Consider the following 115,343-nt stretch of genomic DNA (forward strand, 5'->3'; position numbering starts at 1 on the left):
CCGAAGGTGCCCGAGGTCAGCGGCACGCTGAAGCGCTGGCCCTCCTTGACGCCGTGCGACTTGGAGTCGGTGGGGACCGACTCCTTGTAGTGCGCGGGGGTCACCGTGCCGGAGGTCTGGACGCCCTTCTGGTACAGGCCGCTCCAGTCGCTGCCGACGTCCTTGGCGATGTCCTTGGTGATGCCGGTGGCACCGAGCGCGAAGTCCTCGCCGTCGGAGTGCACTTCCAGGACGTCGGGCAGGTCGTGCGTCTTGGCGGCGGCCTGCACCTTGGTGGTGTAGGCGTCGTCCGGGCCGTACGCCTGGACGTTCACCGTGATGCCGGTCTGCTTCTTGAACTCCGCCGCCGCGTTCTTCAGCGCCGCCACGTGGGACTGCTTGAAGGTCCACATGGTCAGCGACTTGGCGTCGCCGCCACCGGAGGAGCCGCCGCCGCACGCGGCGAGCGGGCTCATCGACAGGACGGCCGCCACCGCTCCCGCGGCAAGTCTCGTTTTCGGGGTAAAACGTGCGAATGGTGTGCGCATGGGCCCCTACCTAGGCTTCGGCCGTTCAGAAGACCGAATGACGTTGGAGTCCCTGAACTTAGGGTCGTGTTTGGTATAGCGTCAAGACGCGCGCTGAGGTGAGATGGGCACAGCGCGGCCGAGAGGCGTCGGCGCGGGGAGCGGAGGATCAGTGGAATCGGTGGCAGAAGCGGCGCGCGGACGGAAGCCGGAAGAGGTCAAGTCCGCGGCGCGCGTGCTGGAAGTGCTGGAGCTGCTCGGGGTGCAGGGAGCCCGCCTCTCACTGGCGGAGATGGCCGCGGCGATGTCCGTGCCGAAGAGCAGCCTGCATGCGATCCTGCGGACCATGGAGGCCCGCAGATGGGTCGACCTGGACGCGTCGGGCACGCGCTACGGCATCGGTCTGAAGGCGCTGCTGACGGGCACCGCCTACCTGGAGGGCGACGACGTCACGAGCCTGGCCGGGCCGGTGCTGGACGCGCTCGCCGAGGAGACCGGCGAGGCGGTGCACCTGGGCAGGCTGGATGGCACGCACGTCGTCTACCTGGCCAAACGCGAGTCCAGACATGCGCTACGGATGTACTCGGCGGTCGGCCGCCGACTGCCCGCGCACGCCACCGGGCTGGGCAAGGCGGTACTCTCGCAGCTCGATCCGGCCGAGGTGCAGCGCCGGCTGGACTGGCCGCTGGAGCGGCTGACCCCCAGCACGGTGACCGACCCCGACTCCTTCCTGGCCCAGCTCGCCGAGACCCGGCTGCGCGGCTGGGCGACCGACGACGGCGAGAACTCCGTCGACATCCGCTGTGTCGCGGTGCCGCTCGGCGGCGGCCAGGGCATGGACGCGATCAGCTGCTCCGCCCCCAAGAGCCGAATGGACGACGCCCGGCTGGAAGAGGTCGCGCAGGCCGTCACCGAGGCCGCGCACAGCCTCAGCACCCTGCTCAAACGCCTCGGCCAGCACTGACCGGCCGCCCCTCGGCCGCCCCCAGTCGCTCCCGGCACGCCCCGGCGTCCCCTCCGCGCCGCCGGTGCGTGCCGCGGCATGCCCTGCCGCCTCTCGCAGACCAACTCCCGCTGACCGCAGGGTTGTTGACGGGTGACCGGGTGGCGGCCGCGGACAGGCATTGACAACTGTCGACCGCCCTCCATACGTTCGGATGGCAGTACGACATTCTGCTATCTGTACGTGGGAGTCCCACATGGCATTGCCTGATGCCGGCACCGACAGCCATACCGGCACCGACCCCGGCCGTCCCGTCGTCCTCGCCCCCGCGCCCTGGGTCGAGGAGCGCGGAGCCGCCGTACGCATCACGGCCGTTCGCACGTTCCTGACGGCCCCGCACGGCTGTCCGCACCTCATCGTCCGGGTCGAGACCGACGACCCCGGACTCTACGGCCTCGGCTGTGCGAGCGACCCCCAGCGTACGCTGGCCGTCCGGTCGGTCCTCGACGACTACGTCGCCCCGATGCTGGTGGGGCGCGACCCCGACGACATCGAGGACATCCACCGGCTGCTGCTCAACAGCGGCTACTGGCGCGGCGGCTCCGTCACCGGCAACGCCCTCGGCGGTGTCGACGTCGCCCTGTGGGACCTGAAGGCCAAGCGCCTCGGGGTCCCGCTGCACTCGCTGTTCGGCGGCCGGGTCCGGGCCTTCGCCGAGGCCTACACGCACGTCGACGGCCAGGACGCCGCCGAGATCGCCGACAAGGTGCTGGCCGCCCGCGAGCGCGGCTACCGGCACGTCCGGATCCAGGCCGCGGTGCCCGGCGCCGACACCTACGGCACCGCGGGCGGCGGCGCGGCCGACCCGCAGGCGGTGCACGAGCGGCGCGTGCCGTGGGACAGCGCCGGCTACCTGCGGCACGTCCCGCCCGTCCTCACCCGGGTCCGCGAGCTGGTCGGCGACGACGTCGAGCTGCTGCACGACGTCCACGAGCGCCTCGACCCGCGGCAGGCCCGGGAGTTCCTGCGCCGTGTCGAGGACGCCCGGATGTACTTCGTGGAGGACCTCCTCGCCCCCGAGGACGCCGGCCACTTCAAGCGGCTGCACGACGCCTCGCCCGTCCCCCTCGCGGTCGGCGAACTCTTCCACGACCCGGCGCAGTTCACCGCGCTGCTCGCCGGACCCGACATCGACTTCGCCCGGATCAGGGTCCCCACGCTCGGCGGACTGACCCCGGCGCGCAAGATCGCGGCGATGTGCGAGCTGCGCGGGGTGCGCCTGGCGCCGCACGGCCCGGCCGACGTCAGCCCGGTCGCGCAGGCCGCGACCCTGGCCATGGACATCTCCAGCCACGCCTTCGGGGTGCAGGAGGCGGCCGTCTTCAAGCCGCCGGTGCACGAGGTCTTCCCGGGTACGGTCGTGGCGGAGGGCGGGGGCCTGCGCCCGCACGATACGCCCGGGCACGGCGTCGACTTCGACGAGGCCGCCGCACGCCGGTACCCGGTACCCGAACCGCTGGCCCACGACCGGTGGGCCCTGCTGCGCAACACCGATGGGAGCGTGCAACGCCCGTGACCGAATCCGTACGGAAGGCCCTTGTCGTCCGGGGCGGCTGGGAGGGGCACAGCCCGGTGGAGATCACCGGCCTCTTCCTGCCCTTCCTGGAGGAGAACGGCTTCGCCGTCGAGATCTCCGACTCGCTCGACGTCTACACCGACGAGGCCCTGCTGGCCGGTACCGACCTGGTCGTCCAGTGCTGGACCATGGGCGAGATCACTCCCGGGCAGAGCCGCGGCCTGTCCGCGGCGGTGCGCGCGGGCACCGGCTTCGCCGGCTGGCACGGCGGGGTCCTGGACTCCTTCCGCGGCGACCTGGACTACGCCCAGCTGACCGGCGGCCAGTTCCTCATGCACCCGGCCGGGTTCGTCGACTACACCGTCGAACTGGCGGACGGCGGCCACGAGATCACCGCGGGCCTGAAGGACTTCGCCGTCCACACCGAGCACTACTTCATGTCCACCGACCCGGCGAGCGAGGTGCTGGCCACCTCGGTCTTCCCGGCCGCCGGGGACCGCTCGCGGGACGTGGTCATGCCGCAGGTGTGGACCAGGACGCACGGCGGGGGACGGGTCTTCGTCTCCGCCATCGGCCACAAGGCCGACGACTTCGACGTGCCCGAGGTGCGGGCGATCACCGAGAGGGGACTTCTGTGGGCGAGCCGCTGAGGATAGGCATGGTCGGGGCCGGCAAGATCAGCGGCCAGTACCTCGACACCATCGCCCGGCTGGAGACCCTGCGGCTGACCGCCGTCACCGACCTCGACCCGGAGCGCGCGAAGGAGGCCGCCGCTTCGGCCGGCGCCGAGGTCGCGGGCGACGTCGCCGAACTGGTCGCGCGCGACGACGTGGACGCGGTGCTCAACCTGACGATCCCGGCCGTGCACGCCGAGGTCGCGCTCGCCGCGATCGCGGCGGGCAAGCACGTCTACGGCGAGAAGCCGCTGGCCGCGACCCGCGCGGAGGCCACCGCCGTCCTGGCCGCCGCGCGCACCGCGGGCGTACGGGTCGGCAGCGCGCCGGACACCGTGCTCGGCACCGGCACCCAGACCGCGCGCAAGGCGGTCGACGACGGGCTGATCGGCCGGCCCGTCGCCGCGACCGCCTTCATGACCACCGCGGGCCACGAGGCCTGGCACCCGGACCCGGAGTTCTACTACCGGCCGGGCGGCGGGCCGCTGCTGGACATGGGCCCGTACTACCTCTCGGCGCTGGTGCACCTGCTCGGCCCTGTCGTCCGGGCGACCGGCGCGGCCAGCACCCCGCGCGCCGAGCGGGAGATCGGCAGCGGGCCGCGGGCCGGGCAGCGCTTCCCGGTCGAGGTCGACACACACGTCACGGGCGTGCTGGAGCACGCGGGCGGCGCGCTGTCCACGCTGGTGATGAGCTTCGACATCCACGCCGCCCACCTGCCGCGGATCGAGGTGCACGGCACGCGGGGCTCGCTCGGGGTGCCGGACCCGAACGGCTTCGACGGCCCGGTGGAGCTGTTCACCGGCGGCGCGTGGCAGGAGCTGCCGGTCTCCGCGGGGCACCGTGGCGCCGGACGCGGCACCGGGCTCGCGGACCTCGCCGACGCCGTGGCCGGGGACCGCCCGCACCTGGCGTCGGGCGAACTCGCCGAGCACGTCCTGGACGTGATGCTCACCCTGCTGGACGCGGCGCACGAGGGCCGGTCGCTGCCGGTCGCCACCGCTTGCGAGCGCCCGGCGGCGGTGCCGCTCACGTAAGCCCGCCACCAGCGGCGGCACGGGCACGGAAGGCGGCGGAGGGACCGGTCATGGGGGCCGGTCCCTCCGCCGCCTTTTCGTCTGCACGATGTCATGTCAATTAATGTCCGAAGAATGCGCGGCGCGGCGGTTAATTCGCCTGACGTATACGTCTTCGCAGGTCACGACCAGCAGGAAAGCCGAAAGTGTCGTAAGCGTTGACTTGATAACACACATGGTTTTACATAGCGGTTACTGGCTGGACAGGAAGGGCTGCCCATGCATGACCGGACCACTTCCGGGGAAGAGCGCACGGCCGCCTTCCTCGCCGACAGGCTGCGCCCCGCGCTCTATCCGCAGCGGCTGCCCATGGATGTCGGCGCCTGGCACATCGCCGGCGAACCGGTGCCCGCCGAGGTGGCCCTGCGTGCCGACTACACCCCCTTCGCCGTGGGCGAGCCCTGGGGCCGCCCCTGGGCGACCAGCTGGTTCGACGTCCGCGCGACCGTGCCCGAGCGCTGGGCCGGGCGCCGCGTCGAGGCGCTCGTCGACCTCGGCTCCGAGGAGGGCGCCGGGGAGTACGGCGGCCGCGCCGAGGCCCTCGTCCACGACGCCCACGGCATCCCGCTGCAAGGCCTGCACCCCGGGCTCGGCGCGGTGCTGCTGCACCGCTCGGCGTCCGGCGGCGAGAGCGTCCGGCTGCTCGTCGAGGCCGCGGCCAACCCCCGCATCGAGGGCGGCAGCGGCGCCGGCACCCGCTACGGCGACCCCGTGACCGCCGGCGACACCCCGCTGTTCCGGCTGCGCCGGGCGGACCTGGCCATCCGCGACGAGGACGTCTGGCAGCTCGTCCACGACGTCGAGACACTGCTCGGCCTGATGCGCGCACTGCCCGCCGACGCCCCGCGGCGGTACGAGATCGCCGTCGGCCTGGAGCGCGCGGTCGCCGCCGTCGATCCGCGCGCGGTCGGCCGGACCGCGGCCCGCGCCCGCGGCGTCCTCGCCCCGCTGCTCGCCCGCCCGGCCCACGACTCCGCCCACCACCTGGACGCCGTCGGCCACGCCCACATCGACTCCGCCTGGCTGTGGCCGGTGCGCGAGACCGTGCGCAAGTGCGCCCGCACCTTCAGCACCATGGCCGCGCTCGCCGAGGAATACCCCGAGCTGATCGTCGCCGCCTCCGCCGCCCAGCACTACGCCTGGACCAAGGAGCACCACCCGCACGTCTTCGAGCGGATACGCAAGGCCGTCGCGCACGGCACCTGGGCGCCGGTCGGCGGCATGTGGGTCGAGGCCGACGCCGAACTGCCCGGCGGCGAGGCGCTGGTGCGGCAGTTCGTCTACGGGCGGCGCTTCTTCCGCGACGAGCTGGGCGTCGAGGCCGACGGGGTCTGGCTGCCCGACGCCTCCGGGGCCTCCGCCGCCTTCCCGCAGATCGCCGCGCTGTCCGGCGCCACCTGGTTCCTCAGCCGCCGCCCCGACCCGGGCTGCGGCCCCGCCCACCACACCTTCTGGTGGGAAGGCCTCGACGGCACCCGGCTGTTCACCCACCTCGCCCCCGGCGGACCCGAGGGCAGCGAGCTGACCGCCGGGGACACCGCGGACGCCGTCGCCGGCTTCGCCGAGAAGGGCCTGGCCACCCGCTCCCTGCTGCCCTTCGGCCGCAGCGACGGCGGGCCCGACCGCGCGATGCTGGAGCGCGCCCGCCGCCTCGCCGACCTCGACGGAGCCCCGCGCGTGACGCTCCGCCAGCCCGGCCACTTCTTCCGCGACGCCGCCGCCGAGTACGCCGCCCCCGCGGGCGCACCGGCCGGACCCGCCGGGGGAGAGTCCTGCGTGGCCGCCCCGGTGTGGCGCGGCGAGATCGACCTGACCCCGCACACCGGTGCGTACACCAGCCAGGCCCGCACCAAGCGCGGCAACCGGCGCAGCGAGGCGCTGCTGCACGAGGCCGAGCTGTGGTCGGCGACCGCCGCGGTACGGCTCGGCGTCAGCTACCCCTACCAGGAGCTGGAACGGCTGTGGAAGAAGGTGCTGCTCCAGCAGTGCCACGACATCCTGCCCGGCACCTCGATCGCCTGGGTGCACGAGGAGGCCGAGCAGACCCACCGCGACGTCCACCGCCGCCTCGACCGGCTCGTCCGGCGCGCGGCCGGCGACCCCGAGGGCACCCACGTGCTCAACTCCGCGCCGCACGCCCGCCGTGAGGTCGCCGTGCTCCCCGCCCCCGAGGCCGGGACCGGCACCTTCTACCCCACCGCGCAGCCGCTGCCCGACGGCAAGGTGGCCGTCCTGGCGCAGGCGCCCGCCCTCGGCGGCGGCCCCGCCGGACTCCCGCTCGACGGCACCGCCCCGGTCACCGTCACCCCCGCGGAGGACGGCGGGCACGTCCTGGACAACGGGCTGCTGCGGGTCCGTGTGGACGCCCACGGCCTGGTGCGCTCCGCGGTCGACCTGGCCACCGGGCGCGACGCCATCGCCCCCGGCGAGGCGGGCAACCTGCTCCAGCTGCACCGCGACGAGCCGGCCGGCTGGAGCGCGCTGCAGCTCGACCCCGGCTACCGCGCCACCCGCCGCGACCTCGACACCGCCGAGCGGGTCGAGGTGCGGGCGGCCGGACCGCTGCTCGCCGTCGTGCGGGTGACGCGCGGCACCGGCCGTTCCACCGTCGTCCAGGACCTCGCGCTGGGCGCGGGCAGCCGGGCGCTCGCGGTGGACACCGAGATCGACTGGCGCGAGCAGGACACCGTGCTCAAGGCCGCCTGGCCGCTCGACGTGCACGCCGAGAACACCCGCGCCGAGGTGCAGTTCGGGCACGTCACCCGCCCCACGCACGAGAACACCGCACAGGACGCCGCCCACCAGGAGGCCGCCGCCCAGCGCTGGATCCACGTCGGCGAGCACGGCTTCGGCGTCGCCCTGGCCGGTGACGCGGGCTACGGCTACGACGTCACCCGGCACACCCGCGCCGACGGCGGCACCACCACGGTCGTCCGCAGCACCCTGCTGCGCGCCCCGCACAGCCCCGACCCGCACGCCGACCGCGGTGTCCAGCACTTCCGGCACACCCTGCGCCCGGGGGCCGGGGTCGGCGACGCGGTCGCCGAGGGCTACGCGCTCGCGCTGCCGCTGCGGCCCGGTCCCGCGCTGCCGCAGGAACCGCTGGTCGGGGTGGACCACCCGGACGTGCTGGTCGAGACGGTCAAGCTGGCCGACGACCGCAGCGGAGACATCGTTGTCAGACTGTATGAATCGCGTGGTGGCCGCGCGCGTGCCACGCTTGCGGCCGGCTTCCCCGTCGCCGCCGTCCACGAAACCGACCTGCTGGAGTCCCCGCTGAGCCCCCGCCCGCACGCCGCCGACGGCGTACCGCTCACCCTGCGCCCCTTCCAGATCCTCACGCTGCGGCTGACCCCGGCCGCCGCGCAGGGGGTGGGCCGTGACTGAGGTCCGCACCGTCACCGCCGTCGCGGGGGAGCCGGGGGAGCAGGCGGACCCACGGTCCGGCAGCCGCGAGGTCCTGCGCGGGTGGGCCGCCGAGGGCGGGCCGCTCGCGGTCCGCGCCCGGGTGGTGCTGCTCGCCGAGGAGGGCGTGCGGGACGCCGAGATCGCCCGCCGCCTCGGCATCTCCCGGCAGACCGTCGGCACCTGGCGGCACCGCTGGCAGAGCGCCGGACTGCGCGGCCTCGAGCAGCGCCCGCGCACCGGACGGCCCGCCACCGTCGACGAGGCGGAGGTCGTCACCCGCGCGCTGCTCGCCCCCGGCGGCAGCGGCGCGGGCCGGGCCATCGCCCGCGAACTGGGCCTGTCGCACGCCACGGTGGCTGCCATCCGCCGCCGCTGGCGCCTCACCCCGGACGCCGCCGGGCCCGGCCCCGAGGTGCCGACCGTCCCGCCGCTGCCCGGCCCCGACGTGTGGGTGCTCGGCCTCTACGCCGACGCCCGCCGGGCGGTGCTGCTGGCCGGGACCCGCAGTCGCCCGGCCGCCGCGCCGGGCCCGGCCGCGACCGTGATCGGCGAGGACGTGCTGGCCGGGCTGGGCCGGGCGCTGGAGGAGCGGCGCCCCGCGGGCCGCGCCGCCGCCGCACCGCGGCAGCCCGGTCCGGACGGGCTCGCCGCCTTCCTCGCCGCCGCGGCCGGGCACCACCCGGACATCGCGCTGCACGCCGTCACGCTGTGGGACGACGCGGCCGTGCCGGACGTGCCGCCCACGGCGGCGCCGGGCGGGCCCAGCCGGCACCTGCTGCCGGCCCGCTCGTCCTGGCGCGGCTTCCTGCGCGCGATGGTCGCCCTGGACAGCACCAGCCACCCGGAGTCCTCGCGCCGCGTCTACCTCGACCTGATCGCCGCGCTCCAGCAGTCCGAGGGCCCGGTGGGCTGGCTGCGGGAGAGCGTCGCCGGGCACCTGCGCGCACCGCGGACGGCGGCCCCGGACGCCGCCGTTCTGGGAGCGGTCCCACGCCAGGTGTCCTCCAGCGGTGTCAACCAGATCGACCTGGGCTCGTTCAACGAGTGCGTGGTGATCGAGGCGGTGCGGCTGGCCGGCACCATCACCCGCGGCGAGATCGCGCACCGCACGGGCCTGACCCAGCAGTCCGTCTCCCGGATCGCCCGGTCGCTGCTGGACCGCGGCATCCTCGTCGAGGACGCGCAGCGCCGGGCGACCTCGGGCAAGCCGCGCACCCCGGTGCGGCTGTGCGGCAGCGCGGCGCACGCGCTGGGCCTGCACATCGATCCCGAGGTCATCACCGCGGTGGTCATCGACCTGGACGGCGCCCTCGTGTGCACCTGCACCCGGCCGGTCAGCGCCGACATCGACCCGGGCGACTTCGTCGCGCAGGTCGTCGCGCTGGGCCGGGAGGCGCTGGAGAAGGCGCGCGGCGCGGTGCGCGAGGACGGCTTCCTCGGTATCGGCGTCGCCGTGCCCGGCCCGGTCGACATCGCGTCGGGCACGGTGCTGGACCCGCCGCTGATGTCGGCGTGGAACGACCTGCCGCTGCTCTACCTGCTCCAGGACCACTTCCCCTGCCCGGTGATCATCGAGAAGGACTCGCTGGCCGCGGCGGCGGGGGAGCGGTGGATCGGCCGCGACCGCCGGGCACGCGACTTCGCGTACCTCTACCTCGGTACGGGGGTGGGCTCCGGCCTCTATCTCAACGGCGACATCTACCGCGGGGTGAGCGCCAACGCGGGGGAGTTCGGCCAGCTGTGCGCGGTCGCGCTGGGCCGGGTCGGCCCGGACGGCAAGCCCGAGCTGCTGCCGGAGTGCAATCCGCCGGTGTCCGTCCCCGAGGCCGCGGCGCGGCTGGGCCTGCGGGCGGCGGGCGGCGCCGACCTGCCGCCGCCGGGCGGCTCCTCGGCGGCCTACCGCGCGGTGGGACGGGCGGCGGCGGGCGGCGACCCGGCGGCGGTCGCCGCGCTGCGCGAGGTCGCGGGCGCGGTCGGGCGCGGCGCGCTGGGCCTGGTCGATCTGCTGGACATCGACCTGATCGTGCTGGGCGGCCCCTTCTTCACCGACGACACCGCGTCCTACTACCTGGACGAGATCCGCCGGGTGGTCAACGACTTCCCGCAGGCGCGCCGGCTGCGGCAGGTCGAGGTGGAGCCGTCGGTGCTCAGCGCGGAGGCCGCGGCGGTCGGCGCGGCCTCGACGATCTTCCACGCCACCTTCACCCCGCGGCTGCGCGGCCGGGACCGCCCCTGAGCGGTGCTGCCGGGCCCGTCACCACCGTGTCATTGCAAGAAACTTGCGCAATTTGCGTGATCCGGCATGCCATTTTCCAGCATTATTCATCGGATAATTTCGCGCATACGTCTTGACCTTGCATCAGAACTGGCCACACACTGCCCAGTTGTTACCGCACTGCCCGGACCTTTCTCCGGACTTGGACGAAAGTCGCGGAGCGGCCCGGGTCCCTGCTCGATGACGTACGGAGGCAGGATGGACCAGCGAAAGCGCCGGCGCGCGGGAGTCGCCGTCGCGTGCGCCCTGGCGTGCGCGGCCGCGTTGACCGCGGGGAGCGGCGCCGCGGCCGTGGCCGGCACCCCCCGCGCGACGGCCGCGGCCACCCCGATCTACCTGGACACCCACTACTCCTTCGAGGAGCGCGCCGCGGACCTGGTGTCCCGGATGACGCTCCAGGAGAAGGTCCAGCAGCTCAGCACGAACAACGCCCCCGCCATTCCGCGGCTCGGCGTCCAGCAGTACACCTACTGGAGCGAGGGCCAGCACGGCGTCAACCGGCTCGGCGCGGACACCGCGGCGGGCGGCCAGGGCGAGCTGAACCCGGCGGCGACCAGCTTCCCGGTCAACTTCGCGTCGTCGATGTCCTGGGACAAGGACCTGATGTACCAGGAGACCACGGCGATCTCCGACGAGATCCGCGGCTTCCTCGACAAGTCGCTGTTCGGCAAGGGGCAGAACAACCTCGGGCCCTCGGCCGACGACTACGGCTCGCTCACCTTCTGGGCGCCTACCGTCAACCTGGACCGCGACCCGCGCTGGGGCCGCACCGACGAGGCCTTCGGCGAGGACCCGTACTTCGTCGGCCAGATGGCGGGCCAGTTCATCGACGGCTACCAGGGCAACAACCAGGACGGCAGCTCCCCCACGGGCTACCTCAAGGTCGCCGCGACCGCCAAGCACTACGCCCTCAACAACGTCGAGGACAACCGCACCGGCATCAGCTCCGACGTGAGCGACACCGAGCTGCGCGACTACTACACCGCGCAGTTCCGCGACCTGATCGAGCAGGCGCACGTCGCGGGCCTCATGACGTCGTACAACGCGATCAACGGCACCCCGTCGGTCGCCGACACGTACACCACCGACGAGCTGGCCCGGCGCACCTTCGGCTTCGACGGCTACATCACCTCCGACTGCGGCGCCGTCGGCACCGGCTGGCGGCAGTTCCCCGGCGGCCACGACTGGGCGCCGCCCGGCTGGACCACCGACCACGCCGACAACCCCACCTGGACCGAGACCGCGACCGGCAAGAAGCTCTCCGGCCAGGCCGGCAGCCAGGCCTACGCGCTGCGCGCCGGCACCGACCTGAACTGCACCGGCGACGAGGCCACCACCGCGAACATCCAGGAGGCCATCGCCTCCGGCGCGCTCGGGGAGGGCGTCGTGGACACCGCGCTGGTGCAGGTCTTCAGCGTGCGGATGGCCACCGGCGAGTTCGACCCGGCGGGCTCGGTGCCGTACACGAAGATCACCAAGGACCAGGTGGAGAGCCCCGCGCACCAGGCGCTGGCCACCAAGGTCGCCGACAACTCGCTGGTGCTGCTGAAGAACGGGAAGCCGGCCGCCGCCAAGGCGCCGCTGCTGCCGGTGGACGTCACCAAGGCCAAGAAGGTCGTCGTCCTCGGCGACCTCGCCGACACCACCACCCTCGGCCTCTACTCCGGCAAGCCCACCCACACCACGACCCCGCTGCGCGGCGTGCTCAACGCGGTCCACTCGGTCGACCCGTACGCCTCGGTGGTCTACGACGCGGCCGGCACCTCCTCGACCGCGACCGGCCCGGCCGTGCTCAGCGACGCCACCAAGGACGCGATCAAGGCCGCCGACCTGGTCGTGGTCTTCGTCGGCACCACCCAGGCCAACGGCGACGAGGGCAACGACCGCGACAACCTCGCGATGCCCGGCAACTACCGCTCGCTCATCGACCAGACCGCCGCCCTCGGCAACGACAGGACGGCGCTGGTCATCCAGTCCGACGGCCCGGTCACGATTGACGACGTGCAGGACAAGGTCTCCTCGGTCCTCTTCAGCGGCTACAACGGCCAGGACCAGGGCACCGCGCTCGCCGACGTCCTCTTCGGGAAGCAGAATCCGTCGGCGCACCTCAACTTCACCTGGTACAAGGACGACTCGCAGCTCCCCGACAAGCAGAACTACGGCCTCACCCCGGCCGAGACCGGCGGACTCGGCCGCACCTACCAGTACTTCACCGGCGAGCCGACCTACCCCTTCGGCTACGGCCTGAGCTACACCACCTTCTCGTACAAGAACATCACCGCGAACAAGTCCTCGATCACCGCGGACGGCACCGTGAAGATCGGCGTGGACGTCACCAACACCGGGAAGACCCCCGGCGCGGCCGTCGCCCAGCTCTACGCCACCACGCCGTTCGACGTGCCCGGCATCGACATGCCGCAGCAGCGGCTCGCGGGCTTCGGCAAGACCAAGGTGCTCGGCCCCGGGAAGTCCCAGCACCTCACCTTCACCGTCGCGGCCGCCGACCTCGCGGTGTGGGACGCCGCCGCCTCCCGGCAGACCGTGCCCGCCGGCGGCTACCGCTTCTCCGTCGGCCCCGACTCCGCGCACCCCGCGGGCAGCACCAAGGTCAAGGTCACCGGCACCCTCACCCCGAAGGTGCAGACCGTCACCGTCCAGCCGGAGAACGTGGTGCTGGAGGCGGGCGCCACCTTCTCGCTCGCCGGGAAGAACCGGTGGATCAAGGACGACACCGACCACACCCGGGAGCAGCGCGACACCTCGATCACCGCCGACGGCGTCGTGGAGGCGGTCAACAACGACCAGTCCTTCGTGGACCTGACGAAGAGCAAGGTCCGCTACGCCAGCAGCGACCCGGCGGTCGCCTCGGTCGACGCGGACGGCACCGTGCACGCGGTCGCCGACGGCGTCGCGACCCTGTCGGCCACCGTCGGCGGCGTCACCGGCTCCGCGCCGATCGTCGTCCGCGACACGCTGACCCTCACCGCACCGCCCGTCGCCGCCGCGGGCAGCACCGTCACGGCGACGACCACGTACACCAACGGCAGCCCGCAGGCCGTGCAGAACGTGGCCGTGGGGCTCACCGTCCCGGACGGCTGGCAGGCCACCGCCGCCACCCCGGACGTCTTCGGTGAGGTCGGCCCCGGGCAGTCGGTCACCACCCGGTGGAACGTGACCGTCCCCGACGGGGCGAAGCCCGACAACCTCACGCTCGGCGCGACCGTCAGCACCCCGGGCGGCGACTACGGTGCCCAGGCCCCGGTCACCGTGCCGTACGCCTCCTTCGCCGCCGCCTTCGACAACTCCGGCATCAGCGACGACGCCAACACCAAGACCGGCAGCATCGACGCCGAGGGCGCCAGCTTCTCCCTCCAGGCGCTCGCCGCACAGGGCTGGACGGCGGGGAAGAGCACCGACCACGACGGGCTGTCCTTCCCCTGGCCCGCCACCGCGGGCACCGGCGAGCCCGACAACGTCGTGGCGGGCGGCCAGGCCGTCCAGATCACCGGCACCGGCAGCAAGCTCGGCTTCGTCGGCACCAGCACCTTCGGCTCCACCTCCGGCACCGGCGTGATCCTCTACACCGACGGCACGACCCAGACGTACGCGCTGGCGCTGTCGGACTGGTGGGCCGGATCACCCTCGCAGGGCAGCGACTTCGCCGCCAGCACGCCGTACCTGAACAACGGCGGCGGGCAGCAGACGCAGACCGTGCACATGTCCGCGGCGACCGTGGACCTGCTGCCGGGCAAGACCGTGCAGGCGATCACCCTGCCGGACGTCAGCAAGGGGCAGATCGACCACCAGGTCGGCATGCACCTGTTCTCGGTCGCGATCGGCGGCTGACCCGCCCGCGGCGCACACGGCGGCGGCCGCCCCGCCCGGGATCACCGGGCGGGGCGGCCGCCGCCGTACGCGTACGTCCCGCGGTCAGGAGGAGGAGCTGAAGGCCGAGTCGAAGGACGCGGCCGGCGGCTCGATCGCGGCCAGCGCCCGCACGTGCGCGAGGGCCTGCGGGGCGCCCAGGGTGCGGTCCATGCCGGCGTCCTCCCACTCGACGGAGATCGGTCCCGCGTAGCCGATGCTGTTGAGCATCCGGAAGACCGGCTCCCACGGCACGTCGCCGTGCCCGGTGGAGACGAAGTCCCAGCCGCGCCGCGGGTCGCCCCACGGCAGGTGCGAGCCGAGGCGGCCGTTCCGCCCGTTCAGCTGCTTGACGGACTCCTTGCAGTCGACGTGGTAGATGCGGTCCTTGAAGTCCCACAGGAAGCCGACCGGGTCGAGGTCCTGCCACACGAAGTGGCTCGGGTCGAAGTTCAGCCCGAAGGCGGGGCGGTGGCCGATCGCCTCCAGCGTCCGCACGGTGGTGTGGTAGTCGTACGCGATCTCGCTGGGGTGCACCTCGTGCGCGAAACGCACGCCGACCTCGTCGAAGACGTCCAGGATCGGGTTCCAGCGGTCGGCGAAGTCCTGGTAGCCGCGCTCGATCATCGACGGCGGCACGGGCGGGAACATCGCCACGGTGTGCCAGATCGACGAACCGGTGAAGCCCACGACCGTGTCCACCCCGAAGGCCGCCGCGGCGCGCGCGGTGTTCTTGATCTCCTCCGCCGCCCGCTGTCGCACGCCCTCGGGCTCCCCGTCGCCCCAGATGCGGGCCGGCAGGATGCCCTGGTGCCGCTCGTCGATCGGGTGGTCGCACACCGCCTGGCCGGTCAGGTGGCAGGAGATCGTCCAGCACTTGAGGCCGTGCTTGTCGAGGGTGTCGCGCAGCCGCGGCAGGTAGCCGTCGTCGCTGAGCGCCGCCTCGACGTCGAAGTGGTCGCCCCAGCAGGCGATCTCCAGGCCGTCGTAGCCCCACTGCGAGGCCAGCCGGCACACCTCGGTGAAGGGCAGGTCGGCGAACTGGCCGGTGAAGAGCGTGACGGGTCGTGCCATGGTGCGTCCTCCTGGGACAGGTGGGCGGGGGTACGGTCGGGAGGTGCGGGTGTGGGTGCGGGTGTCAGGACGCCGCCGGGGGGCCCTGGACGGGGATGTGCACGCCCAGCGCGGCCGCGCTGGACTCGACGGCGGACAGCACCTTCTGCACCTGCAGGCCGTCCGCGAAGGACGGCTTCGGGTCGCGGCCCTCGGCGATCGCCGTCACGAAGTCCGACACCTGGTGGGTGAAGGTGTGCTCGTAGCCGATCAGGTGGCCGGGCGGCCACCAGGCGTGCAGGTAGGGGTGGGTGTCCTCGGTCACCAGGATGCGGCGGAAGCCCGCGGTCGCCGGGTCCTCCGAACGGTCGTGGAAGGACAGCTCGTTCATCGACTCCGCGTCGAAGGCCAGGCTGCCCGCCGAGCCGCTGATCTCGATCCGCATCGCGTTCTTGTGGCCGGTGGCGAAGCGCGTCGCCTCGAACACGCCGATCGCGCCGCCGTCGAAGCGCGCGGTGAACAGCGCCGCGTCGTCCACCGTCACCTGGCCGCGCTCGCTGCTCGCGGTGCCGGACAGGCCGCTGGAACTGGCCGGCAGCGGCCGCTCGGTCACGAACGTCTCCAGCACCGCGCCCACCGACGAGATCCGCTGGCCGGTCAGGTACTGCGCGACGTCGATACTGTGCGCGCCGAGATCGCCGAGCGCCCCCGAGCCCGCGCGGTCCTTGCGCAGCCGCCAGGCCAGCGGGAACTCGGGGTCGACGAGCCAGTCCTGGAGGTACTGCGCGCGCACCTGGTGGATCCGGCCCAGCCGGCCGTCCTCCACCAGCTGCCGGGCCAGCGCCAGCGCGGGCACCCGGCGGTAGTTGAAGGCGACCATCGAGCGCACGCCCTCGGCCGCCGCCTTGGCGGCCGCGACGGTCATCTCCTCGGCCTCCCGCACCGAGTTGGCCAGCGGCTTCTCGCACAGCACGTGCTTGCCCGCGGCCAGCGCGGCGAGCGCGATCTCCGCGTGGCTGTCACCGGGCGTGCAGATGTCCACCACGTCGATGTCCGGCCGGGCCACCAGCGCGCGCCAGTCCGTCTCGTACGACTGCCAGCCGTAGCGCTCGGCGGCCTGCTTGACACGGTCGGCCGACCGGCCGCACACCGCCGTCAGCTCGACCGGCCGCGGCAGGTCGAAGAAGCGGCCCGCGGTACGCCACGCGTGCGAGTGCGCCGCCCCCATGAACGCATGGCCCACCATGCCGATCCGCAGGGGCTGCGGGTCTGTCGTCGTCACGTGTGTCCTCCTCGGGCGGCGCACGGCCGGGAATCGTTATTCATCCGGGATCGACTGAAACTCAGCGAGTTGGGTAGAACAGTTCGCGAGTTTCTGCCTGAAGTTCGTCATAAGTCAAGGCTCTTGACCGGGCCTGACGCAAGAGGGCGCCGTGTTGCGAACCGATTACCCGCAGCACCGCGCCGGCACACCACGGGAGTCACGATCGACACACCAGTCAACCTGCGCGAGGTCGGACGGCTCCGGGTGCTGGAGGCGCTGCACGCCGCGCCGCGCATCAGCCGCCCCGAACTGGTACGGGTCACCGGGCTCTCCCGGGCCACCGTGTCCTCGCTCGTCGCCGACCTCATCACCGTCGGCCTCGTCACCGAGGAGGCCCACCGGGAGACGGCGGACGAGCCCGAACCGCGGCGCACCGGTCGCCCCGCCCAGACGCTGTCCCTGGTACCCAGCGCCGGGTACGCGATCGGCGCGGACATCGGCCACCAGCACGTCCGGGTCATCCTCAGCGACCTGTTCGGCACGGTGCTGTGGGAGCACTGGGTCGCCAAGGACGTCGACCGCGCCCCCGGCGAGACCCTCGACCTCGTCGCCGTTCTCGTCGGCCGCGCCCTCCAGGAGGCCGGCGTCGCCCGCGACCGGGTGCTCGGCATCGGCGCGGGCATCGCCTCGCCCGTCGAGAAGGGCAGCGGCGAACTCGGCGCCGAGGGCATCATGCCCGGCTGGGTCGGCCTGCACCTCACCGACGAACTGCGCGAGCGCACCGGGCTGCCCGTCCGCGTCACCAACGACGCCAACGCGGGTGCGCTGGCCGAGCTGATGTACGGCGCCGGACGGCAGGTCGACGACATGGTCTACGTCCGGCTGTCCGCCGGCATCGGCGCGGGGATCGTCAGCAACGGACGGCTGCTGCTCGGAGCGCGCGGCCTCGCGGGCGAGATCGGCCACCTGCCGCTCATCACCGACGGGCTCATCTGCCGCTGCGGCAACCGCGGCTGCCTGGAGACCGTCGCCAGCCCCGTCGCCATCGCCCGGCTGCTCAGCCAGAGTTGGGGCCGCCCGATCGCCCCGCGCGACCTGCTCGCCCTCATCAAGCAGCGCAACACCGGCGCGCTGCGGGCCGTCCGGGACGCCGGAGACGCCGTCGGCCGCGCCCTGGCCACCCTGGTCACGCTGCTCAACCCGCGGCTCGTCGTGGTCGGCGGCGACCTCGCCGCGGCCGGTGAGGACCTGCTCGAACCGCTCCGGGCCGGCATCGAGCGGCACACCCTGCCGTCCGCCGCCCGCGGCATCGAGATCGTCACCGGCGGCCTCGGCCCCGGCGCCGAGGTCCGCGGCGCGGCAGGCCTGGTCCTGACCGCCGCCCCGCAACTGCTGGCGTGAGGGGAATTCAGGGAAGGCCGACGAGCGAGAAGGGGGAGCCCTCGGGGTCGGACAGGGTCGCCGTCGGCCCGTGCGGGCCCGCGTGCGGGGCGGTCAGGATCCGGCCGCCCAGCCGCACGGCCAGATGGGCCGCGGCGTCCACGTCCGCGACCGCGAAGCTCGTCATCCAGTGCGCCCCGCGGTCGCGCGGCAGCGCGCGACCCAGCCCGCGGACCCCGGCGACCGCGTTGCCGCCCGTCACCAGCACCGCGCGGTCCTCGTCCTGGTCCCCGACGCGCTCCACGGTGAGGCCGAACACCACCTCGTAGAACTTCCCGACCGTCGAGGCCTCACGGGTCAGCAGCTCGCTCCAGCCGACACTGCCCGGCACCCCCGTGACGTCCGCGCCGCTGAACAGGCCGCCCTGCCAGATGCCGAAGACCGCGCCCGAGGGGTCCACCGCGATGGCCAGCCGGCCGTCCTCGCCCGCGTTCAGCGGCCCGATGCCCACCGTGCCGCCGCACTCGCGCACCCGCTCCGCCGCCGTGTCCACGTCGTCCGCCGCCAGCATCGTCGTCCACGACACCGGACGGTGCGGCTCCGACGACCCCTCGCCGATCCCGGCGACCCGCAGCCCGTCCTTCTCCGCCAGCGTGTACGAGCCCAGTTGCGGCGGGCCCGGCGTGAACTCCCAGCCGAACAGGGCCGCGTAGAACTCCCGCGTCCGGTCCGCCCGGTGCGCCATGAGACTGGCCCAGCAAGGAGTGCCCGGCGCCCGCCGGTGCCGTACCTCGGTGGTCATGCGAACGCTCTCCTCGTGGGCAGCCCGCTGCCTGCCCGGCTTTCCGCGGGAGCCGGCACCAGCGATCGTCGCACCCGGGGCGGCGGTACGCGGTCTGACCGCGCCGCAACGCGGTGCCGGGCCTCCACAATAGGCGTATGGATTTCCTGATCTCCGCCGGCGACCTCGCCGCCGCGCCCGTACCGCCGGTCCTGCTCGACGTGCGCTACACGATGGGCGGCCCGCCCGGACACGGCGAATACGCCAAGGGACACATCCCCGGGGCCCGTTACGTCGACCTGGACGCCGAACTCGCCGCGCCGCCCGGCGCCGGCGGCCGGCACCCACTGCCCGACACCGGGGAGTTCGGCGCCGCCATGCGCCGGGCCGGGGTCAGCGCCGACCGCGACGTCGTCGTCTACGACGACGGCAACGGCTGGGGACCCGCCCGCGCCTGGTGGCTGCTGCGCTGGACCGGCCACCACCGGGTCAAGGTCCTCGACGGCGGACTCGCCGCCTGGCGCGCCGCCGGGCAGCCGCTCTCCACGGAGGAACCCCCGCCGGGGGAGGGCGACTTCACGCCGAAGCCGGGCGGCATGCCCGTGCTCGACGCCGCCGGGGCCGCCGCGCTCGCCCGCAGCGGACTGCTGCTCGACGCCCGCGCCGGGGAGCGCTACCGGGGAGAGGTCGAGCCGATCGACCCGGTCGCCGGGCACATCCCGGGCGCCGTCAACGCCCCCACGACCGAGAACGTCACCCCCGAGGGCACGTTCCTGCCCGCCCAGGCCCTCGCCGCCCGCTTCACCGCGCTGGGGGCCGCGCCCGGCACGGAGGTCGGTGTCTACTGCGGGTCCGGCGTCTCCGCCGCGCAGGAGGTGCTGGCCCTCGCGGAGGCGGGGATCACCGCGGCGCTCTACCCCGGTTCCTGGAGCGAATGGACCGCGTCCGGCCTCCCCGTCGAAACGGGCCCCGGCCCCGTCTGACTCCTCCGCCCCGCGCGGCGAGCGTTCGCGCTTGCCGCGCCGGGCAACCCCCCGGGGCGCGGGGAACTGCGCGAGCAACCCACCACCGGCCGGTGGTCCGGATCGGACCGAAGAGACCCTTCGGGTCGGTGACGACCCCCGCCCCGGTGAGGGCTGAGCGCGCAGTTCTCCCCCAGAGCTTCGCCTGGGAGGTACCCCCACGCGCCCCTAAAAACGCTCGCCCCGCGCGGCAGCGGAAAACGCTCGCCCGGCGCGGCAGCGCGCAGCCCTACCTCCGTGCAGCGGCGGAATGCGCGCCCCGCGCGCAGGCGGGAAGCTCGGTCGGGCGCGGCGGCGGTCGAGGGGGGACCCGGCGGGGATTACTCCTGCTTCTTGCGGCGGCTGCCGAAGACGATCTCGTCCCAGCTCGGGACGGTCGCCCGGCGGCCCGGCCGGACGCCGTCCGCCTCGGCCTGGCGGTCGGTCGTCCCGATCAGCCGGTCGCGGTGCCCCGCGACTGCCCGCGGCATGAGGACGTCCGCGTACGCGGACCCCGCAGAGGCGGCCGGGGCGGCCGACTCCTGCTCGGCCTCGGCCGCGGGCTCCTGTGCGGGCGGTGCGTCCGGTGCCGTCGGGGGCGCCGGCACCACCATGTCGCCGCGGAAGCTCGGTACCGCCTCCAGCAGGCTCGTGAGTGAGTCCCGTTCGTCCGTCTCCGCCGAGGCGGCAGCGGCAGCAGCGGCGGCGGCCCCGCGTTCCTCGGCGCGCGCGGCAGCGCGGTCCGGCCGCTCGGGGCGGTCGGGCCGCTCCGGGCGCTCCAGCGCGCGGTCCATCGTGCGCTCGCGCGGCAGCCGGGCGATGCGCGGCACGAAGGGGAAGCTCGGCTCCTGCGCCTGGGAGGGCGGGTTCTCGCCGATCAGCGACCTGGCCTCGTCGTCGACGGCCTGCACCAGGCGGCGCGGCGGGTCGTACGTCCAGCTCGCGGAGTGCGGTTCGCCGGCGACGCGGTAGACCAGCAGCACTTCCCACGTGCCGTCGTCACGCCGCCAGGAGTCCCACAGCACGGTCTCCTTCTCGGCGCCGCGCATCAGCAGCCGTTCGGCCACCGCCTCGCCGAGCTGCGGGCCGGTGCTCTCGCCCTGCCGCCGGACGGGGGTCTTGCGGGCGCGTTCGGCCATGAAGGCGCGTTCGGCCAGCACGGGGCCCTCGAAGCGGCGGACCCGCTCCACGGGGATCCCGGCGAGCTGGGCGACCTCTTCCGCGGAGGCACCCGCGCGTATCCGCGCCTGGATGTCGCGGGGCCGCAGATGGCTCTCGACCTCGATCTCGATCTGGCCGAGCCGGGCCCGGTCGTTGCGCACGGCGGCGCGCAGCCGCTCGTCGATCGGGAGCGTGTATTCCGTGCTGTCGGCAGCCTTGAGCACCAGTCGTGTGCCGTCGTTGCTGACGGCCACGACGCGCAGTTCGGGCACGGTTACCTCCCGGATGGTGCCTGCCGACGTCGGGTGCGTCGCTGCTCCCGTTGGACGAGTGTGGCCTTCCCGGGTGCAGCGTGCCACAACCTTGCAGAGTTGCCCGGCGTGTCGTCCCTGTGTGGTGACACCCCGTTATGGGAAGGTGGACGATTGGCCACCCTGGGTGACCTTACGCCACGCAGCGGGGCGACTGCCGTCGCAGCTACCTCCCATCCGTCCGAGCGACCGGACGGGCACCGGGAGCACGGAATCGTCACGGTACTCCATTTGGGCCACCGCAGGGTGGCTGCCGCGCCGCCGATTGTGGTGCGCCGGGCGGGAGTTGGGTGACGCGTCTCACTCGCGGGAGTGAACGCCGCTGGATAAAAGGGGCGAAGTCCTACGAACCCAGCACCCGACGGAGGTAGTCGTTGCCGAAAAGCCGTCCGGGATCCAACTGGTCGCGCAATCCGGTGAACTCGGCGAACCGGGGGTAGACGGCGCGGAAATAGTCCGCGTCGCGGGTGTGCATCTTGCCCCAGTGCGGGCGGCCCTCCCGCTCCGTCATGATCCGCTCCACCGCGGTGAAGTACTCCTGGTACCGGCTGCCCCGGTACATGTGCACCGCGATGTAGGCGCTGTCGCGGCCGGACGCCGTGGAGAGCGTGATGTCGTCGGCGGGCGCGACGCGCACCTCCACGGGGAAGCTGATCCGGAAGTCGGACCGCTCCACCGTCGCCTTGAGCTCCCGGATCGCGTCGACCGCGGCCTCGCGCGGCACCGCGTACTCCATCTCCACGAAGCGCACCCGGCGCGGGCTGGTGAAGACCTTGTACGGGATGTCGGTGTACGTGCGGGCGGACAGCGCCCGGCTGGAGATCCGGGCGATGCCCGGGATGGTGCCGGGGGCGGCCCTGCCGAGCGCGCACGCGGCCTGGAAGACGCCGTTGGACAGCAGCTCGTCGTCGATCCAGCCGCGCACCGCGGGCAGCGGCGCGGCGGGCCCCTGGCTGCGGTTGTTGCGCTTGGTGTTGCAGTTGTCGGTGTGCGGGAACCAGTAGAACTCGAAGTGCTCGTTCCCGGTCGCGAGCTCCTCGAACTCCGCCATCACCCGGTCGAAGCGCATCGGCTCCTCGCGCGCGGTCAGCAGGAAGACCGGTTCCACCGCGAAGGTGACCGCGCTGACCACGCCGAGCGCGCCGAGCCCGACCCGCGCGGCCGCGAAGACCTCGGGCCGCTCGTCGGCGGAGCAGGTGAGCACCGAGCCGTCGGCGGTGACCAGCTCCAGCGCGGTGATCTGCGCGGCGATCGAGGCGGAGTCGCGGCCCGTGCCGTGGGTGCCGGTGCTGATCGCGCCGGCCACGGTCTGCTCCATGATGTCGCCCATGTTGGTCAGCGACAGGCCCTCGGCGGCGAGCGCCGCGTTGAGGTGCTTGAGCTGCACGCCCGCCTCGACCGTCACGGTGCCGGCGGCCGGGTCGACGGAGCGGATCGCGGTGAGCCCGTCGGGGCGGATCAGCACCCCGCCCGTCGCGGCGGCGGACGTGAAGGAGTGCCCGGAGCCGACCGCCTTGGCCGTCAGCCCGTCCTCGGCGGCCTTGCGCAGCACCGCGGCCAGCTCGTCGGGGGAGGCGGGCGCCACGCTGCGCACCGGGCGCGCTGCCACGTTCCCCGCCCAGTTACGCCACGTCGCCGTGCTTTTCGAGCGCGCCGAACGCGTCCCGCTCCTCGTCGCCGTCGTACTCACCGTGCACGTCCTCCCGCTCCGGCGCCGGCCGCAGCCGGCGGTACCCGAGTCCCGCCGCCGCCGCGGCGAGGAAAGCCGCGCCGGCGGGTACCGCGAATGCCGTCGAGGCGCCGTGCGCGTCGGTCACCCGACCGGCGAGCGCGGCCCCCAGGGACACCCCGACCGCCAGGCCCGTGGAGGTCCACGTGATGCCCTCGGTCAGGCGTGCCCGCGGCACGATCCGTTCGACCAGGCTCATCGTCGTCACCATGGTGGGGGCGATCGTGAGGCCGGAGACGAACAGCGCCATGGCCAGGAACACCAGGTTTCCGACCAGTAGTGGCGGGATCATACTCACCGCCATCAGGACGACGCCCAGCAGGAACCTCCCGCGGGCGCTCCCGCGCGGCTGCGCCAGCCCGAACACCACACCCGCCAGGCACGAGCCCAGCGCGTACGTGGCCAGCACCAGGCTGGCCAGCGCCTTGTGCCCGCGCTCGTCCGCGAACGCCAGCGTGATGACCTCGACGGCGCCGAACATCGCGCCCATCCCCGTGAAGACGACGACGAGCACCGGCATGCCCGGGGCCCGCAGCGCCGAGCCGCCCGCGTGGTGGGCGCGCGGATGCGGCCGCGGCTCGGTGCCGCGCTGCGCGGCCAGCAGCAGCACGCCGATGCCCAGGAAGGCGGCGGCCAGCAGCGGCCCCGCCTCGGCGAACCAGACCGTGCACAGGCCGACCGACAGGATCGGGCCGACGATGAAGACGATCTCGTCCACCACTGATTCGAACGAATAAGCGGTGTGGAGGAGTTCCGGGGCGTCCCGGTGGATGACCGACCAGCGTGCCCGCACCATCGCGCCCAGGCTCGGTGTCGCGCCCACCCCCGCCGCGCCCAGGAAGAACACCCAGTGCGGCGCCCCGGCCCGTACCCCCAGCAGCAGCACCGCGACCGACAGCACGGTGACGGCGGCGGCCGGGCGCAGCACCCGCGCCTGGCCGTAGCGGTCCACCAGTCGGGAGACCAGCGGGCCGATCGCCGCGCCGGACAGCGCGGTCGTCGCCGACAGCCCGCCCGCGAGCCCGTACTGGCCGGTCACCTGGGAGATCATCGTGACGATGCCGATGCCCAGCATGGACAGCGGCATCCGGCCTATCAGCCCCGCCGCGGAGAACGCCCGGCTGCCGGGGGCAGCGAAGATCGCAACGTAGGGGCTGGTCACGGCGGTGCTCCCGTAAGGACTGTGGATGGTCTATACAGCTTACGGAGCCGACCGGCCGGTGAACACCGCTTAACCGGCGCCGGGGCAGGTCGGGCGGCGGGGTCCCCGGGTGGCAGGATCGGAGCCATGCCAGAGCAGTCACCCACGCCCGACACCCCCGCGCCCGGGGCCGGCGCGCCGACCAGCGGTCCGGCGCCGTACGACGCCCTGCTGCTGCTGTCCTTCGGCGGCCCCGAGGGGCCCGACGACGTCGTGCCCTTCCTGGAGAACGTCACCCGCGGCCGGGGCATCCCCCGCGAGCGGCTGAAGGAGGTCGGCCGGCACTACTTCCTCTTCGGCGGCGTCAGCCCGATCAACGCGCAGAACCGCGAGCTGCTCGACGCGCTCCGCAAGGACTTCGCCGACCACGGCCTCGACCTGCCGGTCCACTGGGGCAACCGCAACTGGGCGCCCTACCTGACCGACACCCTGCGGGAGATGTCCGACGCCGGGCACCGCCGGGTCCTGGTCCTGGCCACCAGCGCCTACGCCTCCTACTCCGGCTGCCGGCAGTACCGCGAGAACCTCGCCGCGGCCCTGGCCACGCTCGACGCCGAGGGCCGCGCCGTGCCGCAGGTCGACAAGCTCCGGCACTACTTCAACCACCCCGGCTTCGTCGGCCCCATGGCCGACGCCACCCTCGCCGCGCTCGCCGAACTGCCGCCCGGGGTACGGGCCGGCGCCCGGCTGGCCTTCACCACCCACTCCATCCCCACCGCCGCGGCCGACACCTCCGGCCCCGTCGAGGACCACGGCGACGGCGGCGCCTACGTCGCCCAGCACCTGGACACCGCCCGGCTCGTCGCCGACGCGGTACGGGCCGCCGACGGCGTGGACCGCCCCTGGGAACTCGTCTACCAGTCGCGCAGCGGCGCCCCGACCATCCCCTGGCTGGAGCCCGACATCTGCGACCACCTGGAGCAGCAGCACGCCGACGGCGCCCCCGCCGTCGTGATGGTGCCCATCGGCTTCGTCTCCGACCACATGGAGGTGAAGTACGACCTGGACACCGAGGCCGCCGCCAAGGCCGCGGAACTCGGCCTGCCGGTCGCCCGCGCCGCCACCGTCGGCGCCGACCCGCGCTTCGCCGCGGCCGTGCGCGAACTGGTCCTGGAGCGGGCCGCCACCGAGCGCGGCCAGACCCCCGAGCGCTGCGCGCTCGGCGCGCTCGGCCCGAGCCACGACGTCTGCCCGCGCGGCTGCTGCCCCGCCCGGACGCCGCTGCCCGCCGCCGCGGGTCTGGACTGAGCCCGTGCCGCACCCGACCGCACCGGTCGCCGCGACCGGAGCCCCCGACCCGAGGAGCACGACGTGAGCACACCGCCACCGGACGGCAACGGCGCGCTGTACGCCGAACTGCTGGAGGTCGCCCTGGACGCCGCGCGCGCCGCCGGCGCGCTGCTGCGCGACGGCCGCCCCGCCGACCTGGGCGTCGCCGCGACCAAGAGCAGCCCCATCGACGTCGTCACCGAGATGGACATCGCGGCCGAGAAGCTCGTCGCCGACCGCATCGCCCGCTCCCGCCCCGACGACGGCATCCTCGGCGAGGAGGGCGCCAGCAGCCCCGGCAGCAGCGGGGTGCGCTGGATCGTCGACCCGCTTGACGGCACCGTCAACTACCTCTACGGCCTGCCGTCGTGGTCGGTCAGCATCGCCGCCGAACTGGACGGCGAGGTCGTCGTCGGCGTCGTCGAGGCGCCCATGCGCGGTGAGACCTACCAGGCCGTGCTCGGCGGCGGCGCCTTCGTCAACGGGGTGCGGGCGCGCTGCCGCCCGGCGCCGGAGATGGCGCAGGCGCTCGTCGCCACCGGCTTCGGCTACCTCACCGAGCGGCGCACCGCCCAGGCCGAGGTGGCCCGCCGGCTCATCCCGCAGGTCCGCGACATCCGGCGGGCCGGTTCTGCCGCGATCGACCTCGCCGACCTCGGCTGCGGGCGGCTGGACGCCTACTACGAGCGCGGCCTGAACCCCTGGGACCTCGCCGCGGGCGACCTCTTCGCGCGCGAGGCGGGCGCCCTCACCGGCGGCCGGCCGGGGGAGCGGCCCTCGGGCGAGCTGACCGTCGCCGCCCCCGCCGGGCTCTTCGAGCCGCTCCAGCGGCTGCTGGACGACCTGGGCGCCTGGCACGACTGACCCGGGCCCACCGGACCCCGCCGTGGCCGCCGGGCCGCCCGTACGGCTCCCAGGGCCCCGAGGACGCCGCGGGGCCGGGGGACCGGGGGGCCGGGGGCCCGGGGGCCCGGCCCCGGACATGCGAACGCCCCGGCTCCCTCCAGGGGCCGGGGCGTGCGGCTGGGGGTCAGGCGACCTTGGGCCGTACGTCCACGCCGTGCTCTGCCGCGAGCCGGCGCAGATCGTCCAGCTCTCCTTGCTCGACCTCGACGAGGAAGTCGTCGCCCGTCTCGCGAGCCCTGCGCAGATCGGACTCCGTGGTGTGTATGCGCTGCAGGATTCCGGTGGTGAACGCGTCCATGGCGCCCCCTCCTCGTCTCCGTTGACACGCGCTGCGTGTCAAGCCAGATGCCGCGCGTGACGACACGCGACGGGCGTGGTGGGTGGGTGTGCAGTCGTCCTCCCCGCCGTGCCCGCGGCGGAAACCTCGGCGACCCCCCGGAAATTCCACGGGTTCCGCACTTACCGCCGATTTACCGGTCCCCGGTGCAGGATGGACAAGAATCCACACAGCTCATGGAAGGAACAGCGCCTTGCGCGTACTGGTCGTCGAGGACGAGCAACTGCTCGCCGACGCGGTTGCCACCGGCCTGCGCCGCGAGGCGATGGCCGTCGACGTGGTCTACGACGGCGGTGCCGCCCTGGAGCGGATCGGCGTCAACGACTACGACGTGGTCGTCCTCGACCGCGACCTGCCCGTCGTCCACGGCGACGACGTGTGCCGCCAGATCGTCGAGCTGGGCCTGCCCACCCGGGTGCTCATGCTCACCGCGGCCGGCGACGTCAGCGAACGCGTGGAGGGACTGGAGCTCGGCGCCGACGACTACCTGCCCAAGCCCTTCGCCTTCACCGAGCTGACCGCCCGGGTGCGCGCCCTCGGCCGCCGTACGACGACGGCCCTGCCGCCCGTCCTGGAGCGCTCCGGTATCCGGCTCGACCCCAACCGCCGCGAGGTCACGCGGGACGGCAACGAGGTGCATCTGGCGCCCAAGGAGTTCGCCGTGCTGGAGGTGCTGATGCGCTCCGAGGGCTCGGTCGTCTCGGCGGAGCAGCTGCTGGAGAAGGCCTGGGACGAGAACACCGACCCGTTCACCAACGTCGTCCGGGTCACCGTGATGACGCTGCGCCGCAAGCTGGGCGAGCCGCCGGTGATCGTCACGGTGCCCGGCTCCGGCTACCGGATCTGATCGCGTGGCCACCGCTTCCTCCGCCTCCCCGACCCCGCCCGCCCCGCAGGCGCCGCCGCGTCCGCCGTGGGATCCGCAGCCCGCCGACCGGCCGCCGCCGTGGCTGCGGCCGACGATCCGGATACGCCTCACCGTGCTCTACGGCGGGATGTTCCTGATCGCGGGCGTGCTGCTGCTGTGGGTGATCTACCTGCTGGCGGCGCAGGCCATCAAGCAGGGCAGCGAGCTGCCCTTCAAGATCATCACGGGGACGTTCCAGCCGGTCAACTGCCCCAGCCTGCCCACGGGGGAGAACACCAACACCCGCGACTTCACCGCGGCGATCAACGTCTGCATGCAGCACCAGCGCGACGTGGCACTCAACACCATGTTCAAGCGCTCACTGCTGGCCCTGATCGGCCTGGCGGTCGTCGCCTTCGCCTTCGGCTACATGATGGCCGGGCGGGTGCTGGCCCCGCTGGGCCGCATCACCCGCACCGCCCGCAGCGTCGTCAGCTCCGACCTCAAGCGCCGTATCGAGCTGGAGGGCCCGGACGACGAACTGAAGGAGCTGGCCGACACCTTCGACGAGATGCTCGACCGGCTGGAGCGGTCCTTCGACGCCCAGCGCCGCTTCGTCGCGAACGCCTCGCACGAGCTGCGCACCCCGCTCGCGATCAACCGCACCCTGCTGGAGGTGCAGTTGTCCGACCCGGTGGCCTCCCCGGATCTCCAGCAGCTCGGCAAGACGCTGCTGGCCACCAACGAGCGCAGCGAGCAGCTCGTCGAGGGCCTGCTGCTGCTGGCCCGCAGCGACAACGAGATCATCGACCGCAAGCCGGTGGACCTGGCCGAGGCCGCCTCCCGGGCGCTGGACCAGGCCCGCGGCGAGGCGCAGGCCAAGGGCGTGCAGCTGCGCGCGGCCCTGTCGCCCGCGGTGGTGCAGGGCAACGGCGTGCTGCTGGAGCGCATCGCGCTGAACCTGGTGCAGAACGCGGTGCGCTACAACGTGCCCGACGACGGCTGGGTCGATCTGAGCACCGAGGTCGTGCACGGCCACGCGGTGCTGGTCGTGGTCAACACCGGGCCCGTCGTCCCGGCGTACGAGATCGACAACCTCTTCGAACCCTTCCGGCGGCTGCGCACCGAGCGCACGGGCAGCGACAAGGGCGTCGGGCTGGGCCTGTCCATCGCCCGCTCGGTCGCCCGGGCGCACGGCGGCGTCATCACCGCGGAGCCCCGTGAGGGCGGCGGACTGGTGATGCGGGTGGCGATCCCGGTCTGACCTGGGGCGGGGTGATGCCGCCCGGCGGGTGTGAAGCGTGTCACTCGGGTGATCACACAGTGTCGCGACATGCCCGATCGCTGTTCGCTTTGCGAGTAATTTTGCGGTCTGTGACGACCATGGGATGGTTGTGATCGATCGCACACACGATCTACCCAGTGCCTACACCCAGTGATCAAGACATTGGGGAAAAGACCGGAAAATCCATGTTTCCGCAGGTCATGATCACGGGAAGTACAGGTACTGGCGGCCGCGGCCGATACATTCCCGGCCACTGCCGACCATGATCGGCCACAGTCGTGATCACCTCTTCGGGGGTGCGGCTGGGTGTCGATTGAGTAACGGGCCTTGATGTGAGGCAAAATCTCCGCTTCAGGTCGGGCACAAGTCCGGCCTCCCGCGCGTTACGTGCGCTGGAGACACCGCAGACACCCACAGGGGGAGAGCGAAAATGGCTACTGATTACGACACCCCACGCAAGACCGACGATGACGTCAACGAGGACAGCATCGAAGAACTGAAGGCCCGGCGGAACGAGAAGACGACCTCCGCCGTCGACGTCGACGAGTTCGACCAGGCCGAATCCCTGGAGCTGCCCGGCGCCGACCTGTCCAACGAGGAGCTGTCGGTCCGCGTGCTGCCCCGCCAGGCGGACGAGTTCACCTGCATGAGCTGCTTCCTGGTCCACCACCGCAGCCAGCTCGCGTCGGAGAAGAACGGGAACCCGATCTGCCGCGACTGCGCGGCCTGATCCGGTGTCCGGCGCACCGACGGGCCGTGAGGGCGCCGAGCGAGGCCGTGCGGCCTCGCTCGCAGCCATGACCGCGCGCGGCCTCGGCCGCGGGGTCAGGTACGGCGTCCGGCACGGCGTGCGCGGTGTGCACGGCGTGCGCGGCGGAGCCCGCAGGAGCGGGAGCGCCGCGAGGGCCGGGATCGGATCGGTCGCGGAGCGGCTGATCGAGGTGGCACCCCGCATTCCGGTGCGGGACCTCGCTACCCTGCGCAGGCAGTTTCCCGGCCTCGGCCCCGACGAGATCGCCGACCGGCTGATCGCCGCCGCGGTGAGGGGCACGATGACGGTCGGCGCCGGTGTCGGCGCCGCCGCGATGCTGCCCAGCCCGCCGACCATGCCGGCCGAACTGGCCACCGAGACGCTCGGCGTCGCGGCCATCGAGTACAAGCTGATCGCCGAGCTGCACGAGGTCTACGGACTGCGCGTCCCCGGCGGTGCCCGCGAGCGGGCCACCGCCTATCTGTGGTCCTGGACCGAGCAGCGCGGCATCGACGTGCTGAAGCTGTCCACGGTCAACGTCGCCCTGGGCAGCAGCATGAAACGCAGCGTGCGCCAGCAGCTGCTGCGCCGCACCCTGCGCAACGCGCCGACACTGACCCCGTTCATGATCGGCGCGGCCGTCGGCGCGGTGGTCAACCGGCGCGACACCCGCAAGCTCGCCGAGCGGGTCCGCCGTGACCTGCAGGCGGCGCAGTTCCCGTGGCCCGAGGTGCCGGAGTCCGAGGCCGGCCCCGGCCCGTACCCCAGCCCGTGACGGCGTCCCCCGCCGTCCCCGCCCCCGCGCGCCCTCAGCGCGCCTCCGCGGCCCCCGGAGCGGGCTCGGGGCTCTCCGCCGCGGCCTGCTCCCGTACCGCCTCCCGTACCGCCTCCAGCGCCGCCGCCAGCCGCTGCGGGGAGCGCGTCGACAGGTAGACGTACGGCGTCGGGTCCGCCGGGTCGGTCACCTCGACGCGGACCGCGGTCGGCACGTACGAGCGCAGCAGCATGAAGGCCCGCGGATCGGCCTTGTACGTCCGCCACGCGACCGTCTCCTCGCGGTCCAGCACGGTCGCCTCACCGAGCGCGCCCACCGGGATGCGGGCCTTCCCGGCCACCAGCGAGCCCGCCACCACCCGGATCCGCGCCGACCCGTACGAGCTGACCGCCATGAGCGACAGCGCCGCGCCGACCACCAGCCCGGCCAGCAGCGGCAGCGGGCCGAAGGGGAGCAGGATCAGCGCCATCGCGACGCCCACGCCGACGGCGAGGAACCACCAGGAGCGCGGGACGGTGAGGCGTTCGTCGTAAGGCTGCATGCCACCAGACTGCCACGCGCGAATGTGCGTGCCCGCGCCGCCCGCTCGGCGGCCCCAGGAGGGTAGGGTCTCGGGCGTGAGTGCAGCCACGACACCTCCCGGCGCCCCGCGCGCCGGCCTGACACCCCCCGCCGACGCCGTCGCGCCGGTACGCCACCCCGACGCCCCGGCGCCGGGTGAGCTGCTGGGCGCGCACTACGACCACTGCTTCGGCTGCGGCGACGGCCAGCCGCACGGCCTGCACCTGGCGGCGCGGGCCGGCGAGGGCGTCACCCTGACCGCCGAGTTCACCGTGCAGCCCGCCCACCAGGGCGCTCCGGGCCTGGCGCACGGCGGGGTGCTGGTCTCGGCGCTGGACGAGACGCTGGGCGCGCTCGGCTGGATGCTGCGCGTCATCGCCGTGACCGGGCGGCTGGAGACGGACTTCCTGCGCCCGGTGCCGGTCGGCGCCACCCTCCACCTGTCGGCCCGCTGCACCGCGGTGTCCGGACGCAAGATCTACAGCTCGGCGGAGGGCCGGATCGGCGGCCCCGACGGGCCGCTCGCGGTGCGCGCCGACGCGCTCTTCGTCGAGGTCAAGCTGGAGCACTTCACCGACAACGGCCGGCCCGAGGAGATCCGGGCCGCGATGGCCGACCCGGACCAGGTCAAGGTCGCCCGCGCCTTCGAGGTGAACCCGTGACCCGGCCGCCCGTGGACGTGCTGCTGCGCCGCCTCGACGACTCCGTGCCGGTGCCCTCCTACGCGCACCCCGGCGACGCCGGGGTCGACCTCACCACCACCGAGCCCGCCGAGCTGGCGCCCGGCGAGCGGGCCGTGCTGCCGACCGGGATCGCACTCGCGCTGCCCGACGGCTACGCGGCCTTCGTGCACGCGCGCTCCGGACTGGCCGCGCGCTGCGGTGTGGCCATGGTGAATGCCCCGGGAACGGTCGATGCCGGGTACCGTGGAGAGATCAAGGTGATCGTCGTCAATCTCGACCCGCGCGAGTCCGTGCGGTTCGCCAAGGGCGACCGGATCGCCCAACTGGTCGTGCAGCAGGTCGAGCGGGTCCGCTTCCACGAGGTGGCGGAACTGCCCGGATCTGCCCGGGCCGCGGGGGGCTTCGGCTCCACGGGGGGTCATGCCGCGGGGGAAGCGCCCTCGGCTGACACGTCCAGATACGGATACGCATCGGTCGTAGCAGACCGGGAAGGACAGTGACCGTGTTCCGTCGTCGCAAGGAGCGCGAAGACGCCCTCGACGAGCTCGACGAGGCCGTCGAGGCCGACGAAGAGCCGGCCGAAGACACTGCCGGGTCGGACGACTCCGGGTACAACCTGCCGCCCGCGCCGCGGCCGGACGGCCCGTGGGACGTGAGCGAGACCAGCAGCCCGGCCGACGGCCGGGTCGACCTCGGCGGACTGTTCGTGCCCGGGGTCGAGGGCATGGAGCTGCGGGTCGAGGTCGCCGGCGAGTCGATCGTCGCCGCGACCGTGGTGCTGCGGGACAGCGCCGTCCAGCTCCAGGCCTTCGCCGCCCCCAAGTCCGAGGGGATCTGGGGCGAGGTGCGCGAGGAGATCGCCTCCGGGATCACCCAGCAGGGCGGTGTCGTCGACGAGGTCGAGGGTCCGCTGGGCTGGGAGCTGCGGGCCCAGGTGCCCGTGCCGCTGCCGGACGGGCGCAACGGCGTGCAGCTGGTGCGCTTCGTCGGCTGCGACGGGCCGCGCTGGTTCCTGCGCGGGGTCATCTCCGGGCAGGGCGCGGTGCAGCCGGAGGCCGCGGGCGTGCTGGAGTCGGTCTTCCGCGACACCGTCGTGGTGCGCGGCGAGTCGCCGATGGCGCCGCGCGACCCGATCGTCCTGAAGCTGCCCAACGACGCCCAGATGGTGCCGGACGGCGGCGCCGCGCCCGAGCCGCAGTCGCGGTTCGGCGACGGCATCGACCCGATGCGCCGCGGCCCGGAGATCACCGAGCTGCACTGACGCCGGGCGCTGCGCACCGAACGAGCGGTTCCCGCGGGTCCGGACCTGTACGTCAGGTCCGGACCCGCAGCCATGTGCCGGGCCGGGCGCGGAACACCCTGGTTCGCCCTGGAACCCTGCCGCAAATTTTTGCGTCAACCGGAAAATAAACTCCAGTTGATCGGAAGTATTGCACTGCGTCATCTCCGGGACTACCGTCGCCGCCGGGCGGCCGCTCGGCCACCCGCCGGGGGGCGGCACGGGGGTGGAACGGCGCATGGCGACGGACGTACGGCCTGGGCCGGTGCGCCGCGGAACAGGCGGCCCCGCCGCACCCGCGGCGGTGCGTGGCAGCACCCACCACCTCGCCGTTCTGATCGCCACCGCCCTCGCGATCCTGCTGTCCGCCACCGTCCTGTCGGCCCTCGCCGCGCTCGCGGACCGGTCCGTGCAGAACGCCGTCCAGCAGCGGCTGGCCACCGGCACCGACATCGGCGTCGACGTCCTCGGCCGCTACCGGGCGCAGGACCTCCCCGGCGGCGACAAGGCCGCCCGCGCCGCGCTCGACCGGGTCTTCGGCGGCGTGCCGCACCACACCTACACCGCGCTGCGCGCCCCGATCTCGCTGTCCTCCGAATACTCCCTGCTCCGCGCCGACGGCACGGTCAGCGGCGCGTCCTCCGTGGTCCTCGCCCTGCCCGACCCCGCGGCGCACGCCCGGCTCACCGCGGGCGCCTGGCCGCGGACTACCGCGGGCGGGCCGGGCGCCGCCCTGGAAGCCGTGCTCAGCCAGTCCGCCGCCGCCCAGGTCGGCCTGCGCGTCGGCGAGACCTTCCGGCTCCAGGTCGGCCCGGCCGGCGTCCTCCTGCGGCTCACCGGCACCTACGTCCCCGCGCCCGGAGAGCCCGGTGTCCTGGCCGGGCTCACCAGCTCCTACGGCACCACCGACGGCCTCGTCCTCGTCGCCCCCGGCGCCTTCACCGCGCGGCCCGCGCTCACCGCCGACGCGCTCGCCGCCTGGATCGGCACCCCCGACACCTCGCGGCTGAGCCTCGGCGCGATCGACCCGCTCCGCGACCGCGTGGCCGACTTCGCGGGCAGCGACACCGCGCTGTCGGTCTTCCAGGGCCGGACGCCCGCCATGAGCGACGTCTACACCGTCTCGCACCTGCCCGACGCGCTCGGCGCCCTGTCCGTGCCGATGGCCGTCGCCCGCGCCGGCATCTACATCCCCGCCGCCCTGCTCGCCGCGCTCGCCACCGCGGCCCTGGTGCTGACCGCCCGCCAGCTCGCCCAGGCACGCGCCGCGGAGGTCGCGCTCAAGGGCGCGCGCGGCGCCGGAACGCTCCGGCAGGTCGGCGCCGCGGCCGGGCAGTGGGCGCTGGTCGCGGTGCCCGCCGCGGTGGCCGCGCCCTTCCTGGCCGGACCCCTGCTCGCCGGGCTGCACCACGCCGGACTGCTGCACGGCGACCTGGCCGCCTCCGGCGCGACAGCCGTCGGCTGGGCCGCGGCCCTGCTGGCCCTCGCCGTGCACGGCGCCGCGGTGCTGGTCCCCACCGCCCGCACCGCCGCCGACCGCCGCGCGGGGATGCGGCTGCGGCTGCGCGGCGCCCGTGCCGCCGCCTTCCAGCGGGCCGGCACCGACCTGGTGCTCGCCGCGGTCGCCGTGGCCGGCTGGCTCGAACTGCGCCACTACCGCAGCCCGGTGGCCGGCGGCGGGCTCAGCGGCACCTCCGTCGACCCGGTGCTGGTCCTCACCCCCGTCCTGATGACCGCGGCCGCCACGCTGCTGAGCCTGCGCCTGCTGCCGCTCGCCGCCCCGTTCATCGACCGGGCCGCGCGCCGCGCCGCCGGCTTCGTCCTGCCGCTGGGCGGCTGGCAGGTCGGCCGCCGCGCCGCCCGGCACACCGGCCCCGCCCTGCTCATGACGCTCGCGCTCGCCGTCGGCTCGCTCGGCGTGACCGCGCTCGCGATCCTCGACCGCGGGGCGGACGACCAGGCCGCCTTCGGCGTCGGCGGCGACCTGCGGGTGGTCCCGCCGCTCCGGACCGTGGGGCAGGTGCCGCCCATCGGGCAGCGGCACGACGTCTACGCCGGTCTGCCCGGCATCGCCGCCGTCACCCCCGTCACCGGCCTGGGCGTCAGCCGCGGCGACCGGTCGCTGACCGTGGAGGGCCTGAACACCGCGGCGATCCTCGGGACCCAGACGTCCGGCACGTCCGGGCCCGTGCCCGCGCTGCGGCCCGACCTTACCGACCGCCCCGCCGCCGACCTGATCGCCGGCCTCGGCGCCACCGTCCCCGCCCACGGCTTCACCCTGCCCGGCCGCCCCACCGAACTGCCGCTCACCGTACGGCTGTCCGCGGGCGGCGCCGGACCCTACGTGCCGGTGGAGCTGACCCTCACCGTCGAGGACGCCGACGGGCTCCCCGACCACCTCACCACCTCGCTGCCGGTCACCGACGGCACGCCGTACACCGTGCGGCTGCCGCTCGGCTACCCCGGCCGCGCCCCCGCCGCCCGCCACTACCCGCTGCGCGTCGTCGGGCTCTCCTTCAGCATCCGCTTCCCGCACCAGCGCCGCCTGTACCACCTGCGGATCGACTCCGCCGCGGCCCCCGACGGCGCACTGTGGCGGGACCTGAGCAACCCGGTCTTCGACACGTCCGGATGCACCCCCGAGAGCGTCGGCGTCGAGTCCTCGGCCGGGCCGCACCTGTGCGCCAACGCGCCCGTGCCCGGCGCGCTCTTCTCCGGCACCTTCCGCGGCCCGGACCCCGCGGCGATGCCGCCGGAGTGGGACATGAGCCTCGGCCCCGTCGGGACGCACGCCCAGCCCGTCGTGCCCGCCCTCGCCGACGCCACGCTCCGGGCCACCGGCGAGTTCGGCACCGGGGCGGTCGTCTCCCTGGACGCCGGAGCCGGGGTGAACCTCACGGTGCGGATCATCGGCCAGATCACCGCCGTACCCGGCGTCGACCGCTCGGTCCCCCGGCTGCTCGTCGACTCGCGCGTGCTCGCCGCCGCCGTCGTCGCGACCGGCGGCGAACCGCCGCCCGACGACTTCTGGCTGCTGTCCGCCCGGCACGGCGACGCCACCGCCGCCGCGGCCGCGCTGCGCGCCGACCCCGCCGCAGGCACCGGCACCACCGTGGCGCAGGCCACCCGGCAGATCCGCGACGACCCGTTGCAGCGCGGCACCCGCGCCGCCCTCGTGCTCGCCCTGGTGCTCGCCCCGGCCTTCGCCGTCATCGGCTTCACCCTGCACACCGCGATGTCGGCCCGCTCGCGGCGCGGCGAGTTCGCGCTGCTGCGCGCCATCGGCGTCCGCAGACGCCAGCTGTCCGCGCTGCTGTGGACCGAGCAACTCGGCCTCGCGCTGCTCGCCGTCGTGGTCGGCAGCGCGCTCGGCGCCTTCCTCGCGGCCGTGATCACCCCGCTGGTCAGCGTGGACGCCACCGGGGCGCCGATCGTCCCGAGCCTGACCGTGGCGGTGCCCTGGCTGAAGGTCGCCGCGGTGGCCCTCGGCACGGCCCTGCTGATCGTTGCCGTGGTCACCGCCCTGGCCCGCGTCTTCGCCCGCGTCGACCTGGTCCGCGTCCTGCGCGCGGGTGACGACGGATGAAGCCGCCCCACGCGAGGCCGCCCGCGCCCGCCCGCCGAACCCACGGCGGCGGCCCGGCGGGCGGGACCCGGGGCGTCCGGGGTGCTGCCCGCCGCGCACAGGGCGCCCACGGGGCCCGCGGGTGCGGTCCGGCGGCGGGCGAGGTCCGGGGCGTTCATGGTGCCGGTGCCGGTGCCGGTTGCCGTGTCCCGTGCGCCCCCCGGGCCTGCGGTCGCGCGTCGCCGGGGGTGCCGGGCAGTGGCTGCCGTGGCCCGCGCGCCCGCCGGGTTCCCGGTTCCGGCCCGGCGGCCGGCGGGGTCCGGGGCGCTGTCCGTGCCGGGCAGTGGTGCGCGCGCGGGAGCAGCGGGTGGGGGACATGTCGGGGGCGAGCGGGGGGACGGGCATGAGCGGGTTCGGGGTGGTGCGCAGGCTGCGGCCGGGGAGCGGGGTACGGGATCCGGAGGTGCGGCGCGAGGCGCGGACGGAGGTGCCGCTGCTGGCGTGCCTGACCCTGGTCGTCGCGCTGCTCGCGCTCGTCACCGCGGCCGGGCCGCCGCTGCTCGACCGGTGGGCGGGCGACGCGCTGCGCAGCCGCTTCGCCGTGGCGCGGCAGAACGGTCCCGAGTTCCGGCACACCGTCGATCTCAAGCGCGACGACGCGGTCTCCGTTCCCGACCCGTCCCGCTCGGCTCTCGCGGACGACCTCCGGACGACCGGCGCGCAGCTGCTCACCGCGGCGAAGCCGCCGCTGCGCGCGATGCTGGTGCACGACTCGACCCGTATCGAGGTCCCCCTGCTGCGGACCAGCACGTCCGCGGGCACCCTGCGGCTCGGGCTGCTGTACGCGGACGACGCGCCGCCGCGCTCCGCGTACACCCAGGGCACCCCGCCCGGTCCGCCGACCGCGTCCTCGCCGATCCCGGTCGCCTTCTCCACCGCCGCCCGGGACGCCCTGCACCTGCGGGTGGGCCAGCGCTTCCACCTCTCCCGGGACATCGGCACCAACGACACCGACGCCGTCGTGAGCGGCTTCTTCGCGCCGCCGACCGGCTCCGCCGCCGCGCTCTGGCACGAGGAGGCGCTGCTCGCCCGGCCCACCCGCCCGGACGGCATGTGGCGCGCCCAGGGCGTGATCGCCGCGGGCTCGATCGACGCGCTCCAGCGGCTCGACCGCGGCTTCGGCGACCCCTTCACGGTGGAGTGGCGCGACTCGGTGCGGATGTCGCCCGAGCAGGCGACCCGGACGGCGACCCCGGCGGGCCTGCGCACGCTGCAGGACGCGACCGACAGCTTCACGGCGGCCGTCGCCGGCGTCTTCTGCCCCGGCGCCGACGACTACGAGGCCGCGCCCTGCAAGGTCGGGCGCCACCCCGCGTCCACGATCACCACCTCCGACAGCGTGTCCGCGCTGCTGGAACCCTTCGCGCGGGCCCGTGACCAGGCCCGCACGCTGGAGTCCTTCGCGCTCGCGGGGCTCGTGGCGGTCGGCCTGGCCACCGTCGTGGTCACCGCCCGGCTCGCCGTCCACCGCCGCGCGCGGGCACAGGCGCTGCAACGCGCCCGCGGCGCCTCCGCGACCGACCTCGCGCTGGTCCGGCTCGTCCAGACCGCCCCCGCCGCGCTGCTCGGCGCCGCGCTCGGTACCGGCGCCGCGGTCCTGGCCACGCCGGCGGGAGCGGGGCACGGCAGCCTGCTGCCCGGGATCCTGGTCGCCGCCGTCGCGTGGCTGGCGCTGCCGGTGCTCACGCTGGCCGCCGCCCGCGACCGCGGTGGCCGGGAGAGCCGTCCTCCGGCCGTGCGGCGGCTCGTCGTCGAGGGCACGGTGCTGCTGCTCGCGGCAGCGGGCGTGCTGATGCTGCGCGCCCACGGCGCCGGGGCGGGCGGGCTGGACGTGCAGCTCGCGGTGGTGCCCGCGCTGCTGGGGGCGGCCGCGGTGGTGCTGCTGGTACGGCTGTACCCGCTGCCGCTGCGGCTGGTGTCGCGGGCCGCGCGCGGGCGCCGCGGGACCGTGCCGCTGATCGCGTTCTCGCGTGCCGCCCGGGAGGCGCCCGGACACGCGCTGGCCCTGCTGGTGCTGGTCATGACGCTGTCCACGGCGGTCTTCGGCGGGCTGGTGTCCCGTACGGTCGCCGACGGCAGCCGGGCGGCGGCCGTGTGGAGCGCCGGGGCCGACGCGGTCGTGATCGGCGCGGGCCGGGACGGCACCGTGGACAGCGCCCTCAGCGGCGTCCAGGGCGTGCGCGGGGCCACCGTCGTGCGCAGCCTGGTCTGCCAGGTCACCAGCACGAAGGACGGCTCCCGCCACACCCTCACCCGGGTCGCGGGCGTGGATGCCGCCGTGCTCGCCCGGCAGGCCCCCGACTCCGCCGCCGCCCGCGCGCTCGCCGCCGCGGGCCTCGCGGGCAGGCCCGCGCCCGCGCCGACCGGGGACCGCTACGTCCTGCCCGCCCTGGCCAGCGCCGACTTCGCGGGCGGCACGGTCGGCGACACGTACACCACGACCCTGCGGCGCAGCACGGTCTCGATCCGCGTCGTGGGCCTGCTGCCGGACGCCGCCCGGCACGATCCGGCGCTCGGCCCGCTGCTGAGCGTCGAGCAGCAGGCCGGCGGGCGCGGCGAGAGCGCCGACAGCCGGACGGCGGCGGCCGTCGCCGGTCCGATGCTGCTGGTGGATTCCGCCGAGCTGCGCATGCTCGGCACCAGCGAGTACGACAACGCCGCCGTGCTGCTCTACGGCCCGCACCTGGACGGCGACGTCCTGCGCACCACGGGCCCGCAGATCACCGGTCCCACGGGCGAGGTCCGGGTCAAGGCCGACGAGCTGGCGTTCGCCGAGCACGACGGGCTGCTGCGCGGGGTGCGCCGCACCTACGCGGCCGCCACCGCGCTGGCCGTGGTGTTCGCGCTGGTGGCGCTGGTGCTGGAGCTGCTGCTCTCGGCGGGCGACCGCGGCCGCACCGCCTCCCGGCTGCGCACCCTGGGCCTGCCGACCCGTGGGATCGCAGCGCTGGATCTGCTGGAGCTGCTGCCGATGGCGCTCGCCGCGGCCGCCGGGGGAGTGGCGCTCGGCCTGCTGCTGCCCGGCATCCTGGGACCCGCGCTGACCCTGCGGGAGTTCACCGGGGGGCCGGTCGCGCCCGCGCTGCACACCGACTACGCCCTGACCGCGGGGCTCGGCGCGGGCCTGGCCGCCCTGGTGGCCGCCGCCGTCGCCGCCGAGACATGGGCGGGCCGCCGCCGCGGGCTGGGCGCGGTGCTGAGGCTGGGGGACGCGGTATGAGCGCCCGCCGCGCCCGCCGCGCCCCCCGCGCCCGCCGCGCCCCCCGCCCCGAGGCCCGTACCGCGGGCCGCCCCGCAGGACCGCACGACGACCACCGGGAGCCCGTATGACCGACCTCGCCACGCTCCAGGCCCGCGCCATGGCCTCCACCGCGCCCGCGCCCGACGAGGGGCTCATCGTCTGCGACAACCTCGTGCGGGTCTACCGCACGGAGGGCGTCGAGGTGCAGGCGCTCCAGGGGCTGGACCTGACCGTCGACGAGGGCGAGCTGCTGGCCGTCGTCGGGGCGTCCGGTTCGGGCAAGTCCACGCTGCTGGGCATCCTGTCCGGGCTCGACCTGCCGACCGCCGGGCGCGCCCGGGTCGCGGCGCACGACCTGCTGGCCATGAAGCGCCGGGAGCGGCTGGACTACCGGCGCAGCACGGTCGGCTTCGTGTGGCAGCAGACCGCCCGCAACCTGCTGCCCTACCTGACGGCGCGGGAGAACGTCGCCATGCCCATGGGCTACGCCCGGGTGCCGCGCTCCCGGCGCGCCGGGCGGGCCGTGGAGCTGCTGGACATGCTCGGCGTCGCCGACTGCCGCGACCGCCGTCCGGGCGAGCTGTCCGGCGGCCAGCAGCAGCGCGTCGCGATCGCCGTGGCCGCGGCCAACACCCCCCGGGTGCTCTTCGCCGACGAGCCCACCGGCGAGCTGGACACCGCCAGCGGCGAGGAGGTCTTCGCGGCCCTGCGCCGTACCAACGCCGAGCTGGGCGTAACGATCCTGATCGTTACCCACGACCCGGCCGTCTCGGAACAGGTCCGGCGTACGGTACGGATACGCGACGGCCGCACGGCGACCGAGGTGCTGCGCCCCGGGGCGGGCGGGGCCGACGGCGGCGGGCCGGGAGTCGCGGAGGAGTACGCCGTCCTGGACCGGGTGGGGCGGCTCCAGCTCCCGCGGGAGTACACCGAGCGCTACGGCCTGAGCCGCCGCGTCCGGCTCACCGCGGAGAACGACCACATCGGGGTGTGGCCCGACCGCGGCGCCGGAGATCCGGGCACGGCGGGCGACGAGGCCGGACAGCCGTCCGGCGGGGAGCAGCGGGGGCGGGACGACGGATGAGCGACCAGGAGGAAGGCGCGGGGATGGCCGAGCAGTCCGCGGCGGCGGTGGCGACGGTACCGGGAACCGGCGGGATGGTGGTGGTCGAGGACCTGCGCCGGACGTACGGCAGCGGCGAGACGGCCGTGCACGCGCTGCGCGGGGTGTCCTTCTCGGTGGGGCGCGGCGAGCTGGTCGCCCTCAAGGGCCGCTCCGGCTCGGGCAAGACCACCGTGCTCAACCTGGTGGGCGGCCTGGACTCGCCGGACGGCGGCCGGATATCCCTGGACGGCACCGACCTCGCCGGGCTCGGCGACGACGACCTGCTGGCGCTGCGCCGCGACCGTATCGGCTTCGTCTTCCAGTCCTTCGGCCTGATCCCGATCCTCACCGCCGCGGAGAACGTCGGTGTGCCGATGCGGCTGCGCAAGACCCCGCCCAAGGAGCGCGAGGAGCGTGTGTCGCTGCTGCTCGCTCTGGTGGGCCTGGCCGACCACGCCGCCCAGCGTCCCGGTGAGCTGTCCGGCGGCCAGCAGCAGCGGGTCGCGATCGCCCGCGCGCTCGCCAACCGGCCCGACCTGATCATCGCCGACGAGCCCACCGGCCAGCTCGACGCGGACACCGGCCTCGCCGTGATGGAGCTGCTGCGGGCGGTGGTGCGCAGCGAGGGCGTCACCGCGCTGGTGGCCACCCACGACAACCAGCTCATCGCGCTGGCCGACCGGGTGCTGGAGCTGCGCGACGGCCGGATCGTCTCGGACGGCTGAACGGCGGGACGCCCCCGGGTCGCTTCCGAGGGACCATGGACGTACGCAGGCGTCAAGACGGCGTCAAGGTGCGCCCGGACGGAGGCCCCGAGTCCGATGTGTCCGCTTCGGCCGATCTAAGGTCTGACCATGGCACGCGGCACGTTGCGCATCTACCTGGGGGCCGCCCCCGGCGTCGGCAAGACCTACGCCATGCTCTCCGAGGCCCACCGGCGGGCCGAGCGCGGCACGGACGTGGTGATCGGCTACGTCGAGCACCACCGCAGGCCGCGCACCGAGGTGATGATGCACGGCCTGGAGGAGATACCGCGGCGCACGTGCGACTACCGCGGCACGGCCTTCACCGAGATGGACCTCGACGCGATCCTGCGCCGCGCCCCGGAGATCGCGCTCGTCGACGAGCTGGCCCACACCAATGTGCCGGGCTCGCGCAACGCCAAGCGCTGGCAGGACGTCGAGGAGCTGCTCAAGGCGGGCATCGACGTCGTCTCAAACGTCAACATCCAGCACCTGGAGTCGCTCGGCGACGTCGTCGAGTCGATCACCGGGGTGCGTCAGCGCGAGACCGTCCCCGACGAGGTGGTCCGCCGCGCCGGCCAGATAGAGCTTGTCGACATGTCGCCCCAGGCGCTGCGCCGCCGCATGGCGCACGGCAACATCTACGCGCCCGACAAGGTCGACGCGGCCCTGTCCAACTACTTCCGCCCCGGCAACCTGACCGCGCTGCGCGAGCTCGCGCTGCTGTGGACCGCCGACCGGGTCGACGAGTACCTCCAGGAATACCGCGCCGAGCACCGCATATCCGCCGCCTGGCAGGCCCGTGAGCGCATCGTCGTCGGCCTCACCGGCGGACCCGAGGGCCGTACGCTGATCCGGCGGGCCGCGCGGATGGCCGCCAAGGGCTCGGGCAGCGAGATCATGGCCGTGCACATCGTGCGCAGTGACGGCCCGGTGTCCGGCTCCGCCAAGGAGCTGGCCGTCCAGCGGACCCTGGTCGAGGACCTCGGCGGATCCTTCCACCACGTCATCGGCGACGACATCCCCGACGCGCTGCTGGACTTCGCCCGCGGTGTCGACGCCACCCAGATCGTGCTCGGCAGCAGCCGCCGCAAGCCCTGGCAGTACGTCTTCGGCCCCGGCGTCGGCAGCACCGTCGCACGCGAGAGCGCCGACATCGACGTTCACATCGTCACCCACGAGCAGGTCGCCAAGGGCCGCGGGCTGCCGTCCGCGCGCGGCGCCAAGCTCGGCCGCTCCCGGGTCGTCGGCGGCTGGCTGACCGGCGTGGCGGGGCCGCTGCTGCTGACGCTGCTGCTCACCCAGTGGCACCCCGGCATGGGCCAGGCCACCGACATGCTGCTCTTCCTGGCCCTCACGGTGGCCGCGGCGCTCACCGGCGGACTGCTGCCCGCCCTGGTGTGCGCGGTGGGCGGCTCGCTGCTGCTGAACTACTACTTCACCCGGCCCACGCACTCCTTCACGATCGCGCAGCCGGAGAACATCATCGCGATCGTGATCTTCGTGATGGTCGGTGTCGCCGTCGCCTCGGTGGTGGACCTCGCCGCCCGGCGCACCCAGCAGGCCGCCCGGCTGCGCGCCGAGGCGGAGATCCTCTCCCACCTGGCCGGCAGCGTGCTGCGCGGCGAGAGCTCGCTGGACGCGCTGCTGGAGCGCGTCCGGGAGACCTTCGCGATGGATTCGGTGGTGCTGCTGGAACGCGACGACGAGCGCGACGCGTGGACCTGCGCCGCCTCCGTCGGGGCCGTTCCGTGCGTGCGCCCGGAGGACGCCGACGTGGAGGTGGCCGTCAACGACCGGCTCTCGCTCGCGCTGCTGGGTCGGGTGCTGCCCGCCGCCGACCGCCGGGTGCTGTCCGCGTTCGCCGCGCAGGCCGCGGTGGTGCTGGACCGCAAGCGGCTCGCCGACGAGGCCGGGCAGGCCCGCGAGCTCGCCGAGGGCAACCGGATCCGCACCGCGCTGCTCGCCGCCGTCTCGCACGACCTGCGCACCCCGCTGGCCGGCATCAAGGCCTCCGTCAGCTCGCTGCGCTCCGCGGACGTCGCCTGGTCGCCGGAGGACGAGGCGGAGCTGCTGGCCGGCATCGAGGACGGCGCCGACCGGCTGGACCACCTGGTGGGCAACCTGCTGGACATGTCCCGGCTCCAGACCGGCACCGTCAACCCGCTGATCCGCGAGCTGGACCTCGACGAGGTGGTGCCCAAGGCGCTCGGCGGTGTCCCCGACGGCAGCGTCACCCTCGACATCCCCGAGTCGCTGCCGATGGTCGCCGTCGACCCGGGCCTGCTGGAGCGCAGCGTCGCCAACGTCGTCGAGAACGCCGTCAAGTACAGCCCGCCCGGCGAACCCGTGCTGGTCGCGGCGAGCGCCCTCGGCGACCGGGTCGAGGTGCGCGTCGCCGATCGCGGCCCCGGCGTCCCGGAGGACGCCAAGGAGCAGATCTTCGAGCCCTTCCAGCGGTACGGCGACGCCCCGCGCGGCACCGGCGTCGGCCTCGGCCTCGCCGTCGCCCGCGGCTTCGCCGAGGCCATGGGCGGCACCCTGGTCGCCGAGGACACCCCCGGCGGCGGCCTGACGATGGTGCTGACCCTGCGGGCGGCCGCCGGCGGCGCGCCGGCCCGCCCCGGGCTGCCGGCGACGGCGACCACATGAGCGGCGGGGCGGCGGGCCGGGAGCCCGCGGCGGGCGGGGGCGGCGAGCGGCGCGAGCCGGGGAGCGGAAGAGAGCGGCGGATGTACCGGGTGCTGGTGGTCGACGACGAACCGCAGATCGTCAGGGCGCTGGTGATCAACCTGCGGGCGCGGTCCTACGAGGTGGACGCCGCCCACGACGGGGCGGCCGCGCTGCGGCTCGCGGCGGCCCGGCACCCCGACGTCGTGGTCCTGGACCTGGGGCTGCCCGACATGGACGGCGTCGAGGTGATCCGGGGCCTGCGCGGCTGGACCCGGGTGCCGATCATCGTGCTGTCGGCCCGGCACGCCTCCGACGAGAAGGTCGAGGCGCTGGACGCCGGGGCCGACGACTACGTCACCAAGCCCTTCGGCATGGACGAGCTGCTGGCCCGGCTGCGCGCCGCGGTCCGCCGCGCCGCGCCCACCGCGCCCGACGAGGGCGCCTCGGCCGTGGAGACCGACAGCTTCACCGTCGATCTCGCCGCGCGCAAGGTGCACCGCGACGGCGCCGACGTCCGCCTCACCCCCACCGAGTGGCACCTGCTGGAGGTGCTGGTGCGCAACCCCGGGCGGCTGGTCTCGCAGAAGCAGCTGCTGCAGGAGGTCTGGGGCCCCGCCTACGGCACGGAGAGCAACTACCTGCGGGTCTACATGGCGCAGCTGCGCCGCAAGCTGGAGGCCGACCCGGCCAGGCCGCGGCACTTCATCACCGAACCCGGCATGGGTTACCGCTTCGAGGCGTGAGGTCCGGCCGGTACGCTGGAACGCATGAGTGGTGCCATCCGTGACGAGCGACCCGCGGGCCGCTTCCGTCGTATGCTCGGCCGGCTGTCGACCTCGCAGGAGGAACTGCACTCCGAGGAGCTCCAGGAGGAGTCCCGGGCGGTGGGCTGTACGCGGATCAAGGACTGCTCCGACCGCCAGATAGTGTCCGTCACGGGTACGCTGCGTACGGTCACTCTCCGTCCTCGGGCGGGGGTGCCCGCACTGGAGGCGGAGCTGTTCGACGGATCCGCCGCGCTGGACGTGGTCTGGCTCGGCCGCCGCAGCATCACCGGGATCGAACCCGGCCGCCGGATCATCGCCTCCGGCCGGATCTCCATGAACCATGGCCGTCCGGTGCTCTTCAACCCGAAGTACGAACTGCGTCCGGTCGGACAGGAGTAGCCGGTGGCGTCGATCGACAACACGGACCACGAGGACCACGAGACCACCCGCCCCGCGGGCGCCGCACCCGACGGCGACAGCGCCGACGTGCGGGCCGCGACCGAGGCGGCCCTGCTGGAGGCGTTCGGCGGGGTGCTGGGCATGGTGGAGACCACCGTCCCGGGCCTGGTCTTCGTGGTGATCTACACGGTCAACCACAGCATCGCGCCGTCCGCGTTCGCCGCGCTCGCGCTGTCGCTGGTGCTGGCCGTCGTGCGGCTGGCCCGCAAGGACACCCTCAAGCACGCCTTCGGCGGCGTCTTCGGCATCGGCTTCGGCGTGCTCTTCGCGATGATGTCGGGCAACGCGAAGAACTTCTACCTGCCCGGCATGCTCTACACCCTGGGCCTCGGCATCGCCTACGTCGTCTCCTCGCTGGCCCGCTTCCCGCTGCTGGGACTGATCCTCGGCCCGGTCTTCCGGGAGAACCTGTCGTGGCGCACCCGCAACCCCGGCCGCCTGGTGGCGTACACCAAGGCCAGCTGGGCGTGGGGCCTGATCCTGCTGGGCAAGTCGGCGATCCTCTTCCCGCTCTACTGGTGGGGTGACGCCACGCAGCTGGGCTGGGTCAAGGTCGCGCTCGGCATCCCGCCCTTCCTGCTGTCGGTCTACCTGACCTGGATCTTCCTGGTGAAGGCGCCGCCGCCGATCGACGTGATCGCGGAGATGGAGGCCGCCGAGGAGGAGCGCAAGGCCGAGAAGGAGCGCGCCGAGTCGGCGGAGGCCGAGGAACAGCCGGTCAAGTAGCCGCGGACGGCCCGCGTACGTACGGCGGTGGCCCGGACCCCCTTCGCGAGGGGGTCCGGGCCACCGCCGTGTCACGCGGTCGTGTACGCCGCTCAGCCGCCGCTGCGGTCCTGCACCGACAGCAGGTCCTCCAGCTGCTCCTCGCGGTGCGGGGCGGCCACGAACAGCAGCTCGTCGCCCGCCTCCAGCGCGTCGTCCTTGGACGGCGTCAGCACCCGGTTGCCGCGGATGATGGTGACCAGCGAGGTGTCCTGCGGCCACTCCACGTCGCCGACCCGGGTGCCGACGAGCGCGGCCTCCTCGGGCAGCGTCAGCTCCACCAGGTTGGCGTCGCCCTGGCTGAAGCGCAGCAGCCGGACCAGGTCGCCGACGCTCACCGCCTCCTCGACCAGCGCGGACATCAGCCGCGGGGTGGACACGGCGACGTCCACGCCCCAGGACTCGTTGAAGAGCCACTCGTTCTTCGGGTTGTTCACCCGGGCGACGACCCGCGGCACGCCGTACTCGGTCTTGGCGAGCAGCGACACCACCAGGTTGACCTTGTCGTCGCCGGTCGCGGCGATCACCACGTTGCAGCGCTGCAGCGCGGCCTCGTCGAGCGAGGTGATCTCGCACGCGTCGGCCAGCAGCCACTCGGCCTGCGGGACCCGCTCCACGGAGATCGAGGTGGGGTTCTTGTCGACGAGCAGCACCTCGTGCCCGTTCTCCAGCAGCTCCGCCGCGATGGACCGGCCGACCGCGCCGGCGCCGGCAATGGCCACCCTCATGAGTGGTCCTCCTCGGGTCCCTTGGCGAAGGCCGCCTCGACGGCCGCGACCTCGTCGGTGCGCAGCATCACATGCACCAGGTCGCCTTCCTGCAGCACGGTCTGCGCGCCGGGCAGCATCGCCTCGCCGAGCCGGGTGATGAACGCCACCCGGGCGCCGGTCTCCTCCTGGAGCAGGCTGATCTTGTGGCCGATCCAGGCCGCGGACGTGTGCACCTCCGCGAGCTGCACCCCGCCGCTGGGGTCGCGCCACAGCGGCTCCGCACCGGACGGCAGCAGCCTGCGCAGCATCTGGTCGGCCGTCCACCGCACGGTGGCCACCGTCGGGATCCCCAGCCGCTGGTAGACCTCGGCCCGCCGGGGGTCGTAGATCCGTGCCACGACGTTCTCGATCCCGAACATCTCGCGCGCCACCCGGGCCGCGATGATGTTGGAGTTGTCACCGCTGCTGACCGCCGCGAAGGCTCCCGCCTCCTCGATCCCGGCCTCGCGCAGCGTGTCCTGGTCGAACCCCACCCCGGTCACCCGGCGCCCGCCGAACCCGGACCCGAGACGGCGGAACGCCGTGGGGTCCTGGTCGATCACCGCGACCGTGTGACCTTGCTGTTCGAGGGAGTGCGCGAGGGTGGACCCCACCCGCCCGCACCCCATAATCACGACGTGCACGACCGTCCTTCCGGCTGCCAACGTTTTCGCCTGAGACGGCCCGCGACCGATCTGGTCGTCAGGGCCCTCGTCCAGCGTCTCAGACCGCGGCCAAAGCTACACACGCGCCCGGCGCCGCAGAAGGTTGCGTCCCGGCGGGCGCCGCGCGCGGGCGGCGCACGCCGGGCACACAAGATCGCCACAGTCCGAGTCCGACCGGGGGGACCCGCACGTATTGACGATCCCTTAACATCGCGGGGTGTCCAAACTGACCGACCTGCCGAAGCGGATCCTCATCGGCCGGGCGCTCCGCAGCGACAGACTGGGTGAGACGCTGCTGCCCAAGCGGCTGGCGCTCCCGGTCTTCGCATCCGACTCGCTGTCGTCGGTGGCGTACGCGCCGGGCGAGGTGCTGCTCGTCCTGTCCATCGCCGGCGGGGCGGCCTACCACTACAGCCCGTGGATCGTCGTCGCGGTCGCCGTGGTGATGTTCACCGTCGTCGCGTCGTACCGGCAGAACGTGCACGCCTACCCCTCCGGCGGCGGCGACTACGAGGTCGCCACCACCAACCTGGGGGCCAGGGCGGGCCTGACCGTCGCCAGCGCGCTGATGGTGGACTACGTGCTCACCGTCGCGGTGTCGATCGCCTCCGGCATCGAGAACCTCGGTTCCGCGGTGCCGTTCTTCGTCACGCACAAGGTGCTGGGCGCGGTCGCCATGATCATCGTGCTGATGCTGATGAACCTGCGCGGGGTGCGCGAGTCCGGCACGATCTTCGCGATCCCGACGTACGCCTTCGTCTTCGGGGTCTTCTGCATGATCGCCTGGGGCGTGCTGAGGATCGCCACCGGGCACGACATGCGCGCGCCCACGGCGCATCTGACCATCCACGCCGAGTCCTCCGGAATCGGCGGCTTCGCCCTGGTCTTCCTGCTGCTGCGCGCCTTCTCCTCCGGCTGCGCCGCGCTCACCGGCGTCGAGGCCATCAGCAACGGCGTCCCGGCCTTCCGCAAGCCCAAGTCGAAGAACGCCGCGACCACGCTCGCGCTCATCGGCCTGCTGGCCGTCACCATGCTGCTCGGCATCATCGCGCTCGCGGTGAACACCAAGGTCCGGATGGCCGAGAACCCCGCCTCCGACCTGCTCGACCACGGCAAGCCGGTCGGCTCCGGCTTCACCCAGGACCCGGTCATCGCCCAGGTCGCCGAGGCGGTCTTCGGACACAACTCGGTGCCGTTCATCTTCCTGGCCGCCGCCACCGCCCTGGTGCTCTTCCTGGCCGCCAACACCGCCTACAACGGCTTCCCGGTGCTCGGCTCGATCCTCGCCCAGGACCGCTACCTGCCCCGCCAGCTGCACACCCGCGGCGACCGGCTGGCCTTCTCCAACGGCATCGTGCTGCTCGCCGCCTTCGCCATCATCCTGGTGGTGGTCTACGGAGCCGACTCCACCCGGCTCATCCAGCTCTACATCGTCGGCGTCTTCGTCTCCTTCACCCTCAGCCAGACCGGCATGGTCCGGCACTGGAACCGCCTGCTGCGCACCGAGACCGACCAGGCCAAGCGCCGCCACATGGTCCGCTCCCGGGCCATCAACACCTTCGGCGGCTTCCTCACCGGCCTGGTGCTCGTCATCGTGCTGCTGACGAAGTTCACCCACGGCGCCTGGGTCGCCGTCCTCGGCATGTGCGTGTTCTACGCCACGATGACCGCGATCCGCCGCCACTACACCCGGGTCTCCGACGAGATCGCCGCCGACGAGGAACCGGGCGACGACTACGTCCGCCCGTCGCGCGTCCACTCCATCGTGCTGGTCTCCAAGGTCCACAAGCCCACGCTGCGTGCCCTGTCGTACGCCAAGCTGGTCCGTTCCGACACGCTGGAGGCGCTCAGCGTCAACGTCGACCCCGACGACACCAAGGCCCTCCAGGCCGAATGGCAGCGGCGCGGCATCGACGTCCCCCTCAAGGTCCTCGACTCGCCCTACCGCGAGATCACCCGGCCGATCATCGACTACGTCAAGGGCCTGCGCCGCAACAGCCCGCGCGACGTGGTGGCCATCTACATCCCCGAGTACGTCGTCGGCCACTGGTACGAGCACCTGCTGCACAACCAGAGCGCCCTGCGGCTCAAGGGACGGCTGCTCTTCACCTCGGGCGTGATGGTCACCTCGGTGCCCTACCAGCTGGAATCCTCCGAGGTGGCCCGGGCCCGGGCCCGCCGCCGGGCCGACTGGAACGCACCCGGCTCGATCCGCCGCGGCCCCGTCGGCTCCCCGCGGAGCCGGTCCGACCAGCCGCGCGAGCACTGAGCCGCACGCGGGCGGCGGCGGGGGCCGCGGGCCCGTAGAGTGGACTGCCGCGCGCCCGCGGCGCCGCTCCGCCGTTTCCGGACGGCCCCGGCACCGCACGCACGCCCTGTCCCGACGCACCCTCGCACCCCCGCGCCCCCGCACCCCGCATCCCCGCACTCGCACTCGCCAGGAGCACCACCGCCATGCAGACCGAGCCCGCCCCGTCACTGGTCGGCCAGGAGTACGAGGTAGAGATCGGGCCGGTCGCGCACGGCGGCCACTGCCTCGCCCGCAACGAGGCCGGGCAGGTGCTCTTCGTACGGCACGCGCTGCCCGGCGAGCGGGTCGTGGCCCGTGTCACCGAGGGCGAGGAGGGCGCCCGCTACCTGCGGGCCGACGCCGTACGCGTCCTGACCGCGTCCAAGGACCGGGTCGAGGCCCCCTGCCCCTTCGCCGGACCCGGCCGCTGCGGCGGCTGCGACTGGCAGCACGCCGCCCCGGGCGCGCAGCGCCGCCTCAAGGCCGCCGTCCTGACCGAGCAGCTCGCCCGCCTCGCAGGCCTCACCCCCGAGGAGGCCGGCTGGGACGGCACGGTGGAGCCCGCGCCCGGCGACAAGGTCGCCAAGGGCGAGGTGCCCGCGTGGCGCACCCGGGTGCAGTACGCGGTGGACGCCGAGGGCCGGGCGGGCCTGCGCCGGCACCGCTCGCACGACGTCGAGGTCGTCGACCACTGCATGATCGCCGCGCCCGAGGTCTCCGAGCTGGGCGTCGAGGCCCGGACCTGGCCGCAGATGGCCGCCGTCGAGGCGATCGCGGCGACCGGCTCCAGCGACCGCCAGGTCGTGCTGACCCCGCGCCCCGGCGGGCGGCTGCCCATCGTCGAGCTCGACCGCCCCGTCTCCGTCCTGCGCATCGGCGAGCGCGACCACGCCGTCCACCGGGTGCACGGCCGCGACTTCGTGCGCGAGCGTGCGGCGGGCCGCACCTGGCGGGTCGGCGACGGCGGCTTCTGGCAGGTCCACCCCAAGGCGGCCGACCTGCTGGTCGAGGCCGTCATGCAGGGCCTGATGCCCCGCAAGGGCGACATGGCCCTCGACCTCTTCTGCGGCGTCGGCCTGTTCGCCGGGGCGCTGGCCGAACGCGTCGGCGAGACCGGTGCCGTGCTCGGCATCGAGTCCGGCAAGCGCGCGGTCCAGGACGCCCGCCACAACCTCCAGGACCTCCCGCGGGTCCGCATCGAGCAGGGCAAGGTCGATCACGTCCTGCCCCGCACCGGCATCACCGAGGCCGACCTCGTCGTCCTCGACCCCCCGCGCACCGGCGCCCGCCGCCCCACCGTCCAGCACCTCACCACCCTCGCCCCCCGCCGTATCGCCTACGTCGCCTGCGACCCCGCCGCCCTCGCCCGCGACCTCGCCTACTTCGCCGAGGGCGGCTACCACCCGGTCCGCCTGCGCGCCTTCGACCTCTTCCCGATGACGCACCACATGGAGTGCGTGGCGATCCTGGAACCGGCGAAGTAGGGGCCGCCGCCGACGCCTGGCCGCTTTGATACCAGCCCGGTATCATCGGGGTATGGCGATGACCCTCCGGCTCCCCGACGACCTCGACGCGCAGCTCACCGAGCGTGCCCGCCGGGAGGGGCGCAGCAAGCAGGAGCTTGCCATCGAGGCCATCCGGGACGCCCAGAACCGGGCCGAACTGAAGGTCGACGACGTCCTGGCCGAGCTCATGGACAGCGATGCGGAGATCCTGGACTACCTGAAGTGACCGATGTGCGGTACGTCCAGATCGACGAGATCCTGGCCGTCGCCCGCGCGGTCAACGGCACCGACCACAGCGTGCGGGACATGGGCCTGCTGGTCTCGGCGATCGAACGGCCCCGGACCGACGTGTTCGGGGTCGAGGTCTATCCCGCAGTGCACGAGAAGGCGGCGGCGCTGCTGCACTCGGTCGCCCGCAACCACGCGCTGATCGACGGCAACAAGCGCACCGCCTGGCTCGCCATGCGCCTCTTCCTGCGGTTCAACGGCGTCGCCGCCGGCACGCCCCCGCCGCCGGTCTCGGTGGCGGGCCCGTTCGTCGAGGACGTCGCGCAGGACCGCGTCGACGTACCGGTCATCGCCAAGCGTCTGGCGGAGTGGTTCCCCGTCGCCTGAGTGCCGGTCGCTCCACGCCCGACGGGCCGATCCGTCGCGTGGTCCGCCGCTCCTGTCCGGCCGGGGGCGGCGCCGGGTGAGGGCCGGTCTCAGCCGCCGGTGAGTTCGAGCAGCTTGGTGACCGTGTTCCAGTTGCGGGAGGTGGCCGCGAGGCCGAGGCCGCGGTCGGTGAGGCGGGCGGCGAGCTTGGAGTCGCGGATCGAGTCGGGGAAGTGGGCGTAGATCTCACGTTCCCCCGCGCGCAGTTCGTCGGGGGCGTAGGCCGCGAGGTCCAGCGCGGCGATGCGGTCGGGCGGGACGGGGCCGGAGAGGAAGACGACCAGGAAGCGCGAGCCGTTGACGTCGGTCATGTCGAAGGGGTTGGCCGCGACGACGCGCGCGAGATCCGCGGCCGTGCGCACCATGCAGGTGATGTCCAGGCCCAGTTCGTCGGCGAGCGCCTGCCGCAGCGCGGCCTCCAGGCGGCCCGGGTCGCACTCCTCGTGGGTGAAGACCGCGTTGCCGCTCTGCAGGAGCGTACGGACGTCCGTGCCGCCGAGGGCGGCCAGCAGTTCGCGCAGCGTCTGCATCGGGACCTTCGCCCTGCCCCCGACGTTGATCCCGCGCAGCAGCGCGACATATCTGGTGGTGGTCACGTCCGACACGGTAGCCGCCGGGTACGACAACGCGCCGTCGTCGGCGGCCGGGCGGGACGGACGGCCCGGGCGCGTGCGGCATCGGCGTAGGGACCGGCGTGCGGGGTCGGCGGGGGAGGGCGTGCGGAGGGGCGTACCGGGGTGGGCGCGCGGGGCGGCGACGGAGCGCAAAAGGGCGCGTTCGTCGACGGAAACACGCGCGATGTCCCTCGTTCGGGTTACGCCGGGGACGGTGGAACGGTTCCGCACGCCCGGCGCTGGCTACCTTCGCCGCCATGAGCATCACTGCCCCCCGGCGTGCGGGCCACCTCCGCCCGGTCGTCACCGAACTGCGGCTGTCCGCCTTCAAATCGCACCGCGGGGCGACCTTCCGGCTCGGTCCCCTCACCCTGCTGAGCGGCGGCAGCGGCACGGGCAAGTCGAGCGCCCTCGAAGGGCTCACCGCGCTCGGCCGGCTCGCCTCCGGCGCGGAACTGGCCGAGGCCTTCGACACCGGTGTGCGCGGCGGCGCGGGCGCGTGCGTACCCCAGGGCCTCCCGGCGGACGCCGAGGGGCGGCGCGGCTTCCGCCTCGGATGCACCGTCAACGGCCCGATGGGCCCGGTCCGGCTGGACGTCGCCGTGCAGGCCGAGCCCACGCTGCGGATCGTCGGCGAACGGCTGATCGGCGCGGGCCGGACGCTGCTGACCACCGCGCTGCGCGACCCCTCCCGCCCCACGGTGCAGGCCGCGTGGCACACCGCGGGCGACGTTCCGGTGACGCGCGCGCCGCTGCCCGACAACGTCCTGGCCACGGCGCTGCTGCCGCTGCGCGTCTCGGGCCGCACCGACGGGCAGCGGCAGGTGCTCGCCGCCGCCGAGCAGCTGGTGGTGGCGCTGCGCGGCGTCTTCCCCGTCACCCCGCGGCCCGAGCTGATGCGCGCGCCCGTCGTGCCGGGGGACGGGCGGCTGCGCTCCGCGTGCGACAACCTGTCCGCCGTCCTCGCCCGGACCGAGGGCGAGTGCGTGACCCGGCACGCCGCGCTCGTCAACGCGGTGCGCGAGGTGTGCAGCCCGCCCGTGGAGGGGCTGACCGTGCTGCCCGCCTTCCTGCCGTCACCGCGTGACGGCCTCGCGCCGCGGGACGCCGTGATCGCCGCCGTCGACCGCGGACCGCTCGGCGTGGTGCCGGTCGACCGGCTCGGCGACGGCGAACTCCGCTTCGTGGCGCTCGCGCTGGTGCTGCTCACCGGTCCGGGCGTGCTGGACGTCGACACCAGCACGGAACTGCTCCCGGCCGGTCAGGTGCTGACCGTGCTGGCCGACGGCCTCGACGTCGGGCTGGACCGCAGGCAGGTGCGCGAGCTGCTCCGGCTCGCCCGGGTGGCCGCCGCCCGCGGCCACATCCGCCTCATCGGCACGCTCCAGGACGCCGAATGCGCGGAGGGCGCCGCCGGGGTGACCCTCGCGCGGCTGGGCGCCAAGCGGCGCGTTCCGGCTCAGGACGGGGGAGAGGCCGGTGCGGCGGAGGCGGGCGGCGACGCCGGGGCGGCCGGTTCCGTGGATGCGGTCGGCTCCGCCGCGGGCGGTGAGCCTGCCGTGCGGGAGGACGGGGAGGGGGAGGAGGGCGAGGAGCCGGACGCGGTGCTGGTGACGGGTGGCGACGGCGAGTGGAGCGGCGATCTCGTGCCGGGTGCAGACGGTGAGACGGGTGCTGACCGCGCGCCGGGTGCCGACCGCGCGCCGGGTGCCGACCGCGAGGCGGGCGGCGGCTGCGCGACGGGTGGTGGAGGCGTGGAGGGCGGCGAGCCGGGCGACGGGGCCGCCGGGACGGCGGGCGCCCGAGGTGAGGGCGGCGGCCGGGATGAGGTAGACCGGACGGGGTGACCGGACAACACCCCCTGGACGTCGCGGGCTTGCAGCGCCGCCTCGTCGACTTCGCCGCGGCCCGCGACTGGCAGCCCTTCCACACCCCCAAGAACCTCGCCTCCGCGCTGAGCGTCGAGGCCGCCGAACTGCTGGAAATTTTCCAGTGGCTGACGCCCGAACAGGCGGCCGCGGTGATGGCGGACCCGGAGTCCGCGCACCGCGTGCGCGACGAGGTCGCCGACGTACTGGCGTATCTGCTGCAGTTCTGCGCGGTGCTGGACGTCGATGTGCTCGCCGCGCTGGACGCGAAGATCGACCGCAACGAGCAGCGCTTCCCGAAGGTGCCGCGGGGCGCGGCAGCCCCGCCGGCCGATCGGGACCGGGTGGCGGGCGACCCGCCACAGCCCGGCTGACCTGCGCCGATCCTCCGGAGAGATGTCCCTTTCGAAGTTATCCACAGGTGCGGAGAAGGCCCTTTCGCTCCCCGTCGATGATCTGTCACGCTGAGTGATGTCGGCGGGTGGTGAACGGGTCACCGCCCCGGTGGACGAGAGGGCAGGCGATGGATGCGGCACGGCTGGTGGCGGAGTCGGAGCAGGTGATGCGCGGTGCGCCGCGGCCCGAGGATGTCATCGAGGAGGCCTGGCAGGCGGGCGAGCTGGTCGAGGCGGTGTCGCGGCTGCTGTCCGCGGGGCACGCGGCCGCCGGGTCCGCGGGGGAGGAGACGGGGGCGGGGCGGGTGGTGCCACCGGTCGCGGCCGCCGGGGCCGGTCCGCCGCGCGCCGCCCGGCTGACGGCGGTGCGCGATCCGTCCGGGACGCTGCGGGCGCTGCGGGTGCTGCTCGGCGAGATCAACCAGGCCCTGGTGGTGCTGACGTGCGCGGTGGAGGACGAAGGCGCCTACTGGAGCTGCGTCGAGGCGCTGGACGCGGTGGACGAGGCGAGGGAGCGGGTACGGACGCTGGTCCGCGAGGGAGCGGACGGCGGCGGGGCGCGCGGTGGTGAGTCGTCATGTGGCGTTTGACGTGGTGGCGCGGGAAGAGTGCAGGATGGGGGAATGGACCTGCGCATCTTCACCGAGCCCCAGCAGGGGGCCGACTACGACACACTCCTCCGCGTCGCCAAGGCGACGGAAGACCTCGGCTTCGACGCCTTCTTCCGCTCGGACCACTACCTGACGATGGGCGGCGACGGGCTGCCCGGCCCGACGGACGCGTGGATCACGCTGGCGGGCCTGGCCCGGGAGACCAGCCGGATCAGGCTCGGCACGCTGATGACCGCGGGCACCTTCCGGCTGCCCGGCGTGCTGGCGATCCAGGTGGCGCAGGTCGACGCGATGTCGGGTGGCCGGATCGAGTTCGGGCTCGGCGCCGGCTGGTTCGAGGCGGAGCACAAGGCGTACGGCATCCCGTTCCCGAAGGAGAAGTTCGGCCGCCTGGAGGAGCAGCTGGCCGTGGTCACCGGGCTGTGGGCGACCCCGGTGGGCAAGACCTTCGACTTCGAGGGGAAGTTCTACCAGCTCGCCGACTCCCCGGCGCTGCCGAAGCCCGCGCAGACGAAGGTGCCGGTGCTGATCGGCGGGATGGGCGCCAAGCGCACCCCGGAGCTCGCGGCGCGCTACGCCGACGAGTTCAACGTGCCCTTCGCCTCGATCGCCGACACGGGCACGCAGTTCACCCGGGTACGGGAGGCGGTGCGGGCGGCGGGCCGCCCCGAGGAGAGCATGACGTACTCCAACGCGCTGGTGGTGTGCGTGGGGAAGGACGACGCGGAGGTGGCCCGGCGGGCGGCGGTGATCGGCCGCGAGGTCACCGAGCTGAAGGAGAACGGGCTCGCCGGTTCCCCGGCGGAGGTGGTCGAGAAGATCGGCCGCTACGCGGAGCAGGGTGCCACCCGCTTCTACCTCCAGACGCTGGATCTGCACGACCTGGACCACCTGGAGCTGATCGCCTCCCAGGTTGCGCCGCAGCTGGGCTGAGACCGCGCGATGACCCCGCCGCCGCCCCTCCCGCCGTCCGCCCGGCCACCGGACCGTTCGCCGGTTCCTCCGTCGGAGCGCTCCCCGGACCGGTCCTCCGACGGCTCCCCGGACCGGTCCCCGGAGCGTTCCGAGGACCGGTCACCGGCTCCCGGCGGCGGCCGGGGGCGGCGGCTGCCGCCGGGCCGGACGCTCGTGCTTGACGGCGGGCTGTCCAACCAGCTGGCCGACCAGGGCTGCGACCTGTCGGATCCGCTGTGGACGGCCCGGCTGCTGGCCGACGACCCCGGGCAGATCCGCGCCGCCCACACCGCCTACGTCCGGGCCGGTGCGGATGTGCTCATCACCTCGGGCTACCAGGCCAGTTACGAGGGTTTCGCCCGCCGCGGCATCGGCCGCCCGGAGGCGTCGGCGCTGCTGCGGCGCAGCGTCACGCTGGCCCGGGAAGCGGCGGCGGAGCGCCCGGGGATCGCGGTGGCCGCGTCGGTCGGGCCCTATGGCGCGGTACTGGCCGACGGCAGCGAATACCGCGGGCGGTACGGCAGGACGGTGCGGGAGCTGACCGCCTTCCACCGTCCGCGGATCGAGGCGGCGGCGGAGGCGTGGCCCGACGTGCTGGCGCTGGAGACGGTGCCGGACATCGACGAGGCCGAGGCGATGCTGCGGGCGGCGGCGCCGACCGGGCTGCCGGTGTGGCTGTCCTACACCGCCGAGGGCGGCAGGACGCGGGCGGGCCAGCCGCTCGCCGAGGCCTTCGCGCTGGCGGCGGGGCGGGACGAGGTGATGGCGGTGGGCGTCAACTGCTGCGCGCCGCAGGACGTCCTGGCCGCGGTCGAGCTCGCGGTCTCGGTCACCGGCAAACCGGCGGTGGCCTATCCGAACAGCGGCGAGCGATGGGACGCCGCCACCCGGCGCTGGACGGGACCGCACACCCTCACCGCCGATTCGGCCCTGGCATGGCAGGCGGCCGGTGCCCGGCTGATCGGCGGCTGCTGCCGGGTGGGCCCGACGACGATCGGGGCCCTGCGCGTCCGGCTGGACGGCGGACCGCGACCGTAGGGGCTCCCGGGTGCCCGGGGCCGGGTGCGGGCTCTCGTCTCCGGGCTCGCGGGCTCCGGGCTCCGGGCTCTGGGCTCGCGGGCTCCGGGTCGGAAAAGGCGTCGTCACGGAGTCCGCGCCGGGCGGATACTCGGCGGGTGTTCCTGACGATCTCGACGAGCAGGACGTCCGCGGGCCCTGCGACGGACCTCGGCTACCTGCTCCACAAGCACCCCGGCAAGGCGCAGACCTTCGCCACCTCCTACGGCGACGCGCACGTCTTCTACCCCGAGGCGGACGCCGAGCGCTGCACCGCGGCGCTGCTGCTGGAGGTCGATCCGCCCGCGCTCGCCCGGCGCGGGCGGGGCAAGGGCCGCAGTGGTACGACGCCCGACGCGGCACTGGCGCAGTACGTCAACGACCGCCCGTACGCGGCCTCGTCGCTGTTGGCGGTGGCGCTGCGCACGGTGTTCGCGAGCGCGCTGCGCGGTGACTGCCGGGAGCTGCCCGAGCGGGCCGCGGCGCCGCTGCCGCTGCGGATCGAGGTGCCTGCGCTGCCCGCGCGCGGTGGGCCCGCGCTGGTGGCCCGGCTGTTCGAGCCGCTGGGCTGGCAGGTGACCGCGGAGCAGGTGCCGCTGGACGCCGCCTTCCCCGAGTGGGGCGCGTCGCGTTACGTGCGGCTGGTGCTGGAGGGCGAGCTGCGGCTCGCCGACGCCCTGCGGCATCTGTACGTGCTGCTGCCGGTGCTGGACGACGCCAAGCACTACTGGGTGTCGGCCGACGAGGTCGACAAGCTGCTGCGGTTCGGCGAGGGCTGGCTGGCCGCGCACCCCGAGCAGCGGCTGATCACCCATCGGTACCTGTCCCGCCGCCGGTCGCTCACCAGGGAGGCCGACGAGCGGCTGGAGCTGGTGCGGCTCGCGGACGCCGACGACGTGGAGGTCGAGGCGATCGACAACGCCGTCGCGCCCGAGGAGCTGGAGGAGCCGGAGGAAACGGAGGAGGCCGAGGGAGCCGCCGAGGACAAGGAACGCCCCGTACCCCTCGCGGTGCAGCGGCGGGAGGCGATCCTCGGCGCGCTGCGCACCGCCGGTGCCGCGCGGGTGCTGGACCTCGGCTGCGGCCAGGGCCAGCTGGTGGCGGCGCTGCTCAAGGACCCGCGCTTCACGGAGATCGTCGGCATGGACGTGTCGGTGCGGGCCCTGGAGATCGCGGCCCGCCGGCTGCGGCTGGACCGCATGGGCGAGCGGCAGTCGTCCCGGGTCACGCTGCTCCAGGGGTCGCTCGCCTACACCGACAAGCGGCTCAAGGGTTATGACGCGGCGGTGCTCAGCGAGGTCGTCGAGCACCTGGACCCGCCGCGGCTGCCCGCGCTCGAATACGCCGTCTTCGGCGCCGCCCGTCCCGGGACGGTCGTCGTGACGACGCCCAACGTCGAGTACAACGTGCGCTGGGAGACCCTGCCCGCGGGCCACCGCAGGCACCACGACCACCGCTTCGAGTGGACCAGGCGGGAGTTCCGCGACTGGGCGCGGGCGGTGGCCGGACGGCACGGCTACGCCGTGGACTTCCACGCCGTCGGCCCCGACGACCCCGAGGTGGGCCCGCCGACCCAGCTCGCCCTGTTCACCACGCACGAGACACACGCACCGCACGACGAGAAGAAGAAGAAGGAGGAGGAGGCGGCATGACCGGCACCGACGAGACCACCACCAGCGCCGCCCCCGCCGAGGGCCGCAGCCTGGCGGTCACCGACCTGTCCCTGGTGGTGCTGATCGGCGCCACCGGCTCCGGCAAGTCCACCTTCGCCGCACGGCACTTCAAGCCCACCGAGGTGATCTCCTCCGACTACTGCCGCGGCCTGGTCAGCGACGACGAGAACGACCAGAGCGCGACGTCCGACGCCTTCGACGTGCTGCACTACATCGCCGGCAAGCGGCTCGCCGCCGGGCGCCGCACGGTCGTGGACGCCACCAGCGTCCAGCCGGAGGCCCGCCGCCAGCTGGTGAACCTGGCGCGGGAGCACGACGTGCTGCCTATCGCGATCGTCCTCGACGTCCCCGAGCGGGTGTGCGCCGACCGCAACGCCCGGCGCCCCGAACGGGCCACCCTGCCGCGGCACGTCATCCAGCGCCACCAGCGCGAGCTGCGCCGCTCGCTGCGCGGCCTGGAGCGGGAGGGTTTCCGCAAGGTCCACATCCTGCGCGGCACCGCGGAGATCGAGGCCGCCCGGGTGGTGACCGAGCCGCGCTACAACGACCTGCGGCATCTGACCGGCCCCTTCGACATCATCGGCGACATCCACGGATGCAGCGCCGAGCTGGAGGCGCTGCTGGCCGAGCTCGGCTACGACGACGGCCGCCACCCCGAGGGCCGCACCGCGGTCTTCGTCGGCGACCTCGTCGACCGCGGCCCGGACAGCCCCGGTGTGCTGCGCCGCGTCATGAGCATGGTCGAGGCCGGCACCGCGCTGTGCGTGCCCGGCAACCACGAGAACAAGCTCGGCCGCCACCTCAAGGGCCGCCAGGTCCAGCTCACCCACGGCCTGGCCGAGACGGTGGAGCAGTTCGCCGCCGAGGACGAGCGCGACCCGGACTTCCGGCGCCGTGTCGCCACCTTCATCGAAGGCCTGGTCAGCCACTACGTCCTGGACGGCGGCCGGCTGGTGGTCTGCCACGCCGGGCTGCCGGAGAAGTACCACGGCCGCACCTCCGGCCGGGTGCGCTCGCACGCCCTCTACGGCGACACGACCGGGGAGACCGACGAGTTCGGCCTGCCCGTCCGCTACCCGTGGGCGGAGGACTACCGGGGCAGGGCGGCGGTCGTCTACGGCCACACCCCGGTGCCCGCGGCCTCCTGGATCAACAACACCATCTGCCTCGACACCGGCGCCGTCTTCGGCGGCCGGCTCACCGCGCTGCGCTGGCCCGAGCGCGAGCTGGTGGACGTCCCCGCCGAGCGGGTCTGGTACGAGCCGGTCCGGCCGCTGCTCAGCGAGGCACCCGGCGGGCGGGAGGGCCGTCCGCTCGACCTCGGTGACGTCGCGGGCCGCCGGATCGTGGAGACCTCCCGCATGGGACGGCTCGCGGTGCGTGAGCAGAACGCCGCGGCGGCGCTGGAGGTCATGAGCCGTTTCGCGGTCGACCCGCGGCTGCTGTGCCACCTGCCGCCGACCATGGCACCCTGCGCCACCTCCGCCGAGGAGGGTTTCCTCGAACACCCCGCAGAGGCCTTCGCCTACTACCGCGACGCCGGGGTGCGCGAGGTCGTGTGCGAGGAGAAGCACATGGGCTCGCGCGCCATCGCCCTGGTGTGCCGCGACGAGGCGGCCGCCACCGAGCGCTTCGGCACCGCCGCGGGCGTGACGGGGACGCTGCACACCCGCACCGGACGCCCCTTCTTCGACGACGCGGTGGTCACCGAGGAGGTGCTCGCCCGGCTGCGCGCCGCCGCGGACGCCGCAGGCCTGTGGGAGGAGCTGGACACCGACTGGCTGCTGCTCGACGGCGAGCTGCTGCCCTGGTCGCTCAAGGCCTCCGGCCTGCTGCGCACCCAGTACGCCGCGGTCGGGGCCGCCGCGGGCGCCGCCTTCCCGCCGGCGCTCGCCGCGCTGGAGTCGGCGGCCGGCCGCGGCGCCGACGTGGCCAGGCTGCTCGCCCGGCAGCGCGAGAGAGCCGCGGACGCGCGGGCGTTCACCGACGCCTACCGCCGCTACTGCTGGACCACCGACGGCCTGGCGGGCGTGGAGTTCGCGCCCTTCCAGATCCTGGCCGCCCGCGGCCGCAGCCTGGCGGCCGAGCTGCCGCAGGACCGGCAGCTCGCGCTGCTCGACCGGCTGGTCGCCGGTGACGGCTCCGGGCTGCTGCGCACCACCCGGCGGCTGCTGGTCGACACCGCGGACGAGGCGTCCGTCGCCGCGGGCACCACCTGGTGGCTCGACCTCACGGCGGCGGGCGGCGAGGGCATGGTCGTCAAGCCGCTCGCGACCGGGCTGCGCGAGCCGGGCGGCGGCCTCGTCCAGCCGGGCCTGAAGTGCCGGGGCCGGGAGTACCTGCGGATCATCTACGGACCCGAGTACACCCGCCCCGACCACCTGGTCCGGCTCCGGCAGCGCTCGCTCGGCCACAAGCGGTCGCTCGCCCTGCGCGAGTACGCCCTCGGGCTGGAGGCCCTGGACCGTCTCGCGGGCGGCGAGCCGCTGTGGCGCGTCCACGAGCCGGTGTTCGCCGTGCTGGCCCTGGAGTCCGAGCCGGTCGACCCCCGGCTGTGACCCCGCGGGCCCGCACCCCGAGCGGTGCGGGCCCGCCCGGGCGCGGGCCGGGTACGTGATAAAGCCCATCCCGGGTGGGAAGGTCTGATCCCATGGGATTCCACGTCGACTCCGAGACCGGGCGGCTGCGCCGCGTCATCCTGCACCGCCCGGATCTGGAGCTGAAGCGCCTGACGCCCAGCAACAAGGACGCGCTGCTCTTCGACGACGTGCTGTGGGTGCGCCGCGCGCGGGCCGAGCACGACGGCTTCGCCGACGTGCTGCGCGACCGCGGCGTCGAGGTGCACCTCTTCGGCGACCTGCTGACCGAGGCCCTGGAGCGTCCCGCGGCCAAGGCGCTGGTCCTGGACCGGGTCTTCGACGAGAAGGAGTACGGCCCGCTCGCCACCGGGCACCTGCGGGCCGCCTTCGACGAGCTGAGCACCCCGGACCTGACCGAGGCCCTGGTCGGCGGGATGACCAAGCGCGAGTTCCTGGCCCGTTTCGCGGAGCCGGTCTCGGTCCGTTTCCACGCCCTGGAGCTGGACGACTTCCTGCTCTCCCCGCTGCCCAACCACATCTTCACCCGCGACACCTCGGCCTGGATCTACGACGGGGTCAGCATCAACGCGATGCGCTGGCCCGCCCGGCAGCGGGAGACCGTGCATTTCGAGGCGATCTACCGGCACCACCCGCTCTTCGCGGGCGGCCGCTTCCACGTCTGGTCCGAGGGGCAGAGCGCCTACCCCTCGACGATCGAGGGCGGCGACGTCCTGGTGCTGGGTTCGGGTGTGGTGCTCATCGGGATGAGCGAGCGCACCACCCCGCAAGCCGTGGAGATGCTGGCCCGCCGGATGTTCGCGGCCGGTTCGGCCCGCGCCATCGTGGCGCTCGACATGCCCAAGCGGCGCGCGTTCATGCACCTCGACACGGTGATGACGATGGTGGACGGCGACACCTTCACGCAGTACGCGGGCCTGGGGATGCTGCCGTCCTACACCATCGAGCCCGGTGGCGAGGAGGGCGAGCTGAAGGTCACCGACCATCCCCCGGAGCACATGCACCGGGCGATCGCGGCCGCGCTCGGCCTGGAGTCGGTCAAGGTGCTGACCGCGACGCAGGACGTGCACGCGGCCGAGCGGGAGCAGTGGGACGACGGCTGCAACGTGCTGGCGGTGGAGCCCGGTGTGGTGGTGGCCTACGAGCGCAACGCGACGACCAACACCTTCCTGCGCAAGCGCGGTATCGAGGTCATCGAGATCCCGGGCAGCGAGCTGGGCCGGGGCCGCGGCGGCCCGCGCTGCATGAGCTGCCCCATCGAGCGGGACCCGGTGTGAGCCGCCCCCGGTCCACAGAAGGCGCAGCTACGAAAACGGTCCCGACCAGGCCGGATCCGCTTCGGACCGTGTGAGCGGTGCCCGGGCGGGGCATCGACCGGGTAGGGGTGCGGCAGCCCGAGGCCGCCCGGAAAAGGCACTGTATAAGCATGTCGTGTCTCGTATAGACTTCCATGGTTGCCGTGCACCACCGACCGAGGAGTCCCCGTCATGCCCGTCGATCTCAAGGGCCGCCCCTTCGTCAAGGAGCTGGACTACACGCCCGAGGAGTTCCTGGGCCTGGTGGAGCTGGCCGCCGAGCTCAAGGCGGCGAAGAAGGCCGGCACGGAGGAGCCGCGGCTGCGCGGTCGCAGCATCGCGCTGATCTTCGAGAAGACCTCGACGCGTACCCGCTGCTCCTTCGAGGTCGCCGCCGCCGACCAGGGCGCGGCCACGACGTACCTGGATCCGTCGGGCTCGCAGATAGGGCACAAGGAGTCGGTCAAGGACACCGCCCGGGTGCTCGGCCGGATGTTCGACGCGATCCAGTACCGGGGCGCCAGCCAGGCCGCCGTCGAGGAGCTGGCCGCGCACGCCGGGGTCCCCGTCTACAACGGCCTCACCGACGACTGGCACCCCACCCAGATGCTGGCCGACGTGCTCACCATGGCCGAGCACACCGGCGGTGTCGCGGGCCTGCGCGAGCGCGGTGTCGCCTTCGCCTACCTCGGCGACGCCCGGTTCAACATGGGCAACTCCTACCTGGTCACCGGCGCCCTGCTCGGCCTCGACGTGCGGATCGTCGCCCCGCGCGCGTACTGGCCGGCCGAGGACGTCGTCGCCGAGGCCCGCAGGCTCGCCGAGGCCTCCGGAGCGCAGATCACCCTCACCGAGGACATCGCGCAGGGCGTGCGGGACTGCGACTTCGTCGTCACCGACGTCTGGGTGTCGATGGGCGAGCCCAAGGAGGTCTGGGCGGAGCGGATCGCCGCCCTCGCGCCCTACGCGGTCACGATGGACGTGCTGCGCGCCACCGGCAAGCCGGACGTGAAGTTCCTGCACTGCCTGCCCGCCTTCCACGACCTCGGCACCGAGGTCGGCCGGCTGATCCACGACCAGTACGGGCTGAGCGAGCTGGAAGTCACCGACGAGGTCTTCGAGTCGGCGCACTCGGTCGTCTTCGACCAGGCGGAGAACCGCATGCACACCATCAAGGCGGTCATGGTCGCCACCCTCGCCTGACGCCCGCCCCGTCCGGGGCCCGGGAGCACGGCGGCGCCCCCGCGGCCGGGCCCGGTCCGGGGCCCGGCCGCGGGGGCGGCGGAGAACGGGGGTGTCAGACCCGGTCGGCGACGATCAGCAGGTACTGGAAGCTGCCGTTGCGGTACGCGTCGAGGAACGCGTCCTCCACCCCCGTCACCAGGTGCTCGGCGGTCTTGCGCAGCTCCCAGTACGGGATCGTGGCCGGCGTCAGGTCCTCCACGTGGACCGGGACGAGCCGGTGCCGGGCCATCGCGCGGAAGTACTCCGACCGCGGGTGGATGTCGCAGATGTAGTGCGCGTTGATCAGGGACACCTCGCGCGAGGCGCGGCCGTAGGTGTCGTTGTAGCAGCCGGTGATCACCACGTAGCGGCCACCGCGGCGCAGCAGCCGGGAGTGTTCGGCGAAGAGCAGGTCGAGCTCGACGTACATGGTCGACTCGTTGTTCCACGAGGCCGCGTAGCCGCCGGTCTCGAAGCCGGTCTCCAGCATGTTGCGGTGGTGGTAGCGCACCTTGCCGTCGATGCCCCGGGCGCGCGCCTGCGCGTTGGCGAAGTCCGCCTGCTTGGTGGACAGCGTCACGCCGTCGGCGTGGCAGCCGTAGCGCTGGTTCGCCACGACGCTGCCGCCGCCGCGCCCGCAGCCGGCGTCGAAGACCCGGTCGGCGGGGGAGAGCGGTCCGAGGTGTGACGCGAGGAGTTCCGCCTGGGCGTGCTCCAGGCGGTGCAGCTCGGCGGTCACCCGCTGCTGCCGCCGTGCCGCGTCCGGCTCGTCCACGACGGACCAGTCGACGTCCCCGACCCCGTAGTGGTGGTGGTAGAGGTCGTCGATCTTGCCGAGTTCGAGGTTGACCGGATTCTCCTCGGCGTTCCAGTAGTCCGCGACGCGGGACTGGTACGTCGACTGGGCGGGCAGCGAGACGGTGGCGCCGGACTGGGGGATGGCCAACGGTGGCTCCTTGCGGTGCTGGTGAGAGTGCTCGTCGTCCGGCCGGGCCGGACCGAGCGGGTATCGGGTGGATATGGAGCGGGGACGCGTACCGGCAGGGATGCCGGCACGGAGGTCGCCCGCGGTGGACGCGTCGGCCGCGGTGCGGCGGTACGCGCTCACCAGTACTGGGGCAGGTGGTAGCGGTGGCTGTTGGTCGCGTGCCACTCGTGGTTGCCGGCCACCCAGTCGGAAAGGCCCTGGGCGTAGCGGCCGACGAGTGGCGAGAGCAGCGACACCGCGGCGGCCTCCTCCTCGAAGGCGTCCATCACCTGGTTGTGGATCTCGATGCTGCGGAAGTAGGCGTGCTTGAGCCCGCGGCCCTCGTTGCGGGCCACCACCTGCGGCAGGTTGAGGTGGTCGGGATCGCTCTCCAGCTCCTTGGCGAAGGAGTAGAGGTCGTTGACGATCGTCGTCGCGTTGCAGGCCAGCGCCGTGATCCGCTGGATCTCCGGGCGCGCGTAGAGCGCCTCGGGCAGCTCGTAGCCGTCGACCGCGTCCACGATCGACAGGCACGGGCGGAAGTTGTTGAACTGCCGCATCACCACGTACTCCCACACCTGCGGGGCATAGCGCGTCTCGGCCCAGGCCGCCTCGGCGAGATACCCCAGGTGCAGCCGGGCGATGTCGTGCACGAAGCGGTCGGTCTGGCTCGGCGTGGCGAAGCGTCCGAGGTCCTTCATCGCCCAGTGGTACGAGCGCAGCGGGCCGTCCGCCTGCATCCCGCGCTGCCAGTCCGCCTCCAGCTCCGGAGTGCCGTGGAAGGGGTCGATCGCCGACTGGGCCAGCAGCAGCGGTCCGCCCAGCCCGTGCCGGGAGGCGCCGCGGCCCTCGTCCTCCTCGCAGTAGCAGCTGTCGACCAGGTTCTCCGCGAGCAGCAGCTCACCGGCGACCGTCAGCCGGTCCAGGTCGAGGGCGTTCGGGTGCTGGAGGACCACCGCCCGGCCGAACTGGAAGCCCGCGAAGTCGCCGTTCCAGGACGGCGGGAAGAGGTCGAGTTCGCGCGCCCACGCCTCCAGCCGCTCGTCGACGGCGGCCGCCTTCTGCGGGTCCGCGGGCGGGACGGGTCGGTGCCTGACGCCGGGGATCACCCCGCGGCGGCGCAGGCCGGCGGGCCGGAGAGCCGGCGGGCCGGGCAGCGGGCGCCGCGGTCCGGCGTTCGCGGGGGCGCTCATCGCGTACTCCACTCGGTCACTCGGCCGCGGGGCCGATCCGGGACTTCCCGCGGATGCCCGGTGGCCACCCGCGAGATCAAGTCAAGCAGCGGGTGGTGCCGCCGGGTATGGCGTGAAAGGGGGAGCTACGCGCAACTGGTGGTGTAAACATCCCAGTTGAGGCAGAGTGCTCCGGCGTACGCCTCCGCACGCCGGGGGTGCACGGGAACTTTCGCACCGCCTCCCGCGCCGCACGCGCCCGGTTGTCCACCGGGCGGATGACGCTGCGATCGTGTGCTCGATACGATGGTTCCCAGTTCGTGTCGGGTTCGTGTCGGGTGGGGGTCGCTGTGGTTGCCGGTCGTGTGCTGCGTTTCGACAGTGCCCGGGGTTACGGGTTCATCGCCCCGGCGTTCGGCGGTGAGGACGTCTTCCTGCACGTGAACGATCTGCTGATCCCGGAGTCGTACCTCCGCTCCGGGCTCCAGGTCGAGTTCGACATCGAGGAGGGCGACCGGGGGCTGAAGGCCTCCTCCGTACGGCTCGCCGAGGGCGCCGAGCGCCCCCCGGCCGAGCCGCACGCGCCGGGCGTCTCCGGCCCGGTCGTCGACGGCGAGCCGATGTGCGACGTGCTCTCCCGCGAGGACTTCACCCGGGAGTTCACCGAGGCCCTCCTCGCGGCGGCCCCCTCCCTCACCGGCGAGCAGATCCTCCAGATCCGACGGCGCGCGGTGGACTTCGCCCGCGCCCACGGCTGGGTCGAGGACTGATCCGGCCGGGGCGCGGACGGTGCGGCGCGGTGCCGCGGGCCGTCAGATGCGTCGTGCCGATTGCCGCCGGTGAGCGTGACGGCGAGCGGGATTCCGTGGCGGTCGACGATCAGGGGAACGACGACGCGCTCATCGACAGGCTGCGGGCTCGCGCCTGGGATCCGGGCCTGCGGTTCGACAGAGCCGAGGTCCCGCTCGCGTGGATCGAGGAGCACCACGGCCAAGGCGGACTTGAGCGGATCCAGGACAGGGGTCGCCACCGACGACGGTGCCCGGGTCGCAGGCGTTGACCGCGGGCGAGCAGAAGGCCGTGACGGCCGGGGAGCGCAGCGTGCCGCCGCCCGGGACGGTCGGGGCCGAGTATTTCGCCACGCGCTGGGTGCCGACCCATACCCACTGCGGGGTCGTCCTCGGTGGCGGTGGTGCCGGCGGCGTGCGTCTGGCCCCATGTGTCGGCCAGGATGCGCAGGGACCCGGCGATGTCGGCCTGGTAGTCGGTGGCGATGGCGATCTGCTCGTTGAGCGTGCGGGTCGTGTCGGTGATCCGCATGCCGTCGGTGACCTGACCGATGCCGTAGCCGCAGTCGGAGTGGTTCCAGGCGCTGGAGTCGATGTCGGCGTTGCCGTTGCCGTAGTAGTCGGCGATCAGCGGGTTGCCGGTGTCACCGTCGGCCGCGTGCCAGGAGGCCTGCGCGACGTTCGTCTCCTGTGCGACGACGCCGAGCAGCAGTTGCGCCGGGACCTTCACCCCGGTCGGCTCGGGGAACATCACCTGCGGGGTGTACGCGGGCCTGCCGTTGCTGAGGAAGTCCGCTGGGCGGGGCGGCCACGGTGTCGGCGGCGGCGGCCGGCTGGGGCCCCGCAGGGTGAACGGGGCCGAAAGCGGTCGGGTCCCTCAGCCCAGCCACCAGATGGACAGGCCGCCGAGGAGGGCGAGCAGGCAGAAGGCAAGGTTGGTGCGCCAGTAGGTGACCAGGACGGCGACGAACTCGCGGATCGTGGCGCTCGGCAGGAAGTAGCGCGAGGTGGGGCAACCCACGACCTGCCCCCTGACCCCCTCCCGCCGGGCGATCATCGCCGCCCGGAAGGTGTGGTAGTCGTTCGTCACGATGACGCACCGGTAACCGGGCCTGGCCCTCTCCATGATCGCCCTGCTGAACCTCAGGTTCTCCTCCGTGGTCGTCGAGCGGTCCTCGCGCTCGATGAGATCCCGCGGCACACCCCGGGCTTCGAGGTAGTCCGCCATGGTGTGCGACTCAGGCAGCTTCTCGTCCCTGCCCTGGCCGCCGGAGGTCAGCACGATCGGTCGCCTGCCGCGCCGCAGGAGGCGACCGTGCACCTCGCGGGCGCGCTCCAGTCGGCCCGCCAGCAGCGGCGTCACCTCACTGCCGTTGGCCAGGCCCGCCCCCAGCACCACAACGTAGTCGGCGCGGCGCCGCGGGCGCAGTCGGCTGTAGACGAAGGTGTAGGCGACGAAACAGAGGAAGAGGAAGGCGACGTAGCCGGCCAGCGCGAGGACCGTGCCCGTCACCACGGCAAGCACCCGGGACCGCACCACCAGCGTCACGGCGGTCAGGACGAGCAGGGCGGCCAGCGCGACACCCGACAGCAGCGACAGCGAGTTGGCCAGGCTGGGGCCCTCCTTGCGCACCATGACGACGCCGTTGGAGGTCAGGAAGCCCGACAGTGTCACTATGCCCAGGGCCACGAGCACGATCGCGGCGACGCCCGCGTCCCTGCCCAACACCGGGTGGGTGACGCGGAGCTCGTAGAGCATCGCGCCGGCGGCGAGGGCGGCGCCCAGCCCCAGGAGAACGGCGTTACTGAAGCGGCGTCGCTCCTGGAGCACGCTCACACCGAACACGAGCAGGCACAGCATGGCGGGGACGAAGGACAGCATGCGCTCATCGTAAGCAGGGCGTGAGCCGCCGACCGGCACGTCTGCCGGCCGTTCCGCCCGGTCTGCCGCCCCGAGGGCAGCGGGGTCACTCCCGCCCGGGTGACCGGGGGCCGGCGGCGGGAACGGGCTGTGGCAGCCTCCGCGGGGCCGACGTCGCGTGCTCCTCGCCTCCCGGCGGGGGAGTGGCGGGCCTTCGGAGGATCTTGCGGGCGATCTGCGGTGGGGTGACGGACAGGTGCGAGCCGAGGGGGAAGCAGAGGACCACCAGGCCGCCGATCATGGCCAGGGCGAAACTCCACAGGCCCATCATCACGGCGATGGAGAGGTGGAAGAGGACTCCCGCGGCGAACACGCGCCAGCGCCAGCGCTGCGCGAGCAACAGGCTTGCGGCGAGGCCGATTTCTATCACCAGTGGCGTCCAGATCAGGAGTGCGACGCCGGTGGGGGACGCGAGGACCGGGTAGACCAGCGGCTGAAGCGGGCCGGGGGCGCCGAACGCAAGGCTGTGGCCCCAGTACCACATCGCGGTGCCGTCGGCCCATTCCGCGTGGGGAAGTTTGGCGACGCTGGACTGGAAGTAGAGGAACGACATCTGGATTCGGGCGAGCACCAGGCCCGTCGCGCCCAGCAGGACGGCCCGGCGGTGGCGTGCGGCGGCCCCGTCCCGGAGCCGCTCCCAGTGCCAGCGGCGGGGATCGCCGAGCGCGGTGAGGGCGAGCAGCAACGACAGGACCGCCGTGATCTGGTCGCCGCCGTCGGGGATGGCGGTCTCGGTGAAGACGCTGAAGGACACCCAGGCGTGCGGGAGTGCGGTCCACCGGGGACGCCGTCCGCAGGCCACGGCGACGAGGACGAGGACGCACAGCCATCGGGTCGCGGTGAGATGGCCGTCGGGCGCCACGCAGAATAGGCCCGCGCGCACCGCCCCCTTGCAGATGGGGTAGTTGCCCTGCGTCGCCACGGGGCGGAACAGCGTTCCCGTGCTGCTGAAAGCCAACGTGCCCATCGTGCCGGTCGCCAGGAGCGTACGGGTGAGCCCGTACACACTGGTCCAGGGCACGGCGACCGGCCTCAGCATGCGACGTCCAGCACGACGGCGCTCTGCGGCGTCCGCGCGGGCAGAAGGTCACGCCAGGCGAAAGGCGTGGGTGTCTGTGCGACCACCGCGATCCGCCCGCACAGCGTCGCGCCCGGCGTCCTGTTGACGACCGCGGCGGCTACCCGGGCCTTCTTCAGGCAGTCCTGGAGCGAAGCCTGCGCGCACGGCGTCGGCGTGGCCCTTCCCGCCTCGTGGAGCAGCAACGCCGTCTCGATGCCCTGGGAACGGGAGACCCGGTCGAACCCGTGCTCGCAATGGCGTCCGAGGGAAGCACTCGTCCAGGACGAGCCGTCCCAGCGGAACGGCTCGTATTCCGAACTGCGCGCCGACTTCGTGAAGAACGCCCAGCCCTGCGGCAGGACGGCGATCGCGGCGGGCCTGACGGAATCCTGACCGGGCAGCTGCACCACGTTCTTCGGCACCTGCGACTGGGCAGCATAAAGGACGACGACGGCGCACACAGCCGCGGTCCCGGCGATCCATGGCCGCGGCACCTCGACCGTGTGCTGAGCGGTCACGCTCACACCGTCACGCACTCTGCGAAGACGATCCTTCCACCACATATTCTTCGTCTCTCCATGGATTCGGACATACGCGCGCGCCGGCTCCGGGCCCGGCCGACGGGGACGGCGGAAGCCGGAGCCGCCGCACGCTGACGGGCGGGGTCGTCCACGACCAAGGCCACGCAGTCCGCCGATGCCGCAGGCGGCGCCGACAGGTCCGCATCGGAAACATCGGCCAGTGCGCGGGAGATGTCGGCCGTGGCCTCCTTCACCAGCCGGGGATCTCCGCTACGGGACTTGACCGAGAACTCGGCGAAGGTACCGGGGACTTCGCCTCGATCCTGTCGGCCAGTCCGGCCGCGGCATGAACGGCCTTCGGGCTGTCGTTCGCACTCAGCTCGAACCCCTTGAACACTCCGTGGGACGCCGGCTTCGCCGCGACCGGCCCCTGGCCGAAGTGGATTCCGGCGAAGAGCTGACGGCCGTCCTCGGCAGCCGACAGCTTTCCCGGCGCCGCCGAACCGGCGTTCGCGGCCTTGGCGCTCACCGTCTTGTTGCTCGCGTCGGCCGAAGCCGCGCTCGCACTGCCGACGGTCGTGAGCGCCGCGGCGCCGGTGACGACGACAGCCGTGACGATGCTGACGATTCGCCCGTAATGTTTCATGGATCACTCCTTTCGACATGAGTCGTGTTGACCCTGTACGCGGGCGCGAGGCGTGGCCGATGCAGCCGCCGTGCCCGGAACGGACGCTAACGGGACGTCAGGTTCGTACGAAGCCGCCCATTCGGAGGGCTTGCGGGAAGGCGGGACGTCCCGCACGCGTTCCACCGGCCGCCAGGTGGCGCCGCCGGCACGCGCTGACGTTTCCGCTCTGGGCAGTGGGGGCCGTGCTGGGTATCGTCCTGCGACGGCGGTCGGAGAGCCTGGAGGGCGGTGTCCCGTGAGGAGTTCGGAGGAATCCGGATCGGCGGCTCCGGAGAAGTTGCGCGTCGCGATGGCCGAACATCCGCTGGTCAATCTGGCCGGTCCGCTCGGGGTCGGAAGTCCACGCTCGTGGCCGGTCTCGAAGGTCCGGTGCGGGTGGACCTCGACCAGCCCGACGGGTTGGTCCTCCTGCGGCGGGCGCTGGCCGCACCCGCCGGGCGGCCGGTGGTGGTGGACAGCGCCGACGGCCGGTCGCGGCGGGACGCCCTGCGCCGCGAACTCGACCGCTGCGCTGGAAGGCTGCCGTCCGTGGTCGTGGTCAGCCGCAGGCCGCTCCTGTCCGATCCGCGGTGGACGCATGCCGCCACCGTGACCTTGGCGCCCGCGCCGGAGGAGCGGATCGCCGCGCGGGCCGCCGCCGTGGCGGACCCGGACGGTCACTCCCTGGTGCTCCGGCTCGCCGGCGGCATCCCGCTGATCGCCGACGTGGCCTGCCGCGTCCTGGACGCCGGTGCGCCGCCGGACGCTGCCGGCGCGATCGCCGACCAGGTGGCCGAGGAGATCCTGGAGCGGCTCGGCCGGGAGCTGCCCGGCAGGCAGTGGCGCCACGCCCTGCGGCTGCTCGCGACCGTGGGGTCCGGCGACGAGCGGCTCCTGCCCGGCGGCCCCGACCACTTCGCCTCGCTCGCCTCGCTCAGCGTCGTCGGCCGGGGCGCGCTCGGGCTCCAGATCACCGAGCCCTACCGGACCGTGTTCGAACTGGCCTACCAGTGGCGGCGGCCGGAAGCGCACGAGAGCGTACGGGTCCGCGCCCGCGACCACCGCCTCACCCTGCTGGCCCGGGCCCGTGACCGCGCGGAACGCGCCGTCCTCACCGAGCAGGGGCTCTTCCTCGGGGCCGCCCCGCTGGTCCGGCGGAACCTCTTCCCTGCCGCGCCGAGCACGGTGCGCTTCCGTACCGCCGCCGACGCAGACGCCGGCGACATCGGACGGCTGTGCGCCAGTGGGCGCTGGACGGCGGATTCGACGCGCGTCGCTGCGACCACCTGACCGAGCGCTGGGCCGGCGACGACATCTCCGCCTTCCACATCGCCTACGACCGGCACGGGCGGGCGATCGGCCTCGCCAACCTCATGCCGATCGACGAGCGGACGGCGGAAGGCATGGAGCCGCTGCTCCAGCAGCACAGCGCGGCCGTGGCCGGCGGCGGTCTCTTCCTCGGCGCCGCGCACTGCCCCGACCGGGCCGTTCGCGCCCAGCTGCTGCGCCACATCCTGCGGCAGGCCGCCCTCGGCGACGGGCAGCTGGTCATCTCCACCGCGGACGCCGAATACCAGGGTTTGGTGCGCAGCCTCGGCTTCCAGGTCCACGGCGCCGTCCGGGACGACGTCTACCACTGCGGCCGCCGTCCGGCCGTCTACAGCAACGACTTCTCCGCCGCCGTACTGCCCTGGTGGCTCGGCCGGATCACCGGGGCCGGCGACGGGCGCGCTCCGGAGGGCGGCGGACCCACCAGACCGCGGCTGACCCCCAAGGAGCTGCAGATCCTGCTGGACTACGCCTCCGGAATGACCCTCAAGTCCGCGGCACGCCGCGCCGGTGTCACCCCGAACACGGCCAAGGACTACCTCAACCGCGTCAAGTACAAGTACCGGCTGGCAGGAAGGCCCGCCTACACGAAGATCGACCTGGTGCACCGGGTCTCGGAGGACGGCCTCGGCGCCACGCGGCCCGGAGAGCCGTCGTCTCGGGTCGAGCCGTGGAGCGGCGCTCCCTGACAGCGCCGCCCGGCCGGTCGGGCAGCGTAGTGAGCGGCCGTCGCGACGAGGACTTCTCCTCCTCGGTGGCCCGCTTGGCGCAGGGCTTCCCACCAGCGGACGGTGTGCAGGTGGACGGTGTCCATCAGCGTCCCGTCCACGTCGAAGAGCACCGCCGCCGACGCGTCCTCCCCGCCGCTGCCGCTGCCGCTGCCGCTGCCGCTGCCGCTGCCGCTGCCGTCGCCGAGGCGGTGCCGGGCGCCGCTGTCGCTCATGTGCGCCTTCCCGGGTCGGGGGAGTGCGGGCCGACCGTCGAGAGCGTCGTCCGGAACGGCCCGGCGCGAGCGGCCCCTCGTCGGCGGCGAGCGGTTCAGCGTCCGAAGAGCAGGCCGCGGACGTGTATCGGGCACGGGAACGACGAGCAGGCCCGCCGAGGTGGGCGGCGTGGCGCCCACGCAGGCGGAGCTGTCAGGAAGGCCGCCGCGGTCGAGCGGTCCGGACCGGGCCAGAACCATCCGCTGAAGAAGCGTCCTGTACTCGGCGCGGGCCTTGGGCTCCGGCAAGGAGAGGCGCTCGGGCTCGCCCGGGAGGACGTCGACTTCACCTAGGAAGTCGTCCACGTCCGGCGGCACGTCAAGATGGTGCGAGCCAAGCTCTGTTTCGCGCTTCCCAAGGGCCGCAAGGTCCGGGACGTGCCGCTGCCGTCAAGCGTGGCCCGTGCCGTCCGGCAGCACGCGGAGCGTTTCGCGCCGGTACCGGTCACGCTGCCCTTGGCTGGGGCACTCCGACCCCGGGTTCACACTGCGGAAGTACTCCCACTTCCTGCCTCGCGCCGGCGCACGGGGCAGCGCGGCCATCGACGCGATCTTCGCGAGGACGTAGCCGGTCGGCACAGGCCGCGAAGCGTAGGTCGTAACCGCCGCCGGCCCAAAGTCCCAGAGAAATCCCAGAGATGCCGCCGCACCCTGTCCGACTCGCCAAGTAGCAGGTCAGACGGGGTGCGGCGGAGTCCGGGGGTCAGATGTCGCGGAAGATCTCGATCTGCGCGCCGATCGAGTTGAGGCGCTCGGCCAGGTCCTCGTAACCGCGGTTGATCACGTAGACGTTGCGCAGCACCGAGGTGCCCTCGGCGGCCATCATCGCGAGCAGCACGACGACGGCGGGGCGCAGCGCGGGCGGGCACATCATCTCGGCGGCGCGCCAGCGGGTCGGGCCCTCGACCATGATGCGGTGCGGGTCGAGGAGTTTCACGGACGCGCCGAGGCGGGTCAGCTCGGTGAGGTAGATCGCGCGGTTGTCGTAGACCCAGTCGTGGATGAGGGTCGAGCCCTGCGCGGTCGCGGCGATGGCCGCGAAGAAGGGCACGTTGTCGATGTTCAGCCCGGGGAAGGGCATGGGGTGGATCTTGTCGATCGGCGAGCGCAGCTTGGAGGGGCGCGCGGTGAGGTCGGTCAGCCGGGTGCGGCCGTTGTCCGCGCGGTACTCCGGGGCCAGCTCGAAGTCCAGGCCCATCTCCTCCAGCACGGCCAGCTCGATCTCCAGGAACTCGATCGGCACCCGGCGGATCGTCAGCTCGGACTCGGTGACGACGGCCGCGGCGAGCAGGCTCATCGCCTCGACCGGGTCCTCGGAGGGGGCGTAGTCGACGTCGCGGTCGATGTGGGAGACGCCGTGCACGGTGAGCGTGGTGGTGCCGATGCCCTCGACCCGGACGCCCAGCTCCTCCAGGAAGAAGCACAGGTCCTGGACCATGTAGTTGGAGCTGGCGTTGCGGATGACGGTGACGCCGTCGTGCCGGGCGGCGGCCATCAGCGCGTTCTCGGTCACGGTGTCGCCGCGCTCGGTCAGTACGATCGGGCGGTGCGGGGTGATCCCGCCGGCCACCTCGGCGTGGTAGGAGCCGTCGGTCGCGGTGATGTCGAGGCCGAAGTGCCGCAGCGCGTTCATGTGCGGCTGGACGGTACGGGTGCCGAGGTCGCAGCCGCCCGCGTACGGGATGCGGAAGCGGTCGGTGCGGTGCAGCAGCGGGCCGAGGAACATGATGACGCTGCGCGTACGGCGGGCGGCCTCGGTGTCGATCGCGGCGAGGTCGAGGGTCGCGGGCGGCACGATCTCCAGGTCGTTGCCGTCGTTGATCCAGCGGGCCTTCACGCCGATGCTGCCGAGCACTTCGAGGATGCGGTAGACCTCCTCGATCCGGGCGACCCGGCGCAGCGTGGTGCGGCCGGCGTTGAGCAGGGTGGCGCACAGCAGGGCCACACCGGCGTTCTTGCTGGTCTTCACGTCGATGGAGCCGGACAGCCGGCGGCCGCCGACCACGCGCAGGTGCATCGGGCCGGCGTAGCCGAGGGACACGATCTCGCTGTCCAGCGCCTCGCCGATTCTGGCGATCATCTCAAGGCTGATGTTCTGGTTGCCCCGCTCGATCCGGTTCACCGCGCTCTGGCTGGTGCCGAGGGCCTCCGCCAGCTGCGTCTGCGTCCAGTTCCGGTGCTGCCGGGCGTCCCGGATGAGCCTGCCGATACGTACCAGGTAGTCGTCGGTCATGACAGTGACCCTATCTCATATATGAGATGAAGCAACGCCGGTTCCGCCATTCGTGGCGTGCCCCATACGCATGTGGCGTGTCCGCTGGTGCCGACGCACTCACCGTATCCACGCGGCCCCCACGCGCAACCGCCGCACCAGCCGTCACAGACGGGCCGGTCAGGGGCCACGCGCGGGGTCACGCCGTGCTCGCGCCGTACTCACGCCGGGGAATCCCGCGGTCCCGGTCCGCCTTCCCCGTCCCGCCGGGTCCACGCCGGACGGCGTCCGGCTACGGCCACCCGGGTGACGAGGTGTCCCGGTCCGCCGGGCCGCCCGGCGGAGCGGCGGCCGCCCGCCCCGGGCGGGGCACGGGCGTGAAGTCCCGTGCCCCGATGTACTCCGGGCGCCGGACCGGAGCGGCGAAGGGCTCCTGGGCGGCGTTCTCGACGCTGTTGTAGACGATGAAGACGTTGCTCCGGGGGAAGGGGGTGATGTTGTCCCCCGAGCCGTGCATGCAGTTGCAGTCGAACCAGACCGCGGAGCCCGCCGCGCCGGTGAACATCTCGATGCCGTGCTCGGCGGCGAGCCGCGTCAGCGCCCCGGGGGAGGGCGTCCCGGCCTCCTGCATCTGCAGCGAGCGCTTGTAGTTGTCGCGCGGGGTGGCACCGGCGCAGCCGAGGAACGTCCGGTGCGAGCCGGGCATGATCATCAGACTGCCGTTGGTGGCGAGGTTGTCGGTCAGCGCGACGGACACCGACACCGCGCGCATCCGCGGCATCCCGTCCTCGGCGTGCCAGGTCTCGAAGTCGGAGTGCCAGTAGAACCCGGACGCCCCGAAGCCGGGCTTGAGGTTGATCCGGCTCTGGTGGACGTAGACGTCCGAGCCGAGGATCTGCCGCGCCCGGTCGGCGAGCCGCGGATCGCGCACCAGCGCGGCGAAGACCTCGCTCGTCCGGTGAATCTCGAACAGCGAGCGGATCCGCCCCGACGCGCGCTCGACGATCGCGCGCGGATCCGCGGCGGCCACCGGGTCGCCGCACATCCGGTCCAGCTCGGCGCGGCAGGCCGCCACCTCGTCGGGGGAGATCAGCGCGTCGCAGGACAGGAAGCCGTCGCGCTCGTAGACCCGCAGGTCCGCGGCGCCGAACGGCCCCGGGGATTGCGGCGCGGACCACACGACCGGGTCCTGCCGCGGTGTCACCCTCTCGTCGGCCCCGCGTGTCGGGTAGGCGCCGCGGGCGGCGGCGCTGGTCGTCACCACCGGATCACGCTCCCTCGGCGGCCGTCAGCAGGGGGTAGACGCCGTCCGCGTCGTGGACCTCGCGGCCCGTGACGGGCGGGTTGAAGACGCAGACGAAGCGCAGGTCCGTCGTCGGGCGGACGGTGTGCCTCTCGTGGCCGTCGAGCAGGTAGAGGGTGCCCGGCGCTATCGGGTAGCTGACACCCGTCTCGTCGTCGGTCAGCTCGCCCTCGCCCTCGACGCAGAAGACCGCCTCTATGTGATGGGCGTACCACATGGTGGTCTCGGTGCCCGCGTACATCACCGTCTCGTGGACGGAGAAGCCCACTGCCTCCTTGGCCAGCACGAGCCGCTTGCTCCGCCAGGTGCCGCTCTCGGCGAGCACGTCCCGGTCGGTGCCCTCGATGTCGCTCAGGGATCGGACGATCACGGTGAAGTCTCCTCTGGTGTCAGCTGGTACGGGTGGTGTCCGCCGGTACGCGCCGGCGGTCGGTGCGGGTGCGGCCGGGCCGTACGGCCGCGGGTGCGGGTGCGGGCGCGGGCGCGGGCGCGGGCGCGTCAGGGTGTCTCGTCCACGGCCCGGGCCAGCAGTTCCAGCCCCTCGGCGAGTTCGTCCCGGTGCACGGTGAGCGCGGGCATCAGCTTGACCACCTCGCTCTCCGGGCCCGAGGTCTCCACCAGCAGACCCAGCTCGAAGGCCCGGGCGCAGACCTTCGCGGCTCTGGAGGGGTCCTCGAACTCCAGCCCCCAGACCAGGCCGCGGCCCCGGTGGCGGGAGCCCGGGTGCCGGGCGCAGATCTCCTCCAGCGCACCGCGGACGGTCTCCCCGTTGTCGTGGGTCCGCTGCCGCAGCGCGCCGTCCGACCAGTACGCGCGCAGGGCGGCCGTCGCCGTCACGAACGCCGGGTTGTTGCCCCGGAAAGTGCCGTTGTGCTCCCCGGGCTGCCACACGTCGAGCTCCGGCCGCATGAGGACGAGGGACATGGGCAGTCCGTAGCCCCCGACGGACTTGGACAGGGTGACGATGTCCGGGGTGATGCCGGCCTCCTCGAAGGAGAAGAAGCCGCCCGTCCTGCCGCAGCCCATCTGGATGTCGTCGACGATCAGCAGCATGTCGTGCCGTGCGCACAGCGCGGCCAGCCCCCGCAGCCACTCGGCCCGCGCCACGTTGACCCCGCCCTCGCCCTGGACCGTCTCGACGATCACGGCTGCCGGGTGGCCGAGGCCCGAGCCGCTGTCGCGGAGCAGGCGCTCGAACCACAGGAAGTCCGGCACCTGCCCGTCGAGGTAGTGGTCGAACGGCATGGGGGTGCTGTGCGCGAGCGGGGTGCCGGCCCCGGCGCGCTTGAAGGAGTTGCCGGTCACGGCGAGGGCGCCCAGCGACATGCCGTGGAAGGCGTTGGTGAAGGAGACCACGACCTCGCGCCTCTTCACCTTCCTGGCGAGCTTCAGCGCGGCCTCGACGGCGTTGGTGCCGGTCGGTCCCGGGAACATCACCTTGTGATCCATCCCGCGCGGCGCCAGCACCAGGTCGCGGAAGGTCTCCAGGAACTCCCGTTTGGCGCGCGTGCTCATGTCCAGGCCGTGGGTGATCCCGTCCCGCTCCAGGTAGTCCAGCAGCGCGCGCTTGAGGACGGGGTTGTTGTGTCCGTAGTTCAGGGCGCCGGCGCCGGAGAAGAAGTCCAGGTAGGAGGTGCCGGTCTCGTCCGTGATCCGGCTCCCGCGGGCGTGGTCGAACACCGTGGGCCAGCCGCGGCAGTAGCTGCGCACCTCCGACTCCAGGGCGGTGAAGACGTCGGTGTCCGGACCGGTCGGGGCGGGGAGGGCCACCGGCGTGCTCCTCGTGGGTTCGGGGGCGAACGGCCCGATGCTGTACAGGACCTCGGCCTCGTGCGGCCGGTCGTCGGGGAAGGCGTCCGGGGCGAAGAGCACCTGCCGCTCCAGGGCGCCGCCGCGGCGCTCGGCGAAAGCGGCGAAGAGCCGGTCGGAGGCCGCGTTGCCGGGGGTGACGGTGGTCTCGACCCGCCGGACGCCCCGCGCCGCGACCCGGTCGGCCAGCTCGTCCAGCATGAGGGACGCCAGGCCCTGCCGCCGGTGGGACGGGCCGACCGCCACCTGCCACACGACGAGGGTGCCGGGCCGGTCGGGGCGGACGTACCCGGTGACGAAGCCCCGCAGCCCGCCGTCCGGGCCCCTGGCGACCACCGAGGTGGCCGCGAAGTCACGGCACCAGAGCAGGTAGCTGTAGGGCGAGTTGAGGTCGAGGACCCGGGTCTCCCGGGCCAGCTGCCACATCCCGGCACCGTCCGCCACCCCGGGGGCGGAGAGGGCCGTGGATCCGGAGAGCCGTGCCGCCACAGGACCGGACGTGTACTGCGATATCACCGGACACCACTTTCCATGCTGTTGGGACCATATGGGTTCCGAAGCTTCTTCGTATTCTTCTGGGGGCGCGGGGGCAAAGCCCCGGCAGGGCCGTCCGGGCCGAATCGACACCCCCGCGGAGCGGTGGCTGGGATTCCGTTCGGAAGCGGAACCTCCCCCGGGTGCGCCGGAATCGGCGATTCCCCGTGCTCTTCCGTTCCGGGCCGGACGCGGGACGGATGTACGCCGGATACGGTCCGGGTCGCGGGGCGGGCGCGGGTCACGTGCTGTCGGGGATCAGGCCGCGCCGCACCGCGTGGACGCCCGCCTGGAAACGGCTGCGGGCTTCCAGGCGGTCCATGAGCTCGGCCGCGATGCGCCGCGCGGTGCGCGGCGAGATGCCGAAGCGCTTGGCGATGGCCTCGTCCGTCAGGCCGGTGGCGAGGAGCTTGAGCATCTCGCCCTGCTGGGCGGTCAGGTCCCGGACGGCGGCGGGGGCGGTCGCGCCCAGCGGGGTCGCGGTCTCCCAGGCCGTTTCGAACAGCGCGCACAGCGCGGCGATGGTGCCCTGGCCGGTGAGGATCACCGCCCCCGTGCGGGCGTCCGCGGTGTGGGTGGGCAGGACGGCCTGCGCGCGATCGAAGATGATCATGCGGACCGGGAGCGACACCGCGGTGCGCACGGCGGCGCCGTGCTGGTTGAGCCAGTTGACGTGGCCGAGGGTGGCGCGGTCGTTGCGGACGCTGTCGAGGTAGATCGTGCGGCTGGTGATGCCGCGGGTCAGCAGCTCCGTGTTGGGCCCCCGGCTGGCCGCCAGGTCGGCGGCGGTGTGCGCGCCGCCCGGGGCGAAGGTCATGACCTGGCTCTGTGTCCGGCGGGCGAGCTGGGCGAGGCGTTCCTGAATGGCCTCGGGACCGATGAGTTCCTCGTCGTCCGCGGTGCGCCGGCGGGTGCCGGAGCATTCGGCGATGAGGCGTGCCGCGGCGGCCCGGGAGGCCTCCACGCGTAACTGCTGGGCGGCGAGCTCGGCCTGCTGCCGGGCCAGCAGCATCTCCATGGCCGCTTCGGGGGTGACGGCCCGCAGCCCGTTTTGCTGGTGCTCGGAGGGCTGCACGATGGCCAGTGCGCTGAGCTGGTCGAGACTGTCACGGATGGCCTCCTCGGTGGCGTCGAGTCGCAGTGCCAGCTGGGCAACTCCTTCCGAGGGGTGGCCCAGCATCTCCCGGTACACCTTCTCCGCCATTGGTGAGAGCCCCAGGGTCTCCAGCACCGTTTCTCCTTCGCGCAGGGGAAGTTGTGGTTACCGACACTATGGTCACCGAAGCTTCTTATCCAGGCCTCTTTGTGCAATGACCTATTTAGTCCACCGCAGTTGCTTGTGGGGGCTTTCGGGCGCGCCGATGCTCGGGCTCATGCATCTCGTTCACGTCGAGCTCCACCGGACGGGACACGCCCTGCTGCCCCCCGGGGTGGCGGGGCTGGTCCTCCGCCTCTGCGGTCCGGACGAGCCCATCGAGCACGTGGCGGTTCACCCTGACGCCGTGACCGGCCCGGTGCTGGGCCTGTTCGTGCTGGCTCCCAGCGTGGCGGCGGCCGAGCGGCTCGCCGCCACCGCGTGCCGGCGCGCGCTGGCCGCCCTGCCCGAGCCCACCGGGTTCACGGTGGGGCGCTGCGGTGTCCGGCTCGTCCCGCAGTTCTACGACCAGCAGCTTTCCCCCGGTCCTGATGGACAGGATATGTCAGGGCCCGATTAGGACAGCAGGAATCCCTTCCCCATGACCGGGCGGTCGGCGACCGTAGTCAATGTCTTCGGCGCCGCCCGGACCGTCACCAGAATTCGGTTCACCGAAATCGCAGCGGCGCATCGACCACGGATTCCTCCCTGCCGAAAGGTGTGCCTCATGCTGCTCTCCCGCGCCGCGATCTGCGCTGTCGTCGGAATTTTCTTCGCCGGTGCTCCGATTGCCGTTTCCCTTGCCGCACCCGCCGCCGCGACGGTTTCCGCGACCGCCAGGCAGTCGGACGTGCCGGTCTCGACCGACGACGTGACCTGGGGCGGATGATCCGCCGCCGGTCCGCCGGCCTCGCGTACCGCCCCCGCCGCCGGCCGGTTCCGCACCGGTCCCACCCACCGCGTCATATTCCAGGAGGCATCTGCCAGATGAGCACCATGCACGCCACAGCGCCCGGCACCGCGACCGCCGAATCCGATTTCACGTCGCTGTGGGAATCCCGCCGCCCCCGCCGCACCGCCCTTTCCGCCGGATCGCCCGTCGAACTGTCACCGGGAAAGGGGACACCGCTCTTTCTCTTTCCGTGGACCGAGGGAAACATCGTCTTCGTCCGCGACTTCGCCCCTTCCTTCGGCAACGGGCACCCGGTCCTCGGGTTCGAGGCGAGGGGGCTGTGGAGCCGCGAGGAGCCGTTCTTGTCGGTGGCGGACGCCGCGGACGCCTGCGTGCGGGAGATCCGCCGCATCCAGCCGCGCGGGCCCTACCTGCTGGGCGGCATGTGCGGCGGCTGCCAGACGGCGTACGAGGTCGCGGTCCGGCTGGTCGCGGCGGGGGAGCGGGTCGGTCCGCTGAACCTCGTCAACGCGGCCCGCGGCGCCCTGGCGTCCGGCCCGCTGCTCGGGCTCTGCGACGTCTACGACATGCGGCTCGCGGCGCTGCGGCGGCAGTTCGGCGTCGACGACCTGGCCGCGGACCTCGACCACGTCATGGACCGGATGCGCGCCGGGCACTGGATCGACGACGCGACGCCGCGCGAGGACTTCTTCTGGCGCCAGCTCGTCTGGGCAGCGGGCATGTACGCCAACCGGCGGTGCCGGCTGGGCACCCTCGACCTCCCCGTCAACGTGTTCATCGCCCGGGAGAACGCGCACGACCCGGAGGTCCGGTGGCACGACGTCGCGCCCCGCAGCACCGTGACGGCAGTGGACGGTGTGTCCAGCGTCCAGATCATGCAGAGCCCCGCCTACCTGTCCGCGATGCGCCGGCTCCTCTCGCAGGACGGGTCGTGACCCCGCCCCGCCCGCCCGCCGGGCCACGGCCCCGTCCCGGCAGGAGGGGCGAGCGATGAGCGGCACCCTGGACGCGGCGCCTCCGCTCCCCGCGACCACCGCCGCACCCGGTGGACGTGCGCTGTTCGCGCAGCGGCGGTTCGTGACCTTCTGGCTCGGGCAGACCGTCTCCCGGGTCGGCGACGGCGCCTACCAGGTCGCCCTCGGCTGGACGGTCTACCGGCTGACCGGATCCACCGCGGCCATGGGCACCCTGATGGCCCTGAACTTCCTGCCCCAGGTGGTCTTCGCCCTGGTCGGGGGCGCCGTGGCCGACCGGCTTCCGCGCCGCACCGTCATCGTCGCCGCCGACTCGGTGGCCGCGGCCGTCGTCTGCGCCCTCGCGCTGCTGGCCGCGGCCGACCGCCTCACGCTGCCGCTGATGCTCGCCGCCGCGGTGCTGCTGGGCACCGTCACCGCCTTCTACGGTCCCGCCTACGCCGCGATGAACCGCGACGTGCTCGACGACGAGGAGTTCCGCAAGGCCAACTCCGTCTTCACCGCCACCGGCAACCTCGCCCGGCTGGCCGGACCGCTGCTGGCCGCTGTCGCCTTCGGCGCGGGTGGCGCGAGCCTCGTCCTCGGCCTGAACGCCGCGTCCTTCGCCTTCTCCGCCGTCGCCATGGCCGTCCTCGAACCCGTCCCCCGCAGGGCCGCGCAGCCGTCCGGCGGCGTCCGCCGCGAACTGGCCGAGGGGCTGCGCCACACACGGGCGAACCCCTGGATCGGCGTGGTCGTCGCGGTCTCGCTGGCCGCCAACATCGCGTGCCTGGCCCCCTACACCGTGCTGCTGCCCGCGCTGGTGCGCCGCGCGCACGGCGGGGTGGGCACCCTGGGCCTGTTGAGCGCGGCCGAGATCGGGACGGTCCTGCTGGCGTCGCTGGCCATCGGCCGTGCCCGCCGGATCAGGGCGCGGGCCGCGCTGTTCGGACTCGCCGCGGCGATCGGCGCGGGAACCGCCCTCATGGGCGTCCTGGGCGGACACCGGGCCGTCCTGTTCGCCGCCGTCGTGCTCGTCGGCGCGGGCCTGTCCTTCGACATCATCGAGAACACCCTGCTGCAGAAGCTGGTCCCCGAGCACCTGCTCTCCCGCGTCTACAGCGTCAACATGACCCTCTCCTACTCGCTGCTGCCGCTGGGCTACCTGCTGGCGGGGATCCTGGCCCGCCGGGTGGGCGCCCCCGCCGTCCTGCTCGGCGGCGGCGTGCTGCTCCTGGCCCTGTGCGCCTGCGCCGCCCTGACGCCCGCCGCCCGGCGGCTGGACGCCATCCACTGCTGAGCCGATCCGGGCCAGCCACTCGCGGCCCGGAGCCCGTACCGCACCCGCACCCGCACCCGCACTTCACAGTAAGGAACGAAGAGCCATGCGCAGTCTTCTGGAAGCCCCCGGACTCGGCCCCGTCCCGCCCGCCGGGAGCGACGGGCCCGACACCCGGCTGGTGCCGCAGGGCATCCTCGCCCGGGCCGCCCTCCACCCCGAGCGTGTCGCCGTGGTGTACGGCGACACGCAGCTGACCTACCGCGAACTCGTCACCCGGGCGGGTGAGCTGGCCGGCCGGCTGCGTGCGGCGGGCGCGGTCAGGGAAGGCACCGTCGCGCTCTGCCTCCCCCGGACGCCGGACCTCGTCGTGGCGATCCTCGCGGTCTGGTTCGCGGGCGCCGCCTGCCTGATGACGGACCCCGTCGCCCCGCCGCGCCGGCGCGAGCACATGCTGCGCGACAGCCGGACCGAGCTGGCCGTCACCACCCCCGAGCTGGCCGCGCACTTCCCCGCCGGGATCCGTGTCCTGCTGCCCACGCCCGACACGCAGACCGTGCAGACCGCGCAGGCCGCGCCGCGCCCCCAGGTCGCCACCCGCCCGGACGACCTCGCCTACGTGATCTACACCTCCGGCACCACCGGCCGGCCCAAGGGCGTACTGGTCGAGCACCACGCCCTCGCGGCGCTGGCGGACAGCATGGAGAAGGCCCTCTACCGGGACGCCGCCCCGGACGTGGAGCGGGTGGCCCTCAACGGCGGCACCAGCGCCGACCCGTTCTTCGCGGACTTCGTCAACCTGACCCGCGGCCGGACCCTGGTGGTCGTCGACGAGGACACCCGCCGCGACCCCGAACGCCTCGCGGAGCTGCTCGTCCACCGCCGGATCGACCTGCTCGACGGCACGCCCACCCAGATCCGGGCCCTGCTGCTGGCCGCGGGGCCGACCGCGCTGGCCGGTGTGCGGGTGCTGGTCCTCGGCAGCGAGCCGACCGACGCGGAGCTGTGGAAGCAGCTGCGCGCCCTGCCCGGCACCCGGGCCCACAACTACTACGGGCCGACCGAGACCACCATCTACTGCACCGGCGCCGTCGTCGCCGAACACCCCGAGCCCGTCATCGGCACCGCGCTGCCCGGTAACGGCATCGTCATCCTCGACGAGGGGCTGCGCCCCGTCCCCGACGGGCAGGTCGGTGAGATCTGGGTGACCGGCGCGCAGCTGGCCCGCGGCTACCTCAACGCCGGACCGGCGGAGCAGGCCCGTTTCACCGACCTGCGGCTGCCCGGCCGCGCCGCGCCCGTGCGGGCCTACCGGACCGGGGACCGGGGGCGCTTCGACGCCGCCGGGCAGGTGGAGTTCCTGGGCCGGTTCGACAGCCAGGTCTCCGTCAACGGCTACCGCGTCGAGCTGGGCGAGATCGAGGCCGCTCTGCGTTCCTGCCCCGGCGTGGGCAACGCGGCCGTGGCCCTGGTGAAGGACGGGGGACAGGGCACGCTCGCGGCCTGGGTGCTGCTCACCCCGGCCACCCGCGCCGACCCGGCCGGCTCCCTCGACCGGATCCGTGCCCGCCTCGCCGAGAGCCTGCCCGCGCACATGCTGCCGCGGATGCGTGCCGTGCCCGCCGTGCCGATGAACATCGCCGGCAAGGCGGACGTCCAGACCCTGACGGCGAGCCACCCGCCGCTGGCCGGACCGGCCGCGCCGGAGCCGGGCGCGGACGGGGACCCGGCCGCGCCGGAGCCGGGCCAGGACCTGGCCGCGCTGCTGCGCGGGCACTGGACCCGGACCCTGAGGATCGACACGGTCGCCCCCGACGACAGCTTCTTCGCCCTCGGCGGCGACTCCCTCATGGCCACCGAGCTGATCGTCGCCGTCCGGGAGCGGTTCGCCGCCGCGATCCCCATCCGGACCATCTTCGACCACCCCCGCTTCACCGATTTCCAGCAGGCCGTCGCCGAGAGGGTCGGCACCGCCGCCGGCCGCGCCGCGGCCGCCCGCGTATAAGGAGAGGCCGACCACCGTGACGACGTTCCCCGACACCCTCCCGGCCGCGGTCCCCGCGGCGTGGGACCACGTCACCCTCGGCGACGGCATCGGTGTGCCCGTCGCGATCGGCGGCGACTTGACCCCGGACCTGCTGCTCGCGGCGCACCTGCGCGGGGTGTTCTGCCTCCCGCGGTGCGAGCCCGCCGACATCGCGCACAACGCGGCCACCTACGGCCCCGACGTAGAGGCCGGCGACATCCCGCTGCTGCCGTCCGCGTCCGACCCGTACGCCCGTCTGTGGTGGTCGCCCACCACCCGGTACGTCCTGCCGGTCGGCGAGGTCCACCTGGGACGCACACTGCGCCGGGCGATCCGCGCGAGCGGGTGGACCACGACCGTCGACCGCGACCTCGACGCCGTGCTCGACGCGTGCCGGGCCGCGCGCAGCCCCCAGTGGATCACCCCGGAACTGACCGACTGCCTGCGCGCGCTGCACCGCGCCGGATGGGTCAGGAGTGTCGAGGTCTGGAACGGGAGCCGGCTGGTGGGCGGCCTGTTCGGGCTCGCCGTCGGGCAGGTCTTCGTGATGTCCTCCGCCTTCCACACCGAGCCGGACGCCGCCAAGGCAGCCATCGCCGACCTCGCCCGCCGGTCGGCAGAAGGGGGAATCCGGCTGCTGGACGCGCAGGTGCGGACGGACTACACGGTCCGGCTCGGCGCCCGCGGCATCCCGCGCCGGGAGTACCTGGAGTGGCTCGCCCCCGGCCCCCTCGTCCCCGGCCCCCTCGCTCCCGGTGTCCTCTCCACCGGGCCGGCGCAGGCCGCGCGGCTCCTGGAGCAGACCTGAGCGCGGCTCTTGGCGACAACGGCGGCGCCCGGCCGGGGCGCCGCCATTGGGCGTGATCGCGCGGCGACACCGGTGCCCCCACATGACCGTCCGGCGGTCATGTACTAGAGTTATCTCGACATCGAGATATCTGCCGAGCCGTACCGGGACCGTGGTGCAGACGGTCGCGGGGACACGCGCGCACGCACGCAACACGACGCATGAAGGAGACTGCCGTGTCGGCGAACAGCTTCGACGCCCGCAGCACGCTGCAGGTGGGCGACGAGTCGTACGAGATCTTCCGGCTGGACAAGGTCGAGGGCTCCGCCCGGCTGCCCTACAGCCTCAAGGTGCTGCTGGAGAACCTGCTCCGCACGGAGGACGGCGCGAACATCACCGCCGACCACATCCGCGCGGTCGGCGGCTGGGACTCGCAGGCGCAGCCCAGCCAGGAGATCCAGTTCACACCGGCCCGCGTGATCATGCAGGACTTCACGGGCGTGCCCTGCGTGGTGGACCTCGCCACCATGCGCGAGGCGGTCAGGGAGCTGGGCGGCGACCCGGCCCGCATCAACCCGCTCGCGCCCGCCGAGCTGGTCATCGACCACTCGGTCATCGCCGACCGCTTCGGCACCCCCGACTCCTTCGCGCAGAACGTGGAGCTGGAGTACGGCCGCAACAAGGAGCGCTACCAGTTCCTGCGCTGGGGCCAGACCGCCTTCGACGAGTTCAAGGTCGTCCCGCCCGGCACCGGCATCGTTCACCAGGTGAACATCGAGCACCTGGCCCGTACCGTCATGGTGCGCGGCGGCCAGGCGTACCCCGACACGCTGGTCGGCACCGACTCGCACACCACGATGGTCAACGGCCTGGGCGTGCTGGGCTGGGGTGTCGGCGGCATCGAGGCCGAGGCCGCGATGCTGGGCCAGCCGGTCTCCATGCTCATCCCGCGCGTCGTCGGCTTCAAGCTCACCGGCGAGCTGCCCACCGGCACCACCGCGACCGACCTGGTCCTGACCATCACCGAGATGCTCCGCAAGCACGGCGTCGTCGGCAAGTTCGTGGAGTTCTACGGCGAGGGCGTCGCCGCGACCTCGCTCGCCAACCGCGCCACCATCGGCAACATGTCGCCGGAGTTCGGCTCGACCGCCGCGATCTTCCCGATCGACGCCGAGACGGTGAGCTACCTGCGGCTGACCGGCCGCTCCGAGCAGCAGGTCGCGCTCGTCGAGGCCTACGCCAAGGAGCAGGGCCTGTGGCTGGACCCGGCCGCCGAGCCGGACTACTCCGAGAAGCTGGAGCTGGACCTGTCGACGGTGGTGCCGTCCATCGCCGGCCCCAAGCGCCCGCAGGACCGCATCGTGCTGGCGAAGGCCGCCGAGCAGTTCGCCGTGGACGTGCGCAACTACGTCACCGACGACCAGGAGGCGGGCAAGGAGTCCTTCCCGGCCTCCGACTCCCCGGCGCCCTCCGGCAACGGTGTGCCGTCGAAGCCGACCCTGGTCACGGCCGAGGACGGTTCGACCTATGAACTCGACCACGGCGCGGTGACGGTCGCCGCCATCACCTCGTGCACCAACACCTCCAACCCGTACGTCATGGTCGCCGCCGCGCTGGTGGCCAAGAAGGCGGTCGAGCGGGGCCTGACCCGCAAGCCGTGGGTCAAGACCACGCTGGCCCCCGGCTCGAAGGTGGTCACCGACTACTTCGACAAGGCCGGCCTGACGCCGTACCTGGACAAGCTCGGCTTCAACCTCGTGGGCTACGGCTGCACGACCTGCATCGGCAACTCCGGCCCGCTGCCGGAGGAGGTCTCCAAGGCGGTCAACGAGGCCGACCTCGCGGTCACCTCGGTGCTGTCGGGCAACCGCAACTTCGAGGGCCGGATCAACCCGGACGTCAAGATGAACTACCTGGCGTCCCCGCCGCTGGTCGTCGCGTACGCCATCGCCGGCTCGATGAAGCTGGACATCACCCGCGACGCGCTGGGCACCGACCAGGACGGCAAGGCGGTCCACCTGGCCGACATCTGGCCGTCGGAGTCCGAGGTCAACGACGTCGTGGCGTCCGCGATCGGCGAGGACATGTTCCGCACCTCCTACAGCGACGTCTTCGCGGGCGACGCCCAGTGGCAGGCGCTGCCGGTGCCGACCGGCAACACCTTCGAGTGGGACGCGGAGTCCACCTACGTCCGCAAGCCCCCGTACTTCGAGGGCATGACGATGGACCCGGCGCCCGTCACCGACATCTCCGGCGCCCGGGTGCTGGCCAAGCTCGGCGACTCGGTCACCACCGACCACATCTCCCCGGCCGGTGCCATCAAGGCCGACACGCCGGCGGGCCAGTACCTCACCGAGCACGGCGTGCAGCGCCGCGACTTCAACAGCTACGGCTCGCGCCGCGGCAACCACGAGGTCATGATCCGCGGCACCTTCGCCAACATCCGGCTGCGCAACCAGATCGCCCCCGGCACCGAGGGCGGCTTCACGCGCGACTTCACCCAGCCGGACGCACCCGTGGCGTTCATCTACGACGCCTCGCGCAACTACATCGACCAGGGCATCCCGCTGGTCGTCCTGGCGGGCAAGGAGTACGGCTCGGGCTCGTCGCGCGACTGGGCGGCCAAGGGTACCGCGCTGCTCGGCGTCAAGGCCGTCGTCGCGGAGTCCTACGAGCGCATCCACCGCTCCAACCTGATCGGCATGGGCGTGCTGCCGCTCCAGTTCCCGGAGGGCGAGAGCGCCCTGACGCTGGGCCTGACGGGTGAGGAGACGTACTCCGTCACGGGCGTCACCGCGCTCAACGACGGCAGCACCCCGCGCACCGTGAAGGTCACCACGGACACCGGCGTGGAGTTCGACGCGGTGGTCCGCATCGACACGCCGGGCGAAGCGGACTATTACCGCAACGGCGGCATCATGCAGTACGTCCTGCGGTCGCTGATCCGTCAGTAGGACAGTGCCTCCACGGCAGTTGTAACTCGCGAGTAACACGGACCGCGTTCCCCTCGACGGGGGACGCGGTCCGTCCGTTTTGCGCGGGCCAATCCGCCGATCGTCCGCCATCGGCTGATCGGCAACGCTCTGACCTGCGGTTTTGTCGTCCCACATTTCGGACAGGTCTCAACTCGGGAAAGCTTGCCGACCAAACACGCACTTGATCTTGCCCTGCTGGAGAGAAGTGGACTATACCTGTCGGCGTCCAAGGAACCAGCTTCTGAGCGGGTTCGGGCGGGGGAATCGGCAAGCCGGCGCAGCCGGCGTTCGGATAGCGTCCCTGCCTCACTGGATGCACGGTTTCACTCAAGCTTCAACGTTCGCGGTCGTCGGCGGGTGTCGCTGCACCGCATGAGTCCTGGAGAAGGCGAGGACTTGAGCATGGGATCCGAGATCAACCGGCGCGATGCAATCAAGCGGGCGATGGCGATCGGCGTGGTGGCCATTCCGTCGGCGTCGGTGCTGACGGCGTGCGCCACGTCCAGTGGCGGGGACTCCGACAAGAAGAAGCCGGCCCCGGCCGGCACGAAGTCGGCCGCCAATCCGCTCGGTGTCAAGAACGGCGCGCCGCTTGAGGCGTTCGTCTTCAAGGGCGGTTTCGGCGACGACTACATCAAGGCCGCCGAGGCGCAGTACAACAAGACCTACGGCACCACGGTGAAGCACACCGGCACGCAGGGCATCGGCCCGAAGCTGCAGCCGCGCTTCGCCAACAACACCCCGCCGGACTTCATGGACAACTCCGGCGCCGACAACCTCGACACCGCGGCCCTGGCCAAGGAGAACAAGCTCCTCGACCTCACCCCGCTGCTGGACGCCCCGACCATCGACGACCCGTCGAAGAAGGTCCGCGACGTCCTGATCGCCGGCACGGTCGAGCAGGGCCAGTTCGGCTCGCAGCAGATGTACGCGCTGAACTACGCCTTCACCGTCTACGGCAGCTGGTACAGCAACAAGCTGTTCAAGGAGAACGGCTGGACGTACCCGCAGACCTTCGACGAGGCCATCGCGCTCGGCGCCAAGGCCAAGACCAAGGGCATCGCGCTGTTCACGTACCCGGGCAAGTACCCGTACTACGTGCACTTCGACATGTTCCACCAGTTCGGCAAGGTCGGCGGCAAGGAGATCCTGAACGCCATCGACGACCTGGAGGACGGCGCCCTCCAGGTCGACGCGGTCAAGCAGGTCATCGAGTACTACGAGGAGCTGGCGGCCAAGAAGCTGTTCCTCACGGGCTCCGAGGGCAAGACCCACATCCAGATGCAGACCGACTGGACGAAGTACAAGGCCGCCCTGGTGGCCGACGGCTCGTGGGTGGAGAACGAGGCCGCCCCGACCATGCCCAAGGACTTCGACCTCGCGGTAGGCCCGCTGGTCGGCGGCGGCCCGAGCGACAAGCTGCCCTTCGGCACCGTCTACGCGGCCGCCGGTGAGCCCTTCATCGTCGCTGCCAACGGCAAGAACCCGACCGGCGGTATGGAGCTGCTCCGCATCATGCTGTCGAAGCAGCAGACGGACAACTTCACCAACACCATCAAGTCGCTCACCTGTGTCTCCGGCTCGTCCGAGGGTCTGACCCTCACCCCGGGTCTGGCGTCGGCGAGCGCGGCGCTGAAGGCCGCCGGGCCGAATGTGCTCAACGCGCGTATCCAGGACTGGTACAAGAAACTCAACAACGAGACGCTGGGCAACCTGACCGCCAAGCTGCTGACCGGGCAGATCAAGTCGGCGCAGTGGATCGAGCAGGCCCAGAAGGCCTGCGACGACACCAAGAAGGACTCGTCCGTGCCGAAGTTCAAGCACGTCTGATCCGCATTCCCCCTAACGGCTGAGACGAGAGCGACCGGCGACATGCGACACGGCAAGTACCGGTTCATCATCGGATTTCTGGCGATTCCTGTAGCGCTGTACGGGGTCTTCGTGATCTCGCCATTCGTCCAGGACTTCCAGATCTCCATGACGGACTGGACCGGACTCACACCCGACAAGCACTACATCGGGTTCGAGAACTACCGGAAGATCATTCACAACCACCTCTTCTGGCAGTCGCTGTGGCACAACGTGCTGCTGCTGCTGATCGTGCCGGTCGTGACGCTGGCACTCGGTCTGTTCTTCGCTTTCATGCTCAACGTCGGTGGCCGGCGCAGAGGCGCGTCGGTCACCGGCGTCCGGGGCTCGGGCGCATACAAGATCATCTTCTTCTTCCCGCAGGTGCTGTCGGTCACCGTGATCGCCATCCTGTGGCAGCAGATCTACAACCCCGACCCGGACGAGGGCGTGCTCAACGCCCTGCTGTCGAACCTCGGCCTCGGCTCGCTGACCCAGTCCTGGCTCGGCGACCCGCACCTGGCCCTCGGCTGCATCATGGCCGTGATGGTGTGGGCGAACGTGGGCTTCTACGTGGTGCTCTTCTCGGCGGGCATGGCCTCCATCCCGACCGAGATCTACGAGGCCTCGCTGCTGGACGGGGCGAGCCGCTTCGTCACCTTCTTCAAGGTCACGCTGCCGCTGCTGGCGGACACGGTGGCCACCGGATGGGTGTACATGGGCATCATCGCCATGGACGCCTTCGCCTTCGTCCAGCTGATGTCGGTCAACTACGGCGGTCCCGACGAGAAGACCGACGTGGTGCCGCTGCTGCTGTACAAGACCGCCTTCCGGGACAACAGCCAATACGGCCTGGCGGCAGCCATGGGTGTCGCCATGCTGATCGTCACACTGCTGTTCGCCGTACTGACGCTGCGGCTGTCGCGCCGCGAGCGCATCGAGTTCTAGGGGTTCCGCGATGACCACCGAGACGATCGACGAGCTCCCGGAGTCGGCACCCCGCAAACCGGGCTCGCCCACCACCTCCGCGTCCCGCTGGAAGTGGCGCTACAGCGAGGGCGGCGTGCTCAACGCCTTCAGCCACATCTTCCTGCTGGTGTGGGGCCTCATGGTCGGCCTGCCGCTGCTGTGGGCGCTGTGGAGCTCCTTCAAGAGCTCCGGCGACATCCTCAGCCACCCGCTGTCCTTCCCGACCCACTTCCACTTCGACAACTGGTCGCACGCCTGGACCAAGGCCCACATGGGCCGGTACTTCATCAACACGATCATCGTGGTCGGCTTCTCGACCGCCGGCACGATGCTCTTCGGCTCGATGGCCGCCTACGTGCTGGCGCGCTTCGAGTTCCCGTTCAACCGGCTGATCTACTTCATCTTCGTCGCCGGTATGGCCTTCCCGGTCGTGATGGTGCTGGTGCCGCTGTTCTTCGTGACGACCAACCTGCACATCATCAACACCCTGCCGGGCCTGATCCTGGTCTACATCGCGTACTCGCTGCCCTTCACGGTCTTCTTCATGACCTCCTTCTTCCGCACCCTGCCCACCTCGGTGGCGGAGGCGGCGCTGGTGGACGGCGCGTCGCACACCCGGACGTTCTTCCAGATCATGGTGCCGATGGCCAAGCCCGGCATCATCAGCATCGGGATCTTCAACGTCCTCGGGCAGTGGAACCAGTACCTGCTCCCGCTGGTGCTGAACCAGGGCAACACCGACAAATGGGTGCTCACCCAGGGTCTGGCGGACCTGGCCGTGCAGCAGGGCTACCAGGGCGACTGGGGCGGACTCTTCGCCGGCCTGTCGATCGCCATGCTCCCGGTGCTGGCCGTCTACGTGGTCTTCCAGCGTCAGGTGCAGGCCGGACTCACGGCGGGGGCGCTCAAGTAGCGGACCCGGAAAACGGCTGCCGGACCGGCGGCCCCGTCCTTCGACGGGGCCGCCGCTCGGCGTTCCCGACCGCCCGTGCGGCGGGGGATTCCCATAACGGTGTGGCTCTCCCCCTTGACGGGACATCACCGCAAACACTCAACTTAGAGTTCACATGTTGTAGACGACGGGGTCCAACTGGTGTGCTGCTGCCGTCAAGGGGCCGTCAGGGTCCAGTCGGCCGCACCAGCCGGCCCCGTCCCGTGCGGGCAAGCGGACACGGGCCGCCTGCCGGGCAGGAGTGGATGTCGTGGACACACCGGGTTCGCAGTCGTCGCTGCACCGGGCCAACCTGGAGCGTGTCGTGCGCGCGGTACGGCTGGCCGGATCGCTCACCCAGGCCGAGATCGCCCGGAGCACGGGCCTGTCCGCCGCGACCGTGTCCAACATCGTACGCGAGCTGCGGGACAACGGGACGGTGCAGGTCACGCCGACCTCCTCGGGAGGTCGGCGGGCCCGCAGCGTGGCGCTGTCCGGTGACGCGGGCATCGTCGTCGGTGTCGACTTCGGCCACTCGCACCTGCGGGTCGCGGTCGGCAACCTGGCGCACCAGGTGCTGGCCGAGCAGTCCGAGCCGATCGACGTGGACGCCTCCGCCTCGCAGGGCTTCGACCGGGCGGAGCAGCTGGTCGCGCGGCTGGTGGAGTCCACCGGGATCAGCCCCGGCAAGGTGCTCGGCGTCGGCCTCGGCGTGCCCGGCCCGATCGACGTGGAGACCGGCGCGCTGGGCTCGACCGCGATCCTGCCGGGCTGGAGCGGCATCAACCCGCGCCAGGAGATGACCGACCGGCTCGGCGTCCCGGTGCAGGTCGACAACGACGCCAACCTCGGCGCGCTCGGCGAGCTGGTCTGGGGCGGCGGCCGCGGGGTCAAGGATCTCGCGTACATCAAGGTGGCCAGCGGTGTCGGCGCCGGGCTGGTGATCGACGGCCGGATCTACCGCGGCCCCGGCGGCACGGCGGGCGAGATCGGTCACATCACGCTGGACGAGTCCGGCCCGGTCTGCCGCTGCGGCAACCGCGGCTGCCTGGAGACCTTCACCGCGGCCCGCTACGTCCTGGAGCTGCTGCGCGGCAGCCACGGGGAGGGCCTGACCATCCCGCGGATGGTGCAGCTGGCGCGCGAGGGCGACCCCGGCTGCCGCCGGGTGACCGGCGACGTCGGGCGGCACATCGGGATGGGCGTGGCGAGCCTGTGCAACCTGCTGAACCCCTCCCGGGTGGTCCTCGGCGGCGACCTGGCGGAGGCCGGCGAGCTGGTGCTCGGCCCGATAAGGGAATCGGTGTCCCGTTACGCTATCCCCAGTGCCGCCCAGCGGCTGTCCGTGGTGCCGGGCGCGCTGGGGGCGCGAGCGGAGGTTCTGGGGGCACTTGCCCTGGTTTTGAGCGAAATGGGCGATTCCACCCTGCTGGACGGCAACCACCCGGTCGACACACCGGCCTTTTCGGCATAACTGAGCGTTCACGCTGCTAACGAAACGCGCCGTTGCCATCTCGTTAAGTGTTTACTTCTTGACGACAGGCCGTCAGCCGGAGTTGACTCACGTCCACCTCGGCCGCGGTGTTGCGGCCCTGTCAGGGAGGCAACCTCAGATGAACGCAATGACGCGTCGGATCGTCATCGGCACGGCGGCCGTTTCGCTCGCCTTCGGCATGGCGGCGTGCGGCAAGGCCGGCGGCAGTGACGACAAGGGCTCCGACAAGGCGTCGTCGTCCTCCAACGGCAGCGCGGCCAAGTCGATCGGCCTGCTGCTCCCGGAGAACGCGACCACGCGCTACGAGAAGTTCGACCGCCCGCTGATCACCAAGAAGATCAACGAGCTGTGCCCGGACTGTTCGGTCGAGTACGCGAACGCCGCGGCCGACCCGGCCAAGCAGGCCCAGCAGGTCAGCACCATGATCGCCAAGGGCGTCAAGGTCCTCATCGTGGACGCGCAGGACTCCAAGGGCATCAAGTCGTCGATCCAGGCGGCGAAGGACAAGGGCATCAAGATCGTCGCCTACGACCGCCTCGCCGAGGGCCCGATCGACGCGTACGTCTCCTACGACAACGAGAAGATCGGCGAGCTGCAGGGCCAGGCGCTGCTCGACGCGATGGGTTCAAAGGCGACGCCGTCTGCCAACGTTGTCATGATCGACGGTGACCCCGCCGACCCGAACGCCGCCATGTTCAAGGCCGGCGCCCACAAGATCCTCGACGGCAAGGTGAAGATCGCCTACGAGCAGTCGGGTCTGTGGAAGGGCGACATCGCCAACCAGAAGATGACCGCCGCCATCCAGCTGATCGGCAAGGACAAGATCGCGGGCGTCTACTCCGCGAACGACGGCATGGCCGGCGGTGTCGCCACCGCCCTCAAGGGCGCCGGCATCAACCCGCCGCTGACCGGTCAGGACGCCGAGCTCGACGGCCTGCAGCGGATCCTGGCGGGCACCCAGACCGCCACGATCTACAAGGCCTACCAGCCGGAGGCGGACGCCGCTGCCGAGATCGCGGTCGACCTGCTCCAGGGCAAGGACTTCAAGTCCGTCGCGGACACCACCGCCAAGCAGCTGAGCGGCACCGAGGTGCCCGCCAAGCTCCTGCCCGCGACCTCGGTCACCACGGCCAACATCAAGGACACGGTCATCAAGGACGGCCTGTACACCGCCGCCCAGATCTGCACCGCGGACTTCGCCGCCAAGTGCACCGCGGCCGGCATCAGCTGACCCGACGGCACATCCGGTCCGCACGGTCCCGGCCGCTTCCACGGCCTGAACCGTCCCCGTGAACCTGTCCGGTGCCCGACCCGCACAAAACACCCCGCTAACGGGGCGGGCACCGGACGGAAACGCTTGCGGACGCAGCTTTCCGTGAACGGGGGTCTACCCCTTCTCCGTTCACTTTGTAATCTTGTAACCCGTGCATTGCGCACTCCCTCCGCGGCTGTTCGACACAGCACGCGGCATCCCCGCCGGTCAGGCGGCGAAGGAGATGGTTCACGTGTCCGCTACGCCCGTGCTGGCGTTGCGCGGAGTCTCCAAGCGATTCGGTGCGGTCCAGGCCCTCACCGACGTCGACCTGGAGGTTCACCCCGGAGAAGTGGTCGCCCTGGTGGGCGACAACGGCGCCGGAAAGTCGACCCTGGTCAAGACCATCGCGGGTGTGCACCCCGTGGACGAGGGCGTCATCGAGTGGGAAGGGCGGCCGGTGCACATCAACCGCCCGCAGGACGCCCAGCAGCTCGGTATCGCGACCGTCTACCAGGACCTCGCGCTCTGCGACAACCTCGACGTCGTCGGCAACCTCTACCTCGGCCGGGAACTGCTGCGCTTCGGCAGCCTCGACGAGGTCACGATGGAACAGCGCTCCCGCGAACTTCTGAACACACTGTCCATCCGGATTCCCAGCGTCCGGATCCCGATCGCGAGCCTCTCCGGTGGCCAGCGGCAGGTCGTCGCCATCGCCCGCGCGCTGATCGGCGACCCCAAGGTCGTCATCCTCGACGAGCCCACGGCCGCCCTCGGTGTCGAGCAGACCGCGCAGGTCCTGGACCTCGTCGAGCGGCTGCGCGAGCGCAACCTCGGCGTCATCCTGATCAGCCACAACATGGCCGACGTCATGGCGGTCTGCGACACCGTTCACGTGCTGCGCCTCGGCAGGAACAACGGTGCCTTCCCGGTCAAGGACACCACCAACGAAGAGATCATCGCGGCCATCACCGGCGCCACGGACAACGCCGTGACCCGTCGTCTGGCGCGCAACGCGGAGGCAGCCCAGTGAGCGACAAGACCACGATGAGCAAGCCCGTGGACGAGGTGCCGCCGCCGGCGGTCGCCACCGTCGACCCCCGGCTGCTGGTCCGGGAAGAGGGCTTCAAGGGCTACATCACGGAGTTCAAGCGCAAGCTGAAGGGCGGCGAGCTGGGCTCGCTCCCGGTGATCGTCGCGCTGATCATCATCTGGACCGTCTTCCAGGTCCAGAACAGCCTGTTCCTCAGCTCGCAGAACATGGTCAACATCGGCTTCTTCATGGCCGGTACGGGCATGCTGTCGATCGGCCTGGTCTTCGTGCTGCTGCTCGGCGAGATCGACCTGGCGGTCGGCTCGGTCAGCGGTCTGGCGTCCACGGTCTTCGCCATCCTGACCGTCCAGCACGGGGTCAACCCGACGCTCGCGGTCCTGCTGACGCTGCTCACCGGCATCGTCATCGGCGCCTTCCACGGCTTCTTCTTCGCCAAGATCGGCGTCCCGGCGTTCGTCGTCACCCTGGCCGGCTTCCTCGGCTGGGCCGGTGTCATGAAGTACCTGCTGCGCAGCACCGGCAGCCTTACGATCCAGGACAAGGGCCTGCTGCACACCCTGGGCCAGCGCTCGTTCTTCATGAACCAGAGCATCGCGGGTGCCTACATCCTGGCCACGCTCGCCGTCGGCGCCCTGCTGGTCGGCTCGCTCATCGAGCAGCAGCGCCGCCGCAAGGCGTCGGTGCCCTACCGGCCCACCAGCGAGATCCTGTTCCGCACCGGCGCGCTCGCGGTCGTCGCCTATGTGTCGGCCTACGTGCTGAACAAGTCCTCCGGTGTGCCGAACTCCCTGGTCATCTTCCTGGCCGCCCTGGTCATCTGTGACTTCGTGCTGCGCCGCACCACCTACGGCCGCAAGATCTTCGCGGTCGGCGGTGGCATCGAGGCCGCCCGCCGCGCCGGTATCAACGTGGCGATGGTCCGTATATCGGTCTTCGCGATCTCCGGCTTCTTCGCGGCCCTCGGCGGCCTGTTCCTGGCCGCCCAGCAGTACACCGCGACGCTCCAGGCCGGCAGCGGCAACCTGCTGATGCTCGCCATCGCGGCGGCCGTCATCGGCGGCACCAGCCTCTTCGGCGGCCGCGGCAGCGTCTGGTCGGCGCTGCTGGGCATGCTGGTCATCGAGTCCATCCAGATGGGCCTGAACCTGCTGAACAAGGACGACTCGATCAACGACATGATCACCGGCGCGGTGCTCCTCGCCGCCGTGGTCGTCGACTCGATCTCCCGCCGCACCCAGCGCAGCTCCGGCCGCGCCTGATCCGCGGCCGCACGGCGCCGTACGCACCACCCGGACCGCCGGGCGGACCTGGACCCCAGGACCGCCCGGCGGTCCGTCGTTCACGCCCGCGGGGCCGACGCGGCGGCGGGACGCCGACACGCCGCCGCGCGGTTGCCGGTACGGCGCGTGACAGACATCGCACGGGTCGCCCGACGCGCCGGTAACCCGAAGATTAGACTCTTCCGAAGGCCAGATCGGCCGGGAGCGACAGGCTAAGGAGGAACGGGTGGCACTGCTGACCCGTATCAACGGACCGCGCGACCTCGACCGGCTCAGCCCGCAGCAGCTCGTGGAGCTGTCCGCCGAGATCCGCTCCTTCCTCGTCGACGCGGTCTCCAAGACCGGCGGCCACCTCGGCCCCAACCTGGGCGTCGTCGAGCTGACCGTGGCCCTGCACCGGGTCTTCGACTCCCCTCGCGACCGCATCCTCTTCGACACCGGGCACCAGGCCTACGTCCACAAGCTGCTGACCGGACGCAAGGACTTCAGCCGGCTCAAGAGCACCGGCGGCCTGTCGGGCTACCCCTCGCGGGCCGAGTCCGAGCACGACGTGATCGAGAACAGCCACGCCTCCACGGTGCTGGGCTGGGCGGACGGGCTGGCCAAGGCCAACGAGCTCAAGCGCCGCGACGACCACGTGGTCGCCGTCATCGGCGACGGGGCGCTCACCGGCGGCATGGCCTGGGAGGCGCTCAACAACATCGCCGCCGCCAAGGACCGGCCGCTCGTCATCGTCGTCAACGACAACGAGTGGTCGTACTCTCCGACCATCGGCGGCCTCGCCAACCACCTGGCCACGCTGCGCACCACCGACGGCTACGAGCAGTTCCTCGCCCGCACCAAGGCCGCGCTGGAGCGCACCCCGCTCATCGGCCGCCCGCTCTACGAGACGCTGCACGGCGCCAAGAAGGGCCTGAAGGACTTCATCACCCCGCAGGGCATGTTCGAGGACCTGGGCCTGAAGTACCTCGGCCCGATCGACGGCCACGACGTCGAGGCCGTGGAGTCCGCCCTGCAGCGCGCCAAGCGCTTCCACGGGCCCGTGCTGGTGCACTGCATCACCGAGAAGGGCCACGGCTACACCCCGGCCGAGCGGGACCGCACCGACCGCTTCCACGGCATCGGCCCGATCCACCCCGACACCGGCCTGCCGCTGTCCGAGGGCGGCGCCGACTGGACGTCCGTCTTCGGCGACGAGATGCTCGCGCTCGGCAAGGAGCGCCCCGACATCGTCGCCATCACCGCGGCGATGCTGCACCCGGTGGGCCTGACCAAGTTCGCCGAGGCCTTCCCCGAGCGGGTCTTCGACGTCGGCATCGCCGAGCAGCACGGCGCCGTCTCGGCCGCGGGGCTCGCGACGGGCGGGCTGCACCCGGTCTTCGCCGTCTACGCGACCTTCCTCAACCGCGCCTTCGACCAGGTGCTCATGGACGTGGCCCTGCACAAGTGCGGGGTCACCTTCGTCTTGGACCGCGCGGGTGTCACCGGCAGCGACGGGCCCTCGCACAACGGCATGTGGGACATGTCGATCCTCCAGGTCGTCCCGGATCTGCGGATCGCCGCGCCGCGCGACGCCGAGCAGGTCAGGGCGCAGCTGCGGGAGGCCGTCGAGGTTCGCGACGCGCCCACCGTGGTCCGCTACTCCAAGGGCGCCGTCGGCCCGTCGGTGCCCGCGGTCGGCCGGATCGGCGGCATGGACGTGCTGCGCGAGCCGTCCGGCGGTGAGCGGCCCGACGTGCTGCTGGTGTCGGTCGGCGCACTGGCCCCGATGTGCCTGGAGGCAGCCACGCTGCTGGACGCCCAGGGCATCACCAGCACCGTGGTGGACCCGCGCTGGGTCAAGCCGGTCGACCCCGAGCTGCCCGCGCTCGCGGCCCGGCACCGGCTCGTCGTCACCGTCGAGGACAACGGGCGGGCCGGCGGCGTCGGCTCGGCCGTCGCCCAGGCGCTGCGGGACGCGGAGGTCGACGTGCCGCTGCGGGACTTCGGCATCCCGCAGCGCTTCCTGGAGCACGGCTCCCGCAAGGACGTGCTGGCCGCGGTCGGCCTGACCGCGCCGGACATCGCGCGCCAGGTCACGGGCGTGGTCGCGACCATCGACGGGCGCTTCGCCGACGAGGCCGCCGAGGCCGTGCCGGCCGAACCCGAGGCGGGCTGACCCCCGCTCCCACCGCCGCCCGGCCGCCGGTCCGGCAGGCCGGGCGGCGGCGTTCCCGCGGCCCCGGGAACCCCGTTTCCCGGGGGCCCGCGGCCGATGGTAGAAATGCGCGAAGGCAGTGCCGATGATCGAGGTGGCGTAGCAATGACGGAGTCCAAGGGGCCCGGTACCAAGGGCGGTTCGGCAGCCCCGAAGAAGAAGCGCAAGGGCCCCGTCGCCCGGCTGCGGCCGTACGCGGTGGGCATCGTGGCCATGATCGTGGTCTTCGGCGTCTCCGCGCTGATCGGCGCCCACGTGCGGGCCGGCAAGGGCGACAAGGTCACCGAGCCCACCGGTGCGGTGGCCGCGGCGCAGCCGCAGACCACGCCCGTCCCGACGACGACGAGCACGACCGCCCCCAAGGGCCCGAAGCTCAACATCCCGGTGGCCCCGTCGGTGCCGGTGACGGTGACGATCTACGAGGACCTGCGCAGCCCCGAGTCCAAGGCCTTCCAGGAGGAGTACGGCGCGACGATACAGGGGCTGCTGGCCACCGGGCAGGTGCGCTTCGAGTACCACCTGGTCACCGCCTCCGACGCGCAGTACGGCGGCACCGGCGCCCTGGTGGCGGCGAACGCCGCGGCCTGCGCGCAGGACCAGGGCCGCTTCAGCGCCTTCGTCGAGCAGCTGTGGAAGGTCCAGCCCGCCGACCCCAAGGACGACGCGCTGGCCAGCGAGAGCCTGATGAAGAAGCTGGCCCGCAAGGCCCACAAGATCAAGGCCGGCACCTTCGAGCCCTGCGTGGAACAGCGTGACCACGACGGCTGGGTGAAGAAGGCGCAGCAGGACTTCGCCGCCTCCGGTTACGGCACGGTGCCCGCGGTCCTCATCGACGGCGCCCCGGTCAAGGACGTCAAGACCCAGCTGACGCCGGGCGGCCTGCGCTCCCAGGTCAAGGCCGAGATCGACAAGGTCGTGGCCGAGCAGGCCGCGCTGGCGACGGCCACCCCGCAGGCGGACTGACCGCCCGCGCGCGTACGACGAAGGGGGGCCGGTCCACCGCGGTGGACCGGCCCCCCTTCGTCATGCCGCCCGTCAGGCCGGGACGCTCGCCACGCCCGGCGCCAGGAACGGCTTGCCGTTCACCCGGTGCGAGACGCCCTCACGGTCCAGGTACGGCGTGATGCCGCCCAGGTGGAAGGGCCAGCCGGCGCCCGTGATCAGGCACAGGTCGATGTCCTGGGCCTCCGCGACGACGCCCTCGGCCAGCATCAGCCCGATCTCCTGGGCCACCGCGTCCAGCACCCGCTCGCGCACCTGCGCCTCGGTCAGCACCCGGTCACCCTGCTCCAGCAGCGCGGCGACCTCCGGGTCCAGCTCGGGGCGGCCGGAGTCGTAGACGTAGAAGCCGCGCTTGCCGGCCTTGACGACCGCCGCCAGGTTCGGCGAGACGGTGAAGCGGTCCGGGAAGGCGGCGTGCAGCGTCTCCGAGACGTGCAGGCCGATCGCCGGGCCGACCAGCTCCAGCAGCACCAGCGGCGACATCGGCAGGCCCAGCGGCTCGACGGCCTTCTCGGCCACCGCGACCGGGGTGCCCTCGTCGATGACGTTCTGGATCTCGCCCATGAAGCGGGTCAGGATGCGGTTCACCACGAAGGCGGGCGCGTCCTTGACCAGCACCGCGGTCTTCTTGAGCTTCCTGGCCACGGCGAAGGCGGTCGCGAGCGACGCGTCGTCGGTGGCCTCGCCGCGGACGATCTCCAGCAGCGGCAGGATCGCCACCGGGTTGAAGAAGTGGAAGCCCACGACCCGCTCGGGGTGCTCCAGCTTCGCGGCCATCTCCGACACCGACAGCGAGGAGGTGTTGGTCGCCAGGATCGTGTCCGGGCGTACCACCGCCTCCAGCTCGGCGAAGACCTGCTGCTTGACGCCCATCTCCTCGAAGACCGCCTCGATGACGAAGTCGGCGTCCCCGAAGGCCGCCGCCTTGTCCAGGTGCCCGGTCACGAGCGCCTTGTAGCGGTTGGCGGCGTCCTGTTTCAGCCGGCCCTTGGCGAGCAGCTTGTCGATCTCGGCGTGCACATAGGCCACGCCCTTGTCGATACGGGCCTGGTCGATGTCGGTCAGCACGACCGGCACCTCCAGGCGGCGCACGAACAGCAGCGCCAGCTGCGAGGCCATCAGGCCCGCGCCCACGACGCCGACCTTCGTCACCGGGCGGGCCAGCGCCTTGTCGGGCGCGCCGGCCGGGCGCTTGGCGCGCCGCTGCACCAGGTTGAAGGCGTAGATGCCGCTGCGCAGCTCGCCGCCCATGATGAGGTCGGCGAGCGCCCGGTCCTCGGCCTCGAAGCCCTGCCGCAGGTCGCCGCCGCGGGCCGCCGCGACGATGTCCAGGGCGCGGTAGGCCGCCGGGGCGGCGCCGTGCACCTTGCTGTCGGCGATGGCGCGGCCGCGGGCCACCGCGGCGTCCCAGGCCTCGCCGCGGTCCACCTCGGGGCGGTCGATCTCGATCTCGCCGCGCAGCACGGACGCGGTCCAGGCGAGCGACTGCTCCAGGAAGTCCGCGGCCTCGAACAGCGCGTCGGCGATGCCCAGCTCGAACACCTGCGGGCCCTTGAGCTGCCGGTTCTGGTTGAGCGAGTTCTCGATGATCACGGTGACCGCGCGGTCGGCGCCGATCAGGTTCGGCAGCAGGGTGCAGCCGCCCCAGCCGGGCACCAGGCCGAGGAAGACCTCGGGCAGCGAGAAGGCGGGCACCGAGGCCGAGACGGTGCGGTAGGTGCAGTGCAGACCGACCTCGACGCCGCCGCCCATGGCCGCGCCGTTGTAGTACGCGAAGGTGGGCACCGCGAGCGACGACAGGCGCTTGAAGACGTCGTGGCCGCCGCGGCCGATGGCCAGCGCGTCCTCGTGCCGTCTCAGCAGCTCGACGCCCTTGAGGTCGGCGCCGACGGCGAAGATGAACGGCTTGCCGGTGATGCCGACGCCGGTGATCGCGCCGTCGGCGGCCTCCTTCTCGACCTGGTCGATCGCCGCGTCCAGGTTGGCCAGCGACTGCGGGCCGAAGGTGGTGGGCTTGGTGTGGTCCAGGCCGTTGTCGAGGGTGATCAGCGCGAAGCGCCCGGCGCCGGGCAGTTCCAGGTGCCGTACGTGCGCGGTCGTGACGACCTCGCCGGGGAAGAGTTCGGCCGCACCCTTGAGGAGTTCGGTGGTGGTGCTCACTTGGCGCTCCCGGTCCCGTCGAAGTTCGGATTCTCCCAGACGACCGTGCCGCCCATGCCGAAGCCCACGCACATCGTGGTGATGCCGAAGCGCACCTCGGGGTGCTCCTCGAACTCCCGGGCCAGCTGGGTCATCAGCCGCACCCCGGAGGAGGCCAGCGGGTGACCGAAGGCGATGGCGCCGCCGTACGGGTTGACGCGCGCGTCGTCGTCGGCGATGCCGTAGTGGTCCAGCAGCGACAGGACCTGCACGGCGTAGGCCTCGTTGACCTCGATGAGGCCGATGTCGTCGATCGTCAGCCCGGCGCGGGCCAGTGCCTTCTCGGTGGCCGGGATCGGGCCGATGCCCATGACCTCGGGCTCCACGCCCGCGAAGGCGTAGGACACCAGGCGCATCTTCACCGGCAGCGCCAGTTCGCGGGCGACGTCCTCGGCGGCCAGCAGCGAGGCGGTCGCGCCGTCGTTGAGGCCCGAGGAGTTGCCCGCCGTGACGCGGCCGTGCGGGCGGAACGGGGTCTTGAGGTTCGCCAGGCCCTCCAGCGTGGTGCCCGGACGCATCGGCTCGTCGGCGGTGGCCAGGCCCCAGCCGGTCTCGCCACCCTCGGGCGTGGTGCGGCGGATCGCCACCGGGACCAGGTCCGGCTGGATCTTGCCGTCGGCGTAGGCCTTGGCGGCCTTCTCCTGGCTGCGCACCGCGTACTCGTCGGCGCGCGCCTTGGTCAGGGCCGGGAAGCGGTCGTGCAGGTTCTCCGCCGTCATGCCCATGAACAGCGCGGACTCGTCGACCAGCTTCTCCGACACGAAGCGCGGGTTCGGGTCGACGCCCTCGCCCATCGGATGCCGTCCCATGTGCTCGACACCGCCCGCGACCACGACGTCGTAGGCGCCGAACGCGATGCCGCCCGCCGTCGTCGTCACGGCCGTCATGGCGCCCGCGCACATGCGGTCGATCGAGAAGCCGGGCACCGTCGTCGGCAGCCCCGCCAGGATGCCGGCGGTGCGGCCCAGGGTCAGCCCCTGGTCGCCGATCTGCGTGGTCGCGGCGACCGCGACCTCGTCGATACGGGCCGGGTCCAGGCCCGGGTTGCGCCGCAGCAGTTCCCGGATGCACTTGATGACCAGGTCGTCGGCCCTGGTCTCGTGGTAGATGCCCTTCGGGCCCGCCTTGCCGAACGGGGTACGGACGCCGTCGACGAAGACGACGTCCCTCGCAGAACGCGGCACGACTAGCTCCCTCTATGTGTGTTCACTCGCCTCCCGGAACATGCTACTCGCGGGTAACCGAACGGGACAGTGCGACCCCGCGAAGCGGCGTAGGTCACACCGGAAGGGTTACTGGCCCGCCGCGGGGCGGGCGGTGAGGGCCTTGGTGACGAGCGGGGTGGTGAGCTGGACCTGCCAGGGACGGGCGCCCAGATCCGCCAGCGCCGCGGCCACCGCCTCCGGGGTCAGGTCGGCGGGCGGGGCCCAGCACACCCGGCGGACGGTGTCCGGGGTGATCAGGTTCTCCTGCGGCAGATGCAGCTCGTCGGCCATCGCCGTCACCGCTGCGCGGGCCGCCGACAGCCGGGCGGCCGCGGCCGGGTCCTTGTCCGCCCACGCGCGCGGCGGCGGGGGGCCGGTGTAGGCGGCGGTGGGCTGCGGCAGCTCGCGCTCGGGCAGGGCGCGGGCGCGGTCCACCGCGGCCTGCCACTGGTCGAGCTGGCGGCGGCCCATACGGTGTCCGAAACCGGGCAGCGCGGCGAGCGCGTGCACGTTCGGCGGATTCTCCAGCGCGGCCGTGACGATCGCGGCGTCGCTCAGCACCCGGCCGGGGGAGATGTCGCGTTCGCGCGCGGCCCGGTCGCGGGCCAGCCACAGCTCGCGCACGATGCCGATCTGCCGCCGCCGGCGCACCTTGTGCATGCCCGACGTGCGGCGCCACGGATCCACCCGGGGAGGCGGCGGCGGTGCCGCGGCGATGGCCGCGAACTCCTGCAGCGCCCAGTCCAGCTTGCCCTGCTCGCGCAGCTCCTGCTCCAGCGCGTCCCGCAGGTCCACCAGCAGCTCGACGTCGAGCGCGGCGTACCGCAGCCACGGCTCGGGCAGCGGGCGGGTCGACCAGTCCACCGCGGAGTGGCCCTTCTCCAGGGCGTAGCCGAGCACCTGCTCCACCATCGCCCCGAGCCCCACCCGCGGAAAACCGGCAAGCCGCCCGGCCAGCTCGGTGTCGAACAGCGAGGACGGGTGCATGCCCAGCTCCGCGAGGCACGGCAGGTCCTGGGTGGCGGCGTGCAGCACCCACTCCGTGCCGCTCAGCGCGGCGTCCAGGGTGGACAGGTCGGGGCACCCCACGGGGTCGATCAGCGCGGTCCCTGCTCCGGTGCGGCGCAGCTGGACCAGGTAGGCCCGCTGCCCGTAGCGGTAGCCGGAGGCACGCTCGGCGTCGACGGCGACCGGACCCGTACCCGCGGCGAAGGCCGCGACGACCTCTGCGAGAGCCTCCGGGTCTGCGGTCACCGGCGGGATTCCCTCGCGCGGGTCCAGCAGCGGGACCGGCGCCGCCGCGGTTTCAGCGGGTGCGGTGTCTTGGGCGTCGGTCACCTGTCAAGGGTAGCCTTGCGCCGCACCTGCCGGTGGGGCTTGCCCTGTTCGTCCGGTTACGCCGGACTCCCGGGACGAAGCGGCGCGGCCGCGCCGGCCGGGGGGCGGAACGTTACGCCCCCTGCGGCGGCGCGGCCGGGCTCAGTGGATGATGCCGGTGCGCAGTGCGACGGCGACCATCCCCGCGCGGTCGCCCGTCCCGAGCTTGCGCGCGATCCGCGCGAGGTGGCTCTTGACGGTCAGCGCGGACAGGCCCATCGAGACGCCGATGGCCTTGTTGGACTGGCCCTCGGCGACGAGCCTGAGCACCTCCACCTCGCGCCCGGACAGCTCGCGGTAGCCGTTGCCGGGGTGACCGGCGGCGCCCGGCGGTCGGCGCTGCATACGGGCGGCGGTGGCGCCGAGCGGGGCGAGCCCGGGGCGGCCGGCGAGGGAGCCGGGGGTGTTGCGGGTGCCGGTCACCACGTAGCCCTTCACACCGCCCGCGAGGGCGTTGCGCACCGCGCCGATGTCGTCGGCGGCGGAGAGGGCGAGGCCGTTGGGCCAGCCCGCGGCGCGGGTTTCGGCGAGCAGGGTGAGCCCGGAGCCGTCGGGCAGGTGGACGTCGGCGACGCAGATGTCGCGGGGGTTACCGACCCGGGGGCGGGCCTCGGCGATCGACGAGGCCTCGATCACGTCGCGAACCCCGAGAGCCCACAGGTGTCGGGTGACGGTGGAGCGTACGCGGGGGTCGGCCACGACGACCATGGCCGTCGGCTTGCTGGGACGGTAGGCGACCAGGCTCGTGGGCTGCTCGAGAAGAACGGACACCGGGCCTCCTGTGGCAAAGGGGACTGAAAGGGTCACAGTTTCCTTCGGCAGCAAGTGCCCTGGCCTTTAGGGAAAGATCACGATTTGTTGCACATTATTTCCGGCAAATCGGACGGCCGATCGAACGCCAGAGCTGCCCGCCCCGCACGGCCCGCCCGAGGCATCCTCGGCGGGGCCCTGGGCGGCGGCCGCAGGAGCCCGTGAGAGCCCCCGGGCGGCCTCCGGGTGCGGGGTGTGTCAGGTGCGGCGCTTGGGGAGCGGCACGACGCCCGCGGTGCCCCGCACGGGCGTGTCCTCGGCCGGCGGCAGGCCCGCGCACGCGCACAGCAGGTCGCACCAGGCGGCCAGGTGCGCGGTGACGTCGATGAGCCCGCCGGGCCGCTCCTGCGGCGTCCACGAGGCGCGCAGCTCGATCCGGGTCTCGTCGGGGCGGTCGCCCAGCCCGCCGAAGAAGTGCGACGAGGCGCGCGAGACCGTACCGCTCGGCTCGCCGTGGCCCGCGCCGTGCGCGGCGAGCGCGCCCGTCAGCCACGACCAGCTGACCTCCGGCAGCAGCGGGTCGCCGGCCATCTCCGGCTCCAGCTCCGCGCGGGCCAGCGTGACCATCCGGAAGGTGCCGGACCAGGCCTCGTGGCCCTGCGGTTCGTGCAGCAGCACCACCCGCCCGTCGGCCAGCTCCTCCCCGTCCGCGTCCGCGAGCACCGTCGCCTCCAGCGCGTACGCGTACGCGGCGAGCCGCCGCGGCGCGGTCACCTCCTCGATCCGCACCTGCGGCCGCACCCGGGCCCCCCGCAACGCGTCCACCGCGTGCCGAAAAGGAAAGGGGACCCCGCTGTCCTCGCCGACCTCGCCGACCTGTCCATGCACCGCAGCCATGCCCGGAAGACTAGGGCGCGTGCGGGGTCCGCGTGCGCAACAACACCCGAGGCCCCGTAACCGGTCTCTCCGCGCGGCGTGGGAGGATGCGGGGTGTGAGCACGCATCAGCAGACCGCTGCCTCCCCGTTCATCCGCGCCTGCCGCAACGAGCCGGTGCCGTACACCCCGGTGTGGTTCATGCGCCAGGCGGGCAGGTCGCTGCCCGAGTACCACAAGGCGCGCGAGGGCGTCTCGATGCTCGAGTCGTGCATGCGGCCCGACCTGATCGCGGAGATCACCCTCCAGCCGGTCCGGCGGCACAAGGTGGACGCGGCGATCTACTTCAGCGACATCATGGTGCCGCTCAAGGCGATCGGCCTGGACCTGGACATCAAGCCGGGCGTCGGCCCGGTCGTCGCCGACCCCTTCCGCGGCCGCGAGGACCTGGCGCGGCTGCGCGACCTCGAACCCTCCGACGTCGGCTACGTCACCGAGGCCGTCGGCCTGCTCACCGCCGAACTGGGGCAGACCCCGCTGATCGGCTTCACCGGCGCCCCCTTCACGCTGGCCAGCTACCTCGTCGAGGGCGGCCCGTCGCGCAACCACGAGCGCACCAAGGCGCTCATGTACGGCGACCCGCAGCTGTGGCACGACCTGATCGACCGGCTCGCCGACATCACCGCGACCTTCCTGAAGGTCCAGGTCGAGGCGGGCGCGAGCGCCGTCCAGCTCTTCGACTCCTGGGCCGGGGCGGTGTCCCCGGCCGACTACCGGCGCCATGTGCTGCCCGCGTCCGCGAAGGTCCTCACGTCCGTCGAGGGCTACGGGGTGCCGCGCATCCACTTCGGCGTCGGCACCGGCGAGCTGCTGGGTCTGCTCGGCGAGGCGGGCGCCGACGTCGTCGGCGTCGACTGGCGGGTGCCGCTGGACGAGGCCGCGCGCCGCGTCGGCCCCGGCAAGGCGCTGCAGGGCAACCTGGACCCGGCGGTGCTCTTCGCCCCGACCGAGGTCGTGGAGGAGAAGGCCCGTGAGGTGCTGGACGCCGCGGCCGCTTCGGGCCGCGGCCACATCTTCAACCTCGGCCACGGCGTCATCCCCAGCACCGACCCGGACGCCCTCGGCCGCCTGGTGGAGTTCGTGCACCGCACCACGCAGGCGGCCTGAGGACACCCGGCCCCGCCGGTCACCCGGCGGGCGGCTGCTCCTTCCCCGGGCCCTGCGGCGGCACCGGGGGCGCGGCCGGAGCGGGTGGTACCGGCGGCGCGCCCGGGACGTCAGCCGCCGGAGCGGCCGGGGCGGGGCGCACGGCCACCGCTCCCGCCGGTGCCCGCCACGGGTCGGCGGCATCCGCCCCCTGCTGCGGGTGGCGCGGCAGCCCGCCCGGCGCGCGCAGCGTCGGGGCGTCCGGGTCCGGCTCGCGCCGCGGCCACCAGCGGCGGCGCACCTCGCGGTAGGCCAGCCACAGCGCCGCCACCGCGAGCAGGAAGGGCAGCGTCACCGCCAGGACGACCAGGACGACGCGCAGGGCCACGTAGAAGGCGTTCCAGCCGTCGCGCAGGCCGTGCCCGACGGTGGTCCAGAAGCCGTCGTGGTGGGCCTTCGGCGCCTTCTTGTGCACGGGCTTCGCGGGCGGCTGGCTCAGGCTGAGCGTGACGGTGGCCAGATTCGTCCGGTCCCGCAGCGACGCCTGCTGGGCCTCCAGCGACTCCAGGGCCGCCTCGCGCGTGCTCAGCTCGCTCTCCAGCGCGACCACGTCGTCCAGGCCCGACGCCTGGTCCATCAGGGCGCGCACCCGCGCCACGCTCGCCTGCTGGGACTTCACCCGGCTCTGCACGTCCACCACCTGGCCGGTGACGTCCTGCACGCTCACCTTGCGGGACAGCAGGCTGCCCAGCCCGGACAGCCGGTCGAGCAGGGCGTCGTAGCCCGCGGGCGGCACGCGCAGCTGGACGGTGGAGGTGACCCGGCCGTCCGGTCCCGTCGTGGTGTCCTCGTCGCCGGAGTAGCCCCCGGCGTCGGCCGCGTAGGACTTCGCCTGCCGCAGCGCGTCCGCGACGTGCGGGGTGCGGACGCTCAGCTCCGCGTCACGGATCAGGTACGACGGCGACAGGTGCGGCGTCTTCCCGGCCGGGGTGCCGGACGACCCGGCGGACGGCGCGGTCTTCCCGGCGGCGCCCTCGTCCTGGACGGCGCCGGAGCTCGCGCTGTCGCCGCTGCCGTTCCCGCTGCCGGGCGCGGCCGCCGCCGGGCCCGCGGCGCTGTCGCTCCTGTGCGAGCTGTCGGACTTGTCGGACGACGCGCTGCACCCGGCGACGGCGAGCGCCCCCACCAGCAGCAGCGCGGCGGCCGCGGACGCCCGGCGGCGCCCCCGGCCTGCCCGGCGCGAGCCGGGCGGATGGGCGCCCGGCACGCCGGGCGCGGCCTGTCTCAGACTGACTCTCATCGTGAAATCCCCCCAGAGACACGGTTGTCGAGCGGAAGTGCAGGTTTGACGGGAGTGTCGCGCACCCCGTTCCGCGACTTCGGTACCGGCACCATCACGGTCCGAACTCGATCCGGCGTCTGAGACAGTGGTCGTATGAGCGACGCGCACTCCGGTCCGGCCGCGGCGGCATCCCGCGGACCCGCACACGACCCCGCGGGGGAGCGGCCCCCGGGCCATGTGGTGGTCGTCGGCGGCGGCATCTCCGGGCTCGCCGCGGCCCACCGGCTGGCGGCCGCGGGGGCGCGGGTCACCGTGCTGGAGGCCTCCGCGCGGCTCGGCGGCAAGCTGCACGCCGACGAGATCGCCGGGGTCCCGGTCGACCTGGGAGCCGAGTCGATACTCGCCCGCCGCCCGGAGGCGGTGGCCCTGGCCCGCGCGGTCGGGCTCGGCGACGACCTGGAGCCGCCCGCCGTGCTGGGCGCCACGGTGTGGACCCGCGGGCGGCTGCGGCCGATGCCGAAGGGCCATGTGATGGGTGTGCCGGGCGACCTCGGGCCGCTCGCCGCCTCCGGCGTGATCTCGCCCGCGGGCCTCGCCCGCATCCCGTTCGACCACGTCCTGCCGCGCACCGCGGTGGACGGGGACGTGGCCGTCGGCGCGTTCGTCGCCGCCCGGCTCGGCCGGGAGGTCGTCGACCGGCTCGTGGAACCGCTGCTCGGCGGCGTCTACGCGGGCAACGCGTACGAGATCTCGCTGCGTGCCGCGGTGCCGCAGCTGTGGGCCGCCGCCACCGAGGGGCGCTCGCTCATCGAGGCCGCCCGCGCGATCCAGCGCAAGGCCGCCGCCTCCACCGCCACCGGCCCGGTCTTCAACGGGCTGCGCGGGGGAGTCGGACGGCTGCCGCTCGCGGTCGCCGACGCCTGCCGGGCGCTGGGCGTCACCGTCGAGACCGGCGCGCGCGTGCGCGACCTGCACCGCACCGGCCCGCACGGCTGGCGGGTGCTGCTCGCCGACCGCGCGATCGACGCCGACGCCGTGCTGCTCGCGGTGCCCGCGCCCACCGCCGCCCACCTGCTGGAGGGCGAGTCGCCGGCCGCCGCCGCGGAGCTGTCGGGCGTGGACTACGCGAGCATGGCACTGGTCACGATGGCCTTCCGGCGCGCAGACCTGGCGCCGCTGCCGCAGTCCAGCGGCTTCCTCGTGCCGCCGGTCGACGGCCGGACGATCAAGGCCTCGACCTTCTCCAGCCGCAAGTGGGGCTGGCTGGACGAGGCGGGCGGCGACACCGTGGTGCTGCGCACCTCCGTCGGGCGGTTCGGCGACGAGGGCGACCTCGCGTGGGACGACACCGACCTGGTGCGGCTGTCCCGCGAGGACCTGGAGCAGGCGGTCGGGCTGCGCGCCGCGCCGGTCGCCGCCCGCGTCACCCGGTGGGACGCCGGCCTGCCGCAGTATCCGGTGGGCCACCTGGACCGGGTGGCCCGGATCCGCGAGCACGTCGGCAAGCTGCCCGGCCTGGAGGTGTGCGGCGCGGTCTACGACGGTGTGGGCATCCCGGCCTGCGTCGGCAGCGGGCAGCGGGCGGCGGACGGGCTGCTGGCCACCCTGCCGCCGGGCGGGACGCACGGCGCGGGAGAATAGCCGCATGACCGACTCCACTCCCGCCGACGCCCACGTCCCCGCCGACGCCGCCGCCGGCGACACCGCTGCCGCGCTCGCCAAGGCCCCCAACGCGGGCAAGAAGGCCAAGGACCTCAACGAGGTCATCCGCTACACCCTGTGGTCGGTCTTCCGGCTCCGCGCCCCGCTCCCGGAAGACCGCTCCGGTTACGCGGAGGAGGTCGACGAGCTGTTCGCGCAGCTCGCCGCCAAGGACGTCACGATCCGCGGCACGTACGACCTGTCCGGGCTGCGCGCGGACGCCGACCTGATGATCTGGTGGCACGCCGAGACGGCCGACGCGCTCCAGGAGGCCTACAACCTCTTCCGCCGCACCCGGCTCGGCCGCGCGCTGGAGCCGGTGTGGTCGAACATGGCGCTGCACCGCCCCGCGGAGTTCAACAAGTCGCACATCCCGGCCTTCCTGGCCGACGAGCACGCGCGCGACTACGTGAGCGTCTACCCGTTCGTCCGCTCGTACGACTGGTACCTGCTGCCCGACGAGGACCGCCGCCGGATGCTCGCCGACCACGGCAAGATGGCCCGCGGCTTCCCGGACGTGCGTGCCAACACCGTCGCGTCCTTCTCGCTCGGCGACTACGAGTGGATCCTCGCCTTCGAGGCCGACGAGCTGTACCGGATCGTCGACCTCATGCGGCACCTGCGCGGCTCCGAGGCGCGTCGGCACGTCCGCGAGGAGGTGCCCTTCTACACCGGGCGCCGCCGGGAGATCGCCGACCTGGTCGCCGGTCTCGCCTGACAGCCGCCCCTCCGGGCCCGGCACCCCGCGGGGCCGGGCCCGGACGCATGTCAGACGTGCTCCTCGTCGTACGCCTCGCGGGCCGTCAGCACGACCGGCATGTTCCGCTCCGACCATTCCTTGACCGCCGCCAGCACGGGCAGCAGGTCCCGCCCGATGGCCGTCAGCTCGTAGTCCACCCGGACCGGCACCTCCGGTGTCACCGTGCGTGTCAGCAGGCCGTCGCGCTCCAGCGCCCGCAAGGTCTGGGTGAGCATCTTCTGGCTCACCCCCGCGATCCGGCGGGCCAGTTCGGCGTAGCGCTGCGGGCCCTCGGCGAGCGCGGTGACGACCAGCGTCGTCCACTTGTCGCTCAGCCGCTCCAGCAACTGCCGTGACGGGCAGGCCGCCAGGAACGCGTCGTACGCGATCCGCGCCTGCGCCCGGCGCTCGGCCGCGGTCCTCGTCGGCATGATGGGCTCCTCCGGTGGGTTACGCACTTCCAGGTGCCTGCTTACCAGAAGAGAGCAACGCTGCCTAGGGTCGCGGTGCGGGGTGCGGACGCCCCCGCGTACGCGTCAACCAGCAGGCAGGAGTGCGGAGATGGGCAACACCGGCAGCGGGGTCATGCGGGCGGTCGTCGTGCGGGAATTCGGCGGACCCGAGGCACTGGAGGTCGTCGAGCAGCCGGTGCCCGAGCCCGGCCCCGGACAGGTGCGCATCGCGGTCGAGGCCGCGGCCGTCAACCCCGTGGACCTCGCGGTGCGCGCCGGGGGAGTCGCCGCCGTCGGCTTCACCGCGCCGCGCGCGCAGTACGGGATCGGATGGGACGTCGCGGGCCGCGTCGACGCGGTGGGCGCCGGGGCCGGGTTCGCGGTCGGCGACCGCGTCATCGGCTGCGTCGACCGGCTGGACCTGACGACCGGCGGCTACGCCGACCACGTCGTCCTCGACACCTCCGCGGTCGGCCGCGCCCCGCGCGAGGCCACCGCCGCCGAGGCCGCGACGATCCCGCTCAACGCCCTCACCGCCGACCAGGGCCTCGACCTGCTGGACCTCCCCGCGGGCAGCACTCTCCTGGTCACCGGCGCGGCGGGCGGCGTCGGCGGCTTCGCGGGCGAACTCGCGGTGCTGCGCGGCCTGCGCGTCGCGGCGCTCGCCGGGGCGGACGACGAGAAGCTGGTGCGCGAGCTGGGCGCCGAGCACTTCGTCCCGCGCTCCGTCGCCAACGTCGGCGACGCGGTGCGGGCGTGGGCGCCCGGCGGGGTGGACGGGGTCCTCGACGCGGCCGAGCTGCGCGAAGCCGCGCTCGAAGCGTTGCGCGGCGGCGGCGCGCTCGTGGCCGTCGGCCACGGATCCGACCCCGTGCCGCGGCGCGGTACGCGCGTCGCCAACGTCTGGATCCGCGCGGACGGGCGCCGCCTCACGGAACTGTCCGCCCTCGCGGACGCGGGCCACATCTCCCTGCGAGTGGCCGCCACGTACCCCCTGGCCGAGGCCCCCGCCGCCCACGCCCGCCTGGCCGCGGGCGGCGTACGAGGCCGTCTCGTGCTCGTGCCGTGAGCCCCGGGGGGTGCCGCGGATCCTTGTGGGGGGATCTTCTGCGGGTGGTGGGTTGTTCGCGCGGTTCCTCGCGCCCCTTTCCCCGGGGGGTGCCGCGGTCCCCTTGTCGCGGGACTTTCTGCGGGTGGGGGGTTGAGCGCGCGGTTCCTCGCGCTCCTGTGGGTGCCCTTGGCGCGCGGGGTGGGCTTTAGGGGCGCGGGGAACTGCGCGACAAGCCACGTACCGGGGGAGATCGCGACACCCGCCGCAAGGGGCGGTGCGGGGCGTCGTCAGGCGGGGGAGCCGCGGAGGACGGGGTGGTCCGCGACGACGGTCGCCGAGCCCGGGGCGATCTCCGTGAAGCCCGCGTCGCGGACGAGGGGGAGGGGGGACGCCACCAGGGGCGGCCACGCCGCCGCCGTGGCGGTGCGGACCGCCAGCGGGAAGCCCGCCGCACGCCAGCCCGCCCGCTCGGAAGCGCTCAGCTCCCACCATGCGAGCTGCGCCCCGTGCCCGGCCTGCGCCATGGCCTTGCCCGCGGACATGGTGACCTCGGGGTTGAGCCACAGCACGGGCTCGTCCGCGGCGGGCGGCGGCGGGGGCGCGGGGTCGTCGAGTTCGGTGCCGGAGACCTGGAGTTTGGCGAGGTCCTTGGGCCAGCCGTCGAGCGGCACCGGCGGGTAGACCCGTACCTCGGCGGTGCGGCCGGTCACCGTGATGCCGGGCAGCGTCTCGGCGCGCCGCCACTCCGCGCCCCGCGCGCGCCGGACGACCTTGCGGATCC

At 73.2% G+C, this 115,343-nt stretch carries 93 protein-coding genes and 2 pseudogenes (2 of these 95 running past the window's edge); 62 read left to right on the top strand and 33 right to left on the bottom strand.

What is annotated here, in order from left to right; genetic code table 11:
* Window positions 1-473, bottom strand: partial view of an ABC transporter substrate-binding protein gene (locus ACH4PY_RS09275; protein ID WP_398177951.1) — the 5' end (the start) only. The gene continues 871 nt to the left of window position 1, outside the view; 473 of the gene's 1,344 nt are visible here — the first part of the coding sequence; its start codon is at window positions 471-473; the stop codon falls past the left edge of the window.
* A 214-nt stretch (window positions 474-687) separates the two neighbouring features.
* On the opposite strand from ACH4PY_RS09275, the gene ACH4PY_RS09280 reads away from it, so the two are divergent.
* The 7 genes from ACH4PY_RS09280 (at window position 688) to ACH4PY_RS09310 (ending at window position 14,304) form a co-directional block, all read left to right on the top strand.
* Complete coding sequence (locus ACH4PY_RS09280; protein WP_398177954.1) at window positions 688-1,470, top strand: IclR family transcriptional regulator; 783 nt, start codon at window positions 688-690, stop codon at window positions 1,468-1,470.
* Window positions 1,471-1,705: 235 nt separating this feature from the next.
* Entirely contained in the window at window positions 1,706-3,025 is a 1,320-nt protein-coding gene (locus tag ACH4PY_RS09285; protein ID WP_398177957.1) for an enolase C-terminal domain-like protein, read from the top strand.
* Window positions 3,022-3,675 (top strand): ThuA domain-containing protein, encoded by a 654-nt coding sequence (locus ACH4PY_RS09290; RefSeq protein ID WP_398177960.1) that lies wholly within the window; start codon window positions 3,022-3,024, stop codon window positions 3,673-3,675. Before ACH4PY_RS09285 ends, ACH4PY_RS09290 begins: the two co-directional genes overlap by 4 nt.
* Entirely contained in the window at window positions 3,660-4,736 is a 1,077-nt protein-coding gene (locus ACH4PY_RS09295; protein ID WP_398177963.1) for a Gfo/Idh/MocA family protein, read from the top strand. The genes ACH4PY_RS09290 and ACH4PY_RS09295 overlap by 16 nt, the downstream gene beginning before the upstream one ends.
* Before the next feature lie 258 nt (window positions 4,737-4,994).
* A complete protein-coding gene (locus ACH4PY_RS09300; protein WP_398177966.1) occupies window positions 4,995-8,162 on the top strand; it encodes an alpha-mannosidase in 3,168 nt (1,055 codons plus the stop codon).
* Window positions 8,155-10,419: an ROK family protein gene (locus tag ACH4PY_RS09305; protein WP_398177969.1), complete on the top strand. Its 2,265-nt coding sequence runs from the start codon at window positions 8,155-8,157 to the stop codon at window positions 10,417-10,419. Before ACH4PY_RS09300 ends, ACH4PY_RS09305 begins: the two co-directional genes overlap by 8 nt.
* A 237-nt stretch (window positions 10,420-10,656) precedes the next feature.
* A complete protein-coding gene (locus tag ACH4PY_RS09310; protein WP_398177973.1) occupies window positions 10,657-14,304 on the top strand; it encodes a glycoside hydrolase family 3 C-terminal domain-containing protein in 3,648 nt (1,215 codons plus the stop codon).
* An 84-nt stretch (window positions 14,305-14,388) separates the two neighbouring features.
* Here ACH4PY_RS09310 and ACH4PY_RS09315 read toward each other — a convergent pair whose 3' ends face one another.
* Together ACH4PY_RS09315 and ACH4PY_RS09320 are read right to left on the bottom strand one after the other, a co-directional pair.
* Window positions 14,389-15,396 carry a sugar phosphate isomerase/epimerase family protein gene (locus tag ACH4PY_RS09315; protein WP_398177976.1) on the bottom strand — a complete coding sequence of 336 codons (1,008 nt, stop codon included), beginning with the start codon at window positions 15,394-15,396 and terminating at the stop codon, window positions 14,389-14,391.
* A gap of 64 nt (window positions 15,397-15,460) precedes the next feature.
* Entirely contained in the window at window positions 15,461-16,621 is a 1,161-nt protein-coding gene (locus ACH4PY_RS09320) for a Gfo/Idh/MocA family protein (RefSeq protein WP_398179269.1), read from the bottom strand.
* A 282-nt stretch (window positions 16,622-16,903) separates the two neighbouring features.
* On the opposite strand from ACH4PY_RS09320, the gene ACH4PY_RS09325 reads away from it, so the two are divergent.
* Window positions 16,904-18,040: an ROK family transcriptional regulator gene (locus ACH4PY_RS09325; protein ID WP_398177979.1), complete on the top strand. Its 1,137-nt coding sequence runs from the start codon at window positions 16,904-16,906 to the stop codon at window positions 18,038-18,040.
* 7 nt (window positions 18,041-18,047) lie between these two features.
* Here the strand turns inward: ACH4PY_RS09325 and ACH4PY_RS09330 are convergent, their stop codons facing one another.
* Window positions 18,048-18,821, bottom strand: a complete 774-nt coding sequence (locus ACH4PY_RS09330) for a VOC family protein (protein WP_398177982.1) — start codon at window positions 18,819-18,821, stop codon at window positions 18,048-18,050.
* A gap of 137 nt (window positions 18,822-18,958) precedes the next feature.
* Between ACH4PY_RS09330 and ACH4PY_RS09335 the strand changes: the two genes are divergently transcribed.
* A complete protein-coding gene (locus tag ACH4PY_RS09335) occupies window positions 18,959-19,783 on the top strand; it encodes a sulfurtransferase (protein WP_398177985.1) in 825 nt (274 codons plus the stop codon).
* Window positions 19,784-20,142: 359 nt separating this feature from the next.
* Here ACH4PY_RS09335 and sepH read toward each other — a convergent pair whose 3' ends face one another.
* The 3 genes from sepH to ACH4PY_RS09350 form a co-directional block, all read right to left on the bottom strand.
* The gene (gene sepH / locus ACH4PY_RS09340; protein ID WP_398177988.1) at window positions 20,143-21,234 is read right to left on the bottom strand and encodes a septation protein SepH; all 1,092 of its coding nucleotides are present in this window, start codon (window positions 21,232-21,234) and stop codon (window positions 20,143-20,145) included.
* Window positions 21,235-21,616: 382 nt separating this feature from the next.
* Window positions 21,617-22,963, bottom strand: a complete 1,347-nt coding sequence (locus ACH4PY_RS09345) for a D-arabinono-1,4-lactone oxidase (RefSeq protein ID WP_398177991.1) — start codon at window positions 22,961-22,963, stop codon at window positions 21,617-21,619.
* Entirely contained in the window at window positions 22,896-24,164 is a 1,269-nt protein-coding gene (locus tag ACH4PY_RS09350; protein WP_398177994.1) for an MFS transporter, read from the bottom strand. Before ACH4PY_RS09350 ends, ACH4PY_RS09345 begins: the two co-directional genes overlap by 68 nt.
* Window positions 24,165-24,290: 126 nt before the next feature.
* Here ACH4PY_RS09350 and ACH4PY_RS09355 point away from each other — a divergent pair, with 126 nt between their 5' ends.
* Together ACH4PY_RS09355 and ACH4PY_RS09360 are read left to right on the top strand one after the other, a co-directional pair.
* Window positions 24,291-25,451: a ferrochelatase gene (locus ACH4PY_RS09355; RefSeq protein WP_398177997.1), complete on the top strand. Its 1,161-nt coding sequence runs from the start codon at window positions 24,291-24,293 to the stop codon at window positions 25,449-25,451.
* Window positions 25,452-25,514: 63 nt separating this feature from the next.
* Window positions 25,515-26,336, top strand: a complete 822-nt coding sequence (locus tag ACH4PY_RS09360) for an inositol monophosphatase family protein (RefSeq protein WP_398178000.1) — start codon at window positions 25,515-25,517, stop codon at window positions 26,334-26,336.
* A 166-nt stretch (window positions 26,337-26,502) separates the two neighbouring features.
* Here the strand turns inward: ACH4PY_RS09360 and ACH4PY_RS09365 are convergent, their stop codons facing one another.
* Entirely contained in the window at window positions 26,503-26,676 is a 174-nt protein-coding gene (locus ACH4PY_RS09365) for a hypothetical protein (protein ID WP_398178003.1), read from the bottom strand.
* A 232-nt stretch (window positions 26,677-26,908) separates the two neighbouring features.
* Here ACH4PY_RS09365 and ACH4PY_RS09370 point away from each other — a divergent pair, with 232 nt between their 5' ends.
* From ACH4PY_RS09370 to ACH4PY_RS09385, 4 genes are all read left to right on the top strand, one after another.
* Window positions 26,909-27,562: a response regulator transcription factor gene (locus ACH4PY_RS09370; RefSeq protein ID WP_031512924.1), complete on the top strand. Its 654-nt coding sequence runs from the start codon at window positions 26,909-26,911 to the stop codon at window positions 27,560-27,562.
* A gap of 4 nt (window positions 27,563-27,566) precedes the next feature.
* Window positions 27,567-28,826 (top strand): sensor histidine kinase, encoded by a 1,260-nt coding sequence (locus ACH4PY_RS09375; protein WP_398178007.1) that lies wholly within the window; start codon window positions 27,567-27,569, stop codon window positions 28,824-28,826.
* Between the two features lie 451 nt (window positions 28,827-29,277).
* On the top strand, window positions 29,278-29,577 hold the full coding sequence (locus ACH4PY_RS09380) for a DUF4193 domain-containing protein (protein ID WP_031512922.1): 300 nt from the start codon (window positions 29,278-29,280) through the stop codon (window positions 29,575-29,577).
* Between the two features lie 67 nt (window positions 29,578-29,644).
* On the top strand, window positions 29,645-30,373 hold the full coding sequence (locus tag ACH4PY_RS09385; protein ID WP_398178010.1) for a hypothetical protein: 729 nt from the start codon (window positions 29,645-29,647) through the stop codon (window positions 30,371-30,373).
* Window positions 30,374-30,407: 34 nt separating this feature from the next.
* Here the strand turns inward: ACH4PY_RS09385 and ACH4PY_RS09390 are convergent, their stop codons facing one another.
* Window positions 30,408-30,914, bottom strand: coding sequence for a DUF3093 domain-containing protein (locus tag ACH4PY_RS09390; protein WP_398178013.1), 507 nt, complete (start codon window positions 30,912-30,914; stop codon window positions 30,408-30,410).
* A gap of 76 nt (window positions 30,915-30,990) precedes the next feature.
* Between ACH4PY_RS09390 and ACH4PY_RS09395 the strand changes: the two genes are divergently transcribed.
* The 11 genes from ACH4PY_RS09395 (at window position 30,991) to ACH4PY_RS09445 (ending at window position 46,235) form a co-directional block, all read left to right on the top strand.
* The gene (locus ACH4PY_RS09395; RefSeq protein ID WP_398178016.1) at window positions 30,991-31,596 is read left to right on the top strand and encodes a PaaI family thioesterase; all 606 of its coding nucleotides are present in this window, start codon (window positions 30,991-30,993) and stop codon (window positions 31,594-31,596) included.
* Complete coding sequence (dut, locus tag ACH4PY_RS09400; protein ID WP_398178019.1) at window positions 31,593-32,117, top strand: dUTP diphosphatase; 525 nt, start codon at window positions 31,593-31,595, stop codon at window positions 32,115-32,117. The genes ACH4PY_RS09395 and dut overlap by 4 nt, the downstream gene beginning before the upstream one ends.
* A 2-nt stretch (window positions 32,118-32,119) precedes the next feature.
* Window positions 32,120-32,878, top strand: a complete 759-nt coding sequence (locus ACH4PY_RS09405) for a DUF3710 domain-containing protein (RefSeq protein WP_398178022.1) — start codon at window positions 32,120-32,122, stop codon at window positions 32,876-32,878.
* A 256-nt stretch (window positions 32,879-33,134) separates the two neighbouring features.
* Entirely contained in the window at window positions 33,135-36,482 is a 3,348-nt protein-coding gene (locus ACH4PY_RS09410; RefSeq protein WP_398178025.1) for an FtsX-like permease family protein, read from the top strand.
* 382 nt (window positions 36,483-36,864) lie between these two features.
* The gene (locus ACH4PY_RS09415) at window positions 36,865-39,741 is read left to right on the top strand and encodes a hypothetical protein (RefSeq protein WP_398178028.1); all 2,877 of its coding nucleotides are present in this window, start codon (window positions 36,865-36,867) and stop codon (window positions 39,739-39,741) included.
* Window positions 39,742-39,847: 106 nt separating this feature from the next.
* Entirely contained in the window at window positions 39,848-40,846 is a 999-nt protein-coding gene (locus tag ACH4PY_RS09420; RefSeq protein WP_398178031.1) for an ABC transporter ATP-binding protein, read from the top strand.
* A gap of 23 nt (window positions 40,847-40,869) precedes the next feature.
* Complete coding sequence (locus ACH4PY_RS09425) at window positions 40,870-41,592, top strand: ABC transporter ATP-binding protein (RefSeq protein ID WP_398179272.1); 723 nt, start codon at window positions 40,870-40,872, stop codon at window positions 41,590-41,592.
* A 129-nt stretch (window positions 41,593-41,721) separates the two neighbouring features.
* Window positions 41,722-44,262, top strand: a complete 2,541-nt coding sequence (locus tag ACH4PY_RS09430) for a DUF4118 domain-containing protein (protein WP_398178034.1) — start codon at window positions 41,722-41,724, stop codon at window positions 44,260-44,262.
* Between the two features lie 80 nt (window positions 44,263-44,342).
* On the top strand, window positions 44,343-45,026 hold the full coding sequence (locus ACH4PY_RS09435; protein WP_031512911.1) for a response regulator: 684 nt from the start codon (window positions 44,343-44,345) through the stop codon (window positions 45,024-45,026).
* A 24-nt stretch (window positions 45,027-45,050) separates the two neighbouring features.
* Window positions 45,051-45,449, top strand: a complete 399-nt coding sequence (locus ACH4PY_RS09440; protein WP_398178037.1) for an OB-fold nucleic acid binding domain-containing protein — start codon at window positions 45,051-45,053, stop codon at window positions 45,447-45,449.
* A gap of 87 nt (window positions 45,450-45,536) precedes the next feature.
* Window positions 45,537-46,235, top strand: a complete 699-nt coding sequence (locus ACH4PY_RS09445; protein WP_398179275.1) for a DUF3159 domain-containing protein — start codon at window positions 45,537-45,539, stop codon at window positions 46,233-46,235.
* Window positions 46,236-46,327: 92 nt separating this feature from the next.
* Here ACH4PY_RS09445 and ACH4PY_RS09450 read toward each other — a convergent pair whose 3' ends face one another.
* Together ACH4PY_RS09450 and ACH4PY_RS09455 are read right to left on the bottom strand one after the other, a co-directional pair.
* Entirely contained in the window at window positions 46,328-47,002 is a 675-nt protein-coding gene (locus tag ACH4PY_RS09450; RefSeq protein WP_398178040.1) for a potassium channel family protein, read from the bottom strand.
* Complete coding sequence (locus ACH4PY_RS09455) at window positions 46,999-47,667, bottom strand: potassium channel family protein (protein ID WP_398178043.1); 669 nt, start codon at window positions 47,665-47,667, stop codon at window positions 46,999-47,001. The genes ACH4PY_RS09450 and ACH4PY_RS09455 overlap by 4 nt, the downstream gene beginning before the upstream one ends.
* A 238-nt stretch (window positions 47,668-47,905) precedes the next feature.
* On the opposite strand from ACH4PY_RS09455, the gene ACH4PY_RS09460 reads away from it, so the two are divergent.
* The 4 genes from ACH4PY_RS09460 (at window position 47,906) to ACH4PY_RS09475 (ending at window position 52,098) form a co-directional block, all read left to right on the top strand.
* Window positions 47,906-49,957, top strand: a complete 2,052-nt coding sequence (locus ACH4PY_RS09460) for an APC family permease (RefSeq protein ID WP_398178046.1) — start codon at window positions 47,906-47,908, stop codon at window positions 49,955-49,957.
* Between the two features lie 185 nt (window positions 49,958-50,142).
* Complete coding sequence (locus ACH4PY_RS09465; protein WP_398178050.1) at window positions 50,143-51,462, top strand: class I SAM-dependent RNA methyltransferase; 1,320 nt, start codon at window positions 50,143-50,145, stop codon at window positions 51,460-51,462.
* Window positions 51,463-51,514: 52 nt separating this feature from the next.
* On the top strand, window positions 51,515-51,709 hold the full coding sequence (locus ACH4PY_RS09470; RefSeq protein ID WP_365978413.1) for a ribbon-helix-helix protein, CopG family: 195 nt from the start codon (window positions 51,515-51,517) through the stop codon (window positions 51,707-51,709).
* Entirely contained in the window at window positions 51,706-52,098 is a 393-nt protein-coding gene (locus tag ACH4PY_RS09475; RefSeq protein WP_398178054.1) for a type II toxin-antitoxin system death-on-curing family toxin, read from the top strand. The genes ACH4PY_RS09470 and ACH4PY_RS09475 overlap by 4 nt, the downstream gene beginning before the upstream one ends.
* An 89-nt stretch (window positions 52,099-52,187) precedes the next feature.
* Here the strand turns inward: ACH4PY_RS09475 and ACH4PY_RS09480 are convergent, their stop codons facing one another.
* The gene (locus ACH4PY_RS09480; RefSeq protein ID WP_398178057.1) at window positions 52,188-52,733 is read right to left on the bottom strand and encodes a DUF1697 domain-containing protein; all 546 of its coding nucleotides are present in this window, start codon (window positions 52,731-52,733) and stop codon (window positions 52,188-52,190) included.
* Between the two features lie 275 nt (window positions 52,734-53,008).
* Here ACH4PY_RS09480 and ACH4PY_RS09485 point away from each other — a divergent pair.
* The 9 genes and pseudogenes from ACH4PY_RS09485 to argF form a co-directional block, all read left to right on the top strand.
* Window positions 53,009-54,193: pseudogene (locus tag ACH4PY_RS09485) on the top strand (ATP-binding protein); the annotation flags it as partial.
* 401 nt (window positions 54,194-54,594) lie between these two features.
* Window positions 54,595-54,993 carry a nucleotide pyrophosphohydrolase gene (locus ACH4PY_RS09490; RefSeq protein WP_398178060.1) on the top strand — a complete coding sequence of 133 codons (399 nt, stop codon included), beginning with the start codon at window positions 54,595-54,597 and terminating at the stop codon, window positions 54,991-54,993.
* 149 nt (window positions 54,994-55,142) lie between these two features.
* Window positions 55,143-55,604 carry a DUF6099 family protein gene (locus ACH4PY_RS09495; protein ID WP_398178063.1) on the top strand — a complete coding sequence of 154 codons (462 nt, stop codon included), beginning with the start codon at window positions 55,143-55,145 and terminating at the stop codon, window positions 55,602-55,604.
* A 33-nt stretch (window positions 55,605-55,637) separates the two neighbouring features.
* Entirely contained in the window at window positions 55,638-56,558 is a 921-nt protein-coding gene (locus tag ACH4PY_RS09500) for an LLM class F420-dependent oxidoreductase (protein ID WP_398178066.1), read from the top strand.
* A 195-nt stretch (window positions 56,559-56,753) separates the two neighbouring features.
* Window positions 56,754-57,617, top strand: a complete 864-nt coding sequence (gene mmuM, locus ACH4PY_RS09505; protein WP_398178069.1) for a homocysteine S-methyltransferase — start codon at window positions 56,754-56,756, stop codon at window positions 57,615-57,617.
* A 137-nt stretch (window positions 57,618-57,754) separates the two neighbouring features.
* A complete protein-coding gene (locus ACH4PY_RS09510; RefSeq protein WP_398178073.1) occupies window positions 57,755-59,287 on the top strand; it encodes a 3' terminal RNA ribose 2'-O-methyltransferase Hen1 in 1,533 nt (510 codons plus the stop codon).
* On the top strand, window positions 59,284-61,866 hold the full coding sequence (locus tag ACH4PY_RS09515; RefSeq protein WP_398178076.1) for a polynucleotide kinase-phosphatase: 2,583 nt from the start codon (window positions 59,284-59,286) through the stop codon (window positions 61,864-61,866). The genes ACH4PY_RS09510 and ACH4PY_RS09515 overlap by 4 nt, the downstream gene beginning before the upstream one ends.
* A 92-nt stretch (window positions 61,867-61,958) precedes the next feature.
* Window positions 61,959-63,182 (top strand): arginine deiminase, encoded by a 1,224-nt coding sequence (locus tag ACH4PY_RS09520; RefSeq protein ID WP_398178079.1) that lies wholly within the window; start codon window positions 61,959-61,961, stop codon window positions 63,180-63,182.
* Window positions 63,183-63,392: 210 nt separating this feature from the next.
* Window positions 63,393-64,403, top strand: a complete 1,011-nt coding sequence (argF, locus tag ACH4PY_RS09525) for an ornithine carbamoyltransferase (RefSeq protein ID WP_398178082.1) — start codon at window positions 63,393-63,395, stop codon at window positions 64,401-64,403.
* Window positions 64,404-64,497: 94 nt separating this feature from the next.
* Here the strand turns inward: argF and ACH4PY_RS09530 are convergent, their stop codons facing one another.
* Both ACH4PY_RS09530 and ACH4PY_RS09535 read right to left on the bottom strand, forming a co-directional pair.
* Window positions 64,498-65,370, bottom strand: coding sequence for a geranyl diphosphate 2-C-methyltransferase (locus ACH4PY_RS09530; protein WP_398178084.1), 873 nt, complete (start codon window positions 65,368-65,370; stop codon window positions 64,498-64,500).
* A 158-nt stretch (window positions 65,371-65,528) separates the two neighbouring features.
* A complete protein-coding gene (locus ACH4PY_RS09535; protein WP_398178087.1) occupies window positions 65,529-66,584 on the bottom strand; it encodes a family 2 encapsulin nanocompartment cargo protein terpene cyclase in 1,056 nt (351 codons plus the stop codon).
* 329 nt (window positions 66,585-66,913) lie between these two features.
* Between ACH4PY_RS09535 and ACH4PY_RS09540 the strand changes: the two genes are divergently transcribed.
* Complete coding sequence (locus tag ACH4PY_RS09540; protein WP_398178090.1) at window positions 66,914-67,333, top strand: cold-shock protein; 420 nt, start codon at window positions 66,914-66,916, stop codon at window positions 67,331-67,333.
* A gap of 109 nt (window positions 67,334-67,442) precedes the next feature.
* On the opposite strand, the gene ACH4PY_RS09545 is transcribed toward ACH4PY_RS09540, so the two are convergent.
* The 5 genes from ACH4PY_RS09545 to ACH4PY_RS09565 form a co-directional block, all read right to left on the bottom strand.
* Complete coding sequence (locus ACH4PY_RS09545) at window positions 67,443-68,105, bottom strand: hypothetical protein (protein ID WP_398178093.1); 663 nt, start codon at window positions 68,103-68,105, stop codon at window positions 67,443-67,445.
* A 123-nt stretch (window positions 68,106-68,228) separates the two neighbouring features.
* Entirely contained in the window at window positions 68,229-69,233 is a 1,005-nt protein-coding gene (locus ACH4PY_RS09550; protein ID WP_398178096.1) for a YdcF family protein, read from the bottom strand.
* An 85-nt stretch (window positions 69,234-69,318) separates the two neighbouring features.
* A complete protein-coding gene (locus ACH4PY_RS09555; protein ID WP_398178100.1) occupies window positions 69,319-70,311 on the bottom strand; it encodes a sporulation-delaying protein SdpB family protein in 993 nt (330 codons plus the stop codon).
* Window positions 70,305-70,850 carry an SdpA family antimicrobial peptide system protein gene (locus ACH4PY_RS09560; protein ID WP_398178103.1) on the bottom strand — a complete coding sequence of 182 codons (546 nt, stop codon included), beginning with the start codon at window positions 70,848-70,850 and terminating at the stop codon, window positions 70,305-70,307. The genes ACH4PY_RS09555 and ACH4PY_RS09560 overlap by 7 nt, the downstream gene beginning before the upstream one ends.
* A 253-nt stretch (window positions 70,851-71,103) precedes the next feature.
* A complete protein-coding gene (locus ACH4PY_RS09565; protein ID WP_398178106.1) occupies window positions 71,104-71,499 on the bottom strand; it encodes a hypothetical protein in 396 nt (131 codons plus the stop codon).
* A gap of 390 nt (window positions 71,500-71,889) precedes the next feature.
* On the opposite strand from ACH4PY_RS09565, the gene ACH4PY_RS09570 reads away from it, so the two are divergent.
* Both ACH4PY_RS09570 and ACH4PY_RS09575 read left to right on the top strand, forming a co-directional pair.
* Window positions 71,890-72,810, top strand: a complete 921-nt coding sequence (locus tag ACH4PY_RS09570; RefSeq protein ID WP_398178109.1) for a hypothetical protein — start codon at window positions 71,890-71,892, stop codon at window positions 72,808-72,810.
* Window positions 72,756-73,538: a helix-turn-helix transcriptional regulator gene (locus ACH4PY_RS09575; protein WP_398178112.1), complete on the top strand. Its 783-nt coding sequence runs from the start codon at window positions 72,756-72,758 to the stop codon at window positions 73,536-73,538. Before ACH4PY_RS09570 ends, ACH4PY_RS09575 begins: the two co-directional genes overlap by 55 nt.
* A gap of 996 nt (window positions 73,539-74,534) precedes the next feature.
* Here ACH4PY_RS09575 and ACH4PY_RS09580 read toward each other — a convergent pair.
* From ACH4PY_RS09580 to ACH4PY_RS09605, 6 genes and pseudogenes are all read right to left on the bottom strand, one after another.
* Window positions 74,535-76,064 (bottom strand): UDP-N-acetylglucosamine 1-carboxyvinyltransferase, encoded by a 1,530-nt coding sequence (locus ACH4PY_RS09580; protein WP_031512888.1) that lies wholly within the window; start codon window positions 76,062-76,064, stop codon window positions 74,535-74,537.
* A gap of 271 nt (window positions 76,065-76,335) precedes the next feature.
* On the bottom strand, window positions 76,336-77,304 hold the full coding sequence (gene thpD, locus ACH4PY_RS09585) for an ectoine hydroxylase (RefSeq protein ID WP_398179278.1): 969 nt from the start codon (window positions 77,302-77,304) through the stop codon (window positions 76,336-76,338).
* Window positions 77,305-77,311: 7 nt separating this feature from the next.
* Window positions 77,312-77,716: an ectoine synthase gene (locus tag ACH4PY_RS09590; protein WP_398178115.1), complete on the bottom strand. Its 405-nt coding sequence runs from the start codon at window positions 77,714-77,716 to the stop codon at window positions 77,312-77,314.
* A 128-nt stretch (window positions 77,717-77,844) separates the two neighbouring features.
* Complete coding sequence (ectB, locus tag ACH4PY_RS09595; RefSeq protein ID WP_398179281.1) at window positions 77,845-79,116, bottom strand: diaminobutyrate--2-oxoglutarate transaminase; 1,272 nt, start codon at window positions 79,114-79,116, stop codon at window positions 77,845-77,847.
* A 39-nt stretch (window positions 79,117-79,155) separates the two neighbouring features.
* Window positions 79,156-79,782 (bottom strand): annotated as a pseudogene (ectA, locus tag ACH4PY_RS09600) (diaminobutyrate acetyltransferase); the annotation flags it as partial.
* Between the two features lie 148 nt (window positions 79,783-79,930).
* Window positions 79,931-80,920, bottom strand: a complete 990-nt coding sequence (locus ACH4PY_RS09605; RefSeq protein WP_398178118.1) for a LuxR C-terminal-related transcriptional regulator — start codon at window positions 80,918-80,920, stop codon at window positions 79,931-79,933.
* A gap of 142 nt (window positions 80,921-81,062) precedes the next feature.
* On the opposite strand from ACH4PY_RS09605, the gene ACH4PY_RS09610 reads away from it, so the two are divergent.
* The 16 genes from ACH4PY_RS09610 to ACH4PY_RS09685 all read left to right on the top strand — a co-directional run bounded on the left by ACH4PY_RS09610 (window position 81,063) and on the right by ACH4PY_RS09685 (window position 101,746).
* Window positions 81,063-81,404: a hypothetical protein gene (locus ACH4PY_RS09610; protein ID WP_398178121.1), complete on the top strand. Its 342-nt coding sequence runs from the start codon at window positions 81,063-81,065 to the stop codon at window positions 81,402-81,404.
* Between the two features lie 147 nt (window positions 81,405-81,551).
* Complete coding sequence (locus ACH4PY_RS09615) at window positions 81,552-81,713, top strand: hypothetical protein (RefSeq protein WP_398178123.1); 162 nt, start codon at window positions 81,552-81,554, stop codon at window positions 81,711-81,713.
* A 98-nt stretch (window positions 81,714-81,811) separates the two neighbouring features.
* Entirely contained in the window at window positions 81,812-82,672 is an 861-nt protein-coding gene (locus ACH4PY_RS09620) for a thioesterase domain-containing protein (RefSeq protein WP_398178126.1), read from the top strand.
* Between the two features lie 55 nt (window positions 82,673-82,727).
* On the top strand, window positions 82,728-83,990 hold the full coding sequence (locus ACH4PY_RS09625; RefSeq protein ID WP_398178129.1) for an MFS transporter: 1,263 nt from the start codon (window positions 82,728-82,730) through the stop codon (window positions 83,988-83,990).
* An 85-nt stretch (window positions 83,991-84,075) separates the two neighbouring features.
* The gene (locus ACH4PY_RS09630; RefSeq protein ID WP_398178132.1) at window positions 84,076-85,974 is read left to right on the top strand and encodes a non-ribosomal peptide synthetase; all 1,899 of its coding nucleotides are present in this window, start codon (window positions 84,076-84,078) and stop codon (window positions 85,972-85,974) included.
* Between the two features lie 16 nt (window positions 85,975-85,990).
* Window positions 85,991-86,803: a leucyl/phenylalanyl-tRNA--protein transferase gene (locus ACH4PY_RS09635; protein WP_398178135.1), complete on the top strand. Its 813-nt coding sequence runs from the start codon at window positions 85,991-85,993 to the stop codon at window positions 86,801-86,803.
* A 215-nt stretch (window positions 86,804-87,018) separates the two neighbouring features.
* Window positions 87,019-89,736: an aconitate hydratase AcnA gene (acnA, locus tag ACH4PY_RS09640; RefSeq protein WP_398178138.1), complete on the top strand. Its 2,718-nt coding sequence runs from the start codon at window positions 87,019-87,021 to the stop codon at window positions 89,734-89,736.
* Between the two features lie 423 nt (window positions 89,737-90,159).
* Window positions 90,160-91,587 (top strand): N-acetylglucosamine/diacetylchitobiose ABC transporter substrate-binding protein, encoded by a 1,428-nt coding sequence (gene ngcE / locus ACH4PY_RS09645; RefSeq protein WP_398178141.1) that lies wholly within the window; start codon window positions 90,160-90,162, stop codon window positions 91,585-91,587.
* Window positions 91,588-91,629: 42 nt separating this feature from the next.
* Window positions 91,630-92,553: a carbohydrate ABC transporter permease gene (locus ACH4PY_RS09650; protein ID WP_398178144.1), complete on the top strand. Its 924-nt coding sequence runs from the start codon at window positions 91,630-91,632 to the stop codon at window positions 92,551-92,553.
* 10 nt (window positions 92,554-92,563) lie between these two features.
* Window positions 92,564-93,487, top strand: coding sequence for a carbohydrate ABC transporter permease (locus tag ACH4PY_RS09655; RefSeq protein ID WP_398178147.1), 924 nt, complete (start codon window positions 92,564-92,566; stop codon window positions 93,485-93,487).
* Window positions 93,488-93,776: 289 nt separating this feature from the next.
* On the top strand, window positions 93,777-94,979 hold the full coding sequence (locus ACH4PY_RS09660) for an ROK family protein (RefSeq protein WP_398178150.1): 1,203 nt from the start codon (window positions 93,777-93,779) through the stop codon (window positions 94,977-94,979).
* A 139-nt stretch (window positions 94,980-95,118) separates the two neighbouring features.
* Window positions 95,119-96,231 (top strand): sugar ABC transporter substrate-binding protein, encoded by a 1,113-nt coding sequence (locus ACH4PY_RS09665; RefSeq protein ID WP_398178153.1) that lies wholly within the window; start codon window positions 95,119-95,121, stop codon window positions 96,229-96,231.
* Between the two features lie 265 nt (window positions 96,232-96,496).
* Entirely contained in the window at window positions 96,497-97,285 is a 789-nt protein-coding gene (locus tag ACH4PY_RS09670; protein ID WP_398178157.1) for an ATP-binding cassette domain-containing protein, read from the top strand.
* 14 nt (window positions 97,286-97,299) lie between these two features.
* Window positions 97,300-98,565, top strand: coding sequence for a sugar ABC transporter permease (locus ACH4PY_RS09675; RefSeq protein ID WP_398179284.1), 1,266 nt, complete (start codon window positions 97,300-97,302; stop codon window positions 98,563-98,565).
* 247 nt (window positions 98,566-98,812) lie between these two features.
* The gene (gene dxs / locus ACH4PY_RS09680; RefSeq protein ID WP_398178162.1) at window positions 98,813-100,744 is read left to right on the top strand and encodes a 1-deoxy-D-xylulose-5-phosphate synthase; all 1,932 of its coding nucleotides are present in this window, start codon (window positions 98,813-98,815) and stop codon (window positions 100,742-100,744) included.
* A gap of 144 nt (window positions 100,745-100,888) precedes the next feature.
* Window positions 100,889-101,746 (top strand): DsbA family protein, encoded by an 858-nt coding sequence (locus tag ACH4PY_RS09685; RefSeq protein ID WP_398178165.1) that lies wholly within the window; start codon window positions 100,889-100,891, stop codon window positions 101,744-101,746.
* A 72-nt stretch (window positions 101,747-101,818) separates the two neighbouring features.
* Here ACH4PY_RS09685 and ACH4PY_RS09690 read toward each other — a convergent pair whose 3' ends face one another.
* From ACH4PY_RS09690 to ACH4PY_RS09710, 5 genes are all read right to left on the bottom strand, one after another.
* A complete protein-coding gene (locus tag ACH4PY_RS09690; RefSeq protein ID WP_398178168.1) occupies window positions 101,819-103,945 on the bottom strand; it encodes a 3-hydroxyacyl-CoA dehydrogenase NAD-binding domain-containing protein in 2,127 nt (708 codons plus the stop codon).
* Window positions 103,942-105,168 (bottom strand): thiolase family protein, encoded by a 1,227-nt coding sequence (locus tag ACH4PY_RS09695; protein ID WP_398178171.1) that lies wholly within the window; start codon window positions 105,166-105,168, stop codon window positions 103,942-103,944. Before ACH4PY_RS09695 ends, ACH4PY_RS09690 begins: the two co-directional genes overlap by 4 nt.
* 108 nt (window positions 105,169-105,276) lie before the next feature.
* Complete coding sequence (locus tag ACH4PY_RS09700) at window positions 105,277-106,527, bottom strand: HRDC domain-containing protein (RefSeq protein WP_398178175.1); 1,251 nt, start codon at window positions 106,525-106,527, stop codon at window positions 105,277-105,279.
* A 141-nt stretch (window positions 106,528-106,668) separates the two neighbouring features.
* Window positions 106,669-107,337 carry a LuxR C-terminal-related transcriptional regulator gene (locus ACH4PY_RS09705; RefSeq protein WP_398178178.1) on the bottom strand — a complete coding sequence of 223 codons (669 nt, stop codon included), beginning with the start codon at window positions 107,335-107,337 and terminating at the stop codon, window positions 106,669-106,671.
* 237 nt (window positions 107,338-107,574) lie between these two features.
* A complete protein-coding gene (locus tag ACH4PY_RS09710) occupies window positions 107,575-108,213 on the bottom strand; it encodes a DUF3000 domain-containing protein (protein WP_398178181.1) in 639 nt (212 codons plus the stop codon).
* An 86-nt stretch (window positions 108,214-108,299) separates the two neighbouring features.
* On the opposite strand from ACH4PY_RS09710, the gene hemE reads away from it, so the two are divergent.
* Complete coding sequence (hemE, locus tag ACH4PY_RS09715) at window positions 108,300-109,358, top strand: uroporphyrinogen decarboxylase (protein WP_398178184.1); 1,059 nt, start codon at window positions 108,300-108,302, stop codon at window positions 109,356-109,358.
* 19 nt (window positions 109,359-109,377) lie between these two features.
* Here the strand turns inward: hemE and ACH4PY_RS09720 are convergent, their stop codons facing one another.
* Window positions 109,378-110,637, bottom strand: a complete 1,260-nt coding sequence (locus ACH4PY_RS09720) for a DUF4349 domain-containing protein (protein ID WP_398178187.1) — start codon at window positions 110,635-110,637, stop codon at window positions 109,378-109,380.
* A gap of 135 nt (window positions 110,638-110,772) precedes the next feature.
* Between ACH4PY_RS09720 and hemG the strand changes: the two genes are divergently transcribed.
* Both hemG and hemQ read left to right on the top strand, forming a co-directional pair.
* The gene (gene hemG, locus ACH4PY_RS09725; protein WP_398178190.1) at window positions 110,773-112,260 is read left to right on the top strand and encodes a protoporphyrinogen oxidase; all 1,488 of its coding nucleotides are present in this window, start codon (window positions 110,773-110,775) and stop codon (window positions 112,258-112,260) included.
* Window positions 112,261-112,264: 4 nt separating this feature from the next.
* Window positions 112,265-113,038 (top strand): hydrogen peroxide-dependent heme synthase, encoded by a 774-nt coding sequence (hemQ, locus tag ACH4PY_RS09730; protein WP_398178193.1) that lies wholly within the window; start codon window positions 112,265-112,267, stop codon window positions 113,036-113,038.
* Window positions 113,039-113,088: 50 nt separating this feature from the next.
* On the opposite strand, the gene ACH4PY_RS09735 is transcribed toward hemQ, so the two are convergent.
* Window positions 113,089-113,490 (bottom strand): winged helix-turn-helix transcriptional regulator, encoded by a 402-nt coding sequence (locus tag ACH4PY_RS09735; protein WP_398178196.1) that lies wholly within the window; start codon window positions 113,488-113,490, stop codon window positions 113,089-113,091.
* Between the two features lie 130 nt (window positions 113,491-113,620).
* Here ACH4PY_RS09735 and ACH4PY_RS09740 point away from each other — a divergent pair, with 130 nt between their 5' ends.
* On the top strand, window positions 113,621-114,580 hold the full coding sequence (locus ACH4PY_RS09740; protein ID WP_398178199.1) for an NADP-dependent oxidoreductase: 960 nt from the start codon (window positions 113,621-113,623) through the stop codon (window positions 114,578-114,580).
* Between the two features lie 269 nt (window positions 114,581-114,849).
* Here ACH4PY_RS09740 and ACH4PY_RS09745 read toward each other — a convergent pair whose 3' ends face one another.
* Window positions 114,850-115,343 carry the 3' portion of a peptidyl-tRNA hydrolase gene (locus ACH4PY_RS09745; RefSeq protein ID WP_398178202.1) on the bottom strand. It continues 214 nt past the right edge of the window, so 494 of the gene's 708 nt are visible here — the last part of the coding sequence; its start codon lies beyond the right edge, outside the window; its stop codon occupies window positions 114,850-114,852.

Source organism: Streptomyces sp. NPDC021224 (assembly GCF_044332905.1).
Taxonomy (GTDB): Bacteria; Actinomycetota; Actinomycetes; order Streptomycetales; family Streptomycetaceae; genus Actinacidiphila.

Bases quoted from the DNA above. Each gene is read 5' to 3' on its own strand.
- ACH4PY_RS09285 (WP_398177957.1), top strand. From the start codon at position 1,706: ATGGCATTGCCTGATGCCGGCACCGACAGCCATACCGGCACCGACCCC.
- ACH4PY_RS09300 (WP_398177966.1), top strand. From the start codon at position 4,995: ATGCATGACCGGACCACTTCCGGGGAAGAGCGCACGGCCGCCTTCCTC.
- ACH4PY_RS09310 (WP_398177973.1), top strand. From the start codon at position 10,657: ATGGACCAGCGAAAGCGCCGGCGCGCGGGAGTCGCCGTCGCGTGCGCC.
- ACH4PY_RS09315 (WP_398177976.1), bottom strand. From the start codon at position 15,396: ATGGCACGACCCGTCACGCTCTTCACCGGCCAGTTCGCCGACCTGCCC.
- ACH4PY_RS09320 (WP_398179269.1), bottom strand. From the start codon at position 16,621: ATGGTGGGCCATGCGTTCATGGGGGCGGCGCACTCGCACGCGTGGCGT.
- ACH4PY_RS09330 (WP_398177982.1), bottom strand. From the start codon at position 18,821: ATGACCACCGAGGTACGGCACCGGCGGGCGCCGGGCACTCCTTGCTGG.
- ACH4PY_RS09335 (WP_398177985.1), top strand. From the start codon at position 18,959: ATGGATTTCCTGATCTCCGCCGGCGACCTCGCCGCCGCGCCCGTACCG.
- ACH4PY_RS09355 (WP_398177997.1), top strand. From the start codon at position 24,291: ATGCCAGAGCAGTCACCCACGCCCGACACCCCCGCGCCCGGGGCCGGC.
- ACH4PY_RS09365 (WP_398178003.1), bottom strand. From the start codon at position 26,676: ATGGACGCGTTCACCACCGGAATCCTGCAGCGCATACACACCACGGAG.
- ACH4PY_RS09380 (WP_031512922.1), top strand. From the start codon at position 29,278: ATGGCTACTGATTACGACACCCCACGCAAGACCGACGATGACGTCAAC.
- ACH4PY_RS09385 (WP_398178010.1), top strand. From the start codon at position 29,645: ATGACCGCGCGCGGCCTCGGCCGCGGGGTCAGGTACGGCGTCCGGCAC.
- ACH4PY_RS09390 (WP_398178013.1), bottom strand. From the start codon at position 30,914: ATGCAGCCTTACGACGAACGCCTCACCGTCCCGCGCTCCTGGTGGTTC.
- ACH4PY_RS09410 (WP_398178025.1), top strand. From the start codon at position 33,135: ATGGCGACGGACGTACGGCCTGGGCCGGTGCGCCGCGGAACAGGCGGC.
- ACH4PY_RS09415 (WP_398178028.1), top strand. From the start codon at position 36,865: ATGAGCGGGTTCGGGGTGGTGCGCAGGCTGCGGCCGGGGAGCGGGGTA.
- ACH4PY_RS09420 (WP_398178031.1), top strand. From the start codon at position 39,848: ATGACCGACCTCGCCACGCTCCAGGCCCGCGCCATGGCCTCCACCGCG.
- ACH4PY_RS09425 (WP_398179272.1), top strand. From the start codon at position 40,870: ATGGCCGAGCAGTCCGCGGCGGCGGTGGCGACGGTACCGGGAACCGGC.
- ACH4PY_RS09430 (WP_398178034.1), top strand. From the start codon at position 41,722: ATGGCACGCGGCACGTTGCGCATCTACCTGGGGGCCGCCCCCGGCGTC.
- ACH4PY_RS09435 (WP_031512911.1), top strand. From the start codon at position 44,343: ATGTACCGGGTGCTGGTGGTCGACGACGAACCGCAGATCGTCAGGGCG.
- ACH4PY_RS09440 (WP_398178037.1), top strand. From the start codon at position 45,051: ATGAGTGGTGCCATCCGTGACGAGCGACCCGCGGGCCGCTTCCGTCGT.
- ACH4PY_RS09450 (WP_398178040.1), bottom strand. From the start codon at position 47,002: ATGAGGGTGGCCATTGCCGGCGCCGGCGCGGTCGGCCGGTCCATCGCG.
- ACH4PY_RS09465 (WP_398178050.1), top strand. From the start codon at position 50,143: ATGCAGACCGAGCCCGCCCCGTCACTGGTCGGCCAGGAGTACGAGGTA.
- ACH4PY_RS09470 (WP_365978413.1), top strand. From the start codon at position 51,515: ATGGCGATGACCCTCCGGCTCCCCGACGACCTCGACGCGCAGCTCACC.
- ACH4PY_RS09495 (WP_398178063.1), top strand. From the start codon at position 55,143: ATGGATGCGGCACGGCTGGTGGCGGAGTCGGAGCAGGTGATGCGCGGT.
- ACH4PY_RS09500 (WP_398178066.1), top strand. From the start codon at position 55,638: ATGGACCTGCGCATCTTCACCGAGCCCCAGCAGGGGGCCGACTACGAC.
- ACH4PY_RS09515 (WP_398178076.1), top strand. From the start codon at position 59,284: ATGACCGGCACCGACGAGACCACCACCAGCGCCGCCCCCGCCGAGGGC.
- ACH4PY_RS09520 (WP_398178079.1), top strand. From the start codon at position 61,959: ATGGGATTCCACGTCGACTCCGAGACCGGGCGGCTGCGCCGCGTCATC.
- argF (WP_398178082.1), top strand. From the start codon at position 63,393: ATGCCCGTCGATCTCAAGGGCCGCCCCTTCGTCAAGGAGCTGGACTAC.
- ACH4PY_RS09535 (WP_398178087.1), bottom strand. From the start codon at position 66,584: ATGAGCGCCCCCGCGAACGCCGGACCGCGGCGCCCGCTGCCCGGCCCG.
- ACH4PY_RS09550 (WP_398178096.1), bottom strand. From the start codon at position 69,233: ATGCTGTCCTTCGTCCCCGCCATGCTGTGCCTGCTCGTGTTCGGTGTG.
- ACH4PY_RS09555 (WP_398178100.1), bottom strand. From the start codon at position 70,311: ATGCTGAGGCCGGTCGCCGTGCCCTGGACCAGTGTGTACGGGCTCACC.
- ACH4PY_RS09565 (WP_398178106.1), bottom strand. From the start codon at position 71,499: ATGAAACATTACGGGCGAATCGTCAGCATCGTCACGGCTGTCGTCGTC.
- ACH4PY_RS09580 (WP_031512888.1), bottom strand. From the start codon at position 76,064: ATGACCGACGACTACCTGGTACGTATCGGCAGGCTCATCCGGGACGCC.
- ACH4PY_RS09610 (WP_398178121.1), top strand. From the start codon at position 81,063: ATGCATCTCGTTCACGTCGAGCTCCACCGGACGGGACACGCCCTGCTG.
- ACH4PY_RS09615 (WP_398178123.1), top strand. From the start codon at position 81,552: ATGCTGCTCTCCCGCGCCGCGATCTGCGCTGTCGTCGGAATTTTCTTC.
- ACH4PY_RS09620 (WP_398178126.1), top strand. From the start codon at position 81,812: ATGAGCACCATGCACGCCACAGCGCCCGGCACCGCGACCGCCGAATCC.
- ACH4PY_RS09625 (WP_398178129.1), top strand. From the start codon at position 82,728: ATGAGCGGCACCCTGGACGCGGCGCCTCCGCTCCCCGCGACCACCGCC.
- ACH4PY_RS09630 (WP_398178132.1), top strand. From the start codon at position 84,076: ATGCGCAGTCTTCTGGAAGCCCCCGGACTCGGCCCCGTCCCGCCCGCC.
- ngcE (WP_398178141.1), top strand. From the start codon at position 90,160: ATGGGATCCGAGATCAACCGGCGCGATGCAATCAAGCGGGCGATGGCG.
- ACH4PY_RS09650 (WP_398178144.1), top strand. From the start codon at position 91,630: ATGCGACACGGCAAGTACCGGTTCATCATCGGATTTCTGGCGATTCCT.
- ACH4PY_RS09655 (WP_398178147.1), top strand. From the start codon at position 92,564: ATGACCACCGAGACGATCGACGAGCTCCCGGAGTCGGCACCCCGCAAA.
- ACH4PY_RS09665 (WP_398178153.1), top strand. From the start codon at position 95,119: ATGAACGCAATGACGCGTCGGATCGTCATCGGCACGGCGGCCGTTTCG.
- ACH4PY_RS09670 (WP_398178157.1), top strand. From the start codon at position 96,497: ATGGTTCACGTGTCCGCTACGCCCGTGCTGGCGTTGCGCGGAGTCTCC.
- ACH4PY_RS09675 (WP_398179284.1), top strand. From the start codon at position 97,300: ATGAGCAAGCCCGTGGACGAGGTGCCGCCGCCGGCGGTCGCCACCGTC.
- ACH4PY_RS09685 (WP_398178165.1), top strand. From the start codon at position 100,889: ATGACGGAGTCCAAGGGGCCCGGTACCAAGGGCGGTTCGGCAGCCCCG.
- ACH4PY_RS09710 (WP_398178181.1), bottom strand. From the start codon at position 108,213: ATGGCTGCGGTGCATGGACAGGTCGGCGAGGTCGGCGAGGACAGCGGG.
- hemE (WP_398178184.1), top strand. From the start codon at position 108,300: ATGCGGGGTGTGAGCACGCATCAGCAGACCGCTGCCTCCCCGTTCATC.
- ACH4PY_RS09720 (WP_398178187.1), bottom strand. From the start codon at position 110,637: ATGAGAGTCAGTCTGAGACAGGCCGCGCCCGGCGTGCCGGGCGCCCAT.
- hemG (WP_398178190.1), top strand. From the start codon at position 110,773: ATGAGCGACGCGCACTCCGGTCCGGCCGCGGCGGCATCCCGCGGACCC.
- hemQ (WP_398178193.1), top strand. From the start codon at position 112,265: ATGACCGACTCCACTCCCGCCGACGCCCACGTCCCCGCCGACGCCGCC.
- ACH4PY_RS09735 (WP_398178196.1), bottom strand. From the start codon at position 113,490: ATGCCGACGAGGACCGCGGCCGAGCGCCGGGCGCAGGCGCGGATCGCG.
- ACH4PY_RS09740 (WP_398178199.1), top strand. From the start codon at position 113,621: ATGGGCAACACCGGCAGCGGGGTCATGCGGGCGGTCGTCGTGCGGGAA.